This window comes from Lysinibacillus sp. Ag94 (assembly GCF_023242215.1).
Taxonomy (GTDB): domain Bacteria; phylum Bacillota; class Bacilli; order Bacillales_A; family Planococcaceae; genus Lysinibacillus.
The window spans coordinates 402,011-517,353 of record NZ_CP096780.1 but is presented as its reverse complement, the minus strand read 5'-3'; the positions used below and the strand labels follow the sequence as shown (position 1 = coordinate 517,353).

The 115,343-nt window shown below is 37.4% G+C and carries 92 protein-coding genes (2 of these 92 running past the window's edge); 6 read left to right on the top strand and 86 right to left on the bottom strand.

Translation table 11 applies throughout. The annotated features are described in order from the left end of the window. The 7 genes from MY533_RS02265 to MY533_RS02235 form a co-directional block, all read right to left on the bottom strand. Positions 1-1,060: the 5' portion of an N-acetylmuramoyl-L-alanine amidase gene (locus MY533_RS02265; protein WP_248717866.1), read on the bottom strand. 860 nt of this gene lie to the left of the window's left edge; the window shows 1,060 of its 1,920 coding nt (coding positions 1-1,060); the start codon lies at positions 1,058-1,060; the stop codon falls past the left edge of the window. Between the two features lie 192 nt (positions 1,061-1,252). Then, entirely contained in the window at positions 1,253-3,196 is a 1,944-nt protein-coding gene (locus tag MY533_RS02260; RefSeq protein ID WP_248717865.1) for an N-acetylmuramoyl-L-alanine amidase, read from the bottom strand. Positions 3,197-3,386: 190 nt separating this feature from the next. After that, complete coding sequence (locus tag MY533_RS02255) at positions 3,387-5,282, bottom strand: N-acetylmuramoyl-L-alanine amidase (protein WP_248717864.1); 1,896 nt, start codon at positions 5,280-5,282, stop codon at positions 3,387-3,389. A gap of 247 nt (positions 5,283-5,529) precedes the next feature. After that, entirely contained in the window at positions 5,530-6,453 is a 924-nt protein-coding gene (locus tag MY533_RS02250; RefSeq protein ID WP_248717863.1) for a C40 family peptidase, read from the bottom strand. 886 nt (positions 6,454-7,339) lie between these two features. Next, positions 7,340-8,422, bottom strand: coding sequence for a CAP and S-layer homology domain-containing protein (locus MY533_RS02245; RefSeq protein ID WP_248717862.1), 1,083 nt, complete (start codon positions 8,420-8,422; stop codon positions 7,340-7,342). Between the two features lie 548 nt (positions 8,423-8,970). Beyond that, positions 8,971-9,630, bottom strand: coding sequence for an S-layer homology domain-containing protein (locus MY533_RS02240; RefSeq protein ID WP_248717861.1), 660 nt, complete (start codon positions 9,628-9,630; stop codon positions 8,971-8,973). A 56-nt stretch (positions 9,631-9,686) separates the two neighbouring features. Continuing rightward, complete coding sequence (locus tag MY533_RS02235) at positions 9,687-12,644, bottom strand: hypothetical protein (RefSeq protein WP_371873292.1); 2,958 nt, start codon at positions 12,642-12,644, stop codon at positions 9,687-9,689. 538 nt (positions 12,645-13,182) lie between these two features. Here MY533_RS02235 and MY533_RS02230 point away from each other — a divergent pair. Next, the gene (locus MY533_RS02230; protein ID WP_248717859.1) at positions 13,183-13,860 is read left to right on the top strand and encodes a hypothetical protein; all 678 of its coding nucleotides are present in this window, start codon (positions 13,183-13,185) and stop codon (positions 13,858-13,860) included. After that, positions 13,857-15,116, top strand: coding sequence for an efflux RND transporter periplasmic adaptor subunit (locus MY533_RS02225; protein WP_248717858.1), 1,260 nt, complete (start codon positions 13,857-13,859; stop codon positions 15,114-15,116). Before MY533_RS02230 ends, MY533_RS02225 begins: the two co-directional genes overlap by 4 nt. Before the next feature lie 598 nt (positions 15,117-15,714). On the opposite strand, the gene MY533_RS02220 is transcribed toward MY533_RS02225, so the two are convergent. The 24 genes from MY533_RS02220 to MY533_RS02110 all read right to left on the bottom strand — a co-directional run bounded on the left by MY533_RS02220 (position 15,715) and on the right by MY533_RS02110 (position 52,073). Continuing rightward, the gene (locus MY533_RS02220; RefSeq protein ID WP_248719133.1) at positions 15,715-17,211 is read right to left on the bottom strand and encodes an S-layer homology domain-containing protein; all 1,497 of its coding nucleotides are present in this window, start codon (positions 17,209-17,211) and stop codon (positions 15,715-15,717) included. A gap of 316 nt (positions 17,212-17,527) precedes the next feature. Continuing rightward, on the bottom strand, positions 17,528-20,677 hold the full coding sequence (locus tag MY533_RS02215; protein ID WP_248717857.1) for an S-layer homology domain-containing protein: 3,150 nt from the start codon (positions 20,675-20,677) through the stop codon (positions 17,528-17,530). A 1,129-nt stretch (positions 20,678-21,806) separates the two neighbouring features. Beyond that, the gene (locus MY533_RS02210; RefSeq protein WP_248717856.1) at positions 21,807-22,811 is read right to left on the bottom strand and encodes an acyltransferase family protein; all 1,005 of its coding nucleotides are present in this window, start codon (positions 22,809-22,811) and stop codon (positions 21,807-21,809) included. Between the two features lie 322 nt (positions 22,812-23,133). Next, the gene (locus MY533_RS02205; RefSeq protein ID WP_248717855.1) at positions 23,134-27,609 is read right to left on the bottom strand and encodes an endonuclease; all 4,476 of its coding nucleotides are present in this window, start codon (positions 27,607-27,609) and stop codon (positions 23,134-23,136) included. A 1,629-nt stretch (positions 27,610-29,238) separates the two neighbouring features. After that, complete coding sequence (locus MY533_RS02200) at positions 29,239-29,802, bottom strand: sugar transferase (RefSeq protein ID WP_248717854.1); 564 nt, start codon at positions 29,800-29,802, stop codon at positions 29,239-29,241. After that, positions 29,799-30,653, bottom strand: a complete 855-nt coding sequence (locus MY533_RS02195; protein ID WP_248717853.1) for an NAD-dependent epimerase/dehydratase family protein — start codon at positions 30,651-30,653, stop codon at positions 29,799-29,801. Before MY533_RS02195 ends, MY533_RS02200 begins: the two co-directional genes overlap by 4 nt. A 111-nt stretch (positions 30,654-30,764) precedes the next feature. Next, positions 30,765-31,772 carry a UDP-glucose 4-epimerase GalE gene (galE, locus tag MY533_RS02190; protein WP_248717852.1) on the bottom strand — a complete coding sequence of 336 codons (1,008 nt, stop codon included), beginning with the start codon at positions 31,770-31,772 and terminating at the stop codon, positions 30,765-30,767. Positions 31,773-31,780: 8 nt separating this feature from the next. Continuing rightward, positions 31,781-32,890, bottom strand: a complete 1,110-nt coding sequence (locus tag MY533_RS02185) for a glycosyltransferase family 4 protein (protein WP_248717851.1) — start codon at positions 32,888-32,890, stop codon at positions 31,781-31,783. Between the two features lie 51 nt (positions 32,891-32,941). Further along, entirely contained in the window at positions 32,942-33,646 is a 705-nt protein-coding gene (locus MY533_RS02180) for a glycosyltransferase family 32 protein (RefSeq protein WP_248717850.1), read from the bottom strand. Positions 33,647-33,668: 22 nt separating this feature from the next. Next, positions 33,669-35,180 (bottom strand): oligosaccharide flippase family protein, encoded by a 1,512-nt coding sequence (locus MY533_RS02175; protein WP_248717849.1) that lies wholly within the window; start codon positions 35,178-35,180, stop codon positions 33,669-33,671. Between the two features lie 96 nt (positions 35,181-35,276). Further along, positions 35,277-36,197 (bottom strand): glycosyltransferase family 2 protein, encoded by a 921-nt coding sequence (locus MY533_RS02170; protein WP_248717848.1) that lies wholly within the window; start codon positions 36,195-36,197, stop codon positions 35,277-35,279. Between the two features lie 44 nt (positions 36,198-36,241). After that, the gene (locus tag MY533_RS02165; RefSeq protein ID WP_248717847.1) at positions 36,242-37,402 is read right to left on the bottom strand and encodes a hypothetical protein; all 1,161 of its coding nucleotides are present in this window, start codon (positions 37,400-37,402) and stop codon (positions 36,242-36,244) included. Between the two features lie 13 nt (positions 37,403-37,415). Further along, positions 37,416-39,278, bottom strand: a complete 1,863-nt coding sequence (locus MY533_RS02160) for a polysaccharide biosynthesis protein (RefSeq protein ID WP_248717846.1) — start codon at positions 39,276-39,278, stop codon at positions 37,416-37,418. Between the two features lie 22 nt (positions 39,279-39,300). Next, positions 39,301-40,227, bottom strand: a complete 927-nt coding sequence (locus MY533_RS02155) for a Wzz/FepE/Etk N-terminal domain-containing protein (protein ID WP_248717845.1) — start codon at positions 40,225-40,227, stop codon at positions 39,301-39,303. Continuing rightward, positions 40,211-41,773 carry an O-antigen ligase family protein gene (locus tag MY533_RS02150; RefSeq protein ID WP_248717844.1) on the bottom strand — a complete coding sequence of 521 codons (1,563 nt, stop codon included), beginning with the start codon at positions 41,771-41,773 and terminating at the stop codon, positions 40,211-40,213. Before MY533_RS02150 ends, MY533_RS02155 begins: the two co-directional genes overlap by 17 nt. A gap of 18 nt (positions 41,774-41,791) precedes the next feature. Continuing rightward, positions 41,792-42,289: a tetratricopeptide repeat protein gene (locus tag MY533_RS02145; protein WP_248717843.1), complete on the bottom strand. Its 498-nt coding sequence runs from the start codon at positions 42,287-42,289 to the stop codon at positions 41,792-41,794. 690 nt (positions 42,290-42,979) lie between these two features. Further along, complete coding sequence (locus MY533_RS02140; RefSeq protein ID WP_248717842.1) at positions 42,980-46,297, bottom strand: S-layer homology domain-containing protein; 3,318 nt, start codon at positions 46,295-46,297, stop codon at positions 42,980-42,982. 594 nt (positions 46,298-46,891) lie between these two features. Next, positions 46,892-47,605, bottom strand: a complete 714-nt coding sequence (locus MY533_RS02135; protein ID WP_132360410.1) for a WecB/TagA/CpsF family glycosyltransferase — start codon at positions 47,603-47,605, stop codon at positions 46,892-46,894. Then, entirely contained in the window at positions 47,602-48,873 is a 1,272-nt protein-coding gene (locus MY533_RS02130) for a nucleotide sugar dehydrogenase (protein WP_248717841.1), read from the bottom strand. Before MY533_RS02130 ends, MY533_RS02135 begins: the two co-directional genes overlap by 4 nt. A 308-nt stretch (positions 48,874-49,181) precedes the next feature. Continuing rightward, complete coding sequence (locus MY533_RS02125) at positions 49,182-50,126, bottom strand: nuclease-related domain-containing protein (RefSeq protein WP_248717840.1); 945 nt, start codon at positions 50,124-50,126, stop codon at positions 49,182-49,184. A 90-nt stretch (positions 50,127-50,216) separates the two neighbouring features. Then, positions 50,217-50,408, bottom strand: a complete 192-nt coding sequence (locus MY533_RS02120; protein WP_248717839.1) for a hypothetical protein — start codon at positions 50,406-50,408, stop codon at positions 50,217-50,219. Further along, on the bottom strand, positions 50,405-50,530 hold the full coding sequence (locus MY533_RS22070) for a hypothetical protein (RefSeq protein WP_256469497.1): 126 nt from the start codon (positions 50,528-50,530) through the stop codon (positions 50,405-50,407). Before MY533_RS22070 ends, MY533_RS02120 begins: the two co-directional genes overlap by 4 nt. Positions 50,531-50,547: 17 nt before the next feature. Further along, positions 50,548-51,396 carry a flagellin N-terminal helical domain-containing protein gene (locus tag MY533_RS02115; protein WP_132360404.1) on the bottom strand — a complete coding sequence of 283 codons (849 nt, stop codon included), beginning with the start codon at positions 51,394-51,396 and terminating at the stop codon, positions 50,548-50,550. A 203-nt stretch (positions 51,397-51,599) separates the two neighbouring features. After that, a complete protein-coding gene (locus MY533_RS02110; RefSeq protein ID WP_132360402.1) occupies positions 51,600-52,073 on the bottom strand; it encodes an IDEAL domain-containing protein in 474 nt (157 codons plus the stop codon). 199 nt (positions 52,074-52,272) lie between these two features. On the opposite strand from MY533_RS02110, the gene MY533_RS02105 reads away from it, so the two are divergent. Together MY533_RS02105 and MY533_RS02100 are read left to right on the top strand one after the other, a co-directional pair. Continuing rightward, positions 52,273-53,847 carry a hypothetical protein gene (locus tag MY533_RS02105; RefSeq protein ID WP_248717838.1) on the top strand — a complete coding sequence of 525 codons (1,575 nt, stop codon included), beginning with the start codon at positions 52,273-52,275 and terminating at the stop codon, positions 53,845-53,847. Next, positions 53,844-56,606 (top strand): DEAD/DEAH box helicase, encoded by a 2,763-nt coding sequence (locus MY533_RS02100; protein WP_248717837.1) that lies wholly within the window; start codon positions 53,844-53,846, stop codon positions 56,604-56,606. Before MY533_RS02105 ends, MY533_RS02100 begins: the two co-directional genes overlap by 4 nt. Before the next feature lie 254 nt (positions 56,607-56,860). Here MY533_RS02100 and MY533_RS02095 read toward each other — a convergent pair whose 3' ends face one another. After that, on the bottom strand, positions 56,861-57,283 hold the full coding sequence (locus MY533_RS02095) for a single-stranded DNA-binding protein (protein WP_248717836.1): 423 nt from the start codon (positions 57,281-57,283) through the stop codon (positions 56,861-56,863). A gap of 587 nt (positions 57,284-57,870) precedes the next feature. Here MY533_RS02095 and MY533_RS02090 point away from each other — a divergent pair. After that, positions 57,871-58,296 (top strand): YwpF family protein, encoded by a 426-nt coding sequence (locus MY533_RS02090; protein WP_142509173.1) that lies wholly within the window; start codon positions 57,871-57,873, stop codon positions 58,294-58,296. A gap of 153 nt (positions 58,297-58,449) precedes the next feature. Here the strand turns inward: MY533_RS02090 and MY533_RS02085 are convergent, their stop codons facing one another. The 42 genes from MY533_RS02085 to MY533_RS01880 form a co-directional block, all read right to left on the bottom strand. After that, positions 58,450-58,842 (bottom strand): hypothetical protein, encoded by a 393-nt coding sequence (locus MY533_RS02085; RefSeq protein ID WP_248717835.1) that lies wholly within the window; start codon positions 58,840-58,842, stop codon positions 58,450-58,452. 110 nt (positions 58,843-58,952) lie between these two features. Beyond that, positions 58,953-59,336, bottom strand: a complete 384-nt coding sequence (locus MY533_RS02080) for a hypothetical protein (protein ID WP_248717834.1) — start codon at positions 59,334-59,336, stop codon at positions 58,953-58,955. Between the two features lie 226 nt (positions 59,337-59,562). Next, the gene (gene fabZ, locus MY533_RS02075) at positions 59,563-60,006 is read right to left on the bottom strand and encodes a 3-hydroxyacyl-ACP dehydratase FabZ (protein WP_132360390.1); all 444 of its coding nucleotides are present in this window, start codon (positions 60,004-60,006) and stop codon (positions 59,563-59,565) included. A gap of 154 nt (positions 60,007-60,160) precedes the next feature. Continuing rightward, positions 60,161-60,445, bottom strand: a complete 285-nt coding sequence (locus tag MY533_RS02070; RefSeq protein WP_132360388.1) for a DNA-directed RNA polymerase subunit beta — start codon at positions 60,443-60,445, stop codon at positions 60,161-60,163. A 47-nt stretch (positions 60,446-60,492) separates the two neighbouring features. Beyond that, a complete protein-coding gene (locus tag MY533_RS02065) occupies positions 60,493-61,332 on the bottom strand; it encodes a flagellar hook-basal body protein (RefSeq protein ID WP_248717833.1) in 840 nt (279 codons plus the stop codon). A 24-nt stretch (positions 61,333-61,356) separates the two neighbouring features. After that, positions 61,357-62,190, bottom strand: coding sequence for a flagellar hook-basal body protein (locus MY533_RS02060; RefSeq protein WP_132360384.1), 834 nt, complete (start codon positions 62,188-62,190; stop codon positions 61,357-61,359). 21 nt (positions 62,191-62,211) lie between these two features. Further along, positions 62,212-63,207, bottom strand: a complete 996-nt coding sequence (locus MY533_RS02055) for a rod shape-determining protein (protein WP_132360382.1) — start codon at positions 63,205-63,207, stop codon at positions 62,212-62,214. A 563-nt stretch (positions 63,208-63,770) separates the two neighbouring features. Further along, positions 63,771-64,031 carry a sporulation transcriptional regulator SpoIIID gene (locus MY533_RS02050; RefSeq protein ID WP_049668034.1) on the bottom strand — a complete coding sequence of 87 codons (261 nt, stop codon included), beginning with the start codon at positions 64,029-64,031 and terminating at the stop codon, positions 63,771-63,773. A gap of 276 nt (positions 64,032-64,307) precedes the next feature. Continuing rightward, positions 64,308-64,973 carry a M23 family metallopeptidase gene (locus tag MY533_RS02045; protein ID WP_248717832.1) on the bottom strand — a complete coding sequence of 222 codons (666 nt, stop codon included), beginning with the start codon at positions 64,971-64,973 and terminating at the stop codon, positions 64,308-64,310. 37 nt (positions 64,974-65,010) lie between these two features. After that, positions 65,011-65,946 (bottom strand): stage II sporulation protein D, encoded by a 936-nt coding sequence (gene spoIID / locus MY533_RS02040; RefSeq protein WP_371873290.1) that lies wholly within the window; start codon positions 65,944-65,946, stop codon positions 65,011-65,013. 445 nt (positions 65,947-66,391) lie between these two features. Then, the gene (murA, locus tag MY533_RS02035; protein WP_248717830.1) at positions 66,392-67,705 is read right to left on the bottom strand and encodes a UDP-N-acetylglucosamine 1-carboxyvinyltransferase; all 1,314 of its coding nucleotides are present in this window, start codon (positions 67,703-67,705) and stop codon (positions 66,392-66,394) included. Between the two features lie 536 nt (positions 67,706-68,241). Beyond that, the gene (locus MY533_RS02030; protein WP_248717829.1) at positions 68,242-68,481 is read right to left on the bottom strand and encodes a DUF1146 family protein; all 240 of its coding nucleotides are present in this window, start codon (positions 68,479-68,481) and stop codon (positions 68,242-68,244) included. A gap of 97 nt (positions 68,482-68,578) precedes the next feature. Further along, positions 68,579-68,986, bottom strand: coding sequence for a F0F1 ATP synthase subunit epsilon (locus tag MY533_RS02025; RefSeq protein ID WP_132360372.1), 408 nt, complete (start codon positions 68,984-68,986; stop codon positions 68,579-68,581). Between the two features lie 24 nt (positions 68,987-69,010). Then, positions 69,011-70,426 (bottom strand): F0F1 ATP synthase subunit beta, encoded by a 1,416-nt coding sequence (atpD, locus tag MY533_RS02020; RefSeq protein WP_132360370.1) that lies wholly within the window; start codon positions 70,424-70,426, stop codon positions 69,011-69,013. Between the two features lie 48 nt (positions 70,427-70,474). Further along, the gene (gene atpG / locus MY533_RS02015) at positions 70,475-71,332 is read right to left on the bottom strand and encodes an ATP synthase F1 subunit gamma (protein WP_068986226.1); all 858 of its coding nucleotides are present in this window, start codon (positions 71,330-71,332) and stop codon (positions 70,475-70,477) included. Positions 71,333-71,379: 47 nt separating this feature from the next. Next, positions 71,380-72,888: a F0F1 ATP synthase subunit alpha gene (gene atpA, locus MY533_RS02010; RefSeq protein ID WP_248717828.1), complete on the bottom strand. Its 1,509-nt coding sequence runs from the start codon at positions 72,886-72,888 to the stop codon at positions 71,380-71,382. A gap of 28 nt (positions 72,889-72,916) precedes the next feature. Further along, complete coding sequence (locus MY533_RS02005; protein ID WP_248717827.1) at positions 72,917-73,453, bottom strand: F0F1 ATP synthase subunit delta; 537 nt, start codon at positions 73,451-73,453, stop codon at positions 72,917-72,919. Next, positions 73,450-73,971 (bottom strand): F0F1 ATP synthase subunit B, encoded by a 522-nt coding sequence (atpF, locus tag MY533_RS02000; protein ID WP_248717826.1) that lies wholly within the window; start codon positions 73,969-73,971, stop codon positions 73,450-73,452. The genes MY533_RS02005 and atpF overlap by 4 nt, the downstream gene beginning before the upstream one ends. A 173-nt stretch (positions 73,972-74,144) precedes the next feature. After that, on the bottom strand, positions 74,145-74,369 hold the full coding sequence (gene atpE, locus MY533_RS01995) for a F0F1 ATP synthase subunit C (RefSeq protein WP_132360362.1): 225 nt from the start codon (positions 74,367-74,369) through the stop codon (positions 74,145-74,147). Positions 74,370-74,434: 65 nt separating this feature from the next. After that, entirely contained in the window at positions 74,435-75,157 is a 723-nt protein-coding gene (atpB, locus tag MY533_RS01990) for a F0F1 ATP synthase subunit A (protein ID WP_248717825.1), read from the bottom strand. 36 nt (positions 75,158-75,193) lie between these two features. Next, complete coding sequence (locus MY533_RS01985; RefSeq protein ID WP_132360358.1) at positions 75,194-75,565, bottom strand: ATP synthase subunit I; 372 nt, start codon at positions 75,563-75,565, stop codon at positions 75,194-75,196. A 517-nt stretch (positions 75,566-76,082) separates the two neighbouring features. Further along, positions 76,083-77,204 carry a non-hydrolyzing UDP-N-acetylglucosamine 2-epimerase gene (gene wecB / locus MY533_RS01980; protein ID WP_132360356.1) on the bottom strand — a complete coding sequence of 374 codons (1,122 nt, stop codon included), beginning with the start codon at positions 77,202-77,204 and terminating at the stop codon, positions 76,083-76,085. 248 nt (positions 77,205-77,452) lie between these two features. Then, positions 77,453-78,082: a uracil phosphoribosyltransferase gene (gene upp / locus MY533_RS01975; protein ID WP_132360354.1), complete on the bottom strand. Its 630-nt coding sequence runs from the start codon at positions 78,080-78,082 to the stop codon at positions 77,453-77,455. Between the two features lie 125 nt (positions 78,083-78,207). Next, positions 78,208-80,358 carry an EAL domain-containing protein gene (locus MY533_RS01970; RefSeq protein ID WP_248717824.1) on the bottom strand — a complete coding sequence of 717 codons (2,151 nt, stop codon included), beginning with the start codon at positions 80,356-80,358 and terminating at the stop codon, positions 78,208-78,210. Positions 80,359-80,847: 489 nt separating this feature from the next. After that, complete coding sequence (gene glyA, locus MY533_RS01965) at positions 80,848-82,089, bottom strand: serine hydroxymethyltransferase (protein ID WP_132360350.1); 1,242 nt, start codon at positions 82,087-82,089, stop codon at positions 80,848-80,850. Between the two features lie 273 nt (positions 82,090-82,362). Beyond that, complete coding sequence (locus MY533_RS01960; protein ID WP_248717823.1) at positions 82,363-82,905, bottom strand: TIGR01440 family protein; 543 nt, start codon at positions 82,903-82,905, stop codon at positions 82,363-82,365. Between the two features lie 110 nt (positions 82,906-83,015). Beyond that, on the bottom strand, positions 83,016-83,453 hold the full coding sequence (rpiB, locus tag MY533_RS01955) for a ribose 5-phosphate isomerase B (protein ID WP_132360346.1): 438 nt from the start codon (positions 83,451-83,453) through the stop codon (positions 83,016-83,018). A gap of 521 nt (positions 83,454-83,974) precedes the next feature. Then, on the bottom strand, positions 83,975-85,258 hold the full coding sequence (locus tag MY533_RS01950; protein WP_248717822.1) for a methyl-accepting chemotaxis protein: 1,284 nt from the start codon (positions 85,256-85,258) through the stop codon (positions 83,975-83,977). A gap of 8 nt (positions 85,259-85,266) precedes the next feature. Continuing rightward, positions 85,267-85,707: a low molecular weight protein arginine phosphatase gene (locus MY533_RS01945; RefSeq protein WP_248717821.1), complete on the bottom strand. Its 441-nt coding sequence runs from the start codon at positions 85,705-85,707 to the stop codon at positions 85,267-85,269. A gap of 24 nt (positions 85,708-85,731) precedes the next feature. Beyond that, positions 85,732-86,229 (bottom strand): manganese efflux pump MntP, encoded by a 498-nt coding sequence (locus MY533_RS01940; RefSeq protein ID WP_248717820.1) that lies wholly within the window; start codon positions 86,227-86,229, stop codon positions 85,732-85,734. Positions 86,230-86,553: 324 nt separating this feature from the next. Beyond that, on the bottom strand, positions 86,554-87,591 hold the full coding sequence (locus MY533_RS01935; RefSeq protein WP_248719131.1) for an L-threonylcarbamoyladenylate synthase: 1,038 nt from the start codon (positions 87,589-87,591) through the stop codon (positions 86,554-86,556). A gap of 101 nt (positions 87,592-87,692) precedes the next feature. After that, on the bottom strand, positions 87,693-88,292 hold the full coding sequence (locus MY533_RS01930; protein ID WP_248717819.1) for a stage II sporulation protein R: 600 nt from the start codon (positions 88,290-88,292) through the stop codon (positions 87,693-87,695). 44 nt (positions 88,293-88,336) lie between these two features. After that, positions 88,337-89,197, bottom strand: coding sequence for a peptide chain release factor N(5)-glutamine methyltransferase (gene prmC, locus MY533_RS01925; RefSeq protein ID WP_248717818.1), 861 nt, complete (start codon positions 89,195-89,197; stop codon positions 88,337-88,339). Next, the gene (gene prfA / locus MY533_RS01920) at positions 89,184-90,260 is read right to left on the bottom strand and encodes a peptide chain release factor 1 (protein WP_142509196.1); all 1,077 of its coding nucleotides are present in this window, start codon (positions 90,258-90,260) and stop codon (positions 89,184-89,186) included. The genes prmC and prfA overlap by 14 nt, the downstream gene beginning before the upstream one ends. Before the next feature lie 184 nt (positions 90,261-90,444). Beyond that, complete coding sequence (locus tag MY533_RS01915; protein ID WP_132360332.1) at positions 90,445-91,017, bottom strand: thymidine kinase; 573 nt, start codon at positions 91,015-91,017, stop codon at positions 90,445-90,447. Positions 91,018-91,458: 441 nt separating this feature from the next. Next, entirely contained in the window at positions 91,459-91,662 is a 204-nt protein-coding gene (rpmE, locus tag MY533_RS01910; protein ID WP_049668005.1) for a 50S ribosomal protein L31, read from the bottom strand. A 290-nt stretch (positions 91,663-91,952) separates the two neighbouring features. After that, positions 91,953-93,236: a transcription termination factor Rho gene (gene rho, locus MY533_RS01905; RefSeq protein ID WP_053484460.1), complete on the bottom strand. Its 1,284-nt coding sequence runs from the start codon at positions 93,234-93,236 to the stop codon at positions 91,953-91,955. A gap of 247 nt (positions 93,237-93,483) precedes the next feature. Continuing rightward, positions 93,484-94,440, bottom strand: a complete 957-nt coding sequence (glpX, locus tag MY533_RS01900) for a class II fructose-bisphosphatase (RefSeq protein ID WP_100546229.1) — start codon at positions 94,438-94,440, stop codon at positions 93,484-93,486. A 95-nt stretch (positions 94,441-94,535) separates the two neighbouring features. Further along, positions 94,536-95,822: a UDP-N-acetylglucosamine 1-carboxyvinyltransferase gene (locus tag MY533_RS01895; RefSeq protein ID WP_248717817.1), complete on the bottom strand. Its 1,287-nt coding sequence runs from the start codon at positions 95,820-95,822 to the stop codon at positions 94,536-94,538. Between the two features lie 63 nt (positions 95,823-95,885). Beyond that, positions 95,886-96,536, bottom strand: coding sequence for a fructose-6-phosphate aldolase (gene fsa, locus MY533_RS01890; RefSeq protein ID WP_132360324.1), 651 nt, complete (start codon positions 96,534-96,536; stop codon positions 95,886-95,888). Between the two features lie 453 nt (positions 96,537-96,989). Then, a complete protein-coding gene (locus tag MY533_RS01885; RefSeq protein WP_132360322.1) occupies positions 96,990-97,844 on the bottom strand; it encodes a class II fructose-bisphosphate aldolase in 855 nt (284 codons plus the stop codon). 532 nt (positions 97,845-98,376) lie between these two features. Continuing rightward, positions 98,377-98,733 (bottom strand): response regulator, encoded by a 357-nt coding sequence (locus tag MY533_RS01880; RefSeq protein WP_132360320.1) that lies wholly within the window; start codon positions 98,731-98,733, stop codon positions 98,377-98,379. Between the two features lie 155 nt (positions 98,734-98,888). On the opposite strand from MY533_RS01880, the gene MY533_RS01875 reads away from it, so the two are divergent. Next, the gene (locus MY533_RS01875) at positions 98,889-99,419 is read left to right on the top strand and encodes a DUF2529 family protein (protein ID WP_142509202.1); all 531 of its coding nucleotides are present in this window, start codon (positions 98,889-98,891) and stop codon (positions 99,417-99,419) included. 183 nt (positions 99,420-99,602) lie between these two features. Here MY533_RS01875 and MY533_RS01870 read toward each other — a convergent pair whose 3' ends face one another. From MY533_RS01870 to MY533_RS01815, 12 genes are all read right to left on the bottom strand, one after another. Then, positions 99,603-101,195, bottom strand: coding sequence for a CTP synthase (locus MY533_RS01870; protein WP_132360316.1), 1,593 nt, complete (start codon positions 101,193-101,195; stop codon positions 99,603-99,605). 565 nt (positions 101,196-101,760) lie between these two features. Further along, positions 101,761-102,297, bottom strand: a complete 537-nt coding sequence (gene rpoE / locus MY533_RS01865; RefSeq protein WP_248717816.1) for a DNA-directed RNA polymerase subunit delta — start codon at positions 102,295-102,297, stop codon at positions 101,761-101,763. A 151-nt stretch (positions 102,298-102,448) separates the two neighbouring features. Then, complete coding sequence (locus tag MY533_RS01860; protein ID WP_248717815.1) at positions 102,449-102,610, bottom strand: hypothetical protein; 162 nt, start codon at positions 102,608-102,610, stop codon at positions 102,449-102,451. 150 nt (positions 102,611-102,760) lie between these two features. After that, the gene (icmF, locus tag MY533_RS01855) at positions 102,761-106,009 is read right to left on the bottom strand and encodes a fused isobutyryl-CoA mutase/GTPase IcmF (RefSeq protein WP_248717814.1); all 3,249 of its coding nucleotides are present in this window, start codon (positions 106,007-106,009) and stop codon (positions 102,761-102,763) included. A 124-nt stretch (positions 106,010-106,133) separates the two neighbouring features. Continuing rightward, positions 106,134-106,766 (bottom strand): TetR/AcrR family transcriptional regulator, encoded by a 633-nt coding sequence (locus tag MY533_RS01850; protein ID WP_248717813.1) that lies wholly within the window; start codon positions 106,764-106,766, stop codon positions 106,134-106,136. A gap of 3 nt (positions 106,767-106,769) precedes the next feature. Then, complete coding sequence (locus MY533_RS01845) at positions 106,770-107,906, bottom strand: acyl-CoA dehydrogenase (RefSeq protein ID WP_248717812.1); 1,137 nt, start codon at positions 107,904-107,906, stop codon at positions 106,770-106,772. A 231-nt stretch (positions 107,907-108,137) separates the two neighbouring features. Next, positions 108,138-109,274: an acyl-CoA dehydrogenase gene (locus tag MY533_RS01840; RefSeq protein ID WP_248717811.1), complete on the bottom strand. Its 1,137-nt coding sequence runs from the start codon at positions 109,272-109,274 to the stop codon at positions 108,138-108,140. A gap of 70 nt (positions 109,275-109,344) precedes the next feature. Further along, a complete protein-coding gene (locus tag MY533_RS01835) occupies positions 109,345-110,196 on the bottom strand; it encodes a 3-hydroxybutyryl-CoA dehydrogenase (RefSeq protein ID WP_248719130.1) in 852 nt (283 codons plus the stop codon). Then, the gene (locus MY533_RS01830; protein ID WP_248717810.1) at positions 110,196-111,401 is read right to left on the bottom strand and encodes an acetyl-CoA C-acetyltransferase; all 1,206 of its coding nucleotides are present in this window, start codon (positions 111,399-111,401) and stop codon (positions 110,196-110,198) included. The genes MY533_RS01835 and MY533_RS01830 overlap by 1 nt, the downstream gene beginning before the upstream one ends. Before the next feature lie 199 nt (positions 111,402-111,600). Further along, positions 111,601-113,799 carry a heterodisulfide reductase-related iron-sulfur binding cluster gene (locus MY533_RS01825; protein WP_248717809.1) on the bottom strand — a complete coding sequence of 733 codons (2,199 nt, stop codon included), beginning with the start codon at positions 113,797-113,799 and terminating at the stop codon, positions 111,601-111,603. A 509-nt stretch (positions 113,800-114,308) separates the two neighbouring features. Further along, a complete protein-coding gene (locus MY533_RS01820) occupies positions 114,309-114,872 on the bottom strand; it encodes a cob(I)yrinic acid a,c-diamide adenosyltransferase (protein WP_248717808.1) in 564 nt (187 codons plus the stop codon). 60 nt (positions 114,873-114,932) lie between these two features. After that, positions 114,933-115,343, bottom strand: partial view of an adenosylcobinamide amidohydrolase gene (locus tag MY533_RS01815; protein WP_248717807.1) — the 3' portion only. 1,065 nt of this gene lie beyond the right edge of the window; the window shows 411 of its 1,476 coding nt (coding positions 1,066-1,476); its start codon lies beyond the right edge, outside the window; the stop codon is at positions 114,933-114,935.

The following is a 115,343-nucleotide window of genomic DNA, read 5'->3' as shown; positions in this document are numbered from 1 at the left end:
TATAACCAGGTACACCGTTCACTACAGTTAGATGGTAACCACTTACCGTCTTATAAACAGGTAAATTCATTTTACTATTCACAGTTGAAATAACCTTTGATGAAGAGGTTGGTTTTGCGTAAAGATTAATATTTTGTGTTGTTGCTACTTGCTTTTGAACATTTCCTAATGCGTTACCATCTGCATCTAGAAACTGTGTATATGTTTTATAAATATAAGCAAAGGTATCTTTATAGGAAACTTTCAACCAATCTCCCTCAACGGCATAGACTGATAGTTTACCACCTTTGTTTACTGTACCTACTATATTAGTAGTAGATGAAGAATCTTTGGATTTACGAATATTTAATCCGTCAGTAGTTGCAGAAACTAAGCCAATGACCTGTGATGAATCAGGTACAGCTACAACTTTAGCAGGGATAGCTAAACGATATTTTTCTTCTTTCGCACGCGCTACAAATAACGCAAACTGTTTACGTGTCACTTGTTCATTTGGATTGTAATTTTGATTACTTCCCTTGGTAATACCATTATAGTAAATCGTATTCACATATGAAACGTATGGATGATTATTGCCTACGTCTACAAAAGGAGAATCGATATTTTCATGCTCACTCATATCGAGCTTAAACGCATTTGTTAACACATAACTCATTTCATCACGAGTTAACGGTTTGTTTGGCAAAAATTGCCCCTTTGTATTTGTTTTAAAGAGACCAGACTGTATAGCGCGTTCTACATAGCCTGAAAGCTCCGTGCCGGCCTTTACATCCGTGAAGCTTGATTTATTAACAACTAGTGGCTTTTTGCCTGATGCCACAACAACCATCTTGGCAACTTGTCCACGCGTTACGGTGTTGTTAGGTTTATAATACGTTTTGCCCTTTTCTTTATACCCTTTAATAACACCTAAATTTACTAAATAATTAATTTCTTCATATGCGTCATCTTTGTTCGTAACATCTACAAAACTGCCACTTGCTTGTGCACTATTTATTGTAAATATTGAAGCAGAAACGAAAAGGACGCATAATATAAGACTAATTTTCTTAAAATACAATGTCTTATTTCCTCCTTTCTTGTTCTACCATTAATATTAACAAAATTTCCTAGACAAAACTATTACGCATATGGAATTATTATACCAAAATTTTAAATTATTGAATTCAACTCTATAATGATCATCGCAAGATGCTAAATGTAAACAAAAAGCGCTACATCGTCTACTATTGAACGATGTAGCGCTTCATTATTATTGTTTTGAGTAATATTCTAAAATTCCTTTGTAGATAGACTCAGCGAATAACTCAACATATTGATCATCCGTCATTTTAGCTCGGTCTTCGTTATTTGTTAGGAAGCCTAGTTCGACTAAGATAGATGGGATAAGCATGTTGCGAATTACATAGTATTGCTGTTCTTTGACACCACGATTTTTCATATTTAAGTTATTTACGATTTGATTGTTTACAAATGTAGCTAAATCAATATCTTCCTTAAACATATCTCCTGTTGTCACTGCATAATATGTCTCAGTACCTTGCGCAGAAGTATTTGCTGCTGAGTTTACATGGATACTTATGAAGATTTCACCATAATTAGCATTTGTAAAATCAACGCGGTCTTGTAATGACGGATACGTATCTCCTGTACGAGTGATAGATACCTTCGCGCCTGCAGCTTCTAGCTTTTGCTTTACAAGTGTGCTGACCTTTAATGTAATAGCTTTTTCGGAATTAGAACCTACAACAGTTCCAGGATCCTTACCACCATGACCTGGATCAAGAATGATAATACGATCTTTCAACGGATTACCATTTTGATTTAGTAGCTTTATATAAGATTTATGGATATACCCTGTTTGACCTTGATAAGTAACTTGTGCCCAATAACCGTTAATACTGTTCACTTGAACATATTCGCCTTTTTTTAACTTACTTACTACCGCCGAAGTAGCGTTAGCTTCTTTACGAATATTTAAATTGTCAACTGTCACTCGACCTAATAGATCCCCAGAAATTGTTGGTGGAGTTGGATCTGGTTTTGGTTTTGGTTCTGGTTCTGGTTTTGGTTTTGGTTTTGGTTCTGGGGTAGAAGGTTTTTCTACCTCAACGTCCGTTGTACTATTAGCCACGATATAGCCTGGTACACCATTTACTACAGTTAGATGGTAACCACTTACCGTCTTATAAACAGGTAAATTCACTTTACTATTCACAGTCGAAATAACCTTTGATGAAGAGGTTGGTTTTGCGTAAAGATTAATATTTTGTGTTGTCGTAACTTGCTTTTGGACATTTCCTAATGCGTTACCATCTGCATCTAAAAACTGCGCATACGTTTTATAAATATAAGCAAAGGTATCTTTATAGGAAACTTTTAACCAATCTCCTTCAACGGCATAGACTGATAGTTTACCACCTTTGTTTATTGTACCTACTATATTAGCAGTAGATGAAGAATCTTTGGACTTACGAATATTTAATCCGTCAGTTGTTGCAGAAACTAAGCCAATGACCTGTGATGAATCAGGTGTAGCTACACCTTTAACAGGGATATCTAAACGATATTTTTCTTCTTTCGCACGCGCTACAAATAACGCAAACTGTTTACGTGTCACTTGATCATTTGGATTATATTTTTGATTACTTCCCTTTGTAATACCATTATAGTAAATCGTATTCACATATGAAACGTACGGATGAGTAATACCTACGTCTACAAAAGGAGAATCGATGTTTTCATACTCGCTTGTATCAAGCTTAAACGCTTTTGTTAATACATAACTCATTTCATCACGAGTTAAAGGTTTGTTTGGTAAGAATTGTCCCTTGATATTTGTTTTAAAAAAGCCAAGCTGTACAGCACGTTCCACATAGCCTGAAAGCTCTGTGCCGACTGCTACATCTGAGAAGTTTGATTTATTAACAACTAGTGGCTTGTTACCTGAAGCAACAACAACCATCTTGGCAACTTGTCCACGCGTTACGTTATTATAAGGTTTATAATACGTTTTGCCCTTTTCTGTATATCCTTTAATAACACCTAAACTTACTAAATAATTGATTTCTTCATATGCGTCATCCTTGTTCGTAACATCTACAAAACCGCCACTTGCTTGTGCACTATTTATTGTAAACATTGAAGCAGAAACGAAAAGGACGCATAATATAAGACAAATTTTTTTGAGATACAATGTCTTATTTCCTCCCTTCTTGTTCTACCATTAATATTAGCAAAATTTCACTGGTAAAACTATCATATGGATGAAAGTGTTACAACTTAAATTCTAAATAATAGAATTTAAGTTTACCGATGCTCATAGTATTTAAAGTATCAAACAAAAAGAGCTACATCGTTCATATTGAACAATGTAGCCCATTTTATTATTTTTTCGCGTAGTATTGTGAAATTCCTTTGTAGATAGAATCAGCAAATAACTCAGCATATTTATCATTCGTCAATTTACCGCGGTCTTCATCATTTGTTAGGAAGCCTAATTCGACTAAGATGGCGGGAATAATCGTGTTGCGAATAACATAGTATTGCTGTTCTTTAACACCACGATTTTTCATATTTAAGTTATTAACGATTTGATTGTTTACAAATGTCGCAAGATCAATGTCTTCTTGATACATATCACCTGTTGAAATTGCATAATATGTTTCAGTACCTAATGCAGCAGTATTTGCTGCTGAGTTAACATGGATACTTACGAAGATTTCACCGTAATTATTATTTGTAAAGTCAACACGGTCTTGTAACGAAGGATACGTATCTCCTGTACGAGTCATATATACCTTCGCACCTGCAGCCTCTAGCTTTTGCTTCACAAGTGTGCCGACTTTTAATGTGATAGCTTTTTCGGAATAAGCACCTACAACAGTTCCAGGGTCCTTACCACCATGACCAGGATCAAGAATGATAATTCGATTTTTCAGTGGATTACCGCTTTGATTTAGAAGCTTTAAGTATGATTTATGGACATACCCTTTTTGACCTTGATAAGTAACTTGTGCCCAATAACCGTTAATACTGTTTACTTGAATATATTCGCCCTTTTTCAGCTTACCTAGTACCGTAGAAGTAGAGTTAGCTTCTTTGCGAATATTTAAACTATCAACCGTCACTCGACCTAAAACATCACCAGAAACTGTAGGTGGAGTTGGATCTGGAGTAGAAGGTTTTTCTACTTCAACATCCTCTGTACTATTAGCCACGACATAGCCTGGTATACCGTTTACTACAGTTAGATGGTAGCCACTGACTGTCTTATAAACTGGTAATTTCGTCTTGCTATTAACTGTTGTAATAACTTTAGATGAAGAAGTTGGTTTTACGTAAACATTTAAATTTTGTGTTGCAGTAACTTGCTTTTGGACATTCCCTAATGCGTTACCGTCAGCATCTAAAAACTGTGCATACGCTTTATGAATATAAGCAAATGCACCTTTATAAGTAACCTTTAACCAGTCCCCTTCAACTGCATAGACTGATAGTTTACCGCCTTTGTTTACTGTACCTACTATATTAGCAGTAGATGAAGAATCTTTTGATTTACGAATATTTAATCCGTCAGTTGTGACAGAAACTAAGCCAATGACCTGTGTTGTATCAGGTACACCTACACCTTTAACTGGTAGCTCTAAACGATACTTTTCACTTTTTGCACGCGCTATAAATAATGCAAACTGCGCACGTGTCACTTTGTTATTTGGATAATAATTTTGACCCGTTCCCTTTGTAATACCGTTATAGTATATCGTATTCACAAATGTAACATATGGATGAGTAATACCTACATCTACAAAAGGAGAATCGATATTTTGATATTCACTTGTATCAAGTTTAAAGGCTTTTGTTAATACATAACTCATTTCATCGCGAGTTAAAGGCTTATCCGGTAAAAATTGCCCCTGAGTATTTGTTTTAAATAGTCCAAGCTGTATAGCGCGTTCTACATAGCCTGAAAGCTCTGTGCCTACTTTTACATCAGAGAAGCTTGATTTATTGACAACTAGTGGTTTGTTACCTGAAGCAATTACAGCCATCTTGGCAACTTGTCCACGCGTTACGTTATTATAAGGTTTATAATACGTTTTGCCGTTTTCCGTATATCCTTTAATAACACCTAAACTAACTAAATAATTGATCTCTTCATATGCTTCTTGATCTTTAGGAACATCTACAAACCCACCACTTGCTTGGGCACTATGTATTGTAAACATAGAAGCTGAAATGAATAAGACGCATAATATAAGACTGACTTTCTTGAGGTTCAATGTCTTATTTCCTCCCTTCCTGTTCTCGTGTTCATTTTAGCAAAATTGCACCGACAAAACTATCATACGAACGTAACTATTAACTGTTTTCTAGGCACCACTCCTATTTTTGGTAATTTTCATAAAAAGAAGAGAGTCTGCAAGTGCAAACTCTCCTCAATCTATACATTATATAAAAGAACTTCCTTGCAATGTATTACTTTAAACGTAGCCCTTGTCTAAGTAATACGGAATTTGATTATTATTGTTATTTTTGTGCGCGTTCAATAAACGTTTGAAGTTGAGAAATTTTTAACATCTCATCGTAACCGAAGTTACCATTTCCGTTACCTTCTGTAATACCATTTGAAGCAAGAATTGAAATAAATTCATTTGCCCAATGATTTGCAGGAGCATCAGCAAATGTTACAACATTGCCTTGTTGCTTTAATCCGAAGGCCTGTACTAAAACTTTCGAGATTTGAGCACGTGTTATCGGTGAAGATGGATTAAATTTGCCACTACCATCACCAGCAAAGATACCTAACTTCGATACAGCAGCAATTGCACCAGCATGTTCATTTGTTGGCTTTACGTCTGTAAAATTCGTATTTTTATCGGATGTATCCAAGTTAAGTGCTTTAGCAATTTGCACTGCCACTTCAGCACGAGAAGCATAAACTGTAAAATCAATCGCAGCTTCCTTTACTTCTTCTTTAACAGCTTCTGCTTGTTCACTATCAAATGTTGCTACACGTTTAGCACCAATGTAACGAGAACCCCAATAATAAGGATCATCTACATTTGAGTAACTAACACCTTTACCTGTTTGTGAATGGATCATTTTCCCTTCACCCATGTAAATAGCTACATGCGAAACTCCTTTACCACTAGTATTGAAGAATAGTAAATCTCCAACTTGAAGATCCTTCTTTGCTACAGCAGTACCTTGTTGATATTGCGAGCCTGAAGTACGGTTTAATTCAATACCTAAATCTGCAAAGACTTTAGATGTATATCCTGAGCAATCGAGCCCTTTAGTAGTTGTACCTCCATAAAGATATGGAACACCTAAATATTGTGACGCTGTATCAGTTACATCAGATGTTGTGGCTGCTTCAGCTTTATCTATTTGAGTTGTTGTAAATAACATGAAAGATGCAAAAACCGGTAATAACCATTTCTTTTTCATATATTCGGTATACCCCTCTCAGAACTTTTTTGCCTATAAATAGACTATCATAAAAGATGCTATTTTAACTTTTCAATTGTGTAACGGTTTTTAAAGCACAAAAAAACACTGATATACCAACGTTTCGTGGTTTATCAGCGCTAAAATATGGGTATTAAATAATGGATAATCGGGATTTTTGTAACATTCCTGTAATATTAGCTGCGCTTTGTCACAATAGATTGCAAATTTTAGTGGAATTCCAATTTTCAGTTGTTAAATATGCGCATTTCCGATTCGATTTTTCGTTTTATGCGATAGGGCCCGTGTGGTATTTCTTTTGCTTTGCGCGGGGATTTGCCTATGCTTCGCGACGGTTCTCCTTTGCTCACAGGGATTCACCTATGCTCCGCGAGTATTGGCTTATGTTGGTATTGGCCGCTAATAGTGTGACTTGCGCCACTAAAACCCGAAATTCCGCTGCTAACCAAGCAAGGAACGCCGCTAAAACTTGAAATTCCGCCGCTAATTGGCCTATGCTCAGCGAGTATTTGCCTAGCTTCGCGATGATTCTCCTGCTCCACGGGGATTCGCCTTTGCTCCGCGAGCATTGGCTTATGTTGGTATTGGCCGCTAAAAGTGTGAGTTGCGCCACTAAAACTTGAAATTCCGCCGCTAACCAAGCAAGGAACGCCGCTAAAACCTGAAATTCCGCCGCTAACCAAGCAAGGAACTCCACTAAAACTTGAAATTCCGCCGCTAATTGACCTATGCCCCGCGAGAATTTGCCTCAGCTTCGCGACGATTCTCCTGCTCACAGGGATTCGCCTTTGCCCCGAGGGTATTCTCATGCTTTACGCAGGTCCCTTCTTCACTTCACGGGTTTTTCCTCATTCCGCCGCACATTCTATTGACTAGAAAATAACTGCACCCAATAGTAATATCCATTGCTATCAACTGCAATTGCGACCCCGGTATTTGTGTAATTTTCTCGTAAAATATTTTCACGATGTGCTGGTGAAGCCATCCATGCTTTGACGGCAGCTTCGGATGTTGGAATTTTTCTTCCTATATTCTCTCCTAAGCTCGTGTATGGATAATCGAATAATGTTGCTAAATCCCAGGGCATCCCGTAGTAAGGGGATTCGTGCTCAAAATAATGTCGATTCACCATATCCTGAGCCTTAATAACGGCAATTTGTGTTAAAGCTGCATCATAGTTAAGGGGGTGTAGCTTTCTTTTTTGTCGTTCGACATTGACTAAACGTATTACATCATTAGACATGGTTGGTGAAAAACATTTTGTCGGAATATAAGACTTGGATAAATAATCGTAGGCTACCTCGAGATTTGTTACCTTCGTTGAAAAGTCGAGACTTCTTTCAACCAAAGAAGCAAATTGAGCACGTGTTACTAATCGATTTGGTGCAAATTGCTGTGCGTTAATCCCTTTAATAACACCAACATCTGCAAGCGATTCAATATAGTCTTTTGCCCAATGTCCTTCCTTAACATCGCTAAACTTACTATGATTTTGAGAATCGACTTCAATTTGATACGCGAGTGTTAACATTTTGGCAATTTGTGCACGTTGTAAAGGTGCATCAGGGTTGAAGCAATCACCATTTTGTAATATCTTTAATTCCACTAAGGCACAAATTTCTTTGTAGTACGGGTGATTATCCGATAAGTCCGTAAAATTAGGCGTATAATCGGTATCCAGTTTTAGCTTCATGGAACGAGCAATTGCAGCGGCAGCCTCTGCCCTAGTAATCGGTTGTTCTGGTCTAAAGAAGCCATCCTGATAATTTGTCATATAATGCTTTTCTAGCATATGTTCTATTGAGCTTTTTGCCCAATGTGATTGTGAAACATCTTTTGCAATATTAGCTGCCAATACTTCTTCAGATGTGTTTGTCAGAGGCACAGCATATGATGTAGTTAGCAAAAAAAGAGACATACCAACAACACTAGATACTTTTTTTAACATAGCTATCTCCTCCTTCGTTTAATTATGTATAGTAATCTAATGGCACAAATCCCCCACCACATGTTTTCCTAACGACCAAATTAGGGATCGTATCCATACTCATGTTTGTTTTCCCTCATGGCCCACACGACATAGGAGAAAAAGCACTGTTACCATTCTAATTCGCGATTTAAAGGTCCTCACACCCAACTTTGGTTGGCGAAACATTCATATTCCATTATTACCTAATTTTGACTTTATTGTTTCAAAAAAAGGACCATCACCAAAACGTGTGGTTGATTTCCGTTTCGAATGGCGCTTTCCTGGGGGCGTCCGATGAGCCGCTTTTGGTGCTGCCGCTACGTTAACACTACGCTTTCGCACAGAAAACATCCGCTGCGCTGCAGGGTCTCATCTGTGACGCTGATCCCCGAGGAGTCGCCCAGTCTCCACTCCAATCAACTATTTACATAGTAGACGTTTTAACAAAAGTCATCCACAACTTTTGGTGATGAACCTCAAAAAAACTACTCTAAGATTGAAAACACCTTAAGAGTGAGTCTTCCCATTTATTCAACGCTAATTATATAGAAATCGTCTTCAGCTTTTTGTAAAGTGCGGTATAGGAATAAAGCCATTTGACCGCGACGAACATCTGTATAGGGTGAAAATGTAGTCGCACTTGTTCCTTGTGTAATCCCATAATTTAATAACGTTTGAATATACCTATTAGTTTCATTTTCTTTTGTAAAATCTGAAAAAGGTGCAGATAATGTTGTTGCCTGCTGTAAATTAAAGCCGATTGTCAATATCTTTGCCATTTGACTTCGATTCATAAAATGATCTGGATTATAATTTGTTCCTTTTTGAATAATACCCTTTTCGGCAAGCGCGGCAATATGACCGTAATATTTATGAGAGGTCGGTACATCACTGAAGCCAGGATTTACTACATTTTTTGTCTCCAATTTTAGAGCTTCAGCCAAAAAGTATGCCGCTTCCCCTCGTGTTAAATTTTGATAAGGACTAAACGTAGTCGATGTTGTCCCAAATACAATGCCCTGGCTATATAATTCACTAACTGCCTTGTATAGTTCAACTTCACTTCCGTTTTTTTTTATATCTGTAAATGGCATTGCAGCTGCTTCTGCAGGCACTGCTGCAAAAAAGGGAACAACTACTGCCGCGGTTGCAAGTGCCCATGCTTTATGTATCTTCTTAGTCGACAAATGAATGCTTCCCTTCCTTATTATAAAGAAAGAAAAGAGGGACCTGCCCTCTCTCCTTATAATAAACCTAATGTTTTTAAGTGCTCTTGTAAAATACGATAATTATATACTAAATCCTGCTGCTCAAGAGTAAGTGCGTCGTATAGTTTTTGTGCAGCCAGTACTTTCTTTTCAAACGTTTTAGCGTCTGGGTCCAGCTCACCAATCGCATTCACCACTTTTAACACTGCTGCTACATCTTTTTCTGCTTTCTTTAAAACATCGTAGTTAAGAACTTGTCCTTTTACTTTAGAATCTAATGCTTTATATGCAGCAGAAGCGTTCGCTACATCTTGAATATATGAGCTAGAAGCCGGATTAAGACCAGCTATAATCGCAACAACTTTCTTTACTTCACTCATATTTTTCTCAGCTTCAAGCAAAATATTGTAATTAGATACTCGTTGCTTATCTGTAGTACTTAAGCTATCGTAATCTTTTCGTACAGATTCTATCATACCAAAATATAATTTGTCGCTTGGCTTTAAGGCTGCAATACTTTGATAAACTTTAATAACATTATCTAATGAAAGAAGTAGCTGCTCGTTATAAACATATTTACGTTGAGTGGCAGTAAGATTATCATATGCTTTTAATACCTTTTGATATTGGCTGTCCATATTTTTCGATGTCATCAGTTTATCAATCTCATTGACAACACTAATGACAGGCTTAATAATTTTTTCTTGCTCTTGCAATGTTTTATAGTTTTCAACCGCATATTGTTGATCTTTCGGTAATGCATTATATGCTGCACGTATCTCTTCAATACGTTTAATATATTGATTTGCAGGGACAGTTGGAAGCTCATCAATCATACGCTTTACATTTCCTGCACCTAAGATGCTTGCTTCAGCAGCTTGTAATAAATTGTAGTTTGTCACATATTGCTGCATGTCCTTACTTAGAGCATCGTATAGTGCTCGAGCTTGTACTGTATCCGCATTGAACGTTTTACTAGAAGGCTTTAACTTGCCTATTAATTCAATCACTTTAGCAGTTGGCTCATAGCCTTGTAAAATAGCAATATTGTTGACATATAGCTTTTGGTCTTTTGTCAGCTTATCGTACGCTTTTCGCGCTGAGTTTACTTGACTGACAAATTTACTTGTGCCCGGCTCTATTCCATCAATTTGCACCATAGTATTTAAAATTGCTTTTACTTCTTTTTCACGATCTGTTAACACCTTCACATTAGAGACAAGCTTTTTCTGTCCTGAATTTAGTTTATCGTAAGCAACGCGAGCATTCATAAGCTTCGTTAAATAATCTGGATCATTAGGCACTGCCGCATCTATTAATGCAATAACTGTATGTGCAGATTTCAGCTCAGTCTCAGCTGTGACAAGCTTTTCATAGTTTGTGACAGCTTTTTGCTTTTCTGGTGGTAATGCATCGTAATTTTTGCGTGCAGAATCTAAATCATTTAAAAATGTTTTACTCGTCGGTTTCAATGTTTCAATCAAGCCTATTAATGTAGCAACATCCTCAACTGCTGTTAGCTGATTGTAGTTTGTTACGCGTTTTTGTGAGGCAGAGTCTAATGCATTGTATGCCTTACGTGCTGCCAAAACCTTTTTTGTATAATCCTTATTTGCTGGATTTAAAGCTGCAATTGCATTAATAACCTTCACAACATTGGCATTATTTTTTTCATACGTTGTTAATGTCTTGGATTGTGTTACTAATTTTTTCGCATTTTTATCCATCGTTTTATATTCTGCAGACATCGCTGCTACTTTCCCTACAAACGTTGCATCCGGCTCATTAGCTAAAGCGATAACACGATTGTCGAAATCTTTAGCTGTTGTAATATAGCCATTCGCGGTTTGAAGAGCAGGATAATTCGTTACAAGTTGTTGCCCGTTTGATGATAGTTTCCCATAATCTGCAGTTAACTGTGTCACTACTTCCGTATATGTTTTTTGCGATGTATTCAAAGCCATGATACGTGTCACAATATCCATCGCCTCTACTTGATCCTTCAACGATTTATAGTTTTTCACATATTCGCGTTTTGCAGGATCTAGCTTTAAGTAAGCAGTATTAGCAGCCTTCGCTTTTGTAGTATAATCCTTTGCAGTTGGGTCTAACTTTTCCACTAGCGCAATTACTTTATCAGCTGTAGATTGGTTGGCTAACACTTCTGTATATTTTTTATACGGTGTAACCGCTGCACTATTTGGATTATGCGCTATAACAATTTTCTTTTGGTCAGCTGTGAGCTTGTTCAGTTCAGTCGTTATACCATCTGTGATTTCCTTAATTTTAGTAGCATCAGAATTTGGATCACTTAGGGTTAATACAAGCGTTTCTAATTGTTTAACTGTTTTGTCTACTACAGTTGCATCATCAACCATTTTTAAAAGTTTTGTAATATCTGCCCCGTTACTTTTGAAATAAGCAATGAGTGCAGCCCCTTCATAATCATATTGGAGGGACTTACCCGTAACATCTTTAACGATAGCTCTAGCTTTATTGTTCGTTGCAGTATTAACAGCACCTTTAAATGTTTGTTGAACAGATAAATAGGTTTTATCAGCATCCGTTGCTCCTAAAAACGTCTGATATCTATTCCATGTATCATTAACATCCTTAATGAAAGTTTTACTAGTATAAGAGATACCTTTAATACTTGTACCAATGTTCTTAAGATCGCTTAACAAAATTATTTGTTTCTCTATATAGTTGTATTTAGCTGTAATAAATTCGATTTCATCAGCGTCAAAATTATCGCTTAAAAATGCTAAATCTCTTTTGGCAGCAGCCATTTCTGCTGTTGTCGATTTTTCAGATAGTTTTCCATATTGTGCAATAGTTTGTGATTTAGCGTTTGCATTTGTTGCTGCTATATTCACATTAGCTACTTGATTTTCCTGAGAGATTGTTTGAGGTTGTCCTTCTTGAGCATTGGCAATCGCCGTCGGAGTTAGTAATAGACTTGTTATTACACCAACCTGTATTTGTTTTTTCAAAATGCCCACCCTTTCTTTTATATAGGTAAATAGATATGTATCATTTATTTCTAATTTGCTACCTTTTGTATCGGTGCATTTTATCCTATTTCAAGCTAATCTATTAAAGAAGCCCATCCTCTTCACTAACAGAAATATTTTTTAGATTGAATAGTCTTTTTATAGGAAGTTATTGTTAGGATACTATATAATTGAATTATGTGCATTGTTCTGGAAGAAATTTTGGCAAAAGATGACTAATTGCGAGTGAAAAACTTTCTACTTAAAAGAATATGGTCGTAAACGACAGTTAGCAGCGCTCGTCTATTGAAAGCGCTACTCTATATGTTCTTGCACCTATATTTTCCAGGAAATATTTTGTTGAAACATTACTCAAATTAGCGAATAAAAGCTCTGTATAATTATCTAAAATAACGATTAAATTTCCTCTTTTTCGAGGGGAATCCATGAAAAACTTAGCATTTCTACTATATTATTTTCCAGTAATTAGATGTATACTACAACTTTACGATTTAATTTACGAGAAAGGGAGCTATATATGTTTTATCAATATAAATTTTGGCACAGCTTAATGCATCCCACTTATTTTACCCAAGCTGTTGAGCAAGGAGAACTAAGAGGATATAAAAAGCGATCCTTCGCAGTTTTTATACTCTTTTTGCTACTATTCGCCGTTCGTGAGTTTTGGGGCATGGGTACTGAAAGCTTAACAAGCTTATTTGCATCGAATCATCAAACTGAATACTATACAGCCCGTTTATTATCAATGGTTGGGGTTATTGCCTGGGGAGTTATCTATTATTGCTTCCATTATTATGGCATTACATACTTGTTACATCTATTAACAGACATTCCTTATAAATGGATTCAGAAGGTACAACTTTATGTAATGGTATTTTTACTTATTGAAAAGACGATTTTATTTGCTGTGTTTTATGCAGTTGGTTACACTACTAACTTCTCGTTCTTCTCACTTGCACCTATAGCTCAGCAAGTAATTGATAAGGATTATGTACTATTTGCTATCAACCAACTAACCGTAGCAACTGTATTAACAATTATTGTGCAATACACGTTCCTTTCAAAATGGGAGGAGTGGTCAGATCGAAAGGCATTATTAGCAAAAATTATTGGTCTTTATGTAGTAATGGCTATTTTTATCGGAATGATTAGTGTGTTACCACTACAAGAATGGATTACAAGGGGGTTAGGATGATGCGCTTTATTAAATCCAGACCTTGGACAAGTTTAAGTATTATAGTGATAGCGTTATTAATTGGTGTAAATGCTTATTTTGTATTTAAGGATGATAGTAAAGTAGCAAGATCCTACTTTATCAATGAATTCCAACGAGCTACACCTAGTGATCGTGTAGAAACGGTTGAAAAGGATGCGATTGTTGCACCAGCACAAACCTATACGATTTCAGCAGATGCGAAAAATCTTGCTGCAATAGATGTAACACGTGGACAGGAAGTACATGCCAATGATTTACTAGCTACCTACAAAACAGAGGAAGTTGACGGTGAATTAGCAAAGCTTGAGGCTGAACGCACTGCCTACGAAACTGAATTAAGTGATTTAGAATCTGCTTTAGCGGACATAGAATCTGAATACGGTGGAGGCAATGACCCTAAAAGCTCTATTAATACCGACCAAATTAGTGAGAAATTAAATGTCTCTGTTAAATTTGAATTAGGTCAGCAAGCTTCTCCATCAACTGCAGTGGCAATACTGAACCGTCATATTGCAGAGACCAATCGTCAAATAGCTTTAATGGATGCACAAATTGGCCAAATTAAAGCGCGCCAAGGTGTTATTTGTCCAGTAGATGGTGTCATCTCAAAAATCACTGAACAAGCTGGTGCGGTCACATTTGAAATCTATTCATCTGAAAAGTCTATGCTTGCCTACTTATCCGAGGATGAATGGCAAAAGGTTGAAGATGGACAAACCGTTAATTTTAAACTACCGCATAACGACGATGATCTATCTGGTATTGTCTTCCAAAAACAAATGATACCAGCAAATAAGGAATCCCTTTGGGCAAATGAACTAGCTAAGTCTGCAAAGCTACCAAAGCCTACAAGCTATGAGGTAATATTGCATCAAGATGACATACTAGAAAACATTCCATTTTCAACTGTCGGTAAAGCTTCTATTACCGTAAATCAGGCATCCAACGCGCTTAAAGTGAAATCCGCATGGGTGAAGGCTGGAAAGAAAAATAAACATAGCGTTTATACAATTGATGAAAATGGTAAAATACGCCTTGAGGATATCGAGGTTGCCTTTAAAACGGCAGATTCTACGATCTTTACAGGCTATATGGATGCTGGAACACCTATTATCGCAAATGAACAACGCAATATTTTAGCTCGCTCCTTCCGTTCAATACCACTTAAAAAAATCGAGTGGCGCAATTTTAAAGAGATCGGTTGGAAAGACTACGTAAAATATATTGTCTTTTAGTATATAAAAGCCTCCCCGCATGATTGGGGAGGCTTTTGTGCTGTTAGCGGTTTTTTGATGTTTATCAGCGATTTACTTGGTTTTATCAGCGATTCTTTGTTGCTTATCAGCGATTCTCTGATGTTTATCAGCGATTTTTCTGCTTTTATCAGCGATTCTATGTTGCTTATCAGTCAAGTCCTAAATATTGTGTAAAATTCTATACAACTGTTCTTCAACTCTGACTTTAATTTTGTCAAATTGTCCAGCTTATGTTGGAATTCGCCGCTAAAAGTGTGATTTGCGCCGCTAACCAAAGGAAGAACGCCGCTAAAACACGAAATTCCGCCGCTAACCAAGCAAGGAACGCTGCTAAAACTTGAAAGCGATTTCTCTGCTTTTATTAGCAATTCTCTAATGCTATCAGCGATTTTTCTGCTTTTATCAGCGATTCTCTGATGCTATCAGCGATTTTCCTAGTTTTATCAGCGATTCTTTAATGCTTATCAGCGATTTTTCTGCTTTTATCAGAGATTCTCTGATGTTTATCAGCGATTTCTCCGGTTTTATCAGCGATTCTTTGATGTTTATCAGCGATGTTATCTTTTCTACCGGTTTCTTAATTAAATGATGAATTCTCCATTTGTTCTTGTGTTGCTAGCTCATAGTTCATTGCTGCTATACCACTTACCTCATGGATCATGCCATGTACATATAGTTTCTCACCATTTTCTCCATTCAGACGGACAGAAAAAGCAGAATTACCTTTTCCGACTCTTTTTACAGTGACACCATCTGCTGAAAGCTCGACATCAACTATTTTATGATCATGCATTGCACCTGTGTATTGCTCAATTTTGAAATCTTTCACCTTAAAGCCAATTTCACTTTTGGGAATGAACGCATTGCTTTTTTCAATCGCTAATGTTGAATACAATCCATAGCCATCAGATTCTGCATGGATACCTACACGTACCGAATGTCCTTTATTATCAGAGAAAGTCGCAATATAGTCACCTGCTTGCAATAACGACAGCACATAGTTACCGCCCTTAGGAATCGATTGTTCATCCCAGCCATCAAATTCATATGGTTTATAGCTAAAAACTTTATTACTAACAGCTTGTCCAGCAGCTGTAGTTAGCTGAATATTTTTCGGATCAAAGCCTAAATCTTGCTCAAAAATCATTGCTGAGCCAGGTGTCACTTCATCTGTTGGTTGACAGTTAATTTGTAATTTTCCATCTACTTTTGTTACATCAATTTTATATTTTTGCATTTCGACGATTTCATAATTTTCATCATTATCAATATTGTAGCCAACTAGCATGAAATAGCCCGATCCCTCTCGTAACGCCTCTATCTGCATATCATTTTTTGTTCGAAGAATGCGGAAGAACTCATGCTCTCCATCCGGCGTTAGATTATCGTTAGAATAAGCATCAATATTAGTTGAATTAAACTCCTGTGCAGTAAATGTTTGGGTCACTCGTTTAGCCTTCATAACTTCAAGACGATGAATAAATAACGCAAGCTGCGAACGATTGACAGTCTCTTTTAAGCCAAAAGTAGTTGGTGTAATCCCCTTCGTTATATTATTCTCAAACAATGGAGCGACTGCGTAATAAGCATCTGAATATTTTACAATATCCTTAAATGGTAATGTCTGACCAATAGTAGATTCTAAATGATATGCCGTCGTTAGCATTCGCGCTAATTGTTCACGTGTAATCGCTTGATCGACACCGAAGGATCCGTCAGCAAACCCTGAGATAATCCCTTCACTTTCCAAGGCTGCGATGGCCCCATAATATTCATCGCCCGGTTTTACATCCGTAAATTGTGGATCCATTACATTTTTAGTATCCAGCCCTAGAAGACCTGCTAAAATCTTCGAAGCCTGTCCACGCGTCACATCAGCGAATGGCTTAAACGTGCCATCTGCATAACCTTTAATAATTCCGCGTTCAGCTAAATTCTTTACCGCTACACCGTATTCCTTCGTGTAATCAACATCAGAAAATTTATCTGTTGCCTGTGCAGTTGGTACTACTACAATTGCACTTGTCGCTAATGCAGCAACTAATGCCCCTTGAAATAAAGTATGCTTCTTCATCACCAGCTCAACCCCTTAACATATTTTGTCTATCATACTATTATAATACGTATAAGGGAATCCAAATATTTCATAATCCTCTATTATGAAGAGTTTCTTTTTTCTATCGAATGTTGGGGTGAGGCACTATATGAATCGGTTCGAGATATATTTGTCATTTTTGTGATTTTATTTAGCGTTGCGACTTTTCATTCCGTCGTTTTCGCTCTTCTATCCATTCCCCCTGCTCATCTTACCATCGTCATAATTTTCCCGATAAATAAAAAAAAGCGGAGAGTTCGATTTAACTCGAACCTCCACTGTTTAAAAATATTTCTTAGTTTTTGAAGTCTTGTTTAGCTGTAACTTTTACAGGAGTTGCGCTTTGACCACCAATGTTTACACGAGCATTGAATACGTCTCCAGCTTTACCTGTAGCAGATGCTGTAGCTGTACCGTTATTGCTGAATACTACTTCACCAGAAACTTTAGATAAAGTTAGTGTTGCAGCAGCAGTCGGAACACCGTTAAATACAGCTTGGCCTTTAACTACGCCAGTAGCATCAGCTTCAGCAACAGTTGCCATTACGCCGTATTGGTCAGTAACAACTACGTCAGTTAATTTGAAGAATGCATCTAAGTCGAAGTCAGCAGCTACATTGTAAGAAGAAGTTGTTACGAAGTTAACAGCATCACCGTTAATGTATTGTTGAGCTTTACCATCTTCTACTACAGCTACTTTTTCTACCTTAGGAGCAACGTTAGAGAATGTTACTTCTTTCACGATTTCTTCCCCAGTAGCATTGATTGTGATTGTTACTTTTGCAGTTGCAGTTTTAGCATCTTTATCGAATTCTACTTTAGCTGCATCATCAGTAGTAATATTACCATCTGCAACGTTTGTAAGAACTGCAGATTTTACAGTGTAGTCAGAACCTGCTTTAAGTGTAACTTCTCCACCATTAGCAGTTACTGCTTTCACAACGATGTCTTTGCCATATCCAGTTGGGATTGTTAAAGATCCAGCAGTACCTGCTACATAGATAGGTTTAATATCTTCTACTTTATAAGAAGTGAATGAGCTATCTTTTACAACTGAGAATTGTTTAGAGTAAGTGCTTGCTTCAATTGCAGTATTATCCTCTTTTACAAGTTTGAATGTTACATTAGCAGTTGTTTTAGTAGCACCTGCTTTGTATGCTACTGTAATTTTGTTGTCAGCAGCACCGATTTTACCTGTTACTTCGAATGGTGCGTTTTCATCTGTAGATGCTTCGATTGTGTATTTTGCTGTTGCAAGTTTTGCAAGAAGCTCATCCGTTGAAATAACTTGACCGAATTGATCTTCAACTACGATGTCTTTTGCAGTGATTTCTACTTTTTCACCAGCAATTTCACGGATAGCTGTGCTTACTTTGCTATTTAAGCCAGTGATTACTTTTGGTGCAGTTGTAGATTTAGGAATAACTGTTTGAGTTGCAACTTTACCAGTTGAAGATGTTACAACAACAGTTACTGGTGTGTTTTCTTTGACGTTAGCGCCTGCTACTTTTGCATAAAGCTCGCCATCTTTTTCTACTAAAGTTCCACCAGTAATAGTGATACCTTTCGAACCGTTTAATACAGTAGTATCCTTAATAGCATTACCTTGTTTGTCTAAAACAGATAATGGGAATAGGATGTCTGCTTCAGCAGTAACAACTTTTGTTGGTGCGCCTAATGTAACTGAATCAGCACGTACACCTTCAGCAACTTTCACTGTCGCTTGTCCATTTTTACCAGTTGCTTTAGCGATAACAATTACGTTTGTATCACCAGTTGCTACAATTTTCTCAACTGGAAGAACAACTACATCTTTGCCTTCGATTGTTTGTTTTTCAAATTCACCGAATGTTGCAACAGCTTGGTTTGTATTTGTTACTAGAACTTCATCTTTTAGACGTTTTACGTCAGTAATTTCTTTACCGTATTGGTCTTTTACAGTAACAGGAAGATAGAATTTATCTTTTGCTAAAGCAGTATCTTCAGTTAACGTTTTGCCATCTTTGTTGTAAAGAGCACCAATTGTTACGTCAGATGCTACAGTTTTTGCAGAAACTGTTACAGTTTGTGTAGTTGTTGTTGCAGTAGCACCGTGGATCACTGTAAGTACTACTTTATCGCCTTCCTTAAGGCCAGCAGCTTTATTAATTGTGATCGAACCGTCTGCATTTGAAACTGCATTATCAGCACCTGCTGTAGAAAGTGTTAAAGATGAAGAGTTTAATTTTGTAATGTCTTCACCATATTGGTTTTTAATTTGGTAACCGATTGTAGCTGTAGTATTAACACCAGTTAATGGAGCTACTTCACCAAGGATTTCAATATGAGAAACTTTTTCGTCTTCTGTTTTCACAGAACCAGTTAGTGCTTCATCTGAAAGACCAGTTACGTTTACAGTGAATTCACCTTTAGTAATCTTGCTTGTTAATTCAATTGTTGCAACTGTTTTATCTTCGTTCCATGTAATAGAAGAGAAGTTAGATTTGAAGCCATCTTTTTTAAGCTCAAATTTAGCTTTTTCAGTTTCAACTGGTTTATTGAATGTTACAGCTAAAGTTTTTGCATTTACTGCATCAACAGATTTTACTTTTGCCGCAGTTACATATGTAACTTCAGCAGAATAAGTTTTGCCATTGATAACGAACTCTACTTTAGTTTCTTTGTTTTCTGGAAGTGGAGTTGGTAATGTTACTGTGTGTTTTTTGTCATCAGAAAGTGTTACTTCTAATGTTGTAGCATCTACAACTTTAACTTCTTTAACAGTTAAAGATGCTTGTTCACCCATAGTAATTGTACGGTGTAAGAATGATGCAAATTGACCGCGTGTTACTGAGTTTTTAGGATTGAACTGTTGTACATTTTTAACGTTTGTAATACCAGCGTATTCTAACGCGATGATTGCTTCGCGATTTTCTGTAGCTGTAGCTTTGTCTAAATCAGTGATAACAGATTCGAAGTCAGCATCTTTGTAATCAGCTACTAAATCTATGTTATAAACAGTTTTGATAGCACGTACTAAAACAACTGCCATTTGCTCACGGCTCATGTTATTAGCTTGCATTAATTGGTTATTTGAACCTTTGAATACGCCAGCATCTTTAACAAGTGCTGCATATTGTAATAACTCTTTGTCAGGCGTTGATGTTGGTAAATCAGTGAAACGAGCTTTTGTTGCATAGTCTGCAGGGATTTCGTAATTTTCTGAAACTAACCATTTTCCTAAGAATTTAGTTACATTACCACGAGTAACTACAGCATCCGGTCTGAATGTGCCGTCTGGGTAACCTGCTACGATTTTAGCGTCTGCTAATGCTAAGATAGCGTCCTCATGGTCATTATCTTTAATATCAGTAAAGCTTGCTGCGCTTGCTGCTGGTACGATTGCTGATGCTACTAGGGCTGCTGAAGCTGCGCCTACAACCCATTTACTATATTTTTGTTTCATATGAAATTACCTCCTAGATAAATTAGCCAATATTCGTGACTACGACTTCATTATAAGAGTACGAGATAATAAATTTCAAAATGAAATACCTGGAATGAAAATTGTGGTAACACCTTATTTCTAAAGGTTTTTAAACCATATTTTGTACAAAAATAGTCATTGCTACCATCCTGAAAATTAACAGACAAACCTTACTGCCACAAGGAAAATATACCATCTTACCCATGTCATTTTTACCATCCATATTTCTACAATTTTCGACTTTTAAGCAATAATTGATTAAAAACCATTAGTGAACAATTCGTGAACTCTTGTCACAATTAGGTTGGTAATTTATTCTTGTATTCCCTATATTCTATCTTTTTATTCCATAAGTTTCATATATTATTAGCTTTTTGGTATATTACATAAGCCCTTTTTCGTTCAGAAATTGACTTATGAATTGGCACTTTTTAATCAGCAATTACCGTTATTCTATCAATATTTGGTATTTTACCAGCAATTTTCTTGAGAGTATCGTTGTCATAGCTTTTTAGGGAATCTTAGCTTTTTATTAGCGATTTTCTTAGGGGGATCGGTGATTCTAGCTTTTTATCAGCGATTTTCTTTGTGGTATCAGCGATTCTTTGCTTTTTATCAGCGATTTTCTTGAGGGTATCAGCGATTCTTTGCTTTTTATCAGCGATCTTATTGGGGTATCAGCAATTCTGTGCTTCTTATCAGCGATTTTCTTGGTGGTATCAGCGATTCTTTGCTTTTTATCAGCGATCTTATTGGGGGTATCAGCGATTCTTTGCTTTTTATCAGCGATCTTATTGGGGGTATCAGCGATTATTAGCTTTTTATTGCGATCTTCTTGGAGGTATCAGCGATTATTGCTTCACGTGCTTTTGACACGGGGCGTGCTGGACATTTACAGCATAGGGTTTTATTAATTAATTTGTTTTGAAAATGGGGCTTATTAAAATGATTGGAACCATGCCTCTTATCGTATGCCATATTCGCAAATCTATTGAAACTGCAAAATGGTAGATGCTATTGGCGATACTTCTATCCGGTGCATTCCTAATTGCTAGCGGTGAAACAAAAAAAGCAGTGATTTCTATAATTAAAGAAATCACTGCTTTTCCTATGCATTACGCTTTTTTATTCTCCCAATTACGAACTGACTAAATGGAAGCATCGAAATTAACTTCGTCACTGTAATACAAACGATTAGCGCCCACAACATTAGCAATGGCACTCGCACAAGCGTACTATTAAAATGATCCACGAACCATCCTGTTGATATCCGCAGAACCTCCCAATGAATGAGATAGATCATAAACGCATATCGACTTAGCAATTGAACCGTTTTCGTATAAGGTAGCGACTGCCCCCAGGCAATTACCAACAAGGCGATACTTATCACAAGCGGTATTAAATCAAGTCGTCGCGAATGCGTCTCAGTATAACCGAGCTGCAGACGGATATATAAAAAGATAGCAGATAACACGAACAACACAACCATTGCGTAACGATACTTTTTTGCAAGCGCAGCAATCTGCGTATAATAAACACCCATCGCATATGCTATCGCAAAATAACCAAGCCAGCCCGTAAAAAGTAAACGCAACATGAGATCATTCTCTTCAAAAAATGGATATGGCAAGGCAATTAATGAATGATGGATTAACATAATCAGCACACATAACGGTAAAAACCAAGCCATAGACCATTTAAACCGCTTCATCAACGTAAAGACTACATATAACTGCATCATAACCACAACAAACCAACCTACAAACCCACCGTAAACTACATTACTGACAAACTTTTCCCATACTAAGCCATTGTGATAAATTAACTCAACAATTACAGAATCAAGTATGGCCCACATTAAATATGGTAGAAAGATATATTGAATTCTATTCGGCCAAAAGTTATTCGGAATTTTAACTTGATAACGATTCGCCAAAATTAAAATAGACAACAAAATAAACGTCGGCGTTGCATAACAGAGCGCAATCCGTAAAAACAGATAAAACGACTGTTCTGGCTCTTCACCTACCTCCATAATAATCCATGAAGAGGTGTGTAATAATAAAATAGATAAACACGCCACCACACGCAGTAAATCCCACTCTTTGATCACTGAACATTCTCCTAAAACTATTATATCTCATTTAAGTCTGTCATAGTTTGTCGATCAATGCAATGGAGATACTTGTTATCTATGCTATAATGAGGGGATTACATTAAAGAGAAATAGATTAGCAAAATAGATATATTATAGAAGAGAGATGAAATCGTCGTTGGAGGCAGTTTTAAGCGAATTAAAGCAAATCAATCAACGTCTTGATTCAACAAGATTAGAATTTGAGGTAAACAAACGCCACTTAACTTTGAAGTGGCGTTTTGAGTACTCTTCTCTATTAATAAAGAAGAAAGTAATATTAAAAGAACGGAACTTTCCATCACCAAATCTTCTCCACCCATTCAGGATGGTCTATAAACGGATTTCGATTGCCTTGGATATCATAAATTCTTTCATTTCTTTGTTTTTCATTTTCATCTACAGGATCTTGCTTGTGCCATTGTAAAAGAACAGAGAGTTTACCGTGATAAGGGACTGTTCCATTATTGACTTTGTCATTTAATTCCAGATCAACCTTATCTCCAGGCTCATAACGAGTTGCCATGTATAATAAAATACGTGCTACATCACCTTTTACGCGATTAGGTGGTTCGAATGAATCTGAATCTTTAAAGCAGCCATTACAACCAGCGACTGGGCTGCCTCCATTGTCAAAGTCTAAATTTCCTCTTGCACTATTAACTTGTACATCGGTTGCGCGTAAATGATGGATATCTGTTCCGGGTCCTTTGCTTGTCCCAAAGTTTCCGTGTGATTTTGCCCACGTATGCTCTCGGTTCCAGTTTCCCACATTGCCGCCACTGTTTGTTTTTGGACTAGATTTCCCAGAGTAAAATAAAATGACATTATTCGGATTATTAGTATCTTCATCTGTATACTTTAAAGCATCCCAAACATCATCATAAGAAAGTACCTTTTGTTCAGAAATGATATCATGAAGAGCCTTTTTTAGTGCTTGACCTTCCTTGTTATATGCTCCTGCATAATAATCATTAGCCATTACTGTCACGCTGAAGCTTGTCGTGACACTTTTCTTGCCATCAGAAGCAGTAACGCCAACAATATGACTACCCTCATCTAAATTGAGTGTTAATAATTTTCCACTTATAGTGCCCTTGGTAGCCGTAAATGAAAGTTTATCACCATCAGGATCAGAAAAATGATCTGTTAAATCAATTTGAATTTCCTCTCCAACAGCTACAGTTTTGTTTGAAATCGGATTTTTAATGATTGGTTGCTTGTTTTCTGAAGGCAAAGAAGGATCCACAATGGGATCCCCCTTCGAATTTGTAAATTTAATTTGCTCCGGAGCAGCGCCCTTTTTATAGATGATCGATTGTATATCTATATTTTCAGCGCCTCTTATTTCACTGACTTTTGGACCTTCAATTGTGAGTGTTTTCACGCTATTGCCTTTAAGGTCGATAATCATCCCTGCTTTAGCTGGACTAAGGATAACATCAGTCGTCTTAAAGCCTTCTCCATGTAGTTCCGCATAGGCGCCTTTTAGGAAAACACCTTTTGGAATAACAGATTGAGCATCTAAATGCACTGCCACACTAGGTTTATTTATTGTCAATTTGTTTGTTTTGAAGTTCTTATAGTCATATACTATTTCAGGCTGAATCGGTTCAACAGTTGAACCTTTCTTAACATCGATTTGTACCATTACAGGATCATGGTCACTTGCACGACCAGCCATGTCCGTGAAGTCAGCGTTAATATGAAGGATATCGACATCTGTTTTTTCTGCCAAATTATTTGACACTAAAATATGGTCTAATACTTGTGAGTTCCCCTGATAAACATATGTGTAACGATCCGAAGCATCCACTTTATTAATCATATTTGTCATCAATTGACCTTCATGGATTTTAAGCGCATCGGCGAATTGGTAATCATTAAAATCACCTAAAGAAACAATGTTTGCATCTGGATTTTTTGATTTAACGTCCTCAACAAAATTATAAACAATGTTGGCGATTTTTTTACGTTGCTTTTCACTTCCATACTGTGGCGGCTGAATCGCACCAAATAAAGGAGTATCTCCATTTTTAGAATTCCAATGATTTGCGATAACAATGACATCTTCACCTTGGAATTCAAATTGTGCTGCTAAAGGTTTGCGGCTACTATGAAACGCTTCATTTGCCGGATCAATTCGACCAGGGTTCAATGTTAATTTCTCATCTTTATAGCCAACAGCCGTTGTAGCATCTCCTGCTGGCATACCTTCTTTCAGCTTAACTCGCTTTGGATTATAAAGGAAGCCAACCCGAATATTAGCGTCCGGTGCTCCACCGTCTTGATTGTTAATTGGATCGATATTCACATATTGATACTCGACACCACCGACACCTTTAATAGCGTCAATTAATCTTTTATAACTTTGATCTGCTTTTGAATCACCTGCAGATGGTCCATTATTATCCTGCACCTCTGTTACGCCGACAATATCAGGGCTACCCATATCAATACCAATTGCTCTTGCTAGTTTTCTCGCTTTATCATCAGTTGCCGAAGTTTTGTTATTAGAGAAGTTCTCCAAATTATACGAGGCAATTGTTACCTCATCTTCTGCTTTTACTATTTTCGTTGTCTCTGGTTTTGTATTTCCTTTTTCATAAGCAGCCTTCATCTCATCTAAAGAAGCATAGATTTTAAAGTTTTGATAGGAATAGCCTACGATACCCGTAATTGGTCCTTTAAATTTATCACCTGTAGCCACTTCAAAATTACGTGCAGCGCCATTCGGTTCTAGTCGGAATTGAATTCTGTTCGGATTTGCATTTTCTTTCTCATACAGTACCCCACCGTGAATTGTGTCCGTCGGTTCATCCTCAAGCACTGTTACTAAATCTCCATGCTCCTGAGGTGCTACCGCCTTCACGTTTCCAACTTCTACTCTCATCCCTTCAATACTTTCCCAAAAATCAATAGCATCAATTGTTGGATTAAAAATTTGGAGTTGATCACTGTCGATTTGACTAAATGACATTTTTAGCTTATCGATTTCAATTGCTTTTGGTAAAGCTACACTACTTTTAATGACTTCTACTTTCCCATCTTGATCGTCACGCACATTAATTTGAGTTGTTTTTAAATCCGTTTGCTGCCTATCATCATAGCCATCGTAAGCATATTCGCTTACTTTACCTTTAACAGATACTAAATCCCCTACCTTTATTGGCCATGGTTTCTTTCCACTGTACAGAAAAATTCCTTCAGAAGTATTCGGATCATGATCTGCCAATTCATCTGGCGTTTGAATCGTATAATACCAATTATTATTTAACGTAAATGAATAAGTTACGACTCCTTCAATTCCTTCAACTGTTTTACCATCAAAGGTTGAAGCATGCCCTGCACCTTGAATATCATGAATTTGGAGTTGATCAGCAATGCGATAATCAAATGTAGTTATTTCGCTATATGTGCCATCTTTCGCTTTAACTATTGCTTTTAAAGTCGTATTCTTGCTAATTTCAATTGGTGTCTCATATTTAAGACTTTTATCAGTCGGCACCGTGCCATCTAATGTGTAATAAATTTCTGCATCGGCTGTCGATGTTGTTAAAGTAACTGTTGTTTTTCCCACAAACGTCCCACTTCCAGGAGATGCGCTTGCAGGCTTTAATGCCGAACTGTCCACTACAATATCTGCTTTTGATCGAGGAATGACTTGATAGTCGTTATCAAACTGTTGAACAATACCAGTGATAGATTCATAGTTTGTACCGACAGCTAAGCCAAGCGAATTTGTTTCATCTCGTACGAGGAAATTTGTTCCGTCACTTGCAGTAAAGTTTGCCCATCCAGCCCCTTGTTGAACATCTGTAAGCGTAACATTTTTTACTGTTACTAACTGTGATTCACTATCTTCATTCACTTGAGCACCTGTTACTACCTTTGGAGAAGGTACACCGGCATTTTCAACCTTTTCAACGATTGTCGCACCATCTAATTGTAGTAGCCCACGATAGTCAGCTAACTTACCTTTTAAAGTAACTTCATCACCAATTGACATAGCTAAACTAGTAGGTCTTACGGCAATACCACCTGTTTCGTCTTGAACGGAGAACGTATTTTTCAAGCCTGCCGCAACTCTACCTTTAATAGTTACCGTTTCACCTACTCCTTTATTCCGAGCTTCTCCAATTGAAAGAATTGCCGGTGCTTCAGGGTCAACAGGCTGTCCTGAATCAATATCCATAACATGCTGCCCTAAATTAGAAAAATCATCTACCGGATATGGAGTCCATTCTAAAGCTGCATTAAATGGATCCTCAATATTCGTATCACCCGTCAAGACAGAACTTTTTCTTACTAAAGTTACATCTTTAGCAAAATCCGCTGAAGAACCAACTTGTCCAATAGAATCGACTATTTCACCAGCTTTCCTTAAAACGACTGGATCATTTCCATTGAAATTAATAACACTTGAGTTTTCTAGATTTCCTTTTGCTTTAATGTTAGGCGCTGCATCTTTATGATATAAAACATAAGTAGCTCCGCTTTCTAGAATACCCGTCAGACTCACTTTATTTTTCGCGATAACTTCCCCGTTCGTATGAAGTTCTAACGTATAATTACTTAAATCAACCGCTGCACCTGTACCATTATATATTTCAATGGCTTTATTAAAGGAGCTTCCTTCTACATACTCCGAAATGATTAAATCCTTTGCTAATGTTTCAGCTTGTACAGTGAGGGGTGCTACTGGTGTGACAACACTCGCGACTAGAGTTGTTGCTAAAAAGGCGTTTATTGGCTTCTTCCAGTTTTTTTTTGACATCCAGTCAATTCTCCTTTCTAATTTGAGAAAGATAGTTTTTTAAAATGTAAAAGATAAGGTTATCGTGGAGGGTTAGCATTCTACTCAATATGAGTTAAGGAAATTATTTTATTGATACCTTTATCTTCAAAGGCTTTTACCGCTTTTTTGGTTTCCTTCAAAAAATCAAGGTTGGATGAAACAAACGGAATTTTGCGTCTTTAATGAAATTAACTAGGCTTAATTTACTTCTGGTGTCCTAAATCAAATTTATGATTACCGAATGTCATCACACTTAAATTTATAAACTCTAAGATTAGCTTGTCCCTTAAAAGCAATACAATTTAAATTGTACTAGTGTCGCTTGAATGCATTAATGACAAAGTAAACCTCTATATCTAGGCTTCTGTTTGGACTATACCGTACAATCGACTTTCTCGCATATAGAACGCCATCATTAGTCTTGTTATTCAAAACTTCCCACCACATATATATGTAATCATATTATTATTAATTCACTATTTTAATAGTATTTATATTATGTTAATGAATTGTAATGATGGAAATTTACCTAGAGGTGATTAATATAAAACGTTAGTTGTTCAAACGAATTTTGAGTTTAAAAGTCTTTCAAATATATCCATATTCAAACAGTTAATTGAGAATTTTAAATAAGAAAATTTATAAGGGCCAATTGGCAAGAAAGATAGGGATAGTTCGACGTGAATTTACACCGAAGAAGACAAAAGAAAAGGCATCCATTATAGATGATTATTATGAGGTGATTGTGGCTTTATTATATGTCAAAGCAGATGTTTTATTAACGCCGTGTACTATGGCATTATTGATGAGATTCATGCGTACTCAGGTACAGCGTTATCAATACAGGTTGCTTTTCAAAATATATACTTTGAAAAATATCGTTTGCTTCAATGTTTTAATCAATTTGTTGCGTTGGTTCCAGCCTAGATTCGAATGAAAGGTTGTTCCATACTCTGCTTCATGTTTAATATTTTTACTGCTTGACTTAGTTACTCCACTACAAAATCCAATATTGATTTATTTCTCGACCACATTACGAAAGAAAGCAACTATCAAGCAGTTCAATTGATGTGCGCATTTTATAAATGCCTAAAGTCGGATTATCAATCACAAAAAGCAGAACAGCTATTATGGCGCCAATGAAAAAGCTACTCACACACATTCGCGTAATATTCACTATACAGGCATATTGATGCGTTCAACGCATTTTGAGAAAAGCAAGCACTCGTTCAAAAAATCACAAAAAGTACCATCCGACGCCAACACAGAAACAAGTGGAAAAATTCGGAAACTCGTTAGAACTAGACTTTATAACCGGAACCATTTCCATGCATTTTCCGTCTACATCCGAAGTAGACAGTCAAGGTTCTATTCACTTTGACGGGCTACTTGGGATGTGGAACACTCCAAAAATGGACGTTGCGCAACATAAAAAATAAACTTGCGTGTGTCTAAATTCTTACCATAGATCCAATTTTATAGCATACCTTATCTGTTTGTATTGAGATAGTTAATAGAGCAATTTATATTAACATAGCAATTGCCTTTTAACCTTAATTTGTCTCTTGTTATCTATCCAGATATCAAAGAAATCAATAAAAGTTGGATTTATTTCATCTTCACACCATCCGCTTTAAAAACACTAAAAACTGTCATCCAAATAATTTTTAAATCAAAACTTAATCCCATGTTTTCTACATAATATTGATCATATTCAACCTTTTTTTCGTCTGAAATAAAATCTCTTCCCATTACTTGAGCATATCCAGTCAGTCCAGGCCGAATACGATGCACCCCAGCCTTATCCCGCATTTTAATAAGTTTATACTGATTATATAAAGCAGGTCTTGGGCCAACAACCGACATATCACCTTTTAAAATATTAAAAAGCTGTGGTAATTCGTCTAAGCTCGTTTTTCTAATAAATCTACCAACAGTGGTAATATATATTGTTGGATCTCCTAGAGCCTCCGTAGAAACATTAGGCGTTTCTGTATACATTGATCGAAACTTATAAATTTCAAAATGCACGCCATCTTTACCTACACGCTGTTGTTTAAATAAAATTGGACCTTTAGAATTGAATTTAATTGCAATACCAACAATAACCAGTGGGACAGCAAATAATATAATCGCTATTAAACTTAATAAAATATCTACTAAACGTTTCATTGTTCCCTCTCAGTAATAGTTATTGCTTGCTTTAAATTATATTTTTGATAGGAATTATCCTTATAAGAAGACAACTCCTTTGCATAATATAGATCGCTAAAAACTTTTTGATATAAACCCTTATGCCCTATCAGTTTCTTTAAAACTTTGCCTGCAAATACACTAAAGTAAATAGATTTGCCATGTACTTCAGAAATTTCTCGCACCATTGAACTCGTATTAATATATTGTGGATCTTGTGGATGGAAAATACCAGACTCTTCATTTTGAATTAGTTGATATATTAATTCAATTAAATTATCTATAAAAATCATACTTCTTTCATTTTCGACTAGAGGGAAAATAGGTGTTTTCTTACTTAATTTACTCAAAAGCGTATAGTTACCTGGACAATTTGGACCATAAACCATTGGCGGGCGTACAATGGCAACTTTAAAATGTTCATCTTCTAATTCTTTTATGGCTTCCTCAGCAACTAATTTACTTTGTCCATAAAAAGTAACTGGTTCTATACTTGATCCAGAATTGATACAACCTTCTTGATTACCAAAAACAGCCATGGTACTAATAAATATAAATTGCTTTACTTTTTCTCGTTTAGCTTTTAAAGCTAGTTCTTTAGTTAAAGCTACATTTATATCAAAATACAAGTCTTTACTGTATTTTGATTCTTTTTTATGAACTAATGCTGCAGTATGGATAACTATATCCATATCAGTAAAATCAAGCCGATTTAAGGATTCATTTCTTATACTTTTTTTATTGATACTATAATTCTCTTGTTTTAAACACAAATTAGCATATAATCTATTTGAAATGTATCCTGTTTCTCCTGTTATAAAAATTCTCATTTTATACTCCATCCATAAATAATAATATAGAATAACAAATATAAATAAAACGACAAAATGCATATACTAATTATATTTAAATATCCATTAATATCTTTTTATATTAGAATATCAATTAAGTTTTTTAATAGATTTATACCATCTCCATGCATCTTCACACATATCCGCTAAATTATATTTCGCCTTCCATCCAAGTAGTACTTCAGCTTTGCCAACTTCTGCAATACTGACAATTATATCCCCGTCTCGACGATTTACAATTTCATAAGGAATCTTTACACCATTTACTTCCTCAAATGTATGTATTAAATCTAATACAGAGTAACCAATACCCGTCCCAAGATTAATTGCTTCACAACCTGAATTTTTATCTATATATTCTAATGCTTTAACATGTCCACTTGCTAAGTCCATTATATGAATGAAATCACGTATACAACTTCCATCCATTGTATCATAATCTCCTCCAAATACTTGTAATTTAGAAGTCCCTTCACTAGCTGTTTTTAGTACATGAGGCATTAAGTTATTAGGAGTACCGAATGGTAATTCACCCAATAAACCGCTTTTATGAGCGCCTATAGGATTAAAGTAACGCATTAAAGCTATACTCCAGGTACTATCGGACAAAACAAGGTCACTTAATATCTCTTCAAGCATTAACTTAGTACGCCCATATGGATTAGGTGCTTGAAGTGAGAAATCTTCTTTCATCGGTGGGGTATGTATATCTCCATAAACTGTTGCAGAAGAGCTAAAAACAAGTTTTTTTAAATTAAATTCTTGCATTACATCAATTAGATTTAAAGTACTAATTAAATTATTTCGGTAATACACTAGCGGATTTTTAACAGACTCGCCAACAGATTTGAAGCCAGCAAAATGAATAACAGCTGAAATATCATATTCCTCAAATACACTCCGAACAGCTTGAATATCTAACATATCTACTTTCATAAATGATACTTTTCTTTGAACAACTGATTCAATTTTTTCTAAAACATTAATTGTAGTTTTTGATAGATTATCAAGTATCACACAATCATATCCTTGTTCAATTAATTCCACTACAGTATGACTCCCTATAAAGCCAAGCCCACCTGTTATTAGTACTGTCATACTCTCACCTACTTTAATAATCGTTCGTAAATTGATATATATTCCTGTAAAACCTTATCTAATAAATAAGGTTCTACTGATTGTTTTGCCTTTTGCCCCATCCGCTTTCTCAATGGCTCTTCCTTTGCAAGAGCTGTAAAGGCTGAAACAAGTGCTCGATCGTCTTCGTGACTCACAATAAATCCATTTTCGTTTGATTTGATTAAATCTCTTAATCCCCTTGTATTAGTTACAACACATGGAATATTATTAACCATTGCCTCCATTATACTTTTAGGTAACCCTTCACGATGAGAAAGTAACGTAACAATATCAATAATTTGTAACAATCTAAGAACATCTTCTCTAAATCCTAAAAAGCGAACCCCTGAAAGCTGTTCTTTTGCAACAAAACTCCTCAATTCCCTTTCTTTATCACCATCCCCAATAATCAGTAACTCCAATTTAGGATTATTAAGTTTTATTTGCCGCCAATTCCTTAATAAAAATTGATGATTTTTATTGTCGTTCAGCTCAGCAATACAAGCAATCGTGACAGCATCATGCACCAATCCCAATGACGATCGTAATTGCTGCTTTTCTTCATCTGTGAGACTATGCTCACCAATTTCTACACCTACACCATGAACAAGCGAGATTTTTTCTTTAGGCAATAATTTTTGTGCATTTTTAAAATCTTCTTCATTTATCGTAATTAAATGATCCGTCCATTTCGCAGCTAATCTTTCTGCTGAATAATAAATGAGCCAATTCAGCTTTGGTGCACCTGCAAAAAAGTGAAAGCCATGTGCAGTATATACCATTTTACCAAGTTTGATTTTACGAAAAGCCGCTCTCGTTAATAAAGCTGCGACAGGCGTATGCACATGTACTAAATTAAATTTCTCTTTAACGAACAACTGTTGAAGTTGCTTATAGGCTACTATATTTTGAGAATTTAACGGGCTTCTTGAAAATGGTATATCAATGCACTTCACATTTATTTCCTCTAAATTCTTTTTACCTTCTCCTGTACCCGCTGCATGCACTTCATAGCCGCACTTTTGAAAATATTGAATATACGGAATATGAAATGCTGTTAGATGGCGATAGACAGAAGCTACGAATAGGATTTTCATATGGTTTCTATAACTCTCCCTAAAAATTCTTTTTATCATCGATAATAATTATTAAATTTTATATTTTTTATTGAAAAATATTCGTCGAATTAACCTAACATAATTTTTTAATAGCTTTTTCGAATTTGTTTCCCATGATCCGTTAAAATGGTGTATTGTGTATGTATTATCTGTAATTAGATATTTATTCGTCATACCATTTTTAGCACAAAGAAAATCAAATGGATAGATAACAATTCCATCATCTAATTTGGATAATTTATTTCCTTCTTTCCATCCATAAGATTCCTTTGTAATCGTTGTAATAATAACTGTGTTGGTCGTAGTATCGAGTTCACCGTTCTCTAAAAAAAATGATCTTCCATCATAATATTTTAACAGCTTCTCTACCCACGGATGATACTGCTCAGCTCCTAACGTACCCGTTATACAATACTCACCTCTTTCAACACCCGTAAATGCTTTATTTATCAATAAATCATCTAATGATTTCACTACTTCGACATCTGTATCCATATAAATGCCACCATAATGATATAAAACAAACAGTCTTACGTAATCTGTGACAAATGCATATTTTTTTTGGTCATATGCCTCTCTTACAAAATCATGTTGATTTAAATCAAAATTTTTCTCATTCCATTCTATAATCTCATACCCCGGTAAAAATTTCTTCCAACTTGCAATACAAGCTTTCGATTTTTCATCTAATTCTTTACCACCAAACCAGCAGTAATGGATCTTTTTGGGTATCAAGTAGTTCCCCCCTAATCCGCTATCAAAGTTTATTTTTCATACCTGATAGCTTATTTTTCAAATACAATTTCTCATTTTTAGACAAATATAAAAAATAAATAGAAAAACAATATACTACTGAATAGAAACCGCTAAAAATAAATAATGTTAACCAATTATTTATTATAAATAAATCCCTTACAACAAAGCCTCCCGCAGCAATGATTGCTGTAATTACGATTAATTTTCCAATCTGTAACCAGTAGTTAATCATATTTAGTTTTAATACTTTATGATAATAAATATTTAAAACGAATACATTCCCTATAAACACAAAGATAGAGGTAATAACTGCTGTTCCTATACTGCCATATAATCTTATAATAGGAATGGAGATTAACACGTTTAATATTGCACAAATGATTAGTGAATAGGCTCTAAAAGAATACTTTCCTTTTGCTTGCATAATTACTAGGCCTAGATTTTGTATTAAATCTAATGAAAAGGCAGACATTAAAATAATGACGATATAATATGCCAGCTTATACGATTCTCCAACCCAAAGGTCAATAAATATTTCCCCAATTAAAACAAAGCCTGATAAAAATAAGCCTAATACAAAAGTTTGGAATTTACTTACTTTAATAAATAATGAGTTGAGTCTTTTTAAATAATTCGTCTCACTCACAAGATGAGTAACTCTAGCTAAAAATACGCTATTTATAGCAATCGATAAAGACATAAATATATTCACAAATTGAATCGCTAATGCATAAACAGCCACTACCTCAGGATTTTTCAATATCCCGAGCAAAATTTGGTCTGTTTGCCAGTACAGCTTATCTGCTATAGCGACAACAAAAATGATTAATGAGTACTTAATAATTTCTTTTCTTAAAGTACTCTCAATCGGCTGAAATGTCATTTTAATGCGCAAAGTCTTTTTGTAGTAATAATAGCTTGCAAATAATGCCCCTATATTAACAAATGCTAATATCGTAGTTAAAATAATGATGTTCGATGAATAGAAAAGAAAGATTACCGACAAAATAGGCGTTAATGAAATTCTAATAACATTGATCAATTTTAAAAATATAAATTTTTCATATGCTTGGAGCACTGCAGAAAATGTATTTAAAATAAAGCCTACAGCAAAATTAATTGTTAATATTAGAATCATCCATTGTAATGTTTTAATTTGTTCACCTGAAAAATCATTCGATACGATGTTACCTAAATTCCATGAAATCGATAGACCCAATACAATTGTAATAAGCCCTATGTATGAAAAAATCTTATAGAAAAATCCTACTAATTTGGATTCATTCTCTTTCGTCCCATTTACTTGATTTTCAGCCACATATCTTACAATTGCATTCCCTATCCCTAAATCCAGCAGCGATAAGTAACCTGCTACCGCTAATGCCAATGCATAAATTCCATAATCTACTTGCCCTAAAGTACGAATCAAAAATGGGGTATAAAGCAAACCAACAATAAATGTTATAGCGATTGAAACATAATTTAACATGATACCTAATTTTAATTGATTCATATGATAAATCCTTATTTATTTTAATGATATATTGGTATTACAGTAGTGATAAACAGCATGATCTACTTAAATAATTGCTTGAGTAACTAAAAATATTTATAACTGCTGTATATTTTTATACAGTTTTATACTTCTCAACCCGTTGTTAAAGCGAAACTTTTTAATGTAAACCATTAAATTATTCTTATGCTCTTGATAGTTATCTAGCTGACTTTTATTTAAGTGTAATCTATAAACGACTGCAGCGGGTAATCGATATCCCTCTAGAGCATCTATTAAAATGGCCTTTCTTTTTTCTATTAGACAGTTCTCATCTATTATTTGAATAGCCTCTTCTATCCATTCAATATCTTTATATACTTTATCAAAAGTGTTTTTACTTAAAGAATCCTCTACTCCGATATTGTAACTAGTTAGTTCTTTTAGAACACATCCAGCTTTTTTCGCATATAATAAAACTTCAATAAAGAAAAGCATATCTTCACCATAAGTGATATCTTCTCTAAAAGAAATGTTATGATCTATCAAGATATTCTTTCTAACTAACCATGAATCTGTGTTAACATCAATTTTACTTAAAATGAAATCTCTCAAAATATCGTTGCTATTCGGAGTCATCTTTGATCTTACTGATTTACCATTACTTAAAAAGTTTTTGTAATGCTTCGTTAGTACAACGTCACAGTGCTTCTCACTACTAAACTGAATTGTTTCTTGTAAAAACATTTCGTGATAGTAATCATCTGCATCTAAAAATGATACGTATTCTCCCATTGAAACAGCAATTCCGTAATTCCGAGTGTATGAAACACCTTTGTTTTCTTGCGAAAAGCACCTAATTTTGTGAGGGTATTTTTTTTTATAGAATTCCATAATCTGTTCTGTTTCATCAATTGATCCATCATTTATTAAAATCAATTCAAAATCCTGATAGATTTGCTTCAAAACAGATTCAATCGACTGCTTCAGTCTAGGCCCTTTATTATAGATTGGAATAATAACGGAAACTTTAGGCATTTGTTATGCCTCCTTCTTAAAATCTGTGTTAAATAAACAGTATGCTAGCTACTATACTTAAGCTTCTCTTTTTTATTACACATGTCCTCTGAAAAATGTTTCACAAAAATGATTATTAATGGTATCCAACCAATAATCCGCAGACGAGAACTCGTACCAAAATTATCATTTGAAATGCTTATTAATAAAAACCAGATAACTACTTGCATAAGTAGGAATACTTCCACATTAGAAAAATATTTAATTCTCCTTATTAAATATATACTAATAAAGAAAAATACTACTCCCTCTGTTACCATTAAAATCAGTGTAGCGCCTCCAGTAACTTGCCATGGGAACGGTCCTATGAAATTACTCATAAAACTATATAAATAGTTTAAATAAAATAAGACGATGTTAGGATGATCGAGAGAAATGCCCATTTGGCTTCCCCCTGCCTCCAAGTTTACTTGTCGGTACTGTAAAACATCTGAAAATGAGAGCCCTACTATTGGAAGTTTAACATCTCGAAATAGCGCATAAAATACTGATAATCCTATAAATAATATCCCGCCCACTTTATAAAGCTTTATCTTTTTCTTACTCATTTGCTTCAACATTAAATAAATCATAGACCCTATTAAAAAGCTTAACAACGCATATTTCCTATATCCACCAAGCATTAGTAAAGCAAATACTAATAATATTAAATTAAAGGTTCTTGGCCATTTTCCATTGCTAATAAAAACGTTAATAAAAAGATATAGGGATAATAAATAAAAGGTATAAATCCATATATCACGATAAATTGAAAGTGTTGAATTCAATAATAGGCTGGGATAAAAAGTTAGTATTAATATTAATAATGTTGCTGACATATGAAAGGCTTTTTTATTAACTATTTTCTTTAGAATTAATAAAGAGGTAGCTAGAATAATTATATTTGCAATATAATTAAAAAATCTTAAAACCATTACACTATCTGTCTTGAAGAGACTCAAAATTCCACCAAGCACCCAAATGTGTATTGATGTATATATATATGGCTCACCATTTGCAAATTTCATTGCTTGTTCATAATAGAATTGTCCATCATCACCACCGCCAAATATCGGCAGAGACAGTCCGTTATACCCACTATTTACACTAAAAAAATAAATAATGGTCGACAATAGGAAATACAGCAAACTATATCCCACTATATAAAGAAATCCTTGTATTTTCATTTTTATTTATCCCCTAATCAATTGGAATACTATATGCAATATTCCCCTTAATTGCACTAAGGCTTTTACTATTGCCTCGCCATACTTTATTATTAGCAACCTTTATAACGGTTTCCTTCAATTCATCATTAGACATAAAAAGAATGCTTTCCAGCAATACATATAATTCTTTCTCCTCCAATGGATTCGCCCGTCCGATATGAATCCCTGGGAAAACATGCTCCTCTTGTATTTCTTCCTCGTTCAGTAGCTCCTCATACATTTTCTCACCTGGACGTAAGCCACTAAATTCAATATTAATTTCATCTTCCTTAAAACCAGATAACTGAATTAAATTGCGGGCTAAATCTACAATCTTTACAGGCTCACCCATATCCAATACATATATTTCACCATTGCCGCCTAATGTTCCAGCTTGCAATACTAATCGAGAAGCCTCTGGGATTGTCATGAAATATCTGGTCATATCAGGATGAGTAACAGTCACTGGACCACCTGCCGCAATTTGTTTCTTAAATAAAGGAATGACAGAACCTCTTGAACCTAGAACATTACCAAATCGTACAGCTGCAAATTTCGTCTGACTATCCTTCGCTAAATTTTGGACAACCATTTCAGCTATTCTTTTAGTAGCTCCCATAACATTGGGTGGATTTACTGCTTTATCAGTTGAGATCATTACAAAATTTCCAACATTAAACTCATGTGCAGCCTCGGCAACATTTTTTGTACCAAATATATTATTTTTCACAGCCTCAAGTGGATTATACTCCATTAATGGTACATGTTTATGAGCTGCAGCATGATAAATAACATCTGGTTCATACTGCTTCATAATCTCGAAAATTCTATTTCTATCCTTTATATCTGCAATAATTGTTATTAATTCTGTACCAGTACTTCTTTGTTGAAGCTCCATATGAATTGTATAAATTGAGTTTTCCCCATGCCCTAAAAGAATTAGCTTTTTCGGTTGAAAATTCATGACTTGACGACAAATTTCAGAACCAATAGAACCCCCAGCACCTGTAATTAGTATTGTTTTATCTGTTAGTTTTTGTGAAATAGCAACCATATTTAGTTTAACTTCATCTCGCCCAAGTAAGTCTTCAATTTGAACTTCTTTCATCTCATTAACAGCTACTTTTCCTGTCATCACATCTTCAATACTTGGCATCACTTTTACAGGTAAGTTTGTTTCTGCACAATCCTCATAAATACTTTTTATACCAATACGTCCTAAAGAAGGAATAGCGATAATAATTTCATCAATCCCGTACTTAATTACAAGCCTTGGAATATCTTTCGTAGTACCCGCTACTGTAACATTCATTACTTTTAGCTGTTGTTTGCTCAAATCATCATCTATAAATATTACTGGTAAACGATCTGGGTTCGGTGAATGTATTAAATTCCTAGCAAGCATTGTACCACCTTGTCCCGCTCCAACAATGAGGATACGCTTTAAATTTGTCGTGTTTCTAAATGATTCTTTATCATTTAACACTCGTAATATAAAACGTGAGCCACCAATCATAATAATATGCAACATCCAGGTAATAGCCATAATACGCATATATACATCATTTTTGATTATATATTGCATACCGCTAGCCGTTGCTATAGAGATTGTAACTGCATAAGTAATTGTTAAAAGTTCTCGAACAGACGCAACACTCCACATACGATTGTAAAGATGAAAGAAGTACGCCGCAATGTGATGACTAATTAATAGCGTTATAGCACTAACTAAGATAACTTTATCCGAATAACCACTAATTGTTGGATTTAATAGCCAATAACTAATAAATATAGCTGACAGTACTATACAGGAATCTATGATAAAAAATAGCATATAACGCATTTGATAACTCATTCAAAGCTGACCTCTCTTATATCTATTTAACTACTGCACTGTTCTTCCAATAATGTCTAAAGAATATTCCACCTAATCCAAGTATTACACCTATTACTAACCCAATTGCTAGATTTATCGGTTTATTCGGTGAAGTCGGTCTTTCAGCTAAAGTTGGCTCTGCAATAACTCGAATAAAAGGATCAGGCTTAAAACTATCTAATCCTGTTTTTACAGATTGATAATTAGAAAGTGTTTTTCGATATTCTTCTGATTTCGCTTGAATTTGAGCCTGCATTTGTAGCAATTGATTTTGTAAACTACCACCTATATTTGATAATGTAGTTGTTTGTTCTTCCGAAATATTTAAAACAATTTCAGATTTAAGTACTGTCTGTAAAACTAAAATCTCAGGTAACTTGTGTTCCCGAATTGTTTTGTTATATTGCTCGATAATCATTTCTATTTCTTTTGATAATGAACCAGCTTCTAACTTATATGTCGCCTCCAAATCTTTTAATGTTATCTGCACAGATTCATTCATTTTTTGCTTTGTTGCTTCCATTAATATTTGTAACTGTTGCTGTGCATCCTTTGCAGAGTTCGACAAATATTTTAATTGTACTAAGTTTTTGGCGGGATCAGCATCAACTGTTGCTACTAAATTCTTTTCATTGAAATTGATTTTTATACCAGCATCCTTTAAGGCTTGTTGCATAGCTGGCTTATTTTGAATACGCTGAGCATAGATATTTGGCGTGAATTCTGAAGCTACATAGTTTGCCATAATCCCTGTGTCCTGTACGCTACTCGCCACTTGTATAACTGCCTTCGATTCATATTTTTCATCTACTATAAACCAGCTTGTAACTCCTGTTAAAAGCATACATACAATTATACATATAGCAATAACTGCCTTACCCTTCCAAACAATCTCTAATATCTCTCGTAACTCAATTGTCTCTTCCATTAATCTGCTCCTTATTTTTCAAAGATATTGCTAGTAATATTCCTACAATAGCCCATAATGGTGCTGAAATACCTGGTAAACTATCATTAAAGAAAGCCTGAATTAAATAAGCTCCCCATGCAACACCTAATATCCAAATAATTGAACTATTTTCTTTAATAGCTATCTGTATAGTTTTAAGTAGTGTTAGAACTACTAATATAACCATACTTAATAAACCCAAGATACCAGTTCCATATAACCAACCGATATACATATTATGCGGTTTATCCACAATTGTAGTTTCATACATCATTCCGGCACGTGAATCAATATTATAATGAGGAAAGTTGTACATCAACGTATCTAATCCATAACCCAAGAACGGGCGTTCTTTCATCAAATTCATAACTTTCCCCCAAATATAAACACGTCCTGATCCAGCAGACATTCCCCACTCTGGCAATACAGGTAACTCAAATTTCTCAGCAGCATAAGCCTTCTGCATCCATTCGAAATTCATATGATTTTCAATACTAGTTACTGGAGCAGGTTCTTCTTTAATATAAGGATTTGACTTGGCCACAAACCCAACTGATTCAGTCCAAACACGAGAATCCTTACTAGCCAACACATGAAAAACAGGTGTACTCGCAACTAAAAACACTACGATCATAGCAAAGCCTTGCACTTTCCTCTCTGATCGAAATGAAACAAATAGAACAACAATCATCAACACACAAACTGTTACAAAACCACTTGTCGAAATAGCCATAAGCATAACTGCAATCGACATTACAGCAACAACTAAATGTCCTATAGCTTGTCCAATATTTTTCTCTAGAACCGCCGCTGTTAAAAACATCACTGTCATGATTGCGAACATTCCACTCATATAGTTCCATTGATTTAAAGTTCCCACTAAAGTAGAACCTTCAGTAATATCTGCTCCTTCAGGTAAAAACAACTTTACAATTTTACTAACAGCACTATTTTGTAATAAATCATGTCCATAAAAGTTCATTGAAATAATAAATAAGTTGATAACCACAAATGGATAGAGTGAATATAAAATATAGTTTAATGCTTTTTTGGGATACTCAATATTCATTGCAATAAAGAATAGAGATAAATAACATAGCCAACTTATTGCTCCATCTGATTGGTTATACATTCCATGTATTGCAATTGAGATGTTTGGTGATAAAATTGTTGATAATACAATAGCAACAGCGAATGCTCCTATTGCATAATTCAGTTTTGTTTTACGAATTTCACCATTCATGAATAAGATTTTAGCCATAAACATGATAGCTGCGATAATTGTAATTATCTGTACAAATAATGCTTTAAAATGTGTGAATAGATCCCCCTTTGTTCCACCGGTTAAAGAATCTACATTTGTAATTAGAGGCGATTGTACTTCTGTTACACCGGCCATAACTACTAATGGCACAATGCCAATTACAACAAGTAGCAATCTAAATATCCATTTATCTACAGACTTTTGAGATTTAATATCTTCCTCAACATCTCGATAAGTTACTTTTTCGTAGAACTTACTCATCCTTTTATGTACCTTCCTTTATTGCAAATTTTCGCTTTGAGCTAGTAATGTAGCAACATGCTCTTGATAATTTGGCATTTCCTCGGGTGCCCAACCCCATTCTTGGCAACGCAAAAGAACTGTTTTAGCATCGTCATACCTTTCAACGGCAACAAATAATTCTCCAAGTTGAATCATGAACATAGGATCTTCTACCTTATGAGGATTTATATCCAATGTTTTTTGCATATATATCGTTGCTTGTTTCAGATCGCCTTTATTCGCAGCTATAATTGCAGCTAAATAATTGGCTATTTCTGAATTTGGTTCTCCCTTTAATACCTTTGAAATTGCTTCCCAAGCATCTTCAAATTTACCTTCTGCTTGCAATTGAGCAGCTTGATTATATAAAGCCTCTTTTGCTGCAAATTTTTCGTCCTGCTTGCTTGCCATCACATTCGCTACAATCAAACCAACTAAAATAAACGCAACTATACCAGACAAAATATATTTTCTAACAGGTTCATTAAATGTCATACCATTCTACCTTTCTTATAAAAACGTCTTTTTCAGATATAGCTATTATACATTAAATTAACATATCTATGTAACTAACCCGTAATTTTGTATGAAAAACTATCCAAATTTATCTCACTTTAGTTTACTCGCTCTACATCCCGTGTAGCCAGTCAAAGTGAAAAGGGCTTTGACAGACTGCACTGGATGTAGAACACTCCATAACATAGTTTCTACAAAAAGCACGATAGTAACTTTATAAATGAGATATATGTACACACCAATTAATTATATTAAGTTTAGATTCTTTTAATTGATTGACCATCAATACTGAATAAAATAGGAGGAAGTGATTAACTCCTGACGTCTTACACTATCTACGTACGATTCCGTATACAGGTGGTTCAATTAAGATGAATAACGCAAAGTTTCGTAACGCAATTGTAGACTTTTTAGCCCCTTTGCTCTCCAAATAGGAATTGCCAAGCGTTTTTGTATAGTTTGAGACTTTTGGAGTTGCGCCAGTATCTTTTTCATATTTCCCTATTCGTATGCTGTTTTGATAAAACTTTTAAATGAATGAGATTTCTGGTTCTTGTTTTTGGGAATGTTTAGGACTTGTACCCTATAGCTCATACGCATTTCGGGCGCATATACAAATAAAAGACTTTGTGGAATTATCCACAAAGTCTTTTACATTAAAGCTATATATTACTTAATTACTACAGGTGTAGTAGGATAAGAAATTACGTTGCTTGCTTTACCATCAATTACAAATTTATTAATTGTAGTATTAGCTGGGATTCCAGCACCAGTAAATTTAACAACTACTGATTTTTTACCATCGTTTACAGAAGCTACAGTACCAGTATACATATTATCGTTGATTACAACTTTATCACCAGTAGCTACATTTAACGCAGATGAGAATGTAAATGTAACTTCTTGATTTTTACCTGCTTTACCCTCAGTACTATCTAATTTTACACCATTAACAGTATAAGAGAATTTTCCATCTCTATCTTCAGTTAACTCAAGGCTACCGTTTTTAACTGCAGCTTTAACCTTAACTTTTGAATTTTTGTTAATTTTGTAAACTAAGTCTTCTAAATCTGCATAGATTAGTTCGTCAGTTGCTAAAGCATTTTTATGATATGTGAAAGTAATACCATCTACCATTAACGAATTAGCTGTCTTATCAGTTAGTTCAGTAGCAGCAACAGTTGCAGTAGCAGCAGATGTAGTTTCACCAGCTACAGTCACAATTGCACTATTTAATGTAGTAACGAATTTATCAACTACTACTTCTTTACCACCAGAAATAGTTGCACGTACAATTTTAAATGTTACTTTACCTTCTGAATCTTTGATGTATTGTACATCAACACCATTTTTATATTTCTGTAACTCTTCAACAAATGAATCTAAATCAGCAATTTCAGAGTTGTTCTCAGTTACAAATTTAGCATCCTTAAGAGAAACAGGTTTTTTACCAACAAATGTTAATTTTTTATCAGCAGTATTTACAGATTCAACACTACCAATGTAGTTGTTTGGTACTTCATCTTTTGCAGTAAATGTTGCAGTTGCTTCTTTAGCAGTAAATGCATAGTCTTTACCATCAGTATTAAGTGCAACACCTGTAGCGATTACTCTAACAGAAGTTGATTTACCCTCAGCTGACTCAACGATTAAATCAGTAGAAGAATGAGTAGATGTAGGATATGTTACTGTAGTACTACGGTTTGGTGAAACGATTTCACCGTCAATTTTGATGTCTTCAGCACCAGTGTTGAAAATAGTGTAAGATACTTTTTTAACTGAAGTACCTGGCATTTTTTTGCCACTTTGGTTTACTAATTCAGCGCTGAATACAGCTTTTTCAGTAGCATCAAATTTTGTTACTGCTTTAGAAAGATTTGTTTCTTTGTATGATTTAATAGCTGAACCATCAAGGAATGGTGCTTGGAAGTAAGAAATTGGTGCGACAGCTTTTGGTTCACCCTCATCAAGAGTAGCTTCTTTAGCGTTTGAACTGTTGATATCAATCCAAGCTACTGGTGTTGCATAGTCATTTGGTGTATCTGAACCAATAACAAATGTTGCTTCACCTTTATCATTTGTTTTCACAGTAATTTGTTTGTCTGAATTAGCTTTATAATATACTTGAGTATCTCCATCAGTATTTACAAATCTAGCATTCGTATTTGTAGAAATAATACGATCTATGTTTTCGTTAAATGCTACATTAACGATTTCATTTTTAGCTACTTTACCATCTTTATCTTTAACAATCACTTTATATTCGCGACCATTAGTAGCACCAGTAGCAGCTACTTCTTTACCTTCACGAGTAACTTCAATTTTGTACTCAGCTTGAGTTGCTCCAAATGTTACTTTAGCAGCATTTGCTTGTAAAACTGATGCGTCATATTTTTTGCGGTCAGTATTAGCCACGTTGTTGCTAGTAGTAGGTTCTAAATCATATACTACTGGAGTTACTGCAGCATTTGTACCTGATACTGTGAATGTTGCTTCACCTTTTGAATCTGTTGTGATTTGTGCTGCATCTAATAGTGTGCCATTGCTTAATTGTAAAGCTTTAACACCGTTAACTGTAGCATTTGCTACTTTATCAGATGTAACATTCATATTTTCAACAAAACCAACATTGAATGTTTTATTCGCTTCTGCTTTACCAGTCGTTGGGTTTTTGTATGTTACTTTATAAGTTTTGTTAGCACCATTATTAACTGAAGAACCTGTAGCTACTTCTTCAATTGATAAGATAGTGTCAACACCCCAGAATACATGACCAGTTGCGAATTTAGAACGATCACCAGTTGCATAAGCAGTTACTGCATCAGTACCAGCTGCGTAACGTGTGTAAGAATATGAAGCTACACCGTTCTCATCTGTATATGCCTCACCAGTGATTGTAGGATAAACTGCATCGTTTTTACCTGGTACATAGAAAGTAACAGGAATACCAGCTTTAGATTGGCCATCAGCTACAGAAACTTGTGCTTTTACAGTAACTTGTTGACCAAGTTTACCTTGAGTCGCTGAAGATACCATTTCAACTTTAGTTGGGTTTACAGCTGAGATACCTTTGAATTTACCGATTTCATCGCCAGCAAGAGATACAGTGTACTCTTTGTCAGCTGTTTGTGGTGCAGTAGTTAAAACAACAACTTTTTTGTTAGTTTGTTTTACAGCTGCATTTTTAACTTCTAGATCTTTGATTTCGAAGTTTAGAGCTTGTACGTTTTCAACTTCTTGGTCAAATGTGATTTCAACAGTTGTGCTGTTGATAGCTTTTACAGCAGCTTTTGCAGGAGCTGTAACTTCCATTTTCATTGTACGATCTAGGAATGAAGCGAATTGAGCACGAGTAATTGTGTCATATGGTTTGAATGCTTTACCTGGTAGTGTAGCTGCTTTTGTTAACTCAGCATACTCTAAAGCAGTGATTGCTTCACGTTGTTCAGTATTAAGACCGCCTAAGTCAGAGATTTCGCTCGTGAATTTAGCATCTTTGTACTCTTTAACTAGATCTACGTCTTTGATTTCTTTGATAGCACGAACTAAAACGATTGCCATTTGTTGACGTGCCATATTTTGTGAGTAGTTTAAGTTGCCGTTTGCACCGTTAAATGCGCCTGCTTCTTTAGCAAGTGCAGCATATTGCACTAATTCTTTATCAGCAGTTGTTACTGGTAGATCGTTGAAGCGTTGTTTTGTATTCCAGTCAGTTGGAATTTCATAACCTTCAGTTTCTAACCAGCGACCTAATAATTTAACCACTTGACCACGAGAAACAAATTGGTCTGGTTTGAATGTGCCATCTGGATATCCTTTGATGATACCAGCATCTACAAGATTGCTGATCGCATCTTTGTGCGAGTTAGTGTCTGTTACATCTGTGAAACTTGCTGCTGAAGCCACTGGTACGATAGCTGATGCTACTAATGTAGCTGTAGCAGCTGTTGCTACGAATTTTTTGTATTTCTTTGGTTGGTTAGCCATAGAAAAATTTCCTCCTCTAAGTTCATAAAATATGTCTCTACTACAAATACATAGAAATGCAGTAAATAAACAACTACACATAAAAGTATAGTTGCATACCTAAAAGTTGTCAATCATATTTTGGGAAAGTTTCTAATTCATTTCCGGAAAAACATGGGCATACAACTCTCTTTTACCATTGTCATCTATTTAAGCTGATTTTTCAAGTATTATTACACATCTTTTCCAACAATAATTTGGTACATAAACCTTATATGTTCAATGTTTTTACATTAATAAACAATTATAGATTAGCAACCCATTTTCGTTATTATTAAAATTGGTAATTCTTTTTGATTATATGGAAATTGTAAGGGCGTAAAAGTAAGAAGACATATCGGTGAATATTCTGTGGGACGCATCTATGTTTTAATGCAGTATTATATTTCCAGACACGAAAAAAGCTCAAGCATATAAATGCTTGAGCTTTTTTCGCTTGGGCTACCAACCGTTGTTTCCTTGCAGGGAATTCTATTTATTTCATAGAGGAAATTCCTATACAAATACAGTCTAACACTTTCAATTTAAAACGACAATACCAATTTTTAAAAATTATTACCGTTTCTGCCTTGCCACTTCCAATAAAAATAATGGCAGTGCAATTTGACGCTTGATACGCTTAGGTTCTTTCATTAATCGATAAAACCATTCAAGGCCAAATTTTTGGAAAATCTCTGGTGCACGTTTAACTGTACCCGCCAGCACATCGAATGATCCACCTACGCCTTGATAAATAGTTGGATGTAATTGATCGCGATTTGCATTAATCCAGTTTTCTTGCTTTGGACTGCCCATCGCTACAAAGAGTAGATCGGGCTGCGCTTCATTAATGCGGTCAAGTACCTTCTGTTCGTCCTTTTCATAGCCGTCCTGTGTGCCGACTATTTTAATAGAAGGAAATAATGATTCTAGTTTTGCTTTAGCCGCATCTGCAACACCTGGTTTTCCTCCGTAAAGGAAAATAGGCTTGCCACGTTTTGCCGCTTCCTCGCAAAGCTTCATCATCATATCGACGCCTGTAACACGTTCACGAATTTGCCCTTTTTGAATTTTGGAAGCAAGAATAACACCGATGCCATCTGGAATTTGAAATTCCGCTTCGTTAAGCAGCTTCTTTAAAGCAGGGTCTTCTTTTGCCTTGATTATCTTTTCTGGATTGATAGCAACAACGAGCGCCTTTTGTTTTGTTTCAATACGCTCGAATGCCATCTCCATTAATTCATCGTAGCCTTCCGTATTGACATTGATGCCAAGTACTGTTTCTTTCATCGGTTTTTCGCATCTCCTAAAAGGTGGAACTGGAAGCCTGCTTCTTCCCATTTATCGCGTTTTAAGCAGTTTTTCGTATCAAAGACGATTTTTGATTTCGCTGTAATTTCTGCAGCGTCTAATGCTTTGAATTCATTATGATCCGTTAGAACAACGATGATATCTGCATCTTTTGTCGCTTCTTCAAGGCTTTGTGTTTGTGTAGCATGTTTGTTTTCTTTAATGTGTGGATCGTATGAAATAACGTCTAATCCAAGATTTTGTAGCTCGTCAATAACGATTGTCGATGGACTTTCACGCATGTCATCTACGTTACCTTTGAAGGCTAGTCCAAGTACAGCTACTTTGCCACCAGCAATTTTGTTTTGATTTAAGATTGCTTGTGTTTTTTGTGCTGTAAAGCTTGGCATACTATCATTTGTATTACGAGATAGGTGAATAATTTGGGCTGTCTCGCCTCCTAGCTCAACTAGGAACCAAGGGTCAACCGCGATACAGTGACCACCTACACCAGGACCTGGGAAGTGAACATTTACACGTGGGTGATAGTTCGCAAATTTAATCGCTTCCCAAATGTTTACGTCTAACTTCTCGGCTAATTTTGCAAGCTCATTGGCAAACGCAATGTTTACATCACGGTAAGTATTTTCCATTACTTTTACTAACTCAGCTGTAGTGGCATCTGTAAGGTGGATTGTACCGTTTACAAATGTTTGATAAAGCTCTTTTGTCATTTGAGCAGACTTGTCATCAATCCCACCAACGATACGATCGTTGTTCACTAATTCTTCAAAAATACGACCAGGAATAACACGCTCTGGTGAATGTGCTACAAATAAATCTACACCAAATTCAAGATTTGCTTTGATTAACTCTGGTAGCATAATGTGCTCTACAGTTTTCGGTGGTACTGTCGATTCAAGAATGACAAGGTCACCTTTTTTCAAGAATGGCACGATCGAAGCCGTAGCTTGACGCACATATTCTAAATTCGCTGTATTATCAGGATTAATTGGCGACGGAACAGCAACGATGAATACGTCCGCTTCCTGTGGTGTCGTTGACGCCGTTAAGAAACCTTCATCTACTGCTTTGTTCAAGCGCTCCTGTAATCCATTTTCTTCAATATGAAGTTTTTTCTCTTGAATACTTTTTACTGCTGCCGGGTTTACGTCCACCCCATGTACTTTTATGCCGTGGTTGGCAAACATTACAGCCGTTGGTAAACCGATGTAGCCAAGTCCAACGACACAAATTGATTTAGTCATTCTCTATTCTTCCTTCCGTTTCAAAAACGAGTAGTCATTGTTATATGTTCTATAAATGCGTGATGCATTTTGTTCTGCATTATAGTATACATCTTTCCACTGAAAGTGTGAATCAATTTGTTACTTTGAAGCTGTTTTCTGTGTCCGATTAGCAAAATTTTTGTCGGTTTGTGGCGCTTTTGGCACGTTTATCAGCGATTTTTTGAGTTTTATCAGCGATTATATAAGTTTTATCAGCGATGTTCAGGGGTTTATCAGCGATTATGCTGGTCTTATCAGCGATGTTCAGGAGTTTATCAGCGATTCATCTATAAACCAGACAATTTGTAACTCGAGTATTTATTAGATCCGCTTCGTGGTAATTGTAATTTTTGTAATATACGTTTTGCTATATGCTCGCTTCCAATCATCAAAAAATCACGACATTCACGATTCGTTATCGTTTCACCAATAAGCATATAATAATCTTTTAGTGCCTGAATATGAGCATCGCGACACCGATGTTGACACATCTGGCAATGCCAACCTATTTTCAATTTCTCCATCCCAAACTCCGCACAGTTTTCACAATAAACACCACGCCGCAAAGCAGAGTCATCAATTTGATAGTATTGGCAAAGCGGAAATGGTGTCTTATCCCGTAAATGTGACAAAATAAGGTTTTTGATTGCTGTCATTGTTACTGTCTCTTTGTTCTTCTCTATATGTTGGTGCAGAAATATCGGTAGCTCTTTTGCCATTAAAATCGGCAATCGTCCGTCCTCTCGATGAATATTTACATTATTAAACGGGAAGACAACAGCCCCATAAATGGGTATAGAAATGTGTTGGGTGTGTAAGAAATGTCTCATTCCTTGAATATATTGTTCAAGTTGAATTTCAGGATGCGTAAAAACATGAACCTCTCCAGATTCCGATGTACGAATGAGCTGGCGTGGGTCACTTTTAAAATGTACAGTTCCTCGAATATTTTTAATTTCTAATAGAATAATAGCGTTGGGGACAATGAGTAAAATATCAATTTGCATGGGAATAACAGAGGGAAGTATAACATTGTGGAAAATGTAGCAATCGTTGAGCAGCGCTATTTGCTGTAGTTCCTTCATAACATATTGCTCACCAAAATCGCCTGCTTCTTTAATTTTAAGTTCCTGCTGAAGACTTTGATATTGTGGATGCGTGGGCTGCAACCGAGTCACAAGGGCTTGAAGTCCTTTAGTCAATGAAGATGGTGCAAAGGGTTTTACTAGCAATCTATTCTCTCCTTTTCTATTTGAATTTTAATTGGTTTATCAGCTAGTTTAGGATTCTTTCAGCGATTATAGCATGTCTATCAGCAGTTTTCACTTTTTATCAGCGATTGTTTCACTCTTATCAGCGATTTTCACCTTTTTATCAGCGATTACTTCACTCTTATCAGCGATTTTCACCTTTTTATCAGCGATTACTTCACTCTTATCAGCGATTTTCACCTTTTTATCAGCGATTACTTCACTCTTATCAGCGATTGTTTCTCTCTTATCAGCGGTCCTCACTTTTTTATCATCGATTTCTCACTTTTATCATCGATTGTTTTTCTCTTATCAGCGATATTCACCTTTTTATCAGCGATGATCCCTTTTCTATCTGCGATCCTCTCTTCTTTATAAGCTTCCACTAAAAAAGGAATCTCCTTTAGTATCGGGGATTCCTTGTTGTTCCGCTTTCGAGTAGTTTTAGAATCGATTGTGCTTGTTGCATGTGCATTGCTAGTACATATTGGCTTGCTTGCATTAGGATTTGTGCTTTTACCATGTTCATCATTTCTTTTGCGATATCGGCATCGCGAATGCGGGATTCGGCATCTTGTAGGTTTTCTGCTGTGTTTACGTTTGCGTTATAGGCGTGCTCTAGGCGATTTTGGTAGGCGCCTAGTCTTGAGCGTTCGCTTGATACACGTTTTAAGGCCTCGTCCATTGTGGAAATCGTTTTGTTGGCGTCGTCTCGAGTTGCGATGGATGTCTTATCGTCCAAGCCAAGTGCTCCAGCACCCATATTGCCAATAAACAGCTCGATACTTTGGCCTGCGTTGGCACCTGCTTGAATTTTAATACCGTTTGTAGCATAATCCCCATTTAGTAATGTCTTTGTGTTAAACTCAGTGTCTTTCGAGATGCGTTGAATTTCTTTTTTTAGCTCCTGAAATTCCATATCGAGGTTCTCCCGATCACTATCTGTTAAAGTATCATTGCTCGCCTGGACTGCGAGCTCACGCATGCGCTGAATCATATCATGTACTTCATTTAGTGCACCCTCAGCTGTTTGAACGAGTGATATACCATCCTGGATATTTTTAGCTGCCATGTTCAAGCCGCGTATTTGTGCACGCATTTTTTCGGAAATCGCAAGTCCCGCTGGATCATCCGCAGCACTATTGATGCGGTAGCCTGAAGAAATTCGAAGCATTGCCTTGTTCATTGCACCGTAATGTTTATTCATATTATTTAAAATTGACAACCCCGTTGCTGACCATTTTCCAAGCATTATTTCACCACCCCTATTGTTGTTTATATCGGTCTATGTGAGATTCTTTTAAGTTTATTTTGGTAATGTATACTAATTTAATAGGTTCTATAAATCAATAACTTTTAGTTCATTTTCATATTTTAGACTTTAGACCCAGCAATATATAAAAGCACCCGCTTTTCACATATGAAAAGTAGGTGCTTAATTGCAATACCGTGTATTCAATTTTCGAAACCTCCGAGTTGATGGTTCTTTTGTTGTAGAAGTTCAAAAAAGAGATCTTTATTATGATCTAGTAAAGCCTGATCTATTAAATTATCAATGTTTTGCTGCTCCAATTCTGTAATGAGCTGATCTACTTCGCCAACAGTCAATGAAGAAACAAGTGGTAACTGAGGCTTTGGAGTAGCGCTTTCAAGAATTGGTGCTAGATGCTCATGCACATTTGTAATTAATAATAATTGATATAATGGCAGCCGGATAAAACGATTCCCTTTCTGGAAAACAAATACCTCGGATATATTTTCAATTTGTTGTGTATTCAAGTTGATAATCATCTCTTTACCTTCAATAGGAATGAAATGGAAAATCTCATTCTCTTTTAAAATAGAGAAATATTGATAAGCAAACACTAGACGTAGTTTATCTCCAGTGATTTTTGTGTAAAATGGCTTCATATATTGAACTTGCATCATCCTTATCCCTCCCTATTTATCTGATTATTCAGATTTTAACACAAATAAATTTTCTTGTTAACTATCTTCTCCTCGATTTTTTTATTTCAAATCATTCAGCTTATCATGTACGCATTTTAATCGTATAATGGAAGGACAGTCTTTTTTTCTTCATATTTACACATGCCCACTAGCTATACATTTTGAAAGGAGTGAGGTTATGGCATTGTCTATTGCCCAATTAGCTAAGGAACACCAAGAATTTATCCTTGCCAAATTACAGGAAGCTGAACAGGCGTTACATCCTTCCTCTACTGAAGACGAAGAGCTAGTGCGTCGTGCTGTTTTTTCAGTGCGGAATAAATCAGTTGTCTTTGAACGTTTTAATGGAGCAAGTTCTACATTATATGCAAGCGTACAGGATGTCAGACCTGCTACTGTAGAAATTGATTTTGCTAAAGAGGAGCTGCACTGTAACTGTCCTCAGCTGAAATGGTGTAGACATCAGGTTGGCTCATTGCTTGCTCTTTATCAGTATTTTGATTCGGTGCAAAATTGGTCAAGTGCATGGCGCGCTCAAAAATCAGTGCAATTAAAATCGTTAGCAGATGAACGAAGTCCAGAAAGCTGGAGATTGATGGTCGATGAAGTCATGAAACGTTTATTGCCACCTGGGCGAATTTTAGAAGGGTATGGCCTTTCAGCTATACGAACAGATGCATTGGAGCGACTTCAACGGCATATGCCTTTCGAGCGTGAGTGGCAGCCACTATATAAGCTTTTTATGGAGCTATCGATCTTTAATACAATATGGCGTCATTTAAATGAAACAAAAGGACATTCTTTGGATTCTCCTTATATGAAATATTTTATTGATCAAAGTGTCCAATCATTCGAAAGTACATTGACGGAGCTAACGGGACGATCACGACTTTTTGCCACTGATCCATTTTATGATGCGATTCAAGAGTTAGTTCGGGAATTTTTATTGGAACGACAAGGATTATTTGCTGATCGACTACAAATATATATGCTACTTTGGGCAGTGCTTTTTTATGAAAAGCCTCGTCGTGAACAGGAATTAGCACTTATAAATAATCTTGAAAATCCTTCACCTGAGATATCCTTGCAGTCATTGAAACTGCTATTTTATGTGCTGCTACAAAAAGAAAGTTTATTACAGGAAAGTATTGCACATATTGATGGACAACATATGCAGGACCTATTTGAGCTGGCTACTTTTGCAAAACGTGCTGGCGAATCACATGCACAGTCCATTATTTTACGTGCGATGCTACCATTTACCGAAGTCTTTTTACAGCAAACAGTGCCAGTTGTAAAACGAGCTCAATATGTAAGGCAATTTCAGCTTTTATACGAAGACATTCAGCTTACGGAAGAACAGGAAGTTACATTATATAGTGCATTTGGTGTTTATGGGCTTCAACCGTTTTCGTTCCTTCTTATTAAAAAAGAACGTTATCGTGAATGGGCAGCCCTCCATCAGTTAAATCTCTCCTCCCTTTCTTATTTAGAAATGTGTGGATTAAAAGATGTACTTCAGGTTGCGCCTGCAACAGTATTGCCCTTATATCATCTATACGCCATGGCTGAAATTACACAAAAATCACGTATGAACTATAAGCAGGCTGTACGAATCTGGAAAAGTATGCGCAGTGCCGCAAAGCGTGCTGGTAAAACTGCTTATTTTGAGACATATATGCAAACAATTCGCGCAGAGTATAAACGACTTCGTGCATTACAAGAAGAAATTGAGAAAGGAAACTTAGTATGATGACTATAAATGCTCCTTCCCCGTTTTCAAAAAAGCAACAGCTTCGTATTCATGCAGCACAGGAAGGATATTTTACGTTACAGGGATATACTGCTGACGGTGTAGCAATAGAAGCAGACTCACTCATTTCTTCATTATTTTTTAACTATGAAGCGAATGTCTATGGTTTATTAACGAATCGCTCAGAACGTACGATTGAAGTTTCAACCTCTGAGCTCCTTGATATTTTTTCACGGCGCTATCTGCATCCTTTTATTGACTGGCAAGGTACGGACACAGAAAGTCAGGTATGGCTAGAAAAAGTGTCTGCTTTACAAACGTATTGGCAAGAGCCCTCGCTCTGGTCACACGCAGTGATTGCAGATGATTTTTCCACACTAACTTTCCCTATAGAAGGTGAAGATACAGCTTTATTAGAAACGGCAGTGCAGCAAAAACTAGCTCAAGCAGGTCTAATACTTTCTGATTTACCAAAGCTAATGCCATTTTTCTTGCGTGGTGGTTGGCCACTAGAGCAGGAACGACAGGCAGGTGCAGTTACTGTCTCCCTACGCTTAGGTGAGCCTGAAGAGGATTCAGATGTTTGGCTTTTAGAAACAGTACTAAGTACGCCTACAGCCAAAAACTACTGGACGCCAGCTATGCGAAAGCAGTCACTGCCAATCGCTGATGCTCTACCGACAAAATGGCAAATGTATGCTGATGCTATTGAACAGCAACAAGGACAAATTGTAGATCTTCTTTCTATTGAAGATTTACGTAGCGATATTTTCATCCGTATTATGCTTGACGATTTACAAGTTCGAACATTTTTACGTGAAGATTTAGCAAGATTACAAGCACTCGGCTTTGATGTTGTACTACCGGCTTGGCTAAAGGATTTAAAACAGTCAAAAATGCGTGTTCGCGTAAGTACTGGCAATGTAGCGACAAAGAAGGTTGCTGGACTAGATGATATTTTAACGTTCAAATGGCAGTTTTCTATGAATGGACAGTCCATTTCACCTGAGCAATTTAAAAAGCTTGTAGATGAGAAACGCGAATTTATTCGTATTGGTACAGAATGGTTCCGAGTCGATGCGAACTGGATGCAAGAAATGCGTGCATTGATGCAGCAAGCAGAAGATGAAAGCTGGACCGTTCGTGAATTGCTATTCCGCGAGTTACCAGAGGATTTATCCTTACCTCTTGAAGAAGAGGATGCCGATGATGCAATGCGAGATGACCCGATTTTTGCATTTGAATTGCAAAAATCACTTAAATCCTATATGGAGCAGCTTCAGGAGAAAAAAGGACTCCCTACTGTCCAGGTTCCTACATCTTTGCAGGCAGAATTACGTCCTTATCAGCATGAGGGCTTTGAATGGCTTGTCTTTATGCGAGAACAAGGCTTTGGTGCATGCCTAGCTGATGATATGGGTCTTGGTAAAACGGTTCAGCTTATTTCATATTTACTTCATCTTTATGAAACAACTGAGGATACAAAACCGTCCATCATTATTTGCCCTACGTCTGTGCTAGGCAACTGGCAAAAGGAACTTGCTCGTTTTGCTCCTTCCTTGAGTGTGCATACGCATTATCAGGCGAATCGAGCAAAGGAGGACGCTTTTAAAGAGCTAGTAGGAAGAGAAAAACCACATGTGATTTTATCTACCTATGGCACGGTATCACAGGATGCAGAGTTTTTACAGGAAGTAGAATGGGCAACCGTTGTGCTAGACGAGGCTCAAAATATTAAAAATATGCAAACGCTACAATCAAGGGCTATTCGTAAATTACAAGGGACGCATCATATTGCTTTAACGGGTACGCCAGTAGAAAATCGTTTGTCGGAGCTATGGGCAATTTTTGACTTTATCCATAAGGGCTATTTAGGTAGCTTCGGCCGCTTTAATGAAGAATTTATTTTACCTATAGAACGAGATGAGTCGGAGTCACATAAACAGAAGTTACGTGCAAAAATTCAAGCATTTTTACTTCGTCGTACAAAGCGTGACCCACACTTACAGCTTAACTTACCAGATAAACAAGAGTCTCATGAATACTGCCCATTAACAACTGAGCAAGCATCTCTATACGAAGGATATATATTAGAGACGCTCGATCAGCTGGAGCAATTAACAGGCTTTCAAAAGAAGGGACGCGTCTTAAAGATGCTCAGTAAGTTAAAACAATTATGTAATCATCCTGCCTTGTATTTAAAAGAACCTTTCGAGGATGCCGAATCAATGCTTATCCGTTCTACAAAATTAGAACGCATCGTGCAAATGGCTACAGAAATCGTGGACAATGGCGAGCAGTGCCTCATTTTCACACAATATATTGGAATGGGGCAGTTACTACAGCATTGTTTTAGTGAACTATATAATATTGATGCACCTTTCTTAACAGGTGCAATGCCTAAGCAGCAGCGTGACCGCTTAGTAGAGACTTTCCAGGCAGGAGATTTTCCAATATTTATCCTTTCCTTAAAAGCGGGTGGAACAGGGCTTAATTTAACAGCTGCAAATCATGTATTACATGCAGATCGCTGGTGGAATCCTGCCGTTGAAAATCAAGCGACAGACCGTGCATATCGAATTGGTCAAACACAATTTGTACAAGTGCATAAGTTTGTTACTATTGGCACTATCGAAGAGAAAATTGATAAAATGCTAGCCCAAAAATCTGCACTATCAGAAGAACTAATTCAATCAAGCCAGTGGTTAACTGAATTAGCAGATGACGAACTTCGTGATTTAATGAAACTCGATTTTTAAAGATGTGAGATGCGCCAAGAGCACAACGTTCTTGGCGCTCTTTTATTTCAGTGGATCTTCTGTTACTTCTTCCCCTACTTACTTCATATATATATTTAGTTGTGTGTAATATGCTCTTTGCTGTGCGGTCTTCAGCAATGAACTTCGTTATGAAATTTAGACATCATCCTTTCTAAATTGATTACGGCGCAAGAATAGAAGGAGAATGGCGGATCAGACAATTGTCCCTTGCCCCGTATGTAACAATTAAAGCTCTATATTGCTGGCAATTGTACTTCTGCTTCAGGTAGCACAAAATCCTTTAAGCCTTCCTGCTCATCTGGTGGCTTTGGAGGAACAATTGCCCCGTCGCTATCCCTTGGCTTAAGCCGATAAAATCGGACATCTTCTACGACTACTTCTGTTATAAAAACCTTTGTGCTTTCTTCATTTAGAAATGATCTTGATTGAATTCGACCATTCACTCCAATTAATGAGCCTTTTCCGCAATATTTGACGATATGCTCTGCAAGCCTTCCCCATACTGTACAGAGAATAAAGTCAGCATCCACTTCCCCACGACTGTTTTTGTAATTGCGATTAATGGCTAGAGTAAAATGTGCTTGCACTCGATTTCCAGATAAGTGTCGTAACACTGGATCCTTTGTTAACCTTCCGACCAGTCCGACTTGGTTCATTGATTCACCTCCTTTGCTTTTGATTGCTCTCATCTTACAAAAATTAATCCAACGTTGGCAAAAGTCGATTTTTATCATTTCCCTCAGTTTTTAAGCATAAATTGGATATATTGAGCATTTTACTTTTCATGTAATGAAAGATTTTTATGGCAGAATGCTTTTCGCTGTAATAGCAAATGCTAATTGTTGAAATATGCAATTTCGCTGTTTTTGCAGATTATGCGAAAACGCAGCATTAATCTTATCATCAGTGATGCCTCGGCATAATTGCTGCTGTCGCTTCGCTTTCGCGCAGTAAACATTTGCTGCTGTCGCTTCGCTTTCGCGCAGATATACAATTTGTCCGGAATCGGCTTTGTGCTTTGGCGTGCAGATGTTTTGTGCGAAAGCGCAGTGCTAACGTCGGCCATTTCGGTAATGCCACGTGAGCTCCTCTATTTCAGCGGATGTTGAAAAGTAACTTAATACCGCTTCACCTCACCCCTTATAGAGATGGGATACATCTGTACCCGTCCAGAATGAAGTAAAACAGAGCTAATTGAATATGTTATACTAAAAAGGATGACCGACTTAGGAGGATTTTACATATGAAAACATTTAAGATGCTTTCCTTTGACCTTGTCACAAAAGACGGCATGCAACCTTTCCCTTTAGTCGATGGTATTATTATTAACCAGGAGAATAGCCATCAATCTTGGATTCTCGAGCTGTTTATGGACCGACAATATCGTTCAATTTTTGATGAACTTTTAGCTAATGCTACTGTCTTTAATGTACGTGCGGTTATTTCATTTCCAGATAATGAGCCTGCTCCTTTCCAGGTTGTCGTACATACAGTTCAAGAAATCGGCGAGCACATCTCTGTCCTTTTAAAGGGGACACTAAAGACAAAACGCTCGAAATATGCTGAGCAATTACTAGCCGAATTACTAGTTGAGGGAGTTACGTTAGATAAGCTATTGGACCGCTTCTCACACGGTATGAAAGAACGACCAAAACTCAAAAATGATTGATCTCGATTTAACGATGCATTATTTGCATCGTTATTTTTTTATTGGACAGGTTAGGTTCTATTTCCGGGTATTCACTTCTCTCCCGCAAGTATTGCTCGCCCACATTAAAAGAAAAAAAGAGTGTTCCATTGGATGGAAACACTCTTTTTTATATTATCGCGTTACTTTTTCTTCAACGACCTTTTCTTTAACAACACCGTTTGCATTTGGTACATTGTTATAGCCATTTGTACTATTTAAATCAGCATTTGTACCTGGTGTTGTTGTACCTGGTACTGTTGTTGTACCTGGTGTAGTTGTACCTGGAGTTGTAGTTCTTGGACCAGTAGTACCTGGTGTTGTAGCTTCAGGTAGAACAGTGTTACGGTGAACACCATTAACGTCACGATTGTAAACGTCATTTCTTTCTTCTACTTTCTCAACACCTCGGCGAACGTCGTGTTTAACATTCTCCACTGGTCTTGTTTCAACAGCTCTGTTTCCCCAGTTACAACCTCCAAGGAATAAAGCAGCAAGAATAATTGCCAAAAATGACATTCTCCACATAGAAAAATCCTCCTTTCTCGATTGCTATGTCAACAAATACAATGTGTGTGTATTTGTGATCCTACATAGATTGCCCGAGAAAGGAGGGAACTATCCGATTTTTTTACAAACTATTTTTGTTTTTCTTTTAACAGTTGTTCAACGTATGCTGCTTCCGCTTTACAGTTGTAGCTATAATTTGTACCTAGCTCTTTTTGCATGGCCTCGATTGTTTCAATTTGCTTCGCTGTTGGTTCTTCATTTAAAATTTTTGCAATTACTTCATCAATTTTTTGCGCCATCTCTTCATGGAATTCAGTACTCATCAAAACATCTGCTGGGATTTTTTCGATCCATGCGGCATTTTCTTGAAAATAAGTTTGCCAGCTAGCAATAAAGTCTTCCATAGAAAAACGCTCTTCTTTCCAATCAATACTTGCTAAGTATGATTCAAAAGATGTTGAAATCGAACGCGTAATGCTAATTTTAACACCTGAAGACAATTCCTTATACATCAATATAATCCTCCTACGTTTTAAAAACAAAACTAAAATTACATGTATTTCAATTTACAATCACATATACGCCATTGCATTTTTTATAAAACATTTCAATAATCGTGATATTTTTAACTGCATTCACGTCACTAAAAGTACGGAATGTCATAAACTATTAAAAAGATTAACAGTAAAGACATTATTCGACATCATTATTTTATATCTTTTAGCCTATAATTGCAAATTAAGCCTGTTTTGGCTGTTCTGGCCCAATAGCAAATAAAATATCCGCTTCACATACTAGTTCCCCATCGACTGTAGCCACACCGTGACCTTTGCCCATTGCTCCACGTAGTTTTACGAACTCTACTTCTAATCGAAGTTGATCTCCCGGTACTACTTGACGCTTGAAACGACAATTATCAATACCTGTCAAGAAAGCTAGACGACCTTTGAATTCATCTGCATTTAATAATGCTACACCACCAACTTGTGCTAGCGCCTCTACAATTAAAACCCCAGGCATTACTGGATAGCCAGGGAAATGCCCATTAAAAAAGTCTTCGTTCATAGAGACATTTTTTAAACCAACTGCACGCTTGCCTTCTTCTAATTCAACGATACGATCAACGAATAAAAAAGGATAACGATGCGGTAAAATTGCTTGAATTTGTTCTGCAGTTAACATTTTCTTTTCCCCCTTAATAATAATTTCGCCTTGGCGCAATGCGTTGAATAGAATCCGTGACATCCGCCGGAGGCTATATCTTTATTTATTAGGTGTTGGACATCTAATGTATGAAGATATTTTATGTAAACACAAAGTATGGTAAAGAATAATTTTATTCTTTACCATTCATAATATCAAATATATGCTGCCATGTTTCTGGTTTAAAAACGTCCATGGCTTTACCTTGTCCAATTACACTATAGCCAAACATTGCACCTACAACTGCGGCAATAACAACTAAGATGATAATAAGTACAACGCGAAGCCAAATCGGAATCAGCCGTATTTGCACCCAGCGAACCTCTCGTTGCTCTCCATTTGAGCGGTGTTCCTTCTCTTCTGGTGGCGTATCGGTTTCTTTTGTTTGCATAGAACCCCGACTTGAATCGTTTGTCATAGATTGTACTCCTCTTCATTACTTACTAAACAGTAATAACGGATTTACTATCGAATACCATTGATGAGCCCAAGCATTTGGTCAGCTAAAGTTACAGCTCTTGCATTAAATTGATAAGAACGCTGCGTCTGAATTAAATCCGTCATTTCTTTTGAAAGATTTACATTCGACATTTCTAGCGAACCGTTCTGCATGCCAATTTGCTGACGATTTGCTCCTCGTAATTCAGTGACAACTTCAGCTTGTGTATATCCAAGCTGAGCTAGGTTATTCGGCAATCCAACATAGGCGCCAGAAACCTTCTCCATTAGCTGTGGCTTTTGGAACTCTGTCACTGCTACATCAGTACGAATAACATCTCCATTAGGATATGATGCCTCTAATACGCCCCCATCACGGATCGCAAAACTCTTTACATTATCTGGTAATGTAATAGCTTGTCCTGTTGAGTTTGCCAATGGATATCCATCTGCAGTTACAACCATTACTGTTCCATTATTTAATGGTGATAAATAAAAGTCACCTTGACGAGTATACACTGTTTTTGTGCCATTTTCACCATCTGGCATTAAAATATTGAAATATTGCTTTGGTTTTGTAAAGGCTAAATCAAGGTCACGATTTGTTGTTTGTAGAGAGCCTTGCTTTTGATTTGATTGAATTTGTCCAAGCATAGCACCTGATCCATAACGGATGCCAACAGGTGATTGTCGGTCAGCTCGGTCTAGCTTGTCATTATTATATTGCTGATAAAGCAATTCATTAAATGTAGCTTCCTGTGATTTATAGCCGAGAGTGCTGCTATTGGCAATGTTATTACTAATAGTATCTAGTCTATTTTGTAATTGCCCCATTGTATTTGTTGCAGTCATCATTGTACGTAACATGTTCAAACGCCTCCAGTTTGCCTATTATACTTTCCCGATTTCATTTGCAGCCTTTTCCATACTCCGATCGTAAGCCTGTAACACTTTTTGGTTAGCTTCGAAAGCACGATATGCTGTCATTAAATCAGTCATTGTACGACTAGAGTCTACGTTTGAGCCCTCTAGATAATTTTGACGCAGTGTAAAGGCTACGCCATTGGCACCGTAAGCTGTCGGTAAGTTTTCACCATTTTCTGTTCGAATTAAACCATTATCCTGCTTACGTAGCATGTTCGGATTCGCTGAAAATGATACTCCAACACGAGCTACTTGCTGATTATTAACATAAATTGCCCCGTTCTCATCTAGACGAAAATCATCATTCGGCAGCTGGATGCGTTGACCTCTGTCTGATAGCACATACAGTCCCTGTGGATTTACTAAATAGCCTTGGCCATCTAATGTAAAATTCCCGTTGCGTGTATATGCTTCGCCCCCATCTGGATGTGCTAAACGGAAGAATATAGATCCAGAAGTGCCGTCTTCATTTTGCGGTAAGTTTCCATCGATCAAAGCCATATCTGTCGTGAAATCAGTGCTATAGATTTGGCCTTGTATGTAATTTGGTAATGTTTCTTGCATATAAATCCCTGTATTTAATGCGCCAACTTGGCTCATATATTGAGAGCCTGCTTGCTGGTTAGCAGGTGCATTCGTTTTTCCTACACTTGACATGAGCATGTCAGGAAATGAGCGGATTGTTGATTGGTCTGCTTTAAATCCAGGTGTATTTGCATTTGATAAATTGTTGGTAAGTAATTCTGTTCGTCTTTGTTGTGCAATCATACCAGTTGCAACTGTATAAAACCCTTTAAACAAAGGAATCACCTCATTAAATTTTTATAAGGATGCGGGTACTCGATCAATGTTTTCAAGCATAATGCCTGTACCAATTGCTACACAATCCATAGGTTGATCTGCAATGAACACAGGTACTTTTAGCTCTTCGATTAATAGCTGGTCCATACCATGTAATAATGCACCACCGCCAGTAATAATAACCCCACGATCAATTATATCTGCTGATAGCTCTGGTGGTGTTTTTTCTAATACATTTTTTGCAGATTGAACAATCATCGCAACAGATTCATGTAATGCACGTTCAATCTCCTCTGAGTGAATCGTTATTGTACGTGGTAGACCTGTCACCATATCTCGACCACGAATGTCCATCGAATCATTTCGGCTACCTTTAAAGACTGTACCAATTGTAATTTTTATAGCTTCTGCAGTACGTTCACCTATTAGCAATTTATATTCTTTTTTAATATATTGTAAAATATCATTATCAAAAATATCTCCTGCTACTTTAATGGATTCACTCGTTACAATATCACCCATTGATAGAACTGCAATATCAGTAGTCCCGCCGCCAATATCAACTACCATATTGCCGCTAGGTTGGAATATGTCCATACCTGCTCCAATAGCTGCAACTTTTGGTTCTTCTTCTAGGTATACTTTTTTTCCACCTGATTTTTCTGCAGCTTCACGAATCGCTTTTTGTTCAACACTAGTAATGTTTGTTGGACAGCAAATTAAAATACGTGGCTTAGCTAAAAATCCTTTGACGTTTAATTTGTTGATGAAATGTTTTAGCATCGCTTCTGTAACATCAAAATCTGCAATGACACCATCTCGTAGTGGGCGAATTGCAGTAATATTACCCGGTGTACGCCCTACCATTTGGCGAGCCTCTTCTCCCACCGCTAACACTTTATTTGTTTTTTTATCAATCGCCACAACTGATGGTTCATTTAAGACGATTCCCTTGCCTTTAACGTGAATTAATACGTTCGCAGTTCCTAAGTCAATGCCTATATCTTTCGAAAACATTTTATAATTTCTCCTTCCCGCCATTTCCAACTACATAACGTTCATTTTTATCTGTTTATCTAGAATATTTTATCATATCCGACTGGTAATTACACCTAATTTTAGTTAACTAAACTGCATTCTTTCAATTATATGAACACTTCTTGAAAAGAAGAAATCGTTTCAGCACTTTTTTGACTCATCGTCAATCATGCGATTGTTTTCCGTTCCGACTGGCACTTTGTTGTTGCTGTCGCTTCGTTACACTGCGCTTTCGCACAGGTAAAACATTTGTTGCTGTCGCTTCGTTACACTGCGCTTTCGCACAGGTAAAACATTTGTTGCTGTCGCTTCGTTACACTGCACTTTCGCACAGGTAAAACATTTGTTGCTGTCGCTTCGTTACACTGCGCTTTCGCACAGGTAAAACATTTGTTGCTGATGCTTCATTACACTACGCTTTCGCACAGTTAAAACATTTTGTTGCTGACGCTTCGTTACACTACGCTTTCCACAATGTTTATACCAATTTGCTGAGTCGATTTTGTAAGGAAGCTTGTCCTTTGCATCAAAAAAAGAACGAATCAATCTTGACTCGTTCTTTCCTTCCACTTGTTTTTCGTTGCCTCTCCTCCACGAATATGACGTACGGCCTTATGGTAGGCGAGTATTTCCTTTACTTGCTCAGCTAATCCTTCATGAATTGTTGGCAGTCGCTCTGTTAAATCTTTGTGCACCGTACTTTTTGAATAACCTGTCATTTTCGCGAGGACACGCACAGTTTCACGCGTCTCAATCAATAATTCACCGAGGCGTATGCAGCGCTTCCGAATGTGCTCGTGCACGTTCTTCGTCCTTTCCACACAATTTCACAAATGGCATCAGATGCACGTCTGCGCATTTCTTCACCTTATGTGAGGACAAAGCTATTCAGAACACGTTTTACATTTTCACGATAAAATTCCGATTTTTTATGCATTTTTTAGTATTATTTCTTTCAATGTAAAATTATCATTTACTATAGTTAAAATCTACGAATTTTCCTATCATCAATTATGCTTACGCTGAAAAGTGACTTAAACTAGCAGAAGTCTCCCACCTATAAGGGTGAGAGACTTCAATTAAAAGGCTAGTAATTTTTTCGGATTCATATATTTTCCGTTTTCTAGTACTTCAAAATGCAAGTTAACGCCAGCTGTTTGGTTCCACTCATTGTCAGTCGCTTTTCCAAGTAATTGACCTTGTGTTACCTCATCGCCTTCCTTAACAGCAATGTCTTTTACAGAGCTATAATGTGTTTCCTTACCATCTGCATGCTCAATAACAATTTTATTGCCTGTAAATGCATCAAGTTTTACTTGTTTTACTTTACCACTTAGAGCAGCAAGTACTTCAAATTCTTCACCATTCATAGAAAGAGTAATACCGGAAGATGTCGTAAATGTTTGATTAAATACCATTAGTGCTTTTTCACGCGACTCTGCATTAGCTTCTACTTCATAAAACTCTTGTGAAACTTGCATCTTACTAAGATTCGCTTCCTTGAACGGGTACTTCATTGTTTCTGTTTTTGCATTTGTTTCAACTACAGGACCTGAATCTACTTCAGCTACGTTTGATGACGGAGCTTCTTCTACTTTGGATACAAGACTATTGTAACCAAGTAGCAAACCTGCTAGCATTAGAGCACCACCAGCGTAAACTGCTGGCCAAAACCATGGTTTCTTCTGTAATTGAACTTTTTCATCTTGATTTTGAGAAGTTTTACTATTTTTATCCTCTCTCATTTTCATCACCTCTAGTGGCAGTGTGAACAACTAGAAGTTATTTTAAACATGCATCTATCTTTTTTATTTCAATATCTTGATAATAATAGTGTAAAATTTCGTCAGCAGTTTTCCCATCGCTTGCCATAGCCTCTGCTCCATATTGACTCATTCCTACCCCATGCCCGTATCCTTTCGTGCTTACTTGCACTTTTCCAGCTGCAGAATTATAAGCAATTTTAAAATCCGTTGATGGTATTTCTAAAAGTGTCCGCACTTCTCGTCCTGACCACACATTCTTACCTAACTGCATGCGCTCAACACGTCCTGACTCATTTACAAATAACTGTACACGGTTGAAGTCACTTACCTGCCATTTCACAGGCCACAGTGCATTCCATTCAGCTAATGTCCATTCTTTCATCGCTGAAAACTTTGGGGATGATAAATCAGATTTACTCTTAACACTTTGTAAATAAGGGACATCATTACCACTAAAATCGTAGGCACTTTCTGTTTTTCCATTGCTCGTAGAATGAAACATTGCCGTAATTAATTCATTATTATATAGAAGAACTTGTCCTTTCGTTTCATTAATAGCCTCGACAATTTTCTTTTCATTCCCCGGGAAATTGCTAGTCCAATTCTCTTTTCTTTGCTCCTTATTGTAAAAAACTTGTCTAGCAACAGTAGGAGCGATAGCTATTTTACCGTAATTTGTCGATTTCAACGCGTAAGTCCGTGCTGCAATAGCTTGTGCCTTTAAAGCTTCTTTGTTAAATGAAACAGGCATTTCTGCAGCTACCACACCAGTTACGTAAGTTTCTAAAGGGATTTTCTCCTGTTGTCCCTCCACTTCTATGAATATTTCACAAGCTTGCTCTGTTGTTGCAGGCGAATCCTTAACCTTAAGTCTCTCACCAAATGCCACAGGAAGCATATATAATGCTCCAATCAAACAAATTATGCCTATACTCATTATCCATTTTTTCATAAGGAATAATATGCTAGAATTCTTCAAAATATGTGACCGTTGGTAAAGGGAACTTCAATATAGGATGGTAAACAGACTGAGGGCTGTATATGTGAAGGATGCGGATGTTAATTCCTATTTATTAAGGTTTTTAAAACGTATGCCATGCTTTTAGTTGATTGGAGTGGAGGCTGGACGGCTCCTTGGGGATTAGCAATAGAGGAACGAAGGCTAAAAGCATCACACCCTGTGATAACGCCTTCGTGACCAACATCGTGTTGACCCGAGACCCTGCAGCGCAGCGGATGTTTTCTGTGCGAAAGCGATGCGGCAGCTACAAAGCGCCCAGCCGGAACGGAAATCAACCTCACGTTATGAAGATAACCAATTATAAAACTCTCCCCAGCGTGGATTAAACTAAAAAGAAAAAACCCTCTGCTCGTAAGCAAAGGGTTTATAAATTGATTTATTTTGTTGGTAATTCAACTGTTGCTTTCTCTTTAACGATAACTTCCTCAACTGGTACACGTTCAATTTGTGCGCCAAGTGCAGCCAGCTTGCCATGGAAATCGACATAACCGCGATCTAAATGATGAAGCTTTGTCACTCTAGTCACACCTTCAGATACAAGACCTGCTAAAATTAGTGCAGCCGCAGCTCGTAAATCAGTCGCCATTACTTCAGCACCCTGAAGATTTACAGGCCCTTCGATAAACACAGAACGTCCTTCTATTTTAGCACCGGCATTCATGCGACGGAACTCCTCAACATGCATAAAACGATTTTCAAATACCGTTTCCGTAATAATACTCGTACCTTCAGCAGTTAACATTAAGGCCATCATTTGAGATTGCATATCTGTCGGGAAGCCTGGATGTGGCATAGTTTTAATATCAACAGCTTTTAATGTTTTAGGAGCACGTACACGTATTCCTTCATCAAGCTCAGTTATTTCTACACCCATTTCACGCATCTTTGCAATTAATGCTGTCATATGTTCAGGAACAGCATTTTCAATCGTTACATCACCTTTTGTAATTGCTGCTGCAACCATAAATGTGCCAGCTTCAATACGGTCAGGAATAATATGATGTTCTGTTCCATATAATGTATCGACTCCTTCGATACGAATCGTATTCGTACCTGCACCGATGACACGACCACCCATACTATTAATGAAGTTTGCAAGATCAACAATTTCAGGTTCTTTTGCAGCATTTTCAATTACAGTTGTTCCTTGCGCTAAGGCTGCAGCTGTCATAATATTTTCAGTTGCCCCAACGCTAGGGAAGTCCAAATACACATTTGCGCCTTTTAAACGGCCATCCGCCTTCGCCTCTACATATCCATGACCAAATGAAATTTTTGCTCCCATAGCCTCAAAGCCCTTTAAATGTAACTCAATTGGACGTGAACCGATTGCACAGCCCCCTGGTAAAGCTACACGAGCATAGCCGTTTCGAGCAAGTAAGGAACCCATTACTAAAATTGATGCACGCATTTTACTAACAAATTCAAATTGGGCTTCACTAGAAAGTTCTTTTGTTGTATCTATATATACTGTATTATCCTCAGGTATATATGTAACTGCCGCATTTAGACTTTTAAGTACTTCATTTATAGTAAAGACATCTGCTAAGTTAGGGACTTCTTTAATTACATTTTCTCCTTTAGAAGCAAGTAAAGCCGCTGCTAGGATTGGTAACACCGCATTTTTTGCGCCCTCTACGCGCACTTTTCCCTGTAGCTTTTGGCCGCCAGTCACTATTATTTTTTCCACCCTATGTCCCTCCGAATTCAATCTATTAATCTATCAAAATTTTCTTTTAAAAAGAAGTATAATGTCATAATCAGTAAACAAACAACTTTATAGTACAACTTTTCTTAAGCTCGTTCAAGCTTCCAAATCACTATTTTACGTCATTTATTGATATTTTGCTATTTATTTATTGTACGCATGATTTTTTTTTTTGTGAATGACCAATAACACGGAAGAAAAGCGTTAATTTCTAATATCTACCCAAGTATTTGTGAACAAAAACCAAATCTAATGGATTTATATCAATAATTTCGAAGAGTAATTGCGTCCGAATTCATCTCCTCACCTTAAGAGATAGGAGACTTCTGTACCTGTCGCTACGACTGCTTTCGGTACATAAAACATTTGTAGCTGGCGTTTTACTTTCGCTATGAAAACATTTGCTGAAAAAAACCAGCTAATTTTTACATATTTCAAAGGACCACATAAATTATATTATAAAGCCCTGTGAAACATGTAGATTTAATTACTAACGTATAGATAGTAATAAGGGGCTATTAAAATAAATATGGCAGCTTCCCTGACCAGTTTGAAATTTGCAGAAAGAAATTAGAAACGGCTGATCCTATCGTAATACTCAATAAAATATAAATTAATTGGATTTGAAAAACTTTATTCTTCTTAAAGATTTTTTCTAGCATAAACGCTTGTAGCGCATAAAAAGTTATGGCGATAAAAAATATATGCGATAAAATCCCTATTAAAGCTTCCTGTCCTATTGCCTCATATATTTCCATGTTGGTTCCTCCAAATTAATTCCTTTAGCATTACTCTCAAACAGTAGCACAATGTTAAAAAACGGACAGATGTTGAATCTGCCCGTTAAAATTTGAATTAGATATTACCCTCATGAACGTTGATACGATTCAACGCACGTTTTAATGCTAGGTCAGCACGTTTGAAATCAATGTTATCTTGTTTACTTTGAAGACGACCTTCAGCACGTTTAACGGCTTCTTTAGCACGTTTAACATCAATGCTTTCAGCAATTTCAGCAGACGGCGCTAAAATTGAGATTTTTTCAGGGCGAACTTCAATGAAACCACCGCTTACAGCAACAAGTTCAGTTGAACCGTCTTCTTTTTTAAGCTTCACTGCACCAATTGCAAGTGGAGCAACCATAGGAATATGGCCTGCAAGAACACCGATTTCACCTGAAGTTGTTTTAGCGATTACCATTGATACTTCAGAATCGTATACTGGGCCGTCGGGAGTGACAATATTGACTAGAACTGTCTTCATATTTTTTCCTCCTCGTCCCTAGTATTAAACCTCTACGCCCATGCTTTTCGCTTTTTCAACTACTTCATCAATAGATCCAACTAGACGGAAAGCATCTTCTGGCAGGTGATCCCATTTGCCATCAAGGATTTCCTTGAATGAGCGAACAGTTTCTTTAACAGGTACATAAGAACCTTTTTGACCAGTAAATTGTTCCGCAACGTGGAAGTTTTGAGATAAGAAGAATTGAATACGACGAGCACGTTCTACTGTTTGTTTATCTTCGTCAGATAATTCATCCATACCTAAGATAGCAATGATATCTTGTAATTCACGGTAACGTTGGATTGTACGTTGTACACCAGTAGCGATTTCATAGTGCTCAGCGCCTACGATTTCTGGCGATAAAGCACGAGAAGTCGAAGCTAATGGGTCAACCGCAGGGTAGATACCCATTTCTGATAATTTACGCTCAAGGTTAGTAGTTGCATCTAAGTGGGCGAAAGTTGTAGCTGGAGCCGGGTCAGTATAGTCATCGGCTGGTACGTAGATCGCTTGAATAGAAGTTACAGAACCTTTGTTAGTAGATGTGATACGTTCTTGTAATTTACCCATTTCAGTTGCAAGAGTTGGTTGGTAACCTACCGCAGAAGGCATACGACCTAATAGGGCAGAAACCTCAGAACCTGCTTGTGTGAAACGGAAGATATTGTCGATGAATAAAAGTACGTCTTGACCTTGTTCATCACGGAAGTATTCCGCCATTGTAAGACCAGTTAATGCTACACGCATACGTGCACCAGGTGGCTCGTTCATTTGACCGAATACCATCGCTGTTTGTTTGATAACGCCTGAATCGCTCATCTCGAAGAATAAGTCGTTCCCTTCACGAGTACGCTCACCTACACCAGCGAATACAGAGATACCTGAGTGTTCTTGTGCGATGTTGTTGATTAATTCTTGGATTAATACAGTTTTACCTACACCGGCACCACCGAATAGACCGATTTTACCACCTTTAATATATGGTGCTAGTAAGTCTACTACTTTGATACCTGTTTCAAGAATTTCAACTGTAGTTGAAAGGTGCTCGAAAGATGGTGCTTCACGGTGAATTGAATCACGACGTGCGTCTGCTGGAATCTCTTCACCTAAATCGATTACTTCTCCAAGTACGTTGAATACACGACCTAGCGTAACTTCACCAACTGGTACTGAGATAGCTTTTCCTGAGTCTGTTACTTCTGCTCCACGTTGTAAGCCATCAGTAGATGACATTGCAATTGTACGAACAGAATCATCACCTAAATGAAGAGCAACTTCTAATGCAAGAATTGTTGGTTCTTCATTAGGACGTTCAATCTTAACTGTTAATGAGTTATAGATTGCTGGTAATTGGCCATTGTCAAATTTTACGTCAACAACTGGACCCATTACTTGAATAACATGTCCTTTATTCATTACTGTGTACCCTCCTATCGTATTCTTATACGACATTGGGAAGCTGGCCTATTCTAAGGCTGCAGCTCCACCAACGATTTCTGTAATTTCTTGTGTAATCGCCGCTTGACGCGCACGGTTATATTGCAATGAAAGGTCTGAAATAAGATCAGAAGCGTTATCAGTTGCATTTTTCATAGCCGTCATACGAGAAGCATGTTCACTTGCTTTTCCATCTAATAATGCGCCGTAAACTAAGCTTTCCGCGTATTGTGGAAGTAACACTTCAAGAATTGCTTCACCAGATGGCTCAAATTCGTAAGAAGCATTACTGCTAGCAGGTGCAAGATCCGTTAATGGAAGAAGTTTTTTCTCTGTCACTTCGCTAGCGATTGCGCTGACAAAGTGATTGTAGTACATATAAAGTTCATCATACGTACCATCAGTGAACATACCAACAGCTTTACGAGCGATTTCTTTAATATCAGCAAATGATGGTTGGTCCGGAAGACCGACAACATCGCTGATGACATTATGATCACGTTTCACAAAGTAGTCACGAACAACACGACCTACCGCTAAAATAACGTATTCGTCTTTTGATTTATGACGCTCGTCAATTGTACGTTGTACTTGACGTAGGATACTTGAGTTGTAAGCACCTGCAAGACCACGGTCAGAACCAATGACTAAGTAAGCTGTTTTCTTAACAGGACGAGCAGTTAACATTGGATGTCCGCTGTCTTTTGTTCCTGAAGCGATCGCGCCTACTACGTCCTGGATTTTTTCCATGTAAGGAACGTACGCTTTAGCGTTTTGCTCTGCACGACGTAACTTTGAAGAAGAAACCATCTGCATCGCTTTCGTAATTTGTTTCGTACTCTTTGTAGAAGTAATACGACCTTTAATTTCGCGTAAGTTTACCACTGGTATTTCACCACCTTTTGTTTTTTAATCAAGTGACTAGCTCGAACTTATTCTGATTTAGCGAAAGTTTTTTTGAACTCAGTTAAAGCAGCTACGTAATCCGCATCAGGAGCAAGCTCTTTTGTAGTACGAACATGATCTAAAACGTTTGTGTGGTTTGTATCTAACCAGCTTAGGAATTCACGTTCGAAGCGAACGATATCTTGTACTGGAATATCATCTAAGTGACCTTTAGTTAATGCATAAAGGATAGCAACTTGTTTTTCAACTTTTAGTGGTTTGTTAAGGTCTTGTTTAAGAACTTCAACCGTACGTTTACCACGTTCAAGTTTTGCAAGAGTTACTTTATCTAAATCTGAACCGAATTGAGCGAATGATTCAAGCTCACGGAATGCAGCTAAGTCAAGACGTAGTGTACCCGCAACTTTTTTCATTGCTTTAATTTGAGCAGATCCACCTACACGTGATACAGAAAGACCGGCGTTAATCGCTGGACGTACACCAGAGTTGAATAAGTCAGATTGTAAGAAAATTTGTCCATCAGTGATTGAGATTACGTTAGTTGGGATGTATGCAGAGATATCCCCAGCTTGTGTCTCTACGAATGGAAGAGCTGTAATAGAACCATTTTGGTATGTTTCGTTTAACTTCGCAGCGCGTTCTAATAAGCGGCTGTGTAAGTAGAAAACGTCACCAGGGTAAGCTTCACGACCTGGAGGACGGCGAAGAAGAAGTGAAAGTTCACGGTAAGCTGATGCTTGTTTAGTAAGATCATCATACACGATTAAAACGTGTTTACCTTGTAACATGAATTCCTCTGCCATAGATACACCAGCAAATGGTGCTAAGAATAATAATGGAGCTGGTTGAGAAGCAGAAGCTGTCACAACGATTGTGTAATCTAAAGCGCCATTTTTACGAAGAGTTTCTACTACACCACGTACAGTAGACTCTTTTTGACCAATTGCAACATAGATACAGATCATGTTTTGGTCATTTTGGTTAAGAATTGCATCGATTGCTACTGATGTTTTACCAGTTTGACGGTCACCGATGATTAACTCACGTTGACCACGACCGATTGGTACTAAAGCGTCAATCGCTTTGATACCAGTTTGTAGTGGTTCGTGTACTGATTTACGAGCCATTACACCGAAAGCTGGACTTTCGATTGGACGAGTTTTTGTTGTGTTGATTGGACCTTGTCCATCCACTGGTTGACCAAGTGGATTTACAACACGGCCAATTAGTTCTTCACCAACTGGTACTTCCATGATACGACCTGTACGACGAACTTCATCGCCTTCTTTGATGTCAGCGTATGGACCTAAGATTACGATACCAACGTTACCTTCTTCTAGGTTTTGAGCCATACCCATAACACCATTAGAGAACTCTAGAAGTTCTCCAGCCATGGCGTTGTCGAGGCCATGAGCAAGAGCGATACCGTCACCAATACGGATAACTGTACCAACTTCGCTTACTTTAAGTTCAGATTCATAATTCTCAATCTGTTGTTTAATCAGACTGCTGATTTCTTCAGCCTTGATGCCCATGTATGTCACCTCTCACATTTCTAAATTATTAACCGATTAATTCACGTTTTAGGCGCTCTAGCTTATTCGCTACTGAGCTATCATAAATATGATTACCGATTTGAACACGAATACCACCAAGAAGTGATGGATCAATTTCGTTTGTAATGTTTAATGATTGTTTCCCTACAAGTTTCGCAAATGCTGTTGAAATATTAGTACTTTCTTCAGCCGAAAGTTCACGAGTAGAGAATACTGTTGCATCTGCAGTACCTTGTGCCTGTGCAGCAAGCTCAGCATATGCGTTAGCAATAAGCTTCAGTTCGTTTACACGTTTTTTCTCAACAAGTAGTTGAACTGTGTGTACAACCTCTGTTGTTGCACCTGCAAAGATTTCTGCTACCATTTGTTTCTTACGTTCGATAGAGAACTTAGGAGCATTTAAAAGTGTTAAAAAATCAGGAGATTCTTTGACTACCTTTGTTAGCTCATTTAAGTCTGCTCCAACTTCAGTAAGAATGTTTTTTTGTTGCGCTAATTCAAAAAGCGCTTGAGCGTAACGTTTTGCTACAGTTGAATTACTCATCGAGCTTCCCCTGCCTTCGCAATCGTCTCTTCAATTAGAGCACGGTTGTCTGCCTCAGAAATCTCTTTGCTAAGGACTTTAGATGCTGCAAGTACAGATAAAGAAACGACTTCATCACGTACAGCCGCAATAGCTTTTTCTTTTTCAGACTCAATTTCACGTAAAGCCGATTCTTTTAAGCGGTTTGCTTCATTGCGAGCTGCAGTAAGAATTTCTTCTTTTTGCATTTCGCCTTGCTTCTTAGCGCCTTCAACAATCGATTGTGCTTCCGTACGAGCTTCTTTAAGAAGGCTCTTTTGTTCTTCTAAATATTGATGCGAATCTTTGCGCGCTTTTTCAGCTGCTTCGATTTCACTAGCTACTAATTCTTCACGTTGTTGCATGATGCCCATAAGTGGACCCCAAGCGAACTTTTTAAGTAATAGCATTAGTAATAAGAAGATAACTAATGTTGCGGCGATATCACCACCATTAAAACCAGGACTAGCATTGCCTAGTACAAGATTATCTAAAAACACGATTGTTTCACTCCCTTCAAGAGCTTTAACTTCAACATAATAATTTAATTACTAGAAAAACTACCTATTTTAAAAAGCTATATTTACACATAGCTTTTATCAGTTCCAAAATGAAGGGCGAAGTTTCATCTGGAGATTCCTGCTTCGCCACTAGAATTCAGTGTACAACTGAATTATTTGTTCATTACGATGAATGCGATTACTACTGCGATGATTGGTAGGGCTTCAACTAATGCAACCCCGATGAACATTGTAGTTTGAAGAACGCCACGAGCTTCTGGTTGACGAGCGATACCTTCTACTGTTTTTGAAACGATAAGACCGTTACCGATACCTGCACCAAGTGCACCTAAACCGATTGCGATTGCTGCTGCTAATAAACCTAATGAACCTGTCATTTGAAAATTTCCTCCTTGGAATTGTTTGTTTTTTTTGGGTTCAAGCATAAGGTGTATGCTTTATATTAATGGTCATCGCTCACTTTATGAGCCATGTAAACCATTGTTAACATTGTGAAGATAAAGGCTTGGATAAAGCCGATGAAAATAGAGAAACCTTGCCATGCCATCATTGGAACAATTGCTCCGATGAATCCCATTGGACCCGTAATAGCTAAACTTGCGATTAAGCCAAGTAAAATCTCACCTGCATAAATGTTACCGTAAAGACGAAGACCTAATGTTAAAGTGTTCGCAAACTCTTCAACGATTTTTAGCGGGAACATGAATGACATTGGTTTGAAGAATGTACCAACATAATGGCCTGTCCCCTTCATTTTAATACCATAGAAATGTGTTAAGGCTAAAATCATTGCTGCAAGCGTCATTGTAACAGTTGGGTCAGCTGTAGGAGATTTCCACCAAAGTTCGCCGTTATAAGCGATAGAGAACGGAAGACCTAATAAGTTAGATACGGCGATAAACATAATTAGTGTAATACCTAATACGTGGAATCGCCCACCAGTTTTCCAGTCCATGTTGCTTTTGATGATGTTTTTTACGAAATCCATAATCCATTCCATAAAGTTTTGCATACCAGTAGGTTTTAACTTTAGGCTTCTAGTTGAAATAAAAGCGATTAAGAAAACGATTACGGCCGCAACTAGTAACATCATTACAGTTGAAAGGTTGAACGTTAGTTTGAACAAACCAAAATCAACTACTTTTAATGGAGCTTCATGATTCATTGTTATTTTTCACCTCTCTTTCTAATTTAAAGCACATTAGCGGTTCCTTACATGTGACACTATTCTCTCGACAAAGAGAAAAACGTACGGAATCATTAGCCCTATGACCGTGCTAATTAAGTGAAAATAGTTTGGCAACGAAATGGCTAAAGCGACTGCCGCTACACCTGATGCAAAGCGAAGCGCTGTACCAAGTGAGCCTACTTTCTTCCCTTCACTAATGGATTGATCAAACTTCTCCATACGGCGAACTAAAATCCAAAAATTATACGTACCAAAGAATGCACCGATTGCGATGCCCGCAAAAACCGTCTGATAGGGTGTAAATCCCCAGCCTAATGCACAGAGTGCGAGCAAAAAAAATAACGCTCTCTTCTGCACAGCAAAAATGTGATGCAAATCTAGCATTGGTTTATAATCTCCTGAATCAATTTTTCGAGTAAAGAAACGTTTGCTGACCACTATGTGAAATCAGAAAAGAGCAGTGAAAAACACTACTCACAGCGGAATAGTAACGGGAGAGCGTCATTTTGAAATTACAGGTGTAAATCCCAAAAATATCTTACACCCCGAAACGCACAAAACGTTGCAAATCGACAGTTTTTGGTTTGAACTGTCAATTTAGTAGAAACTTGATGTAACAAGTGTTTCAACCTCTATTTGCGATTTGAAACCCTTATCATTATTACCCTTTGTAAGCATACAATAGGAGATATTTGAAGTCAATTAGTAAAGGAGAAAAACTTCACAGCCACTATACTCTTGTCAAATTGTTGACAAATTTGTGTATGAAAATTCATAGTTTCAAAATCAATGTTCACGTTTGTGCAAAAAAAAGCTAATCTACGGCACAATTATGCTCGCAAATTAGCTCACCTATCACGATTAGTACATTTGACTCATTTTTTGATTTCAAAAAGGGATATTACTTGCTTTTTTGTAAAAATTCCAGAAGCGCCTTCACAATACGTTCAGAAGCATGTCCATCACCATAAGGATTTGATGCTTTTGCCATTGCTTCATAGGCATTTTTATCTTCTATTAATTGCTTAGCTAGAGAGTAGATTGTTTCTTCTTCCGTACCTGCTAGCTTTAGAGTCCCTGCTGCAATACCTTCTGGGCGCTCTGTTGTATCTCTTAGTACTAAAACTGGTTTCCCTAATGAAGGTGCTTCTTCTTGGACGCCACCAGAATCAGTTAAAATCATATAAGAATTAGCCGCAAAGTTATGGAAATCGAAGACTTCAAGAGGTTCAATTAAATGCACACGCTGATGATCTCCTAAAATTTCATTAGCTATTTCTCTTACAGCTGGGTTCATATGAACTGGGTATACAACTTGTACATCCTCATGCTCTGCTAAAATTCTAGTAATCGCTCTAAACATATGACGCATAGGCTCACCTAGATTTTCACGACGATGTGCTGTTAATAGAATCATACGATCTGACCCTATTTTTTCTAACACAGGATGTGTGTAATGTTCATTTACTGTTGTAGCTAATGCGTCGATAGCAGTGTTACCAGTAACAAAAATAGTTTCTGGGTTTTTATTTTCATCTAAAAGGTTTTTCTTAGATACTTCTGTTGGTGCGAAATGAAGGTCAGCCATAACACCTGTTAACTGGCGGTTCATTTCCTCTGGGTATGGTGAATACTTATTCCAAGTTCGAAGACCTGCTTCCACATGTCCGATTGCAATTTGGTTATAAAATGCAGCTAAACTTGCAATGAAAGTTGTTGCTGTATCACCATGCACTAAAACAATATCCGGTTTTGCTTCTTTCATGACTTTGTCTAAGCCCTGTAATGCATTAGTCGTCACGTCAATTAATGTTTGACGATCCTTCATAATATTTAAATCATAGTCTGGTGTAATTTTAAATGTTTCTAAAACTTGATCGAGCATTTGGCGATGTTGTGCTGTAACTGTCACAACCGATTCTATTTGCTCAGGATACTTTTGTAATTCCAATACAAGTGGAGCCATTTTAATAGCCTCTGGTCTCGTACCGAAAATCGTCATTACTTTCCATTTTTTCGTCAAAACGATTTGCACCGTCCTTTGTTTTATTTGTATGAAAAGTGCTTACCCCCATTGAACGTCGTTATATGTAGCAAATGTCGGACTTCAAGAGAAGTAATTCACCTAACATACTATGAAACGTCCTTCAATATTGAAGGACGCTCCCAAAAGTTATAAGTTTCCTAAAAATTACATACTAAATCTATTTTTCATTGGTTTTCATATAACATGAGGTGAACCTTGTTATTACCGTTGAAAACTGTTCAGTATTATTTCGTACCGAATAAGCGGTCGCCTGCATCACCTAAACCAGGGACAATGTAGCCATGGTCATTTAGTTTTTCATCAAGTGCAGCAATATAAATATCTACATCTGGATGATGTTCTTGAATTTCTTTTACACCCTCTGGCGCAGCGATTAAGCACATAAATTTAATGCTCTTCGCACCACGTTTTTTCAGTGAGTTGATCGCTTCCACTGCTGATCCACCCGTTGCAAGCATTGGGTCTACAATGATGAAATCACGTTCTTCTACATCTGCTGGAAGTTTTGCATAGTATTCTACAGGTTTTAACGTTTCTGGATCACGATAAAGACCGATATGACCAACTTTAGCCGCTGGAATTAAATTTAATACACCATCTACCATGCCAATACCTGCACGTAAAATCGGTACAATCGCAATTTTCTTACCAGAAAGTACTTTTGTTTTAGCCACTGTTACAGGTGTCTCAATTTCAATTTCCTCTACTGGCATATCACGTGTAATTTCGAATGCCATTAATGTTGCAACTTCGTCTACAAGCTCACGAAATTCTTTTGTTCCTGTATTCTTATCACGAATATAAGTTAACTTATGTTGGATTAGTGGATGATCAAATACGTATACTTTGCTCAAAGGGATTCTCTCCTAACAGTTCGGATTCATTTTTATCTCACCTAGTATAACAGAAAAAATGAGTCGTCTCAAAAATAAATTTGGGACAACTCCTTTTCAAGAATGTTTGCTACATATAATAGCGATTATTTATCGAGTATTGCATTTAACTGTTCTATCGTCATCGGCTTATAATAGAAATAACCTTGTCCTACTGTACAGCCGAGTGCACGTAAAATCTCAACCTGCTCTTTATTTTCAATGCCTTCTGCGACGGAAGTCATTCCTAAGTTTAATGCTAATTGAATAATGGAGCGGACAATAGCAAGTGTCGCAGCATCTTTAATATCATTTATAAAGCTTCGATCTATTTTTAATTCAGTAAACGGCAGTCTTTGTAAATAACTTAGAGATGAAAAACCTGTTCCAAAATCATCCACCGAAGTTTTAAAGCCGTACTCCTTTAAATCCTGGATAATAGAAAAAGCAGTCTGAAAATCAACTAATCCAATATTTTCTGTTACTTCTAAAATGATATATCTCGGTTCAATATCGTATTTCCGAACGAGCTCCAGTGTATCCTGTACAAAATTTTCATAATAAAAATGATTAGGCGAAATATTAACTGCTACCTTCACTAACTTTTTCCCTAATCGTTTGCGCTCTGCTAGCCAAGAAAGTGCTATCTCTAATATTTGAATATCGATTTCGCGTACCTTTCCTGCACTTTCAGCCACTGGAATAAAAATTGCGGGAGACACGAAACCGAGTTTTGGAGAAATCCAGCGGGCAAGCGCTTCAATACTTTGAATTTCACCTGTCTGTAAATCAACCTTTGGCTGTAAATTCACCGAGATTTCTTTATTTTTTATTGCTTGTGCCAAATGGTTTAAGACAGTCATTTGCTGCTCAAGCACATCATTTCTTTCTTGTGTGAAAATTTCCATATGAGTACCTGGTTTATTGGCCGCAAAAGATACAGCATTATCTGCAAAGCGAATCGCATCAGCAATTTTTATGTCATGGTTATAAAAAGCAATACCAGTCTTCAGTGTAATATAAATTTGCTTTCCACCCACAATAAAAGGCTGACGAATAATCTCTTTTATTCGCCTTTTATAATAGAAAAAGTCTTCATCCGATATCGCATTTGTAATGATTAAACTAGAGCTTGTAAATCTAGCAATATATTCGTTTAGATCATACTTCTCTTCATTTAGACGTTTAGCAATTTGTCTTAAAAGTTCATCCCCCGCTTCACGACCATATAACTCGACAATTTGATGGAATTCGCTTGGCTTTAAGATTTTAATATTACCGTTTTGACTATATTCTTTTTCTACCTTATTTAAAAACCCATGTCGATTAGGCAGCCCTGTTGTGATATCGATATAGGCTAGGTCCCATATCTTTTTTTGTGTTTTTGCATAGGCGTATGCCAATGCAACAAGAGCACCGATTTTTCGGAGCATGCTTTCAAAAGTCTTTTGATCAGTACTAGCATGTTGCCTTAAAAATATCGCGAACAATCCAATTGCTTGATGTTGTTGATTGCATATTGGCATAAACAAAGCAAATGGCATGTCAGATGAATTAGCAAACATTTTATGTTCTATTGGAATATCAATTTCATCCAAGCTCTTAACTAGAATAGCTGTCTCCTCTTGCATAACTCGCTTAAAAAATTGTTTGTTATCACAACGCTCTGGCAAATCTTTTAGGTTGTCGTTCCCTTTAAAAATTCGTAAATGATCTGCCTCTTTAACAAGTATCATACTTGATATTTTCGGCACAAAAAATTGATCTAGACTACTGCAAATAATGCTCATCTTTTTATCGAAGGAATAATCCTTTTCAATCGCTTCGTACATCGTTTTCTCTAGGCGCATTAAAAATTCCTCGGTCTGATAGTAAGTAACTTCCTTCACAACTACTAGCACAAATAATGTTTCATTTTTATTATTTTGAAATGGGAGTGCTTGTATCTCTGCCCAAAAAGGAGATTTATCGAAGCAACTATGTTGCAACTTTTCTTGTACTATGGCTCCGCTATGTATTTTATTTTTAATCCTTTCAATAGTTGTCTGTTCTTCGTTTGACATCAATGAAAAATAATCGATATTTATTATTTGCGAACGAGTAGTATTTGTAAGTGTACAAAAAGAATCATTACATTCTAATATGCAATTGTTATTTGTTGCATCAAAAATAACGTAACTTTCTTTAGAATTATCACCTAATCTACGAATTGTATTTAATAGCATTTCATGATCTATGATCATTGTATTAGTAACCATTCAGCCCCTCCTCCCTTTTTCTCCATCAATATACGTCGACATAATCGCTGAAAGAAGTTACATCTCTCTTACATTGTATATAAACATTCAATAAATTGTCACTTTTATGAACATGGTTCAGGACATTATTTGTCTATCTCTATTATATAATATATCCTTTCCTACTAAGTTTATGTAAATAAATTCAAAAATTAGAGTATTTTATTTCCAAATTAACGAAAAATAGCGTTTCGTCGATTCCATTTCTCTTTAGATAACAGATTTCTGTGCGAAAGCGAAGCGACAGCAACAATAAGAAGTGGACACGAGGAACTCTTAAAGCATATTACCCCCACTCTATAGCTCATCCGTGAATCTAACTCAAGAAATCGCCAGCCTTCTCGATTGACAATTGCAAAAAAAAACTATGGTTAAAGTGCATTTATCACTTTAACCATAGCTTTATCTAATCGATTATGCCTCGGCACAACTACGTCCGGTGCCTTTAAATTAAACGTATAATGGATGTTTATCAGTTAATGCTTTTACGCGAGCTTTTGCTTCAGCTTTTACTGCTTCATCTTCCGGATTTTTAAGAACCGTAGCAATAATAGCCCCTACTTCTTTCATGTCTTCTTCATTGAAGCCACGAGATGTTACTGCCGGTGTACCAATACGGATACCAGAAGTTACGAATGGAGATTCTGTATCGTAAGGAATTGTATTTTTATTTGTTGTAATGCCTACTTCGTCAAGTGCGTGCTCTGCTACTTTTCCTGTTAGACCAAGAGATTTCACATTAAGAAGTAATAAGTGGTTATCTGTACCACCAGATACAATTTCAACACCTTCTGCCATTAATACTTCTGCTAAAGCTTTTGCATTCGCTTTAATTTGTTTTGCATACTCTTTGAAGTCTGGTTGTAATGCTTCACCGAATGCTACAGCTTTTGCTGCGATTACGTGCATTAATGGTCCACCTTGGATACCTGGGAATACAGATTTGTTAAGCTTTTGTTCCCATTCTTTCGAAGCAAGGATTAAACCACCACGTGGGCCACGTAATGTTTTATGTGTTGTAGATGTTACAAAATCAGCGTACGGCACTGGTGATTGGTGCTCACCAGCAGCTACAAGACCAGCGATATGCGCCATATCCACCATGAAATATGCTCCTACTTCATCAGCAATTTCACGGAATTTAGCAAAATCGATTTCTCGTGGGTATGCAGATGCACCTGCAACAATTAGTTTTGGCTTATGTTCTAACGCTTTTTGGCGTACATCTTCATAATCGATTACTTGAGTATCTTTTGTTACGCCATATTCAACGAAGTTATATAGAATACCTGAGAAGTTTACAGGAGATCCATGTGTTAAGTGACCGCCATGTGAAAGATTCATCCCAAGTACAGTATCACCCGGTTCTAAAATCGTGTGGTATACAGCCATGTTTGCTTGAGCACCAGAGTGTGGTTGTACGTTTGCATACTCTGCTCCAAAGATTTCTTTCACACGATCACGTGCAATATCTTCCACAACATCTACGTGTTCACAGCCGCCATAGTAGCGTTTACCTGGATAACCTTCAGCATATTTATTTGTTAGAACAGAACCTTGTGCTTCCATTACTGCTTCAGATACAAAGTTTTCTGATGCGATTAACTCAATATTTGCTTGTTGACGTTTTTTTTCCGCAAGAATTCCGTCTAATACTGCTTTGTCTTGTACTGCTAATTTTTCGTATGCCATGTTTGAAAAAGCCTCCTAAGTATAATCCTAATTTGTATACTGATCTCAAGGATCTTCACCAAAACGTGTGGTTGATTTCCGTTCCGGCTGGGCGCTTTCCTGGGGGGCGTCCGATGAGCCGCTTCACTCGCGTTGCTCGCTCCAGGGTCTCATCTGTGACGCTGACCCCCTAGTAGTCGCCCAGCCTCCACTCCAATCAACTTATTTACATAGTATACGTTTTAACAAATGCCATCCAAAACTTTTGGTGATGATCTGATTTCAGAGGTAATTTTATTTATATACTGCACGCTCTCCGCCAATCAGCTTTGGACGTGTTGTTGCAATTGTCACAACCGCTTCTCCTACCATTCGCACAGAAGTACGAACTGGAACAGCTACTGCCTTTAAATGCATACCTATGAGTGTTTGACCAATGTCAATACCTGCACTTGCTTGCACAGCTTCCACAACAACGGGATTTGTAAATTGCGTAAACGCATATGCAGACATCGAGCCACCTGCTGTACGAACTGGTACAACTGTTACTGGTTCATAACCAAATTGGTCTGCCGTTGTTGCTTCCATTGTAATAGCACGATTAATATGCTCACATCCTTGGAACGCTAGATGTAGTTGATGTTTCTTTGCAAATGCCTGCAGCGGCTCAAAAATCGCCTCTCCAATTTCAAGCGCGCCTGCTGTGCCAATTTTCTGACCAATCACTTCAGATGTCGAGCAGCCTACGACAAAAATAGTATTTGGTCGTAGGGTTACCTGCTCTTCAAATTCACTGAGTAACTGAGTCAAATGTGTTCGTATTTGTTGAACAACCACTATGCTCAGCCCCTTTATTTCTAAATTATTTATGTCACATAGCTAAATTTCTTTGATGAAGATGACACGTTTTAGCTTAGGACGTATGTTAACAAACTTAATTGCTTTTCTTACTGCTCAAGCTCAGCGATTTTTTCAATGCGGCGCGTATGACGGCCACCTTCAAAATCTGTTTCAAGCCATACTTTAGCGATTTCACGTGCAAGGCCTGGCCCAATAACACGCTCACCCATTGCTAAAATGTTGGAATCATTGTGGCAACGCGTTGCTTTTGCGCTAAATAAATCATGCACTAAAGCACAACGAATCCCCTTAATTTTATTTGCAGCAATGGACATACCAATGCCTGTGCCACAAATTAAAATACCTTTATCAAATTCCCCGCTAGCAACACCTTCAGTAACTGGTTTTGCATAATCAGGATAGTCTACTGAATCCGCAGATTGTGGACCAAAATCTTCGTAGCTAATATGTAGCTCATCTAACAGCTGCATAATCTCACGACGTAAGTTATTGCCTCCGTGATCAGAAGAAATTGCTATTCTCACTGGGTTCCCTCATTTCGAAATTATAGTCAACACTAGTGTACCACTTCTATCTCAAGAATAACATGATTTTTCTTGCATTTTTATGCTGATTTCTCCTAAAAGACGAACGTTTCTTGTAATTGAACATCAAAACATTCACTTTTAAACTCATTTCCCTGTGGATATTGTGAATATCATGTTGATAAATTCGGATAACGGTCTTTTGTTGTAATATTCCATCTTCTAAAGTTTTTTTACCTTTACAATTGCAGTGGACATGCTATAGCAATATTTTTTCTATGTATTGCCAGTAGTTAACACTATAGAGGGATTCTATACAAAATGCGAGCGTGGCGTAATAGCTATGAAACTTTTTTAGTTTGACGCACCCTCCGTCACTTTACGGGCTATCCTTCACTTTGCCTCTTCTATTTGCCACTATCATCAATGCGGGCATCAATTACAAACCTTCATACAACATAAAAAAACTGTAGTAAACTCGAACTTTACTCGAGTTTATCTACAGTCTAAATTCTTCACCTTTATGCTTGTCTATCAAATTGTTGAATCATTTTATGCAGCTCTTCCGATTGTTTCTTTAAACCTTCTGCTAGTTTTTCGACTTGCTCAATTGCGTATGCTTGTTCTTCTGCTGCACTACGAACTTCTTGTGCACCCGCTGACGTTTCTTGAGCAATAGCTGCAACTTCTTGAGATTGACGAGCAGTTGTTTCAATATTATGCATTTGCTGTTCAATAAGTGTAGAAATTTCTACAATCGCTGTCGCCATTTCGTGTACACTTGAAGACATCCCTTCTACTGCTGTCGTTGTTTCTGATACACGTGCAGCTTCTTTTGTCGCAAATGTCACCTGTTGATTCATTTGTTTTACAACAATTTCAACGTTTTGTTGCATAGATTGAATAAGGGAAGTAATACCCTGTACCGCTTTCGCACTTTCATCCGCTAAACTACGAACTTCTTCAGCTACAACGGCAAAACCTTTCCCATGTTCTCCAGCACGCGCTGCTTCAATCGAAGCGTTTAAAGCTAGTAAATTTGTTTGTGCTGCAATATCGCCAACTAAGCTAATAATGCGCTCTACCTGGCCGGCATTTTCCTCTAATAGACGAATGCTTTCTAATGCCTCCGTATTGCCAGCCGCAATTTGCTGAATACTATTCACTAATGTTTCGATCGCTTTTGTTGTTGTCGTTAAATTATGTAAAATCTCTTTCGATTGCGCTGCCGATGCCTCTGCTCTACTATTAACTTCTGTCGCGAGAGCTCGTACATCTTCAATAGCTTCAGCTGTATCTTGGACTGCCGTTGCAGATGTCTCTGCACCAGTAGAAATATGCTTTACTGTAGAAGCAATATTCTCTGCTTTTTTTGTTGCAACTGCTGCTTCATCAGATAGTTGAATAATGGATTGATTGGTTTGCTGGAAGTTATTATCTATACTTTCTACCATTCCTCTTAAATTCAACACCATTTGTTGGAATGCCTCTGCAACAGAACGAATCTCATCACTTGTTTTCGGCATTTCTACATCTTGACCAATTTTCCCTTCTGCTACACGGGAAGCTGAATTTTCTAGTTTCTGTAAAGGTTTAATTAAGATTACACTGAAAATTCCAGCCAAAATACATGACCATGCAATCCCCGACAGATAAGTAAAAATTTCAAACAGTTTACGATCAATTTCTGGGAAGAAGGTAGGTTGTAAATATTCGATAAATATAAAACTAATACTGTACGTGATCAGTGCAAGAATACCGACAAATAATACTAGTTTAAGTCGTAAGCCAAACTGTTTTTTCATAGCGCCCCTCAATTCTCTTCAATTTTTTTTACTAATCGCTCTACCAATTCCGTTAATTCTACAAATGTTTCTTTATATATTTCTTTACTACCACCGTAAGGATCGACAACATTTCCTTCGCTACCTTCGCTTGTATACTCTTTTAACGTAAAAACTTTTTGTTCTGCATTTGGATAATTAGCAATAATTGTAGCTTTGTGTGCTGTTGTCATTGTTAAAATTAAATCTGCCCACTCCAGTTCAGTTATCGATAATTGCGTTGCTAAATGCTGATGCGTCATATTTGCTTCATATAATACTTGTTGTGCATGCGTAGACATTTCCGCATTTGGCATGGCATAAATGCCCGCTGAACGGACCTCCACATTGTCAGTTTGTTTATGCTTTAAAATAACTTCTGCCATGGGACTGCGACAAGTATTTCCAGTGCAAACAAATAGTATTTTCATACTTATCACCCTCCATCGTTTTCTCTATTGCCGAATGGCTAGTACACTCATAATGATAAAAAAAATCCCTGTAATGATTTGGAATTTATCGCCAAGTAACACCTGACTTCTTCGCGCAATGACTAATGACCCATAAGAGCAAATAAGCGCACTTACACCCGCACTTATAATAAATACTGATTTCTCTAAGTGTAGCATACCAAAAGAAATACTTACTGAAAAGGTATCTAGGCTTGCAGTCACAGCTAACAGTATTGGTGCAATAGTAACCTTTTCATCTTTCCGCGTAAATAATAGTACATGTAAGCCCATGCAAAATAATAAAATACTTGAAATCCATTGTCCCCACTCTAAGAAGAAATGCACTAAAAAGTGTCCTAATTCGAACCCTAATAATGGGAATAGCATATGCAAAGCAGCTGTCCAAACTGATAAAAAAAATCGATATCTAACATGTGGTATTAATACATATAAACCAATCACATCTACAGACGTTAATATACCTGCAAGAATCCCCTGCAAGAAAGCACTCCTTCGCTCTCTAATATTTTATCATTTTATGCTCGAAAATACAGTATTATCATAATACATTTTCCTTACTGCTAAGTGTTAAAAGTCACTCCATCAATGAACAATACCTTCATTTATAGTAAAAACTTGCTACGTTTTCAACAGCAATAGATCAAGTAGAAAAGTCTAAGCAGATTTTTATACTTGATCTGTACTAAAAAGCGAAGCGTCAGTACTGCCCATAAAAGCCCGATTGGTGAACACTAATAATTTACGTTCTCATACAAAAATAGCATGCCAGAAGTTACTTCTAGCATACTATTTTTTATAGGTATTTTATGAACGAGTATACCATTTTCCTCCGGCTGCTTTCTCAAGACGATTCATAATTGCAGCCCCTACCCCTTCAGTCGATGTAGTAGTCGCCAGGATAATTGTAGCTGTTGTTTTATCGCAAGCTCTTAGCGCATGATACAATGTCGCACCCATTTCTTCTTTACTACCGGCCTCTCCTACTGAGAAATAAAAATCTGCCTTGCTGTCAGCAAAGCTAGCTGGTGCAAGTAACGCTACTTTATGCCCTTGTTTTTGTAATTGATAGACAGCCTCATGGACTTTCTCTAAATCACAGTCAATTAATAGCACAGGGGCATTAGGAGCATAGTGTGTATATTTCATACCAGGGGCTTTTGGAGTAGCCTCTAATTTTTGCTCTATTTTTGAAGGTTGCAGTACTTGACCAATTTTAGCCTCTAACATTTCCTTCGTAATTCCGCCTGGACGCAAAATTACTGGAGGTTCGTGTGTCACATCTAACACTGTAGATTCGAGTCCAATCCCAGTGGAGCCTCCATCTAAAATATAAGGTATGTACCCTCCCAAATCATCCTGAACATGTATTGCTTCTGTAGGACTTGGCTTTCCACTACGATTAGCACTCGGCGCAGCAAGTGGCTTTTTTAATTGTTGAAGTAAGGCAAGTGCAACTGGATGATCCGGCATACGAATGCCTACAGTCGATAGACCTGCTGTCACACTGTCCGCCAGCACATTTGGCTTAACGGGCATTACAAGTGTCAGTGGACCTGGCCAAAATAAATCCATACATTTTTTGGCTACTTCAGAAATATGCTCAATATAAAGTTCAACTTCCTCTTGCGTGCCAATGTGGACAATTAGCGGATTGTCAGAAGGACGACCTTTTGCTTCAAATATCTTTTTTACTGCCGTGTCATTTGTTGCAACAGCTCCTAGGCCATAAACCGTTTCTGTTGGAAATGCCACGACCTCACCTGCATTTAAGATATCCACAGCTTGTGTATAATTTGTCTGACTATTCACATTACTGTCCACAATCTTGCAAACGGTTTCCATCATTAAAACCTTCCTTCAATTATTCGTTTTTACTGAATTATCCACATAATGTTTATAACTTATTAAAAATTGTGCATAAGTTATCTGAATTTGTGAACAATTCATTCAAAAAAACCTTTAATCCATTCCCATATAAAAAATGTAACGTGTTCCTTCTCTTCTTTTACTTCTTCTTTTGCTTCTTCTTTCGCAGGCTCACAAATTGATGGGAATACACTACACCACCAGTTATCACCACGTGCATCACCGATTTTCACGACAATCGAATGATACAAATTTTGTGGATAAAGTACAGCGTCCTTTCTCTTTGGTGGAAATAAGTTATCCCCAAGTACAACTTGTGTATCCAGTTGTGGATAATTTTCTTTTATTTCTGCCTCAATTTCTTGTTTTAATAAAAGTATTTGCTCGTTATCCACAGTTTTAGCTTTAGCACTAGCTACTACTTGTGTAAAATAGGGCATTAAATTTTTGACAAGCTGCTCTTTTTCAAACTGATCCTGATTCGTATTGCTATTGGCAATAACGCGTATACGAAAATCATTTTCTTGCTCATGATTGATAGACGCTTTCGCAAAACCTACTAATGTTGGAATATATAAAACACATAATTGTAAAGCAATCGCAATAAATACTAATCTTGCAAAAGCTAGAATAATATTTCGTTTAGGTAATCTAATAATCTTGTATTCGTTTAACATAAAAATCCCTCCTTGCTCAACATTGTTGGCAAGAAGTAGATACTTTATACATGAATTTCACAAAAAATCATTCGAGGTTTACCATTTATATCTTTTTCTATCGTAATTGTAGCCTGCGGAAAACTATTTTTAAAGAATTGAGCTACCTGCTCCCCTTGTGTATAACCGATTTCTAGACCAATGAGCGCAGGTTTATTCATAAGGGGCGGAAGCTGCTCAGCCAACTTTCTATATAAAATAAGTCCGTCTTCCTCTGCAAAAAGAGCACTATGCGGTTCATGCTCTAGTACGGTACTCGACATCTCTTTCGCCTCATCAAAAGCAATATACGGTGGATTCGATAACACGATATCAAATTTCTCACCTGCCAGAGGTTTCGTTAAATCCCCTAATCGAAAATCAATTTCCGCTGCTAATCTTTGTGCATTTCTTTGTGCTGTTGTTAAAGCCGCTGCGGATAAATCAGTGGCAACGACTGTTAGCTCGGGACATTCTAGCTTCATAGAAATAGCAATTGCACCACTACCAGTTCCGATATCTGCAAGCTTCACTGCTTGATCATTAAACATTTTGTTCATACGATTAATTGTTCCAAGTACTAATTCCTCGGTCTCTGGTCTAGGAATTAGCACTGACTCATCGACAATAAATGAACGGCCATAAAATTCTTCACTACCGAGGCAATACTGTACAGGTCGTCCACTCGCATGCTCTTCGATGAGTTCTTTAAATTTCTCTTTTTGTTCAGCTGTTAATTCATCTTGAAGATGTAACATTACTTCTGAGTAGCTTGTGCCAAGTATATGCTGCATGACAATACGTGCTGCCGTTTCCTCACGATCATTATCCACTAAAAAAGAAGAAGCCCATTGAAGGGCCTCCATTACACTATTATAGGTCATCATTTAATCGCTCTAACTTTGATGCTTGTTCCTCTAAAATAAGCGCATCAATAATTTCGCCTAGTCTACCTTCGACGATTTGATCTAGTTTTTGAATCGTTAAACCAATACGGTGGTCTGTTACACGGTTTTGTGGATAATTGTATGTGCGAATACGCTCAGAGCGATCGCCTGAACCTACAGCTGATTTACGTGTGGCATCGATTTCCTTTTGTGCTTCTTGTAAATACATATCAGCAACACGAGCACGCAGAATTTTCATTGCCTTTTCACGGTTTTTAATTTGTGATCGTTCATCCTGCATCGAAACAACAACACCTGTCGGTAAGTGAGTCATACGAACAGCTGACATCGTAGTATTTACCGACTGGCCACCGGCACCAGAAGATGCAAATGTATCCACTCGGATATCTTTTTCATGGATTTCAACATCCACTTCCTCGACCTCAGGTAAGCAAGCTACTGTTGCTGTCGATGTATGAATACGCCCTTGAGATTCTGTCGCAGGTACACGTTGCACACGGTGCGCACCATTTTCAAATTTAAATTTTGAATATGCACCTTGACCGTTAATCATAAAAATAACTTCTTTATAGCCGCCCATTGCGTTTGGCGTCGCTTCCATTATGTCAATTTTCCAGCCTTGTGTCTCTGCGTAACGAGAGTACATGCGGAACAAATCTCCAGCGAAAATATTCGCCTCGTCTCCACCAGCTGCTCCGCGAATCTCCATAATAACGTTTTTATTATCATTAGGATCTTTTGGAATTAATAAGATGCGTAAACGTTCTTCTAACTCTTCTTGTTGTTCTTTTAGTAGGTTGAATTCTTCTTTCACCATCTCGTGCATATCAGGATCTTTTTCACTATCTAGCATTTCACGTGTTTCAACTAATTGCTCTTTTACACTTTTATATTCACGATAAGCATCAACAGTTTCCTGGATATCTGATTGTTCTTTGGAATATTCACGTAATTTTTTACTATCATTCACAATATCGGGATCACTTAAAAGTTCCGTTAGCCTTTCATAACGATCCTCCACTGCTTGTAATCGATCGAACATGGATTTCACCTCTATTAAGTTTTTATGAAGTTTACTCTTTTGTATTTGCAGAGAAACTTTAAATTTGAATTACGCTAAGCGCGTAAGAATATTTTTGAGCATTTTTCATTTCCACTACTTAGTATAAGGAAATTTCCGCATGTATGCTACTTTTTATTAGTTCTATCAACTGAATCAGTTTGCATTATAGCGGCGGATGCACGTGACATTTTCGACAAACCGGATAGTAGGAATCATTTCCTCCAATTTGAATTTGATCACCTGTGTAAACAGGCTTTCCACGTTCATCAACACGCAAATTCATTGTCGCCTTTTTATGACAGAACCAGCAAATTGTTTTCATTTCCTCAATTTTATCTGCATATGTAAGCATGTACTGACTGCCTTCAAATAGCTCATTTTGGAAATCATTTTTTAGACCGAAGCCCATGACTGGAATATCTAGCTCATCCACGATATTTGCCAACTGTAAAACATGCTCTTTTTTTAGAAATTGTACTTCATCAACAAGTACACAATATGGTTTTACAGTATTATTTTTTACTAGTTCAAAAATATTTGTATCATCATTAACAGGAATGGCTTGTTGACGTAAGCCTACTCGACTTGAGATAAAACCTACTTCATCTCGCGTATCAAGACCTGATGTAAACATCATTACAGGTTTTTGTTGTTCTTCATAGTTATGCGCAACTTTTAAAATTTCTATAGATTTACCACTATTCATTGCACCATGTTTAAAATATAGCTGTGCCATTTTGTCTTCTCCCTTTCTTCATGTCGATCTAGATACTGAAAAGACTCGCAATAGGCATTTAACTTCTTTCGGCTACAGCAGTCTCCCACCTCAATAGCTAGGGAGATGAATGCGGATTTAAGCTATTTTCAGCTGGTATCCACACACCCACTGAAAGAAGTTAAGCCTCCGGCGGATGTCACGGAATCGGAAAGGAGTTCTTAGAGGATGTTCGCCTAAAATCATCGCATCCACGCGATAACGACTAACTGACCTGCATCGTGCCTCAGATCTACGCTTTCGCTCAATAGCTGTTGCTGTCGTTAACACTGCGCTTTTGCACAACAACATTTGCAGTCCTAAGCACAAAGCCGATTCCGGACGCAATTATGCCGAGGCATAATTGTATTATACTGAAAAAAATACCTGCCAAGCACATGCTTGGCAGGTATTAAACTAACATTAGTTTTTAAGACCGTATTTTTTGTTGAAACGATCTACGCGACCATCAGCAGACGCGAATTTTTGACGGCCAGTATAGAATGGGTGACAATCGTTGCAGAACTCGACAACGATGTTTTCTTTTACTGAACCAGTTTTGAAAGAGTTACCACAAGAGCAAGTTACTGTTGCTTCTTTGTAATCTGGATGAATTCCTTGTTTCATATTCGTTTTCTCCTCTCGCCCTGAACCATCTGGAACAGAGTATTATCGAACTGTACCTTACATAGCCCGAATATGTGTCAGCTACATATGTACACGTTGCATACTTAGCAATAGTACCATATAAAATATATATTTGACAATAGTTAATGATTCGTTATTTATAACAAAAATTTAAAGTTTTGTCCTATTTTCTGTTCCGACTGGGAATAGATTTCTTATAAGTTCAAACTAGCAAATAGATAATCAAAAAAACCACCATCGACTATTGCTAGTCAACGGTGATTCATGTTTTATAGTAAGCCCTTACCTTTAGTAGCTTTTTTCATATCTTCATTTAATTTTTCAAAAAATTCTTCATTTGATTTTGTTGTACGTAATTTTTTCATGAAGCGCTCCGCAAAATCAGGTGCGTCCGAGAATGTTTTACGAATTGCCCATAATTTTTCCAGTTGCTCAGGCTCAAGCAGAAGCTCCTCTTTACGTGTACCTGAACGGCGGATATCAAGCGCTGGGAAAATACGACGCTCTGCTAATTGGCGATCAAGGTGAAGCTCTAAATTACCTGTTCCTTTAAATTCTTCATAAATGACCTCATCCATACGAGATCCTGTATCCACTAAAGCTGTCGCTAAAATTGTTAAACTACCGCCTTCTTCAATATTACGTGCAGAACCGAAGAATCGTTTTGGTCTATGGAATGCAGCAGGATCAATACCGCCTGAAAGCGTACGACCGCTCGGAGGAATAACTAAGTTATACGCTCGTGCTAAACGTGTAATAGAGTCCATTAAAATAATAACATCACGCTTATGCTCAACTAAGCGGCGTGCACGTTCTAAGACAATTTCTGCAACTTTCACATGATTTTCTGGAACCTCATCGAAAGTTGAGCTTACTACATCTGCATTCACAGAACGTTCGATATCAGTTACTTCCTCAGGGCGTTCGTCAATAAGTAAAACAATTAACTCTGCATCCGGATAATTTGTTGTAATAGCATTCGCGATTTCTTTTAATAATGAAGTTTTCCCTGCCTTTGGTGGTGCAACGATCAATCCACGTTGCCCAAAGCCTACAGGTGCCACTAAATCCATAATACGCGTCGATAAATTACGTTGTGTTGTTTCAAGCTTAATTTGACGATCAGGATATAAAGGCGTTAATGCTGGAAAATGCACACGTTCCTTTGCTACTTCTGGGTCTTCGCCGTTAACAGCATCCACCTGTAGTAGTCCATAATAGCGTTCGTTTTCTTTAGGTGGACGTACTTTACCAGATACCTTGTCCCCATTTCGTAAGTCAAAGCGACGAATTTGAGACGCAGAAATATAAATATCCTCTTTACTTGGTGAATAGTTAATTGGTCGAAGGAAGCCAAAGCCCTCTTGCGAAACAATTTCTAGTACACCTTCCATAAAGAAATAACCCTCTTGCTCTGAACGTGTTTTCAAAATAGCAAATATTAATTCTTTTTTCGTTAGCTTGCTATAATATGAAATTTTGTATTGGCGTGCAAGGGCGTAAAGCTCTTTTAACGTCATGTTTTCTAATTGAGCGATTGTCAATGCAGACATATGCACAACTCCAGTCTTTTTCAAAATATAATTGCTGTTTTTGGGGTTAACAAAGAAGTTTTTTTTACGATAGGCTCTGTAGTCTATTCGCACCTGTCAGCTTGAAGCAGAGCGATAGGTATTTGAATTAACTATGCAAAACAATGAAGCATAATATAGCCTTATAAAACTATGGGATGGTTGAAAATTTAGAAGAAGGTACCTAGCGCAAAAAGATGCACTAGGTATATTTTAGAAGAAATTTTTATTAATAGCTAGGTTTTTTATCAAGAGCGTGTCGACCTTCTACAAAACGCACAGTTCCAGATTTAGCTCGCATAACAACTGAATGTGTTAATGCATAAGCTCCTTTATACTGCACACCTTTTAAAAGCTCACAATCTGTTACAGCAGTCGCTGCAAAAATAGCATCGTCACCTTTAACTAGATCATCTAAATAAAGAACTTTATCTACATCTACACCCATTTTTTTACAACGTTCTAATTGTTCTTCATCTTCTGGAACTAGCTTCGCTTGGAAGTCTCCACCCAGACATTTTAATGCAACAGCTGAAATTACACCCTCCGGTGCACCACCAGTACCAAACATAATATCAATGCCAGTTTCATCAAAAGCAGTATTAATAGCTGCTCCAACGTCGCCGTCTTGAATAAATTTAATACGTGCCCCAGCTTCTCGGATTTCATCAACAATTGCTTGGTGACGTGGTCGATCTAAAAGTGTAGCTACTACATCTGAAATATCTTTATTTTTAGCTTTTGCTACCTGTAATAAATTATACGTAACAGAAGCGTTAATATCTACCTTACCTGCTGCTTCCGGTCCTACTGCAATTTTCTCCATGTACATATCAGGTGCGTTTAACAGATTACCTTTATCTGCAATAGCAAGAACTGTCATTGCACCATTTGTACCCTTCGCTACAATATTTGTACCTTCTAATGGGTCAACTGCGATATCTACTTGAGGACCTCCATTACGTAGGCCAAGTTCTTCACCAATATAAAGCATTGGTGCTTCATCCATTTCGCCTTCACCAATCACTACTGTAGCATGCATTGGAATTGTATCGAACATTACGCGCATCGCTGTCGTTGCTGCATCATCTGCCTCAATTTTTAAACCGCGCCCCATCCATTTCCCGGATGCGATTGCTGCTGCCTCTGTTACTCGTACTACTTCCATCGATAAACTACGTTCCATTGTTTTATTTGCCTCCCGTTATCGGCATATTTCTTCGCCGAAACATTCAAATTACCTCTATTGTAACATAGTTAGTTCAAAACTTTTAGCTCTCATTATTCCTTTGCCTCTGCTACACGGGCCATTATTGTTTCACGTCGAATATCGGCGCCTAAATCACGTAATTTCTCAATAAGTGAGCTATAACCACGCTCAATATGATAGATATCATGAATTTCCGTTTCGCCTTCAGCTAATAGACCTGCTAATACTAATGCAGCACCAGCACGAAGGTCTGTAGCTGTTACGGTTGAACCATGTAATTTACTAGGACCTGTAATAATAGCTGTATTTCCTTCAACGCGTGCATTGGAATTCATACGACGAAGTTCATCAATATGCTTAAATCGAGCTGTATAGATTGTATCTGTTATCTTTGAGGAACCAAATGCTTGAGACATTAAAACAGAAAGTGGTTGCTGAATATCAGTTGGGAATCCAGGATACACTAATGTTTTCACATCAACGGCTTGCAATGTGGAGAGATCCGTTTTTGGCACAAAAATACTTTCTTCACCGATTTCAATTTTTACACCCATTTCACGAAGCTTTGCAATAATAGCCTCTAAATGCAATGGGATAACATTATCAATTGTAATGCCTTCACCTAAAGCGGCAGCCATAATCATAAATGTTGCAGCTTCAATACGATCCGGAATAATCGTATGCTCCGTACCATGAAGTTCCTCTACGCCTTCAATACGGATAACACTTGTACCTGCACCTTTAATATTAGCTCCCATGTTAGTGAGAAGAGTAGCTACATCAATAATTTCCGGCTCTTTTGCTGCATTTTCAATAACCGTACGTCCTTTCGCAAGGACTGCAGCTAACATAATATTAATTGTTGCGCCTACACTGGCAACGTCTAAATATATTTTTGCGCCAATTAATTCATCAGCACGTAAATAAATTGCTCCATGCTCATTCGTGATTTTCGCACCTAATGCCTCAAAGCCTTTTATATGTTGGTCAATAGGACGTGGCCCTAAGAAACAGCCTCCTGGTAAACCAATCACAGCTTTTTTAAAGCGGCCAAGCATTGCTCCCATTAAGTAATAGGAGGCACGAAGCTTTTTCACGTTGCCGTTTGGTAAAGGCAACGCAATCATTTCTGTCGGATCAATGGTCATTATGCCATCCTCAAATGAAACTTCTCCACCGATTTCCTCTAATAATGCCTTTAACGTCCATGCATCAGAAATTTCTGGTATCCCTCCAATTGTCACTGGAGAGTTCGCCAAAATTGATGCGGGAATTAAGGCGACTGCACTATTTTTTGCACCACTAACTTTTATTGTACCCTTTAGACGATTTTCGCCTGTAATTTTATAAACATCCATTTCGCGTTCTCCCTCATGATTGGAAAGTAATTTTTTCTGCAATTGGCTCACTATATAATCTTATTATTTGCCTTTTCTCTTATTCCAATCCGTTAAAAATCCTTCAATTCCTTTTTCCGTTAATGGATGATGGAAAAGTTGCTTTAATACTTTAAAAGGAGTAGTTGCAATATGTGCACCAGCAAGTGCTGCCGCTGTTACATGCTGCGGATGACGAATAGATGCAGCGATAATTTGCGTATCGATATTATGAATTGTGAAAATATCTGCAATCGTTTCAATTAGTTCTACACCGTTTTGACCTATATCATCTAGACGACCGATAAATGGTGATACATATGTAGCACCCGCACGAGCAGCCATTAATGCTTGGTTGGCACTGAAGATTAATGTTACGTTCGTTTTAATACCTTTGTCTGCAAAGAAGCGACATGCCTCTAATCCAGCTGGCGTCATTGGCAATTTAACTGTAATATTCGGAGCAATTTCTGCCAATTCTAAGCCTTCTTTAATCATACCTTCCGCATCTAGAGCAATTACTTCCCCACTCACTGAGCCATCTACAAGCTCTGTGATTTCACGCAGTCGATCATGGAAAGAAACGTTCTCTTCTTTAGCAACTAACGATGGGTTTGTCGTAACACCTGATAAAATACCCCATGCGTGTGCTTCTTTAATCTCTTCAAAGTTTGCTGTATCAATGAAAAATTTCATTATATTCCCTCCTGATCATTGTTTGGCTTAGTACCATAACGTAGGGTTGCTTTCGTTCCACCTGAGCGCTTATCTATAGCCGTTCAGTTAGATTGAAAATCAACTACTATACATTACATTCGTTTTCACCTAAATGCCATCCCCAACTTTTGGTGATGGACTTTATATTTACTTTTTCAACGAGTAAACACCCGTTGAAATAAAGGAACTCACCACGTCCTGTGGCAATTTATATGTGCGAAAGCGTAGCGTCAGCACTACACTTTCGCGCGCAATAAATATTTGTTAGCCTAAAGCCTCCGGCAAAATTCACGGAATTTATGGCGAGGCATTATTAATATTATTTTCGCCAAAAATTTATCATTTCAAAAACAAGAGAAGGTCGATAACAGCATCAACACTTCTCTTATTTGTGTATTCATCTGTGCTTTTGTAGTATTTTAGATACAAAAATTATGCTTTTTGCGCACTACCAAATTCACGAATTTTCCCGATAACTGTTGATTTAATCGCTTCACGTGCTGGAGCAAGGAATTTACGAGGGTCATAAACAACTTTATCATTATCAAGAACTTCACGGATTACTTTTGTAGCAGCAATTTGATTTTCAGTATTGACGTTAATTTTTGCTGTACCTAATGAAATCGAGCGTTGGATATCTTTTGTTGGGATTCCTGTACCACCATGTAATACTAATGGTAAATCTGCTAATTTAGAGATTTCTTCCATTTCTTTAAAACCTAAATTTGGTTCACCTTTGTAGGGACCATGTACAGAGCCAAGTGCTGGTGCTAAGCAATCGATATCTGTTAGCTCAACCATTTTACGGCATTCCTCTGGATCAGCGTACATAATACCACCGATAACGCCATCCTCGTCGCCACCTACCGTGCCAAGCTCTGCTTCAACAGAAACACCTTTCGCATGAGCGTACTCAACTACTTTTGAAGTAGTCGCAACATTTTCCTCAAATGGATGATGAGAAGCATCAATCATAACCGATGTAAATCCTGCATCAATTGCTTCTTTACATTTTTCAAAGCTTGAACCATGGTCAAGATGAATAGCTACAGGTACTGTAGTGCCATAAGATTCCATCAAACCTTTTACCATGTGTACAACGGAGATGAATCCGCCCATATATTTACCTGCGCCTTCAGAAACGCCTAGAATTACTGGAGATTTTTCTTCTTCTGCTGCTTGTAAAATTGCTTGAGTCCACTCAAGGTTGTTGATGTTGAACTGACCAACCGCATAACCTTCTGCTTTTGCTTTAATTAACATCTCTTTCATAGATACTAATGCCATACTAAAAATCCTCCTCTTAGGACTATTCTTTTACATAGATATGCTATTTAATCATAGCAAAAATAAAAGCCCCTGAAAAGCAGGGGCTTTTATTTTCTACGCGAAAGCGGAGTGCAACGTAGCGACAGCGTCTTGTTTTCTGCACGTAAGCGAAGTGGAACGTAGCGGCAGTGCAACCGCAGTGCAGTGCAACGGAACGAAGGTTTCAGCCCCTGAAAAGCAGGGGCTTTTATTTTCTACGCGAAAGCGGAGTGCAACGTAGTGACAGCGTCTTGTTTTCTGCACGTAAGCGAAGTGGAACGTAGCGGCAGTGCAACGGAACGAAGGTTTCAGCCCCTGAAAAGCAGGGGCTTTTATTTTCTACGCGAAAGCGGAGTGGAACGTAGCGACAGCGTCTCGTTTTCTGCACGTAAGGGAATGTTATGGTGATGAGTTATATATTTTGGCAGCTAATGAATATAAAACGGTAGAAAATTACTAAAAATCTTATACAATCATGAAAAACAGGCGGTGTTGACCACTGCCTGTTTTTCTATACTTTTAATGTTTTATTCACTTCATCTCGCACTTCAAAAATATCAAAAGGCTTAGTAAAATATCGGATTGCTCCTAAATCTAATGCCTCCTGTACAACGTCCAATTCACCATATGCAGTCATCATGAATACTGGAAGTTGTGGCCACTTCTCTTTTAAGCGCTTTAAAATTTCTATGCCATCCATCCCTGGAATTTTCATGTCTAATAGGACACAATCCATTTCCTCCTCAGCATATTTCAGCGCTTCCATACCATTTGCAGCTAAATATGTAACATAACCTTCTTTTTTCAATACTTCATTTAATAGCAAACGAATTCCTGGTTGATCATCGACAATTAGTAATCGTTTCACATTTCATTCCGCCCTTTTTGAGTTATTATTCTTACACAAAACTTCCTATATTATGTATTATTCTCCTTTAACCTCTTAATACCTTCTAGTATTATAAATTATCTGCTTTTGCTTTATGCTCTTATCATACCTATAATATTGATTGAGGTGGGATCATGTCAAAAATTCTAACAACACAATTAAGTGGATTATTACAAAGAATAACACAAACTGAAGAGGAAGCTATTGAAGAAACAGCAAGATTACTTGCACAAGCGGGTATTGGTGAAGGCAATGTCTATTTCGCATGTTTTGGCGAAATGCAAGTTGTCGAATTAAATGCATGCCAAGCTGTTGAACGTTTTACCAAGTTAGTCCCTTGGACAAAAGATACAGTGATCACAGAAGCTGATCGTGTATGCATTTTTACACGTAGTGCACACGATGAGGATGCATTAGCCTTAGCACAGCAATTAAATAATCAGTTTATTCCATTTGCAGCAGTTGCTAGCGAAGTTGATAATTCTGAAAATCCACTAGCAGATTTAGCGTATACGTATATTTCAACACGCATGCGCGGTGGTTTATTACCGAACGATTTAGGTAAGCGCATAGTCGTGCCACATGCTATCGCTGCCCTTTTTGTTTATGAAGCAGTAAAAATTGCGTATGATGAAATGCTTGGTCTTGATGACGAAGAGCTGTAAAGAATCTAACATTACAGAAATACTTTGAAGATTATCGAAACAAAATCGCTCTTTATCGAAACTATTTGAGCTTTTATCGTAACAAAATCTCATTTTATCGAAACATTTTGGACTTTTATCGAGAAACAAGTTCTTTCTAACAAAAAAAGAGTTGTCTCAGCACTTGAGACAACTCTTTTTTCATTATTTGAATGTTGCTCCGATAAAATCACGGAACAATGGCTGTGGACGGTTTGGTCGTGATACCAACTCAGGGTGGAATTGACATGCTACGAAGAAATTATTTTCTGGTAACTCGATAATTTCCACTAATTTACCGTCAGGACTTGTACCTGAGAAGACAAGACCTTCAGCTTCCATCGCTTCACGATACTCATTGTTAAATTCATAACGATGGCGGTGACGTTCATAAACAAGTTCTTGACCATAAGCTTGGATTGCCTTTGAGCCTTCTTTTAACTTACATGGATATAAACCTAAACGTAATGTACCACCGATGTCTACACTGTCATTTTGATCTGGTAGGAAATCGATAATCGGATATTCTGTTTTTGGATCAAGCTCTGTTGAATGCGCTCCTTGTAAACCAAGTACGTTACGAGCAAATTCCACTGTTGCAAGTTGCATACCTAGGCAAATACCTAAGAATGGTACATTATTTTCACGAGCATATTGTGTCGCTAAAATTTTACCTTCAACTCCACGATCACCGAAGCCACCTGGAACTAAAATGGCGTCAGCACCTTTTAATAGCGAAACAACATTGTCAGCATCCACGTGTTCTGCATTGATCCAGTCAATCTCAATATCAGAATTATATGCATAGCCTGCATGCTTTAATGCCTCTACAACAGAAATGTAAGCATCTTGTAGTTCTACATATTTACCTACTAATGCTACTTTTCGTTTATTTGGTAAGCTCTTCACTTTTGCTACAAGCTCGCGCCATTCTTCCATATCCGCCTCTGGTGCTTCAATGCCAAAATGGTCAAGCACGATATCATCGATATCTTGAGCATGAAGGTTTAGTGGTACTTCATATAAATGTTCTGCATCGCGAGATTCGATAATTTCGTGTGGCTGAACATCACAGAATAAAGCTAATTTTTCTTTCATATCCTGTGGCACTTCTTGCTCTGTACGTACAACGATAATATTTGGTTGAATACCTAAAGAACGTAATTCTTTTACAGAATGCTGAGTTGGTTTTGTTTTTAGCTCACCCGCAGCTTTAATATAAGGAATCAGCGTACAGTGAACATACATCACATTGTTATGACCTAAATTCGTTTTCATTTGGCGAATTGCTTCAAGGAATGGTAATGACTCAATATCCCCAACTGTTCCACCTACTTCTGTAATAACTACGTCCGCATTTGTTTCGCGACCAGCTCGTTGAATACGATCTTTGATTTCATTTGTAATGTGAGGAATTACTTGTACTGTTCCACCATTGTAATCACCGCGGCGTTCTTTTTGTAATACAGACTGATAAACACGCCCTGATGTTACTGTAGAATGTTTTCCTAGGTTAATATCTATGAAACGTTCGTAGTGACCTAAGTCTAAGTCAGCTTCTGCGCCATCATCTGTTACGAAAACCTCACCATGCTGATAAGGACTCATTGTACCTGGGTCAATATTGATATATGGGTCAAATTTTTGAATCGTTACTTCTAATCCACGATTTTTTAATAAACGACCTAGAGATGCTGCTACAATCCCTTTTCCAAGTGAAGACACAACCCCACCTGTTACAAAAATATACTTCGTCATGAAAAAATTCCTCCTTATATTGTTCTAGAAATTACTAGTAAGAAAAGTGCATTCACGTCCTAAGCTAAGTAATCTTGAGCATTGGTGCAAATGTCTCTACGGCCTAAGAAATTGATATTTCTTATCCCTAAAATAAGAAAAGCCGAGAATGCCTACAAAATTGTAGTCGATTCGAAGCTGTAATCGTTTCTATCTCTTTTCTACTTTCCTTTTAAAAATTTCATCCTAACATACGCAGTCACCGATTATTATACATCATGAATAATTTAGAGCATTTATATTCATTCCGTAGCTATAAACATGGGAGAACTTGACTGAATATAGTTAAAAAAATAAAAAAACGCTCCTCCTGCATAGGTTTGCAGGGGGAGCGTATTACATACACGGTCTTTCTCCTTTAATTAAGGAGCCCAAGTAAAAGATTAAACGGAACCGCGATAGAAGTCAAGATTTTTTACTACAAGGATAAAAGAAAGAAAATTTCAAAGAGTAATTATCATCAATTATGGCTTGGCATAATTGGGTCCGGAATCAGCTTATTTCAGAGGTTGTTTGCTGAAATAAGTTAGATTTCGTCCTCTTCTTCAAATTCTTCTTCATCTTCATCAGTAAAGTCCTCGTCGATTTCTTCATCGATGTCCTCTATATCTTCTTCATCAAAATCGATATCTTCTTTATCATCTTCTTCATCTAGATCATCTTCATCTTCAACGAATTCTTCATAATCTTCATCGAAGTCAATATCTTCTTCATCTAGATCTTCATCTAAATCATCTTCATCTTCAACGGCTGCTTTAGATTTTTTCTTATGAGTTTTAACAGAAGGAGCTGTTTCTTCTTCAATCTGTTCAACTTTATACCATTCACGTAAGCCCCAGCCAGTTTCCTGATTAAATAAGAAGCGACCATCTACATTCATATCTGTGTAAAATTGTAGCAGGCGAGCTTTCATTTCTTCATCACTATAGCCTACAAGCTCTTGAATAATTGTTAATAAGTCATTAAAAGACACTGAGGCACGTTTTTCATTTAAAATTGCGTACGCTAAGTTAATTAACGATTCTTCCGTTAATTGTTCTTTTGTCATTTCACGAAAATTCATTCGTGCACTTCCTTTCCCTCATCACAATGGACGTTTTAAAATTTATATAGCTTTATTGTCGGAGCGCAGCAAAAAAGGCCGCACAAAAGTAACTTTCCATATCATAAGCATAATACCCATTATATACAAAGTTTTATCCTCTTTGCTAGCTTCAATTACTGTTTTTTATATCACGCATTTTTTTTATCCCTAAGTAAAACATATAGACCGATAATATTAGTAAAGGAACAGCGCCAAATTGCTTATCATACAGGAAAATAACTCCTACCACCAAAGCTAAAATAATGATGTAGTTAATAGCTGATTTCATCATTCTACTGCGCCTCCCCTTTTTTTACATTTCTTATTATAACGGAAATAAAAAGAAGTGCCTAATCCTAGGACTAGACACTTAAAACTTCACAAACATTTTGCACAAAATAGAATAAATGTTAAACAATAAGTAAATTTACATGTTTATGAATTACATATTTCGACGATATTGTCCGCCAACCTCATATAAAGCATTTGTAATCTGCCCTAAGCTAGCGACTTTTACGGTTTCCATTAGCTCCGCGAAAATATTACCGTTGTTGACAGCTACTTGTTGTAAACGGGCAAGGGCTGCTTCGTTCTCACCTTCATGTTGCTTCCAAAAGGCATGTAAATTTTGAATTTGCGTCTCTTTTTCCTCCGTCGATGCACGCGCAATTTCCATATTGTTAATTTCATCTTCTGAAGGTGGATTCGGATTTAAGTATGTGTTCACACCAATGATTGGTAACTCACCTGAATGTTTTAGCATCTCATAGTGCATGGATTCCTCTTGAATTTTACCACGTTGATATTGTGTTTCCATTGCACCTAGTACGCCACCACGATCATTGATACGATCAAACTCTTCAAGTACCGCCTCTTCTACAAGGTCTGTTAACTCTTCTACGATAAACGCCCCTTGTAATGGATTCTCGTTTTTCGCTAAGCCATGTTCCTTCGTAATAATCATTTGAATAGCCATTGCACGACGTACAGATTCTTCCGTAGGCGTTGTAATTGCCTCATCATATGCATTTGTATGCAATGAATTACAGTTATCCTGTAATGCCATTAACGCCTGTAATGTTGTGCGGATATCATTAAAATCAATCTCCTGTGCATGCAAACTGCGTCCAGATGTTTGGATATGATATTTTAATTTTTGTGCTCGTTCATTGGCGCCGTACTTATCACGCATTACAATTGCCCAAATACGACGGGCTACACGTCCAATAACCGTGTACTCTGGATCGAGTCCGTTAGAGAAGAAGAATGATAAATTTGGTGCAAAGTCGTCAATATTCATTCCTCGACTTAAATAATATTCCACATACGTAAAGCCATTTGCTAATGTGAAGGCCAATTGGGATATTGGGTTCGCACCAGCCTCGGCAATGTGGTACCCAGAAATAGATACTGAGTAATAATTACGAACTTTATGATCGATAAAGTATTGCTGAATATCTCCCATCATTCGTAACGCAAACTCTGTTGAGAAGATACATGTATTTTGCCCTTGGTCTTCTTTTAAAATATCCGCTTGCACGGTTCCACGTACAACCTGTAATGTTTTCTCCCGTGTCTCTGTAAATTCTTCAACTGTCAATGGTCGACCAAGCTCTTCCTCACGTAGTTTCACTTGCTGATCAATAGCCGTATTCATGAACATTGCCAAAATAACCGGTGCTGGACCGTTAATTGTCATTGATACTGAAGTCGATGGTGCACATAAATCAAAGCCTGCATAAAGCTTTTTCATATCCTCTAACGTACATATTGATACACCCGATTCTCCAATCTTTCCATAAATATCTGGTCGGTAATCTGGATCCTCTCCGTATAACGTTACCGAATCAAATGCTGTTGATAAACGTTTTGCATCATCATCCTTCGATAAATAATGGAATCGTTTATTCGTACGCTCAGGCGTTCCTTCTCCAGCAAATTGTCGCTTCGGATCTTCACCTTCACGTTTAAATTGGAATACCCCCGCTGTATACGGAAATTCACCAGGTACATTTTCTCTATAAACCCAGCGTAAAATTTCACCATAATCTACGAATTTCGGCAAAGCAACTTTAGGTATTTTTGTACCCGAGAGGCTTGTTGTCTTTAAAATTGTACGAATTTCTTTATCACGAACTTTCGTGACAAATTCGTCTCCTGCATACGCTTCTTTTAAAGCATGCCAATTGTCTAAAATACGTTTAGATTCAGCCGTTAATTCATCTCTAACGCCTTCTGCTAAAGAAGTGAGAGATGCAATAAGTGCATCATTTGGCGCTTTTTCCTTAACCGCTGCAATAGCTCCCTCTAATTGGAATAGACGACGAGCAAATTCTACCTGTTGCTCTGATTTTTTATGATAGCCACGCACAGTATCTGTCAGTTCTCGTAAATAATAACGACGATCGTTCGGAATGATAACATCTTGCTTTTGAGTTTTTGCAAATTGCTCATATCCCGTTTCCCAATTACTTCCTGTCTTCGTATTAATGATATTTATTAATGCAGCAAATAAAGCATTCGTTCCTTTATCATTAAATTGACTGGCAATCGTACCGTACACAGGCATATTATCAAGTGATTCATCCCAAAGTTCTCGTGAACGTTGATATTGCTTCTGAACTTGACGTAGCGCATCCTCTGAGCCTTTGCGTTCAAATTTATTGATGGCGATTACATCCGCAAAATCAATCATGTCAATTTTTTCAAGCTGAGTTGGAGCACCAAACTCACTTGTCATCACGTACATGGAAAGATCCGTGTATTTTGTAATTTCCGCATCACCTTGACCAATACCACTTGTTTCTACAATAATTAAATCATAGTCCGCGACACGCACTACGTCTAGCACGTCCCCAATAGAAGCAGTAAGCTCTGTACGAGATCCACGTGTTGCTAAACTACGCATGTATACTCGATTATTAAAAATCGCATTCATACGAATTCGGTCACCAAGTAAAGCGCCACCTGTTTTTTGCTTTGTCGGATCGACAGAAAGAATAGCTACGCGTTTATCCGGAAACTCCTTTAGGAAACGACGAATTAATTCATCCGTTAAGGAAGATTTACCCGCACCACCTGTTCCTGTAATACCTAAAACAGGTGTTCCTTTTGAGCGTTTGCGAGCTTCTTCTAGCATCTTTTTCGTTTCTTCATCATCATTCGACTCAGCAGCAGTTATTAAATTTGCTAATATTTCTGGCGTTTCTGGCGTTAAGGCATCCAACTTTTCTTGATAGTTACCTATAGCGGTTGGGAAATCAGTCCCTTTAATTTTTTCATTAATCATCCCTTGTAATCCTAAAACGCGACCATCCTCTGGCGAGAAAATCCCTGCAATCCCGTAAGCGTGTAGCTCTTTAATTTCACGTGGTAAAATAACACCACCGCCGCCACCATAAATTTTAATATGTGGCGCTCCTTTTTCACGTAGCAAATCATACATATATTTAAAGTATTCCATATGCCCGCCTTGATAAGAAGATACTGCAATGCCTTGTGCATCCTCTTGAATCGCAGCATTTACGACTTCTTCTACGGAGCGGTTATGTCCTAAATGGATTACCTCTACACCACTTGATTGTAAAATACGTCGCATAATGTTAACCGAAGCATCATGTCCATCAAAAAGACTAGATGCTGTTACAAAACGTACGTGATTTTTTGGACGATATACTTCTACCTTTGTCATATGAAATCCCCACTTTCTCCCCTTAATCAATTACACCTTTGTGTTATAGAGCATAATGCATAAAAAAATCGGTAATTGCAATGTCGCACTATGCAATTACCGACAACCCCTTTACAAAAACTTATTAGAACCCCTTTATGCCTGAAATAAACAATGTTATTTGCATTTCAATAAATTCTTCAATAGAATGCTGACGATGGAGCGCCCATTTACGGAATGCCCAGCTTTGTCCAGAAACGACTAAGTTATTTGCTGCCAAGTGAATTTGTTGATCCGTCATCGATATTTCACCTGATTGCACACAGCGTTGTAGTAATCGCTCAAAAGTACCAACCATTTCAAACTCTTTACTAAATACATAGCGTTGTGCTTCTTTTGATAATGATTTAGTTTCCTGATACATGATTGTCAGCTCATCAACCATACTATCAATTTGCAAGAAATACTCTCGAATCATTTCCTTTAACTCTTCTATAGTTCCTGCCTTAATCTCATAACTTGAAAGCCGCTCCATCGCATGGTGATAAATACTATCACATACAAGGTAAAGGACATCTTCCTTAGTACGAATATATTCATACAATGTTCCGATACTAAAGCCTGCAGCTTTTGCGATTTCTCTCGTGGTAGCACGATGAAAACCTTTTTCTTTAAATAATTTAATGGCTCCCTCTATCATTTGTTCTCGACGAATGGCGATGAGATTTTCATCTTTTACCGTCGACTGTACTTGGGGTCTTTTATCTCTTCCTGTCATACGTTATTTTGTCAACATACGAGAGATAACAAGTCGTTGAATCTCTTGTGTACCTTCATAAATTTGTGTGATTTTTGCATCTCGCATGAAGCGCTCAACAGGATAATCTTTTGTATATCCATACCCACCAAAGACTTGAACCGCCTCAGTCGTTACATTCATCGCAGTATCGCCAGCCATTAATTTTGCCATTGCAGATGCTTTACCATAAGGTAGACCATTTGATTCCAACCAAGCCGCTTGGTATGTAAGCAGTCGAGATGCTTCAATTTGAGTTGCCATATCCGCTAGTTTAAAGGAGACACCTTGGTTAGCAGTAATCGGTTTACCAAATTGCACGCGCTCTTTACCGTATTCAACCGCTGCATCCAATGCGCCTTGTGCAATCCCTACAGCTTGTGCCGCAATACCATTACGTCCTCCATCAAGTGTTGTCATCGCAATTTTAAAGCCTTCTCCCTCAGCTCCAAGCATGTTTTCTTTCGGAACGCGACAGTTATCAAAAATAATTTCAGTTGTAGGGGATGAACGAATTCCTAGTTTTTTCTCCTTCTTCCCTACCGAAAAACCTTCAAAGCCAGCTTCAACGATAAAAGCAGTTGTGCCATGTTTAGCTTCTGGGTCTGTTACTGCAAATACAACATATGTATCTGCTACTCCACCATTGGTAATGAAAATTTTCGAGCCGTTTAAAATATAATCATCACCATCACGTTTTGCATATGTTCTCATGCCACCAGCATCAGAGCCTGATCCTGGTTCTGTTAAACCATATGCACCGATATGTTTACCTTCTGCCATTGGACGAAGATATTTTTGTTTTTGTTCTTCTGTACCGAATTTAAAAATCGGCCAACCAGCAAGTGAAGTATGTGCTGATAACGTTACCCCTGTTGAAGCACATACACGTGATAATTCTTCTACAGCAATGACATATGCAAGATAATCAAAGCCCGCACCACCGTATTCTTCTGGCCATGGAATACCCGTTAACCCTAGCTCCGCCATTTTATCGAAAATTGCACGGTCAAATTCTTCGTTTTCGTCACGTTCAGCTGCTGTTGGTGCTACTTCATTAATAGCAAAATCACGAATCATTTCGCGTAATTGCTCATGCTCTTCTGATAATTGAAAGTTCATTGTCCATTTCCCCTTTTCGTTAGACTCTATTAGTGCTATATTGTTAATTTCAATTTTTGATCATGTTCCTGCTATATTGCTTCGAGAAACTGAGCAATCTTTTGGTTACCTGATCCGTTCTTTGAGGTACCTGAACGATTCATTACATGACCTGACCAGTTTTCCAGGTTACCCGAGCGCTTTATGTTAGCAATCGACATCATCCTTGGAAAATCAACAATGCAACAAACCTTATTTCAGTAAATGTTTACTAATGACTAGCTTTTGAATTTCACTTGTACCCTCGTATATTTCTGTCACTTTTGCATCTCGGAAATAACGCTCTACCGGATAATCTTTTGTATAGCCATAGCCACCAAAAATCTGTATAGCGTCTAGCGCTGTTTGCACTGCTGTACGAGAGGCAAAAAGTTTTGCCATCGAGGCCTCCGCTCCACACGGTAACCCTTTTGTGCGTAAATCCGCAGCCCGATAGACTAATAATTTCACTGCTTCCACAGCAGTCGCCATATCAGCAAGCTTGAAGCCAACACCTTGTTGCGTTGCAATAGGCTTTCCAAATTGAACACGTTCTTTGGCATATGCAGTGGCTGCCTCTAGCGCTGCTTCAGCAATACCTAGGGCTTGTGCTGCGATTCCAATACGTCCAACATCTAAATTGGCCATTGCGATTTTAAAGCCTTCCCCTTCCTCCCCAAGAAGGTTTGCGGCTGGAATGCGACAGTTGTCGAATGTAAGTTGAACTGTACGTGAGCCGTGTAAGCCCATTTTTTGTTCATCTTTCCCTACGATTAAGCCCGGAGTTCCTTTTTCAACAATAAAGGCTGAAATACCACGTGTTTTTTCAGTAGGATTCGTTGAGGCAAAGACAATATAAACATCCGCTTCTCCACCATTTGTAATAAACACCTTGGAGCCGTTGATGACATATTCATCTCCATCTCGCACCGCTTTGGATTGTAAAGAGCCCGCATCTGAACCAGCGCTAGGCTCCGTTAAACAAAATGCCCCTAAATATTCACCTGCAGCAAGCTTTGGAACATAACGTTTCTTTTGTTCATCGTTGCCGAAATAAATAATGGGATTTGTTCCTACCGAAGTATGCACAGATAAAATAACCCCCATTACAGCACTCACCTTCGATAGTTCATTGATAGCAATTATGTACGATGTAAAATCCATCGCTGAGCCGCCTAATTCCTCAGGCGCCGTAATCCCCATTAAACCTAATTCTCCCATTTGTGCAAGGAGCTTACGCGGAAACTCTCCTGCCTCCATTCGTTCAACCCACGGTTCGATTTTATCCTGAGCGAAATTTCGAACCATATCACGCATCATTATTTGTTCATCTGTAAATTGTAAATGCATCTATAATGTCACCCCTGTATGTTGTCCCGTAGCATTACATTTCGTTTTGAATCGCCCCATCCCCATAGGATTATTCGTAAACGTAAAAGCCTCTTCCAGATTTTTTACCTAGCCATCCTGCTGCCACATATTTACGAAGCAATGGACAAGGTCTATATTTACTATCACCTAAGCCCTCATGTAAAATCTCCATGATAGATAGACATGTATCAAGACCAATGAAATCTGCTAATGTTAATGGCCCCATCGGATGATTCATTCCAAGCTTCATTACATCATCAATAGCTTCTTTCGATGCTACACCCTCATACAATGCGTAGATCGCTTCATTAATCATTGGTAATAAAATACGATTCGAAATAAAGCCCGGGAAGTCATTGACCTCCACTGGCGTTTTCGATAATGTTACTGTCATGTCTTCAACCGCTTTGTAGACTTCATCACTTGTAGCTAACCCTCTAATAATTTCTACTAGCTTCATAACAGGTACCGGATTCATAAAGTGCATACCAATTACTTGCTCTGGACGATTTGTTACAGCTCCAATTTCCGTAATTGGTAAAGATGATGTATTCGTAGCTAAAATGGCATGTGCCGGTGCAATCTGATCAATTTGCTTAAAGATGGATTGCTTTACTTCCATATTTTCCACTGCTGCCTCGATGATAATATCTACATCACTAGCATCCTGTAAATCTAGTGACATACTAATACGACCTAGAATAGCTGCCTTCTCTTCCTCAGTTTTACGACCCTTTTCGACATCACGTGTCAGGTTTTTCGTAATGACGCCCAAACCACGTTCGAAAAATTCTTGCTTCATGTCATTCAGTTTGACATCATAACCAGCTTGTGCACAAACTTGTGCAATGCCGGAGCCCATTTGCCCAGCACCAATAACCATTACTTTTTGAATTCCCATCATTCGTGTCCCCCTGTTTTCGGTACTTCAATCATAATTGCATCGCCTTGCCCTCCACCTGAGCAGATAGCCGCAATTCCGATACCACCGCCACGGCGCTTTAATTCATGAGCAAGTGTTAAAATAATGCGTGCGCCAGATGCTCCGATTGGATGACCTAGTGCCACTGCACCACCGTTAACATTGACCTTTTCCGCATCTAAATCTGCCAACTGCTTGCTGACAAGAGCTACAGCTGCAAATGCTTCATTGATTTCGATCAAATCAATGTCAGCTAATGATTTCCCCGTCTTTTTCAGTAATTTGTTAATGACAAGCCCTGGTGTTTGTGGGAAGTTCTCTGGCTCAATAGCGATCTCTTCATGGCCGATAATAACCGCAAGTGGCTTTCTGCCTTCACGAGTTGCACGTTCCTCACTCATTACTACTAGGGCACATGCACCATCGTTAACGCCAGGTGCATTACCTGCTGTAATTGTTCCATCCTTGTCAAAGGCTGGCTTGAGTTTTGTAAGTACCTCCATTGATGTACCGGGTCTTGGTGCCTCGTCTGTATCGACTTGAAGCGGTTCTCCCTTACGTTGTGGAATTTCCACAGGCACGATTTCTTCAGCAAAGTAACCTTTTTCAATTGCTGCTACTGCACGTTCATGACTGCGAACTGACCAAGCATCCTGCTCCTCACGGCTTAACGAATATTCTTTCGCCGTTGTATTACCGTAGCTTCCCATATGTGGCCTTGCCTTACTAAAGGCACATGTTAAGCCATCATAAAGCATGCCATCCACCATTGTTGAGTCACCCATGCGTAAACCTGTTCGACCATTTTGTAGATAATACGGTGCATTGGACATGGACTCCATACCACCGGCGATTATTACTTCTTCGTCCCCTAATCGAATTAGCTGATCTGCTAGTGTTACAGCACGCATCCCTGACGCACAAACCTTGTTAATCGTTTCTGTTTTCACTGCTATTGGTAAATTTGCTTTGATCGCAGCCTGCCTTGAAGGAATTTGCCCCTGTCCCCCTTGTAAAACGGAGCCTAAAATTACTTCATTCACTTCATCAGGCGAAATATTCGCTTTCTCTAGTGCCCCTTTTATGGCGATCGCACCTAAGTCACTTGCACTTAATGCTGATAGTGAACCTCCAAACTTACCAAATGCAGTTCTTGCTCCTGCTAAAATTACAGCTCTATTCAAGTAAAACACCCCTTTTGTTTTACGTTTCCAGAAGAAGTATTAGAGCTTCTACGTTGACTGAACGCTCGCTCGACCTCTAGCTATGAAAAATGGGAGTTTATAGTTCAACTCCCATCTCCATTTAATCTTATTCTACAAAACAATTATTTATTGTGCAATTTATATTTTTCAGATAACTAAAATATTTCTGCAATAAACATCATTTTTCTGCGTTAATTTCCGCATTCTCGTTTTGTTCGACACTGTCCACGGAAGCTACTACTTCTTCAACAGCTTCCTCGACAGCTTTCACTTTTTCACCAAATACAGAACGCTCTAATAGTTCTGCAACATCGAATGTACCGATTGAATCCTCAACCTCTTTTGCCTTTGTTCCATCCTCTAGCATCGTTAAGCAGTAAGGACATCCAGAAGAGATAACAGATGCATCAGTTGCTAAAGCTTGTTCTGTTCGTGCTACGTTAATACGATTGCCGACATGCTCTTCCATCCACATTAAACCGCCACCTGCGCCACAGCACATTGCCGTTTCACGATTACGCTCCATTTCCACAAGCTTAACACCCGGGATGCCACGTAATATTTCGCGTGGTGCATCATATACATCGTTATAACGACCTAAATAACAAGAATCGTGGAAAACAATCGTTTCATGAACTTCGTAATTTAACGCCAGGCGATTTTCTTCAATCAATTGATTCAATAGTTCTGTATGGTGGTAGACCTCGCCCTTCCAGCCAAAGTCTTGGTATTCATTTTTAAAGATATTGTAAGCATGCGGGTCAATCGTAACGATTTTCTTCACGTCGTTTTTCTCAAATTCATCAATATTTGCTGTTGCCAGCTCTTGGAATAAAAATTCATTTCCTAAACGACGAGGAGTGTCCCCTGAGTTTTTCTCTTTATTTCCTAAAATCGCAAACTTCACGCCCGCCTCGTTTAATAAACGACAAAAGGCTAATGCAATTTTTTGCGAGCGGTTATCAAATGCCCCCATGGAACCTACCCAGAATAAATATTCCATTTCCTCGCCTGATTTTTTCAGCTCTTTCACTGTTGGAATATGAATAGTTGGATCGAGATCACGCCAATTTTCTTTTTCTTTACGATTTAAGCCCCAAGGATTGCCTTGACGCTCGATATTTGTCATCGCGCGTTGAGCATCTGGGTTCACTTTTCCTTCAGTCATCGTTAAGTAACGACGTAAATCAATAATTTTATCGACATGCTCGTTCATAACAGGACATTGATCTTCACAGTTACGGCAAGTTGTACATGCCCAAATCTCAGATTCTGTAATAACATCACCAATTAAAGAAGGGCTGTAAATATCTTCAATCACTGCCCCCTCAGCACCAGCTGCCATCGCTAGCTGATTCCCCTTTGTATTAGCAAAGAATTGATAAGGAACCCATGGCTTTTGCTTTGTTACAACAGCACCTGTAAATGTTAAATGATCACGAAGCTTCACGATTAAATCCATAGGTGATAGCATTTTCCCTGTTCCCGATGCTGGACACATATTTGTACAGCGTCCGCACTCTACACAGGAATATAAATCTAACATTTGTTTTTGTGTAAAATCTTGAATACGGCCAACACCAATTGCTGGAATATCCTCTTCATCTTCCGCATTTTCTAATGCCTCAAAGTCGATCGGTGTTAAAGTACCTGTACGATCTAAACGATTCATATACACATTAATCGGGCTTACAATCAAGTGGAAGTGCTTCGATTGTGGTACATACACTAAGAATGTCAAAAGAATTAATAAGTGTGCCCACCACATTACATAGAACACAGCAGCCGCTGCTGAAGCTGGTAAGAAACTAAAAATCGCAGCGATACCAGAAGCAACTGGCTCTGTATAAGTTAGTCCTTCACCATGCCAAATTATTCCCATACCATTTGCAAGTAATGTGGATACCATTAACCCACCAATGAAGATTAAGACAAGACCATTTTTCCAGCCTCGTTTTAGACGTACTAGCTTTTCTACATAGCGTCGGTAAAATGCCCACACAACCGCCACTAAAATCATTAATACCACAAGCTCTTGGAAAAATGTAAACACACTGTAGAAAACACCAAGCGGTAAATGTGATCCAGGTGCTAACCCCTTCCAAATTAAATCAATGGCACCTAGCTGCACCATCAAAAATCCATAGAAGAACATGACATGGATTAAACCACTCTTTGGATCTTTTAATAGCTTGTTTTGGCCAAGTACATTGACCATAAGATAACGAACTCGTTCTTTAACACTTTCATCAAATTCAATCTTTTTCCCCAATTGCACAAACTTATAGCGTGTTTTTAACAGATAGAAGAACAATCCTACTGCATAAAGCACAACCACGACTGTTAGAACAATGTTTGCAATTACTAATGGACTCATGGTTGGTCCCCCCCTTAGTTTGTCGTAACTTTCTCTCTTTGTGATAAATTTGCTAGCTCATACGTAAATGTACGTCATTCCATCATTATATTCCTATTCTAATAAATGAGTGAGCATTCAGTCAACATAAAACGGAAATATTTCTGATAATTTTATATTCTTACATTTTACTAGAAAAAATGCCACCCTAAATTTTAAGTGCGTTCTAAAACACTACAGATTTATTTTTAATATAAATTTGTCTTCTTTTGTAGTATTTACATAGTCAAAAAAGCCGATTTGCATCATGTTAAGATGGCAAATCGGCTTTTTTTAGTGCGCTAGATTTAAAAGTAGTTATTTTATTTCAACGTGATGCCTTTAGTCTTTCGTTCCTCTGCTTGTGGTCTCATATCACCCTTAGTTGATAAAAACTGAAATTATTCCGATAAAAGTTAAAATTGTTCCGATAAATCTTCAAAGTACTAATCGAAAAATGAATGCATCTCAATAACCACAACTTTAGGTAATTATTTTTTAAAGACATTGCCGCTTCGAATATATTCAACATCCGCGACATTCAATCGGAAATTCACAACCCTTGCAGCTGCAAATAAATAGTCAGATAGACGGTTTAAATATTTTTGTACAATTGTCGGTACATCTTCGATTTCCTTCATAAGCGTTACCATTTGACGCTCTGCTCGACGTGCTACTGTGCGAGCAATGTGTAAGGTTGCAGCTGCTGGTGCACCACCTGGTAAAATAAAGCGCTGTAACGGCGGTGCTTCATCTGATAATGCATCAATACGCGTTTCCAACACTTCGATTGGCTGCTCTGTTAGCTTATAATGACGTTCCTTCATGACGTTAGCAAGATCGCCACCCGCATCGAAAAGCTCATGCTGAATTGTTTCTAAATCAATTAAAATATCCTTAAATAATTCACGATCTAGTTCACTAACAGCCTTACCAATAAAAGAATTTAATTCATCAATGGCCCCATACGTTTCAACGCGTAAGCTATCTTTATCAACGCGTCCACCGATAAGACTAGTTTTCCCTGTATCGCCGGTTTTCGTGTAAAGCTTCATTCTCTCATCTCCTAAAGTTATTTTATAATTTCGCCTCCGCTGTCGCGCAGGGCATTATTTTCATTTAGCAGGTGTATCTGCTGAATGAAGATAATTTTTTATTGCCTGTACAGTTGTTTCAAAAACACCTTTACCGATAATCTTACCTACATCAGTAATGGGACCTCCATACAGCATTTCTTCCCCTTTTTGTGTAGCTGCAATTAATAAACTATCCGTAGCAGTACCTGTCGCAATTGTACCACTAAGTTCATCGCGAATATTTTCCGATTGCAATGCCTTTGTTTTTGCCTCGGTAGCCGTCATCATTGCTTGGAAAAACGCTTCTTCTGATAAACAACCATTAACAATAACCCACGTATTTATAGTACCAATATGTGGTTCATCTTGTCTTTCATGTGTACGAGACACATCAACTGCATTACCTACTCCGGCCGTAACGGCAACTAGGACGCTGCCAAAGGAAGCTTT

Coding starts and splice junctions, on each gene's coding strand:
- MY533_RS02250 (WP_248717863.1), bottom strand. CDS start 6,453: ATGAAAAAGAAATGGTTATTACCGGTTTTTGCATCTTTCATGTTATTT.
- MY533_RS02245 (WP_248717862.1), bottom strand. CDS start 8,422: ATGTTAAAAAAAGTATCTAGTGTTGTTGGTATGTCTCTTTTTTTGCTA.
- MY533_RS02230 (WP_248717859.1), top strand. CDS start 13,183: ATGTTTTATCAATATAAATTTTGGCACAGCTTAATGCATCCCACTTAT.
- MY533_RS02225 (WP_248717858.1), top strand. CDS start 13,857: ATGATGCGCTTTATTAAATCCAGACCTTGGACAAGTTTAAGTATTATA.
- MY533_RS02220 (WP_248719133.1), bottom strand. CDS start 17,211: ATGAAGAAGCATACTTTATTTCAAGGGGCATTAGTTGCTGCATTAGCG.
- MY533_RS02215 (WP_248717857.1), bottom strand. CDS start 20,677: ATGAAACAAAAATATAGTAAATGGGTTGTAGGCGCAGCTTCAGCAGCC.
- MY533_RS02205 (WP_248717855.1), bottom strand. CDS start 27,609: ATGTCAAAAAAAAACTGGAAGAAGCCAATAAACGCCTTTTTAGCAACA.
- MY533_RS02200 (WP_248717854.1), bottom strand. CDS start 29,802: ATGAAACGTTTAGTAGATATTTTATTAAGTTTAATAGCGATTATATTA.
- MY533_RS02195 (WP_248717853.1), bottom strand. CDS start 30,653: ATGAGAATTTTTATAACAGGAGAAACAGGATACATTTCAAATAGATTA.
- galE (WP_248717852.1), bottom strand. CDS start 31,772: ATGACAGTACTAATAACAGGTGGGCTTGGCTTTATAGGGAGTCATACT.
- MY533_RS02185 (WP_248717851.1), bottom strand. CDS start 32,890: ATGAAAATCCTATTCGTAGCTTCTGTCTATCGCCATCTAACAGCATTT.
- MY533_RS02175 (WP_248717849.1), bottom strand. CDS start 35,180: ATGAATCAATTAAAATTAGGTATCATGTTAAATTATGTTTCAATCGCT.
- MY533_RS02170 (WP_248717848.1), bottom strand. CDS start 36,197: ATGCCTAAAGTTTCCGTTATTATTCCAATCTATAATAAAGGGCCTAGA.
- MY533_RS02165 (WP_248717847.1), bottom strand. CDS start 37,402: ATGAAAATACAAGGATTTCTTTATATAGTGGGATATAGTTTGCTGTAT.
- MY533_RS02160 (WP_248717846.1), bottom strand. CDS start 39,278: ATGAGTTATCAAATGCGTTATATGCTATTTTTTATCATAGATTCCTGT.
- MY533_RS02155 (WP_248717845.1), bottom strand. CDS start 40,227: ATGGAAGAGACAATTGAGTTACGAGAGATATTAGAGATTGTTTGGAAG.
- MY533_RS02150 (WP_248717844.1), bottom strand. CDS start 41,773: ATGAGTAAGTTCTACGAAAAAGTAACTTATCGAGATGTTGAGGAAGAT.
- MY533_RS02145 (WP_248717843.1), bottom strand. CDS start 42,289: ATGACATTTAATGAACCTGTTAGAAAATATATTTTGTCTGGTATAGTT.
- MY533_RS02140 (WP_248717842.1), bottom strand. CDS start 46,297: ATGGCTAACCAACCAAAGAAATACAAAAAATTCGTAGCAACAGCTGCT.
- MY533_RS02135 (WP_132360410.1), bottom strand. CDS start 47,605: ATGAAAGAAACAGTACTTGGCATCAATGTCAATACGGAAGGCTACGAT.
- MY533_RS02130 (WP_248717841.1), bottom strand. CDS start 48,873: ATGACTAAATCAATTTGTGTCGTTGGACTTGGCTACATCGGTTTACCA.
- MY533_RS02115 (WP_132360404.1), bottom strand. CDS start 51,396: ATGCTTGGAAAATGGTCAGCAACGGGGTTGTCAATTTTAAATAATATG.
- MY533_RS02110 (WP_132360402.1), bottom strand. CDS start 52,073: ATGATGCAAGTTCAATATATGAAGCCATTTTACACAAAAATCACTGGA.
- MY533_RS02105 (WP_248717838.1), top strand. CDS start 52,273: ATGGCATTGTCTATTGCCCAATTAGCTAAGGAACACCAAGAATTTATC.
- MY533_RS02100 (WP_248717837.1), top strand. CDS start 53,844: ATGATGACTATAAATGCTCCTTCCCCGTTTTCAAAAAAGCAACAGCTT.
- MY533_RS02095 (WP_248717836.1), bottom strand. CDS start 57,283: ATGAACCAAGTCGGACTGGTCGGAAGGTTAACAAAGGATCCAGTGTTA.
- MY533_RS02090 (WP_142509173.1), top strand. CDS start 57,871: ATGAAAACATTTAAGATGCTTTCCTTTGACCTTGTCACAAAAGACGGC.
- MY533_RS02085 (WP_248717835.1), bottom strand. CDS start 58,842: ATGTGGAGAATGTCATTTTTGGCAATTATTCTTGCTGCTTTATTCCTT.
- MY533_RS02080 (WP_248717834.1), bottom strand. CDS start 59,336: ATGTATAAGGAATTGTCTTCAGGTGTTAAAATTAGCATTACGCGTTCG.
- fabZ (WP_132360390.1), bottom strand. CDS start 60,006: ATGTTAACTGCAGAACAAATTCAAGCAATTTTACCGCATCGTTATCCT.
- MY533_RS02070 (WP_132360388.1), bottom strand. CDS start 60,445: ATGACAAACGATTCAAGTCGGGGTTCTATGCAAACAAAAGAAACCGAT.
- MY533_RS02065 (WP_248717833.1), bottom strand. CDS start 61,332: ATGTTACGTACAATGATGACTGCAACAAATACAATGGGGCAATTACAA.
- MY533_RS02055 (WP_132360382.1), bottom strand. CDS start 63,207: ATGTTTTCGAAAGATATAGGCATTGACTTAGGAACTGCGAACGTATTA.
- MY533_RS02045 (WP_248717832.1), bottom strand. CDS start 64,973: ATGAGAGAGGATAAAAATAGTAAAACTTCTCAAAATCAAGATGAAAAA.
- spoIID (WP_371873290.1), bottom strand. CDS start 65,946: ATGAAAAAATGGATAATGAGTATAGGCATAATTTGTTTGATTGGAGCA.
- MY533_RS02030 (WP_248717829.1), bottom strand. CDS start 68,481: ATGGAAATATATGAGGCAATAGGACAGGAAGCTTTAATAGGGATTTTA.
- MY533_RS02025 (WP_132360372.1), bottom strand. CDS start 68,986: ATGAAGACAGTTCTAGTCAATATTGTCACTCCCGACGGCCCAGTATAC.
- atpD (WP_132360370.1), bottom strand. CDS start 70,426: ATGAATAAAGGACATGTTATTCAAGTAATGGGTCCAGTTGTTGACGTA.
- atpA (WP_248717828.1), bottom strand. CDS start 72,888: ATGGGCATCAAGGCTGAAGAAATCAGCAGTCTGATTAAACAACAGATT.
- MY533_RS02005 (WP_248717827.1), bottom strand. CDS start 73,453: ATGAGTAATTCAACTGTAGCAAAACGTTACGCTCAAGCGCTTTTTGAA.
- atpE (WP_132360362.1), bottom strand. CDS start 74,369: ATGACAGGTTCATTAGGTTTATTAGCAGCAGCAATCGCAATCGGTTTA.
- atpB (WP_248717825.1), bottom strand. CDS start 75,157: ATGAATCATGAAGCTCCATTAAAAGTAGTTGATTTTGGTTTGTTCAAA.
- MY533_RS01985 (WP_132360358.1), bottom strand. CDS start 75,565: ATGCTAGATTTGCATCACATTTTTGCTGTGCAGAAGAGAGCGTTATTT.
- MY533_RS01970 (WP_248717824.1), bottom strand. CDS start 80,358: ATGGTTACTAATACAATGATCATAGATCATGAAATGCTATTAAATACA.
- glyA (WP_132360350.1), bottom strand. CDS start 82,089: ATGGCATACGAAAAATTAGCAGTACAAGACAAAGCAGTATTAGACGGA.
- MY533_RS01950 (WP_248717822.1), bottom strand. CDS start 85,258: ATGAAAAAACAGTTTGGCTTACGACTTAAACTAGTATTATTTGTCGGT.
- MY533_RS01945 (WP_248717821.1), bottom strand. CDS start 85,707: ATGAAAATACTATTTGTTTGCACTGGAAATACTTGTCGCAGTCCCATG.
- MY533_RS01935 (WP_248719131.1), bottom strand. CDS start 87,591: ATGGAAACCGTTTGCAAGATTGTGGACAGTAATGTGAATAGTCAGACA.
- MY533_RS01930 (WP_248717819.1), bottom strand. CDS start 88,292: ATGTTAAACGAATACAAGATTATTAGATTACCTAAACGAAATATTATT.
- prmC (WP_248717818.1), bottom strand. CDS start 89,197: ATGATGACCTATAATAGTGTAATGGAGGCCCTTCAATGGGCTTCTTCT.
- prfA (WP_142509196.1), bottom strand. CDS start 90,260: ATGTTCGATCGATTACAAGCAGTGGAGGATCGTTATGAAAGGCTAACG.
- MY533_RS01915 (WP_132360332.1), bottom strand. CDS start 91,017: ATGGCACAGCTATATTTTAAACATGGTGCAATGAATAGTGGTAAATCT.
- rpmE (WP_049668005.1), bottom strand. CDS start 91,662: ATGAAACAAGGAATTCATCCAGATTACAAAGAAGCAACAGTAACTTGC.
- rho (WP_053484460.1), bottom strand. CDS start 93,236: ATGTCTGCATTGACAATCGCTCAATTAGAAAACATGACGTTAAAAGAG.
- glpX (WP_100546229.1), bottom strand. CDS start 94,440: ATGGAACGTAGTTTATCGATGGAAGTAGTACGAGTAACAGAGGCAGCA.
- MY533_RS01895 (WP_248717817.1), bottom strand. CDS start 95,822: ATGGATGTTTATAAAATTACAGGCGAAAATCGTCTAAAGGGTACAATA.
- fsa (WP_132360324.1), bottom strand. CDS start 96,536: ATGAAATTTTTCATTGATACAGCAAACTTTGAAGAGATTAAAGAAGCA.
- MY533_RS01885 (WP_132360322.1), bottom strand. CDS start 97,844: ATGGCATTAGTATCTATGAAAGAGATGTTAATTAAAGCAAAAGCAGAA.
- MY533_RS01875 (WP_142509202.1), top strand. CDS start 98,889: ATGTCAAAAATTCTAACAACACAATTAAGTGGATTATTACAAAGAATA.
- MY533_RS01870 (WP_132360316.1), bottom strand. CDS start 101,195: ATGACGAAGTATATTTTTGTAACAGGTGGGGTTGTGTCTTCACTTGGA.
- rpoE (WP_248717816.1), bottom strand. CDS start 102,297: ATGAATTTTCGTGAAATGACAAAAGAACAATTAACGGAAGAATCGTTA.
- MY533_RS01860 (WP_248717815.1), bottom strand. CDS start 102,610: ATGATGAAATCAGCTATTAACTACATCATTATTTTAGCTTTGGTGGTA.
- icmF (WP_248717814.1), bottom strand. CDS start 106,009: ATGACAAAGGTAGAAGTATATCGTCCAAAAAATCACGTACGTTTTGTA.
- MY533_RS01850 (WP_248717813.1), bottom strand. CDS start 106,766: ATGACAGGAAGAGATAAAAGACCCCAAGTACAGTCGACGGTAAAAGAT.
- MY533_RS01845 (WP_248717812.1), bottom strand. CDS start 107,906: ATGAACTTTCAATTATCAGAAGAGCATGAGCAATTACGCGAAATGATT.
- MY533_RS01840 (WP_248717811.1), bottom strand. CDS start 109,274: ATGCATTTACAATTTACAGATGAACAAATAATGATGCGTGATATGGTT.
- MY533_RS01835 (WP_248719130.1), bottom strand. CDS start 110,196: ATGGGAATTCAAAAAGTAATGGTTATTGGTGCTGGGCAAATGGGCTCC.
- MY533_RS01825 (WP_248717809.1), bottom strand. CDS start 113,799: ATGAGTCCATTAGTAATTGCAAACATTGTTCTAACAGTCGTGGTTGTG.
- MY533_RS01820 (WP_248717808.1), bottom strand. CDS start 114,872: ATGAAGCTTTACACGAAAACCGGCGATACAGGGAAAACTAGTCTTATC.